This is a genomic window from Kineococcus deserti (assembly GCF_050871945.1).
Classification (GTDB): Bacteria; Actinomycetota; Actinomycetes; order Actinomycetales; family Kineococcaceae; genus Kineococcus.
In genome coordinates, this window is the sequence record NZ_JBJLSI010000011.1 from 1 (window position 1) to 115,343 (window position 115,343).

The window sequence follows — 115,343 nt, forward strand, 5'->3', positions numbered from 1 at the left end:
CCCCCCCCCCCCCCCCCCCCCCCCCCCCCCCCCCCCCCCCCCCCCCCCCCCCCCCCCCCCCCCCCCCCCCCCCCCCCCCCCCCCCCCCCCCCCCCCCGGGCTGCCGCCCGAAGCGGTCAGCACGCGGGGCCCGGAGGGCTCGACGACGATCCCGCCGTAGACCTCCCGGTCGAGCACGGCGGCCCGCAGTGCGGCGGCGTCGGGATAGGTCCGCGGGGCGAAGGCGTCGGGGTCCTGCCGCACCAGTCCGGTCGTGACCGCCGCGACCGCCGGCGGCGGCCCGGCCGCGCCGACCGGCACCGCGTGCGGGGCCGACTTGGCGGCGGGCAGGGCCAGGGCGGTGAAGAGGGTGGCCACCACGACCGGCAGGGCGATCAGGGCCACGAGCACCGCGGTCAGAGTGCGCGGCGGGTGGCCGGTGGGACGGTGGGACGCGCTGGTACGGATCTTCGACATCTCGGACATGACGACTCCTCAGCGACCGACTGCAGCACCGCAGTTCCCCAACCGTAGATATCCTCAGATGAGGAAGTCAACGTTCGAGGAGGAGACGTGACCGACGAACTCGCCAGGCGGCCCAGCGGTCGGCGGCGCGGCGACAGCGGCACCCGCGCCGCGATCCTGCAGGCGGCCCGCGAGCAGTTCGCCATCCACGGCTACCGCGGCGCGACGATGCGGACCATCGCCGCGGCCGCCGGGGTCGACCCCGCGCTGATCCGGCACTTCCACGGCAGCAAGGACGAGTTGTTCGCCGCCACCGTCGACTTCCCCTCCGCCGCCCTGGACCGGGTGCTGGCCGCCCTGGCCGGTGACCACGACGGGCTCGGGGAGCGTGTCGCGCGCGTCTACCTCGGCCTGTGGGAGGACCCGGAGACGTCGGCGCCACTGCTGGCGGTGTTCCGCTCGGCGGTCGGCAGCGAGCGGGCGGCGGGGTTGCTGCGCGAGTTCCTGCGCGGCCGGGTCCTGAGCCGGGTCGCACCGAACCTGGGCGTGGAGTCCTCCGAGCTGCGCACCACGCTGGCCGTCTCCCACCTGCTCGGTACGGCCGTCGCGCGCTACGTGCTGCGGGTGCCGCCGCTGGCGGACCTGGAGACCGAGGAACTGGTCGCCGTCCTGGCCCCGGCCATCCAGCGCTACCTCACCGGGCCCCTGCCCACGGGCGGGGATCAGGCGTAGGCCGTGCCGCCGGAGATCCCGAAGAACTCCTCCAGCGTGGCCACACCCCGACCGGCCATCTGCCCGAGCAGGTCGGTCCCCACCCAGCGCCAGTGCCAGGGTTCGGGGTCGTACCCGGTGATGCCGGTCAGCCCGTCGGGGTAGCGCAGCAGGAACCCGAACCGCCCGGCGTTCGCCTGCAGCCACGCCGACTCCGGCGTCTGGCCGAAGCAGTTCTCCAGCAGGCAGCCCGGTCGGCTGCTGCCGCCGAAGTCGACGGCCAGGCCGGTCTGGTGCTCGCTGAAGCCCGGCCGGGCCGACAGGCTCTCGGCGCTCTCCAGGCCGTTGCGGGCCACCGCGCTGTCGTGCACCGACCGCTGCCGGTCGTAGGAGCGGTACCCGCTGGTGACGCTCAACGCCACGCCGTCGGCCGCGGCGGCGTCCAGCAGCGCCTGCAGGTCGCCGGCGATGACGGCCGCGACCTCCCGGCCGCCCACCACGGCCAGCGCCGGGGCGTAGTCGATGGGGTTCAGCGGGTGCTGCTTGTTGACGACGACCCACGGGCTGGCGGCCTCGGTCGTGGAGAACACCGGCGCCTGGGGCGAGGCGGCGGAAGTGGGAGCCGGAGTGGGAGCCGGAGCCGCGGCCGCCGCCGGGAGGGAGTCCTGCGCCGCCGGGTCGACGACCGCCCCGGTGCCACCCGTTCCCAGCTGGGTCACCAGGACGCCGCCGCTCACCCCGGCCGCGACGAGGCCGACGAGCAGGGCCCGCCGCGCCACGACGCTGTCGCGGCTGAACCGGCGGGTGCCGTCGGGCAGGACCTCGGGGGCGAACGGGGATCGCCGCCTCCGGTCCGTGTCGGTCATGCCGGTGATTCTTCCAGCGCGGCGCGCGGGGCCCGCGCGCCGCGCCGGAAGATCACTCACGCGGTGATGCTGTGTTCACCCGCCGTCAGTTCCCGCTCCGCCCCGTCCGGCAGCCGCAGCACCGCGGTGGTGCCCTCGGGAACGGTGACGTCGACGCTGAAGCCGGTCGGCTCGTCGCGCCAGTGCACGGCCAGCCGGCCGTGCGGGGTCTGCAGCGCCCCCCGCGCCCAGCTCAGCCCACCGCCGGGCTGCGGGGCGATCAGCGACCGGGCGTAGCCGGGTTCCAGCGGGGAGATGCCGGCGACGACGCGGTGCAGCCAGTCGGCGACCGCACCGAGGGCGTAGTGGTTGAAGCTGGTCATCTGGCCGGGGTTGATGGTGCCGTCGGGCAGCATCGAGTCCCAGCGTTCCCAGATGGTGGTCGCCCCCATCGTCACCGGGTACAGCCACGACGGGCAGCCCTCCTCCAGCAGCAGCCGGTACGCCTCCTCCAGGTGGCCGGTCGACGTGAGCGCGTCGGTGACGTACGGGGTGCCGGCGAACCCGGTGGAGACCCGGTAGCCGGCCTTGGCCACGAGCTCGGCCAGCCGGTCGCCGGCGCGCCGGCGCAGTTCGCCCTCGAGCAGGCCGAACTCGATCGCCAGGGCGTAGACGGTGGCGCAGTCGGACTGGACCCTGCCGTCCTCCTCGACGTAGTGCTCACCGAAGGCCTGCCGCAGCCGGTGGGCCAGGGCGTCGAACTCCTCCGCGTCCTGCGTGTGACCCAGCACGCGGGCGATGTCGGTCAGGGTGCGCGCGCTGCGGTAGGCCGCAGCGGTGGAGACGACGCCCTTGTCGGCCTTGGCCGCGGCCGGGTCGTCCGGCGGGGCGTCCGGGTCCAGCCAGTCGGCGAACTGGAACCCGGTGTCCCACAGACCCGTCGGCGACAGGAGCGAGGCAACGCGGCGCACGTGCGCGGCGGCGGCGGGGTAGGACTCGGCCAGGGCGTCGCGGTCGCCGTAGGCCTGCCACAACGTCCAGGGCAGCCAGACCGCGACGTCGGACCAGAAGCAGGTCGTGTCCGGGGTTCCCCGGAACGCCTTCGGCGGGGAGAACTTCAGCACGTCCGGGACGACGTACGGGGTGATCCCCTGGTTGTGGGCCTGCTCGGCGTCCAGGTCGCGCAGCCAGTCGCGCAGGAACGCCGACACGTCGAACAGGTAAGCCGCACTGGGCCCGAAGACCGCGAGGTCACCGGTCCACCCCAGCCGCTCGTCGCGTTGCGGGCAGTCGGTCGGGACGTCCAGGAAGTTGCCCTTGGTCCCCCACACGACGTTGCGGTGCAGCTGGTTGACCAGTTCGTGGGAGCACTCGAACTCCCCGGTGCGGGTCAGCTGGGAGTGCACGACGACGGCCTCGAGGTCGTCGGTGGTGAGCTCGCCGGGCCAGCCGTCGACCTCGGCGTACCGGAACCCGTGGAAGGTGAACGTGGGTTCGAAGGTGTCCTGCTCGCCCGACAGCACGAACCGGTCGGTGGCCTCGGCGGTGCGCAGCGGCCGGGTCCCGAGTTCCCCGTGCTCGAGGACCTCCGCGTGCCTGACGGTGATCGTCGTTCCGGCCTCGCCGGTCACGGTGAACCGCAGCCAGCCGACGAGGTTCTGCCCGAAGTCGACCAGCGTCCTGCCGCTGGGCGAGGTCGTGACGGCGACGGGTCGCACGACCTCCTGCCGGCGGACGGGCGGGCCGACGAGCTCGGTGAGCCGGCCGGTGTCGAACTCCAGGGCGTGCACGCCGCTCCAGCCCTCGGCGGGGCCGTCGACCGCGGCCCAACGCGGCTCGCGCAGCCGGGCGTCGATCGTCTGGCCGTCGTAGATCTCGTCCGCCAGCACCGCCGACGGCCGGGCCTGCCAGTCAGGTCCGGTGGCGACGACCTGTTCGTGGCCGTCGGCGAACCGCACCTCGAGCTGGGCGAACGCGCCGATCTCCTTCGAGTACAGCCCGGAGTGCCCGCTCCAGGCGAGCCGGCCGACGGCCCACCCCTTGCCCGTCGCCAGTCCGAGCACGTGCTCGCCCGGGGTGAGTCGCGCCGTGACGTCGTGGCTGACGTAGCGCAGCCGCCACTCGTAGCTGCTCCAGCCCGGGGTCAGGACGTCCTCCCCCACCGGGCTCCCGTCGAGGTGAGGTTCCACCACCCCGAGGGCGGTCAGGTGCAGGACGGCCGAGACCACCTCCCCGTGGCCGTCGTCGAGGGTGAACCGGGTGCGCAGCAGGGGCGCCTGCTGCACCTCGTCGGCGGCGATCATCGCTGCGTGCCAGCGTGGGGACATCGAGTGGTTCCTCCAGGTTCGGTTTCAGCCCTTGACGGCGCCGGACGTCATGCCGGCGACGATCTGGCGGTTGAAGAACAGGTACATGACCAGCGGTGGGACGGTGATGAGCAGGATGTCCATGAACAGCAGGTTGTAGGACGTCAGGTCCTGGCTCTGGAAGTTGAACAGCGTCAGCTGGACCGTGGCCCCGGCGTCACCGGGCAGGAAGTACAGCGGTGTCTGGAAGTCGTTGAAGACGTTGACCGACTGCACCAGGACGACCGTGACCAGCACGGGGCGCAGCAGCGGCAGGACCACCTGGAAGAACAGGCGCAGCGGGCCGGCTCCGTCGAGGACGGCCGCCTCGTCGAGTTCTCGCGGGATGCCGGAGATGAAGGCGCGGAACAGCAGGATGGTGAAGGACAGGCCGAACGCGACCTCGACGAGGATGAGCCCGGGCATCGTGGCGAACAACCCGAGCCGCTGCAGCACCCAGATCGTCGGGACGACGGCCGGCGGCATGATCAGCCCACTGAGCACCAGGAAGTTGATCAGCCCGTTCCAGCGCGTCGCCCGGCGCTGCAGGACGAAGGCGACCATGGCGCCCAGCACCACCAGCAGCGTCACGCTGGTGACGGTGAGCACCGTGGAGTTGATGAAGGCGATGACGAGGATGTAGTCGCGGGCCTGCACCACCTCCACGAGGTTCTGCCAGAGCCGGAACTCCTCCGGCAGGGCGAACCGCAGTTCCGAGGCCTGCTGGGCGTCCATGAGGGCGACGAGCAGGATGAAGACGAACGGCACGACGAAGACGACGACGCTGACGACGATGGCCAGGCCGCCGACGCCGTAGCGGTAGAGGGCGGCGCGGGCACCACCGACGCGACCACCACGGGCCACCGGGGCATCGGTTCCCCGCGCGTCGGTCCCGTCCACCGGGGCGACCGTGGAACTCACAACTCCACCTCCCGGCGGGCCAGGAACCGCGTCAGCGGCAGGACGATGGCCGTCACGGCGATGAACAGGATGACGTTGCCCGCGGTCGACAACCCGTAGAAACCGGCCTGGTACTGCTTGTAGATGACCGAGGCGATGACGTCGGAGGTGAACCCCGGGCCGCCGCGAGTCATCGTCCAGATGAGGTCGAAGGACCGCAACCCGCCGATGAGGGACAGGGTGACGACCGTCGAGGTGGCCGGCCACGACAGCGGGAAGATGACGTTCCGGAACAGCGTCCACGACCCGGCGCCGTCGACCCGGGCGGCCTCGTGGTACTCGCGCGGGATGGAGACGATGCCGGCCATGTAGATGAGCGTGGCCAGCCCGACGCCCTTCCAGACGTCGACGAGCGCGACCGACAGCAGGGCGATCGAGGGGTCGACGAGCCACCCCGGCCCGTCGATCCCGAACACGGCCAGCGCGGAGTTGATCGCGCCCCGGGTCGGGTCCATGAGCACCTGGAAGGTGATGCCGACGCCGACGGTCGAGACCAGGACGGGGAAGAACACGACGGCGCGCAGGTAACCGCGGCCCACGATCTGCGAGGTCAGCAGCATGCCCAGGGCCAGGCCGAGCACGACCTTGGCGCCGGAGGTGATGACCGCGTAGACGAAGGTGTTGACGAAACCCCGCGTCAGCGCCGGCTCGCTGAAGAACTGGACGAAGTTGTCGAGTCCGATGAACTGGGAGTCGAAGACCGTCCAGCGGGTGAGGGCGAAGTAGAACGAGGCGAACGTCGGCACGAGGAACAGGACCCCGTAGACGATCGCGGCAGGCAGGTAGAACCACCCGGGGTAGGGACTGCGCCGCCGCCGCGTCGCCGGGACGCCGGGACGCGCGCGGGGTGGTGCGACTGTCGTGGCCACGCGGGTCACCTCCTGTGGTGGACCCGTTCCGGTCGCGGGGACCGGAGCGGGTGCGGGTGTACCGGGCGGGACATCGGTGTTCCGCGCCGGCCGGGTCTCACCAACCTTCGAGGCCGAGCTGCTGAGCCTGCTTCTCGACGTCCTGGTCGTACAGGGCGGCACCGTCGGCGGCCGAGCGGATGCCCGACCCGATCTCCACCGTGATCTGCTCCAGGCTGGGCCCCTTCACCGGCGAGAGGAACTCCAGCGCCGGGGACTGCGCATCCTGGTCGAAGTAAGCCTGCACGTCCGTGGTCACCGGGGGCACGTCCTCGGGCAGTTCGCAGCCCTCGGCGAGGAAGGGCCCGGTCGGCGAGACCTCGGCCACCAGTGCGGCGCATCCTTCGGGGGTGGTGAGGAAGTCCTGCAGCTGACGTGCCGCCTCGAGCTTGTCGCCCTCGGTGGTCTTGGGGATGTACAGGCCGTCGGGGTACCAGGCCGTGAGCCCGTTGGTGGCGGGGTCGTCGCCGGGCAGGGCGAAGAAACCGACGTCCTCGACGGCCTCGGGCGCGACGACCTGCAGCGTGCTGATGTTGCCGCTGAGCATGGGGTACATGGCCCCCCGGCCGTCCGCCAGCAGGCGCATGCCGTCCTCGAGACCCGCCGAGGCGAAGTCGGCGTTCAGCAGTTGCTTGTCGTGCACCTCCTGCAGGTGCTCGAAACCCCGGATGGCGACCGGGTCACCGGCGTACTTGGCTCGGTTGGCGGTGTAGTCCTCGGCCCAGTTCGGCTCGGCGGCGCTGACGTTGTGGAAGTCGCCGAGCACGAACAGCTGCGAGGTCCAGGTGTCCTGGTACGTCTGGATGACGGGCGCGATGCCGGCCGCCTTGATCTGCTCCGCGACGGCGATGAACTCCGCCCAGGTCCGGGGAACCTGCACGCCGACCTGCTCGAAGACCCGGCGGTTGTACATGACGCCACCGCCGAAGGCGTTGCCGTAGGGCACGCCGTAGACGTCCTCGCCCACCGACACCTGCGGCACGAAGGCGTCGTCGACCTTGCCGGCGGTGTCGTCCTCCACCGGGGTGAGGTTGTTGGCCGGGGCGATCTGCTGGAACAGCGAGCCCGAGTTGTAGTTGAAGATGTCGGCCATGCTGCCGGTCTGCAGGCGGGTCTTGACGAGGTTGTCGCCCTCACCACCGCCGGGCCGGCCCTCGATGTTCACGGTGATGTCCGGGTGCTGCTCGTTGAAGGCCTCGACGACGGCCTGGGCGCGGAGCTGGTCGTCCTGGTCGCTGCCGGTCAACCAGGTGATCGTCGTACCTCCCTCGCCGCCCTCGCCGCCGTCGTCGGAGGAGCCGAGGCTGCCGGCGCTGCAGGCCGTCAGGGGGGCCAGGGTGAGGGCCACCGCGAGAGCGAGGGCGCGTCGCAAGGGACTCGTGGAACGGATGGTGCGTGTCACTGATCGTCTCCTCTTCGAGACCACGGACCGGCGGCCGTGCCGGTGCTTCACCGCCTGACACGATTCAACGCGGTAGCCCGAGTTTGGGGAGGTCCAGGCGGATGAGTCAAGGTCCCCGCGACTTCTTTTCCGACGGACGTTCCTGCAGAACAGCCGGGACAACGCTTACCGACGACGGATGAGGTCGGTCGGAGCAGGACGACCCGCCGCGGCGACTTCGGCGCGGGCAGCTTGTGAAACGTGTCAAAGACGGTCTACGGTGGTTCCACCCCCCGACGGAGTGGAGTGACCTGGAGTGAGGCGACCATGACGATCCCCGAACACACCCGCGCACGAGCTCTCGCCGCGCTGCGCGAGCAGACCATCGAACTACCTTCCTGGGCGTTCGGGAACTCCGGCACCCGGTTCAAGGTGTTCGGCACCCCCGGTACCCCGCGCGACCCGTTCGAGAAGATCAGCGACGCCGCGCAGGTGCACCAGTACACCGGCATCGCCCCCCGCGTCTCCCTGCACATCCCCTGGGACCTCGTCGACGACTACGGCAAGCTCGCCGCCCACGCCGCCGACTCCGGCGTGGCGATCGGCATGATCAACTCGAACCTGTTCCAGGACGACGACTACAAGTTCGGCTCCCTGACCCACCCGGACGCGAAGGTGCGCGCCAAGGCGATCGCCCACCACGCCGAGTGCGTGGAGGTCATGCGCGCCACGGGCTCGAAGGAGCTGAAGCTGTGGCTGCCCGACGGCATCAACTACCCCGGCCAGGACGACCTGCGCGACCGTCAGGAACGCCTGGCCGAGTCGCTGCAGCAGATCTACGCCCTGCTGGACGACGACCACCGGCTGGTGCTGGAGTACAAGTTCTTCGAGCCGGCCTTCTACGCCACCGACATCCCCGACTGGGGCACCTCGCTGCTGCACTGCCTGGCCCTGGGCGAGCGGGCCAAGGTGGTGCTGGACACCGGTCACCACGCCCCGGGCACCAACATCGAGTTCATCGTGGTGCAGTTGCTGCGGGCTGGGAGGCTGGGGGCGTTCGACTTCAACTCCCGCTTCTACGCCGACGACGACCTGATGGCCGGGGCGGCCGACCCGTTCCAGCTGTTCCGGATCATGTACGAGATCGTCCGCGCCGACGCCCTGAAGCCCTCGAGCGGGGTGAACTTCATGCTGGACCAGTGCCACAACGTCGAGGAGAAGATCCCCGGCCAGATCCGCTCGGTCACCAACGTCCAGGCCGCCACCGCCAAGGCCCTGCTGGTCGACCGCGAGGCGCTGACTGCCGCGCAGCACGCCGGGGACGTCCTGGGCGCCAACGACGTGTTCATGGACGCCTACCACACCGACGTGCGGCCGTTGCTGGCCGAGCTGCGCGAGTCGATGGGCCTGGCCCCGGACCCGATGGCCGCGTTCAAGGCCTCCGGGTACCTGCAGCAGGTCGCCACCGACCGCGTCGGTGGCCAGCAGGCGGGATGGGGAGCATGAGCACGGTCAGCAGCACCGTCACGGAACTCCTCCAGCGGTCCAACCGGCTGGGCGCGGATCCGCGGTTCACCAACTACGCCGGCGGCAACACCTCCGCCAAGGGCACGGCGACCGACCCGGTCACGGGTGCCGACGTGGAACTGCTGTGGGTCAAGGGTTCCGGCGGGGACCTGGGCACGCTGACCGAGCAGGGCCTGGCCGTCCTGCGGCTGGACCGCGTCCAGGCGCTGAGGGACGTCTACCCCGGGGTGGAGCGCGAGGACGAGATGGTCGCCGCGTTCGACTACTGCCTGCACGGCAAGGGCGGCGCGGCGCCCTCGATCGACACCGCCATGCACGCCCTGGTCGATGCCGCGCACGTGGACCACCTCCACCCCGACGCCGGCATCGCGATCGCCTGCGCCGCCGACGGCCCGGACCTGACCGCCAAGGTCTTCGGCGACAAGGTCGTCTGGGTCCCCTGGCGCCGCCCCGGCTTCCAGCTCGGCCTGGACATCGCCGCGATCAAGGAGGCGAACCCGCAAGCGATCGGCACGATCCTGGGCGGGCACGGCATCACCGCCTGGGGCGACACCTCGGCCGAGGCCGAGGCCAACTCGCGGTGGATCATCGAGACCGCCCAGGCATACCTGACGGCCAACTCGGTGGCCGAGCCGTTCGGCCCGGTCCTGCACGGCTACGAGCCGCTGCCGCAGGACGAGCGGCGGGCCCGGGCCGCGGCGCTGGCCCCGGTGATCCGTGGGATCGCTTCGCACGACGCACCGCAGGTCGGGCACTTCACCGACGCGGAGGTGGTGCTGGACTTCCTGTCCCGCGAGCAGCACCCCCGGCTGGCGGCGCTCGGAACCTCCTGCCCGGACCACTTCCTGCGCACCAAGGTCAAACCCCTGGTGCTGGACCTGCCGGCCACCGCCGACCTGGATGCGGCGATCACCCGGCTGCGTGAGCTGCACGAGCAGTACCGGGTGGACTACCAGGCCTACTACGACCGGCACGCCACCCCCGACTCCCCCGCCATCCGCGGCGCCGACCCGCTCATCGTCCTGGTGCCGGGAGTCGGGATGTTCTCCTACGGCAAGGACGCCCAGACCGCCCGGGTGGCCGGGGAGTTCTACGTCAACGCGATCAACGTGATGCGCGGCGCCGAAGGCGTCTCCACCTACGCCCCGATCGAGGAGGCGGAGAAGTTCCGCATCGAGTACTGGGCCCTGGAGGAGGCCAAGCTCCAGCGCATGCCGAAGCCCAGGCCGCTGGCCACCCGCATCGCGCTGGTCACCGGCGCCGCCTCCGGCATCGGCAAGGCCATCGCCACCCGGCTGGCCGCCGAGGGCGCCTGCGTCGTCGTCGCCGACCTGGACCTGACCAAGGCCCGACAAGCGGCCAAGGAGCTGGGCTCGAGCGACGTCGCGATCGGCGTGGCCGCCGACGTGTCGAACCCCGACGCGGTCAAGGCCGCGATCGACGAGGCCGTGCTGGCCTTCGGCGGTCTGGACCTCATCGTCAACAACGCCGGCCTGTCGATCTCCAAACCGCTGCTGGAGACCACCGAGAAGGACTGGGACCTGCAGCACGACGTCATGGCCAAGGGTTCCTTCCTGGTCTCCCAGGCCGCCGCGCGGGTGCTCATCAGTCAGGGGCTGGGCGGGGACATCGTCTACATCGCCTCGAAGAACTCGGTGTTCGCCGGGCCGAACAACATCGCCTACTCCGCGGTCAAGGCCGACCAGGCCCACCAGGTCCGGTTGCTGGCCGCCGAGCTGGGCGAGCACGGCATCAAGGTCAACGGCGTCAACCCCGACGGGGTGGTGCGCGGGTCGGGGATCTTCGCCGGCGGCTGGGGCGCCCAGCGCGCGGCGACCTACGGCATCCCCGAGGAGGAACTCGGGAAGTTCTACGCCCAGCGGACCCTGCTCAAGCGCGAGGTCCTGCCCGAGCACGTCGCGAACGCGGTGTTCGTCCTGACCGGGGGCGAGTTGTCGCATACCACCGGTCTGCACGTCCCCGTCGACGCCGGCGTCGCCGCCGCCTTCCTGCGATAGGAGTTCCGTCGATGTCCGTCCACATCGCCGTGGACCTGGGGGCCTCCAGCGGCCGTGTCATGGTCGGCACGGCCGCGGCGGGGACGCTGGAACTCGCCGAGGTCCACCGCTTCCCCAACGGCCCCGTGCCCGTCGCCGGGTCCCTGTTCACCGACGCCGTCGGGTTGTGGCAGCAGATCCGCACCGGGCTGCGCGCGGTGGCCCGCCGTTCCCCCGACGCCGCGACGGTGGCGGTCGACACCTGGGCCGTCGACTACGGTCTGCTGGCCGCCGACGGCACGCTGCTGGGAACTCCCCGGCACTACCGCGACGCACGCACCGACGGCGTCGCCGACCGCGTCCTCGCCCGGGTCCCGGGTTCGCAGCTGTACCGGCGCAACGGCTTGCAGCACCTGCCGTTCACGACGGTCTACCAGCTGATCGCCGAGGCCGGGGGCCCGCTGCTCGACGTCGCCGAGCGGCTGCTCCTGCTGCCGGACCTCATCGGCTACTGGCTCAGCGGCGTCCAGGGCGCCGAGGCGACCAACGCCTCGACCACCGGGTTGGCCGACGTGCGGACCGGGCGCTGGGCCGACGACCTCGTCACCCTGGCCGGGATCCGCGCCTCGCTGCTGCCCCCGGTCCACGACCCCGGCGCGGTGCTCGGCGGGCTGCGCGCGGACGTGCTGGCCGACACCGGCCTGTCGCCGGCGACCACCCTGGTCGCGGTCGGCTCGCACGACACCGCCTCGGCCGTCGTCGGCGTTCCCGCCGCCGACGAGCAGTTCGCCTACATCGCGTGCGGCACGTGGGGGCTGGTCGGCGTCGAACTCGAGCACCCGGTGCTGTCCGGGGAGTCGTTCGCCGCGAACTTCACCAACGAACGCGGTGTCGACGGCCGCATCCGCTACCTGCGCAACGTCATGGGGCTGTGGGTGCTGCAGCAGTGCGTGGCCGAGTGGGAACGCGAGGGGCGTGCCGACCTCGGTGAGCTCCTGGCCGCCGCGGCCGACGTCCCCGCCGGTGGCCCGGTCGTCGACATCGACGCCCCGGTGTTCCTGGCGCCCGGGCCGATGGTCGACCGGGTCCGCGCCGCGGTGACCGACCGTCGGCCACCGGCGGGACGGGCCGAGGTCGTGCGCTGCGTGCTCGACAGCCTGGCCGACGCGTTCGCCCGCACCGTGCGCGACGCCGTCCGGCTGTCCGGCCACGACGTCCGCGCCGTCCACCTCGTCGGTGGCGGTGCCCGCAACGGGTTGCTGTGCCAGCTCACCGCGAACGCGTGCGGACTGCCCGTGGTGGCCGGTCCCGTCGAGGCGACCGCCCTCGGCAACGTCCTCGTCCAGGCCCGGGCGGCCGGTGATCTGCAGGGGTCGCTGGAGACGCTGCGCGCCCTCGTCCGGCAGACTGCCGAGCTCCCCGTGTTCACCCCCCGAAACACCCCCGCAGGAGTGTCGTGAAGCGTCAGGTCCCCGATCCCCGTGAGCTGCTGGACCTCATCCAGTTCAAGAAGCCCGAACTCAACGCCAGGAACCGCCGCCTGCAGTCGGCCCTGACCATCGAGGACCTGCGCCGCATCGCCAAGCGCCGCACCCCCAAAGCCGCCTTCGACTACACCGAGGGCGCCGCCGAAGGGGAGATCTCCCTGGCCCGGGCCCGGCAGGCCTTCACCGACGTGGAGTTCCACCCCTCGATCCTGCACGACGTCTCCGAGGTCGACACCTCCACCACCGTCTTCGGCGGCCCCTCCGCGATGCCCTTCGGCATCGCCCCCACCGGCTTCACCCGCCTCATGCAGTCCGAGGGCGAGGTCGCCGGAGCCGGCGCCGCCGGGGCGGCCGGCATCCCCTTCACCCTGTCGACCCTGGGCACCACCACCATCGAGGGCGTCAAGGCGGCCAACCCCACCGGCCGCAACTGGTTCCAGCTGTACGTCATGCGCAAGCGGGAGATCAGCTACGGGCTGGTCGAGCGCGCCGCCGCCGCCGGCTTCGACACCCTCATGTTCACCGTCGACACCCCCATCGCCGGGGCCCGGCTGCGCGACAAGCGCAACGGCTTCTCCATCCCACCGCAGCTGACCGCCTCCACCATCCTGGACGCCATCCCCCGGCCCTGGTGGTGGTTCGACTTCCTCACCACGCAGAAGTTGGAGTTCGCCTCCCTGACCGAGACCGGCGGCACCGTGGGTGAGCTGCTGGACTACGCGATGGACCCCTCCATCGACTACGACGACCTGGCCACCATCCGCGCCATGTGGCCGGGCAAGCTGGTCGTCAAGGGCGTCCAGAACGTCCCCGACGCCAAGAGGCTCACCGACCTGGGCGTGGACGGCATCGTCCTGTCCAACCACGGCGGCCGGCAGCTGGACCGCGCCCCCATCCCCTTCCACCTGCTGCCCGCCGTCGTCAAGGAGGTCGGCCACCACACCGAGGTCGCCCTGGACACCGGCATCATGAACGGCGCCGACGTCGTGGCCTCGATCGCGCTGGGCGCCAAGTTCACCCTCGTGGGGCGGGCCTACCTGTACGGGCTGATGGCCGGCGGCCGCCAGGGCGTGGACCGCGCCATCGCGATCCTGTCCGAGCAGGTCAGCCGCACCATGCGGCTGCTGGAGGTGGGCAGCGTCGCCGAACTGACCCCTGCCCACGTCACCCAGCTGCAACGCCTGGTCCCGCGGGCGGTCCCCCACCCCTGAGCCGACTCCCCGGTGACCGTGCACGGTTCCCCGTGCACGGTCACCGGGGGGCTGGTCAGGCGACGCCGAGCGCCTGCTTGAGCGGGTCGATGCCGAAGTAGACGACGAACAGCGCCGCGACGATCCACATCACCGGGTGCACGAGCCGCGCCTTGCCGCGCGCCACCTTCAGCACGACGAAGGCGACGAACCCCGCGCCGATGCCCGCGCTGATCGAGTAGGTGAACGGCATGAGCACGATGGTCAGGAACGCCGGCAGGGCGATCTCGAGGTCGGCCCAGTCGATGCCCTTGACCTGGGTCATCATGAGGAAGCCGACGACGACGAGGGCCGGGGTGGCCGCCTCGTAGGGAACGATCGAGACGGCCGGCGCCAGGAACGTCGTGAGCAGGAACGCCACACCGGTGACGACGCTGGCCAGCCCCGTCCGCGCTCCTTCGCCGACACCGGTGGCCGACTCGATGAAGCTCGTGTTGCTGGACACGCCCCCGGCGCCACCGGCGGCCGCGGCCAGGGAGTCGACGACGAGGATGCGGCGCATGCGCGGCGGGTTGCCGTCCGCGTCCAGCAGCTCGCCCTCGGCGCCGATGGCCACGACGGTGCCCATGGTGTCGAAGAAGTCCGCCAGCAGCAGGGTGAAGACGAGCAGGACGACGGTCACCCAGCCGATGCGCTCGAACGAGCCGAGCAGGGAGAACTGCCCGAGGGTGGCGAAGTCGGGGGCCGAGACCCACTGCTCGGGCAGGGCCGGGACGTTCAGCCCCCAGGCCCGCGGGTTGACGACCGACCCGTCGGCCCCCGTCCGCGGGCCCAGGTGCGCGATCGCCTCGACGACCAGGGCCAGCACCGTCGCGGCGACGATGCCGCCGAGGATGGCGCCGCGCACGCCGCGGGCCATGAGCACGATCATCAGCAGCAGGCCGACGACGAACACCAGCGTGGGCCAGCCGGCGAGGAACCCGCCGATGCCCAGCTCGAGCGGGGTGCCGCTGCCGGAGCGGACGAACCCGGCGTCGACCAGGCCGACGATGGTGATGAACAGGCCGATCCCGACGCTGATCGCCGTCTTCAGCGGGGCCGGCACCGCACGGAACACCGCCTCGCGCAGGCCGGTCAGCACGAGCACCAGGATCACCAGGCCCTCGATGACGACCAGTCCCATGGCGTCGGCCCACGTCATGTCGGGCAGGCTGGCGACGCCGAACGCGAGGAACGCGTTGAGACCCAGGCCGGTCGCCAGCGCCAGCGGGTAGTTCGCGACGAACCCCATGAGCAGCGTCACGACACCGGCCACCAGGGCCGTGCCCGCCGCGACGGCGGCCAGGTCGGGGGCGTCCCCGCCGCCGAGGTAGCGGCCCGTGCCGTCCGGCTGGGTCCCGATGATCAACGGGTTGAGCACGACGATGTAGGCCATCGTGAAGAAGGTGGCCAGGCCGCCACGGATCTCGCGGCCGACGGTGGAACCCCTGGCGCTGATCTCGAAGAAGCGGTCGAGCGCGGACGGGCGGGCGGCGGTGTCGGCCATCGGGACCTCTGGGTTGAACGGGCTCTGCGGGTGGCCGCGCCTTTGGAGCCGGGCCGATCCTGCCAGACCCGCCGGGGTCCGGCTCAGTGCACCGGGGCCACCGGGGAGATCACGATCTCCCGGGCCGGCACGTGCACCCCGGCCCAGGTGGACGACAGCGCCTCGTGCAGCACCGCGCTCGCGGCGCCCAGCGCGCCGGCCTGCTCGCCCGCCTCCCCGAACCGCACGCTCACCGGGTGCACCTCCCGGGCCATCGCCACGGCGAGCCGGCGCTGGACCGCTGCGCGCACCCGGTCCCCGGCGTGCCGCAACCCGCTGCCCCCGAGCACGACCTCGCTGACGTCGACGACGTTGACGACGCCGAAGACCACCCGCGCGATGTCGTCGGCCGCCGCCTCCAGCACGGCGGCCGCGGCCTGGTCACCGCGACCGGCGAGGATCCCGAGCCGGTCGTGGTCGTCCAGGACGCTCCGTTCGGCCAGCAGCAGCCCCGCGCGACGGGCGGCGGGACGACCGACCCGTTCGGCGTAGCGGGTGACGACGGCCGCGGGGGCGGCGACGGCCTCCAGGCACCCGGTGGCCCCGCACGAGCAGGCGGGACCGGCCGGGTCGACGACGAGGTGGCCGATCTCCCCGGCGTTGCCCGACTCCCCCCGCAGGACCTCGTCGCGCACCACCACCCCACCACCGATGCCCGCGCCGACGTGGACGTACAGGAAGCTGCGCCCGGTCCGCCGCGACCGCCACAGGTCGCCCACGGCCGCGGCCGTCGCGTCGTTCTCGACCAGGACGGGCAGTCCGGTGCCCTCGGTCAGCAGGTCGGCGATCGCCACCCCGCGCCAGCCGGGCAGGTTGATCGCCGAACTGCGCACCGGCCCGGCGAAGTCGAGCGGCCCCGGCACGGCGACCCCGACCCCGCACACCGCCTCCGATCCACGGCCGTCGAGCAGCGCCCGCACGACGTCCGCCGCGCGGTCCACCGCGCGTCCGGCGTCGCCGGGCGGCCCGGGCAGCGGCACCCGGTCGACGGTCAGGACCTCCCCCGACAGGTCGAGCAGGACGGCGTCGAGGTGCTCCCGTTCGAACTGCAGACCCACCGCCTGCACCGCTCCGGGCCGCACCGACAGCGCGGTCCGGGGCTTCCCGGCCGTCCGGCCGGCCGGGCGGGACCCGTTGCGCAGCAGCGGCTCCCCCTCCTGCACCAGCCCGCGGTCGAGCAACCGGCGGACGATGTTGGAGACCGTCTGCAGGGTCAGTCCGCTGGCCCCGGCCAGCTCCGTCCGGGACGTGCCCGGGTGGCGCCGGATGCCGTCCAGCACCACGGCCTGGTTGTAGTCACCCACCCAAGGCAGGTTCGTACCGCGTCGCACCGCGCCTCCTCGCGCTCGGCGACCCCGTTGGGATCGTTCTCAGAATCATGCGCCGAAGTCGTTGACACGGTCAATCCACTGGATTTACTTTCCTTCCGGATCGGTGCACCGGAGCTCCTTCCGGCGCACCGCGCCACCAGCCGAGAGTTTCGAGCCACCGCCACGAGGGAGTGGGTTGTGCGTCGTCGTAGCTTCCTGACATACGCCGGACTGGGAGCCGGCACCGTGCTCGGAACCGCTGCCTGCGGTGGCGGTTCGGAGGGCGGGGACTCCGCGAGCGGGGCGATCAAGGTCGCCTACCAGCAGTGGGGTTCCGGCACCGTGATGAAGGACTACCTGGGTTCGGTGAAGACCGCCTACGAGTCGGCCAACGCGGGCAAGACCATGGAACTGGTCCCGATCGTCGCCTCCGAGAACGACTACTACACCAAGCTCCAGCTGATGATGCGCTCCCCGCGCACCTCCCCGGACGTGGTGTACGAGGACACCTTCCTCATCAACTCCGACATCACCGCTGGCTACCTGCAGCCGCTGGACTCGTGGCTGGAGAGCTGGGAGGAGTGGGACCAGTTCCAGGACGTCGCCAAGGGGGCGGCCAAGGCCGCCGACGGCAAGACGTACGGCGTCCCGGACGGCACCGACACCCGCGCGCTGTGGTTCAACAAGCAACTGCTCGTCCAGGCCGGACTGCCCGAGGCGTGGGCCCCGGCCACCTGGGACGACATCCTCGCCGCCTGCCGGCAGATCAAGGGCGCACTGCCGAACGTCACCCCGATCAACGTGTACGCGGGCAAGGCCGCCGGCGAGGCCACCTCCATGCAGGGTTTTGAGATGCTGTTCTACGGCACCGGATCGACGTTGTACGACATCGACCAGGACAAGTGGAACGTCGGCAGCCCGGAGTTCCGCGACACCCTGACGTTCGTCAAGACCCTCTTCGACGAGCAGCTCACCCCGGACCCCTCCGTCGCGCTGGACGCGCAGATCGGCAACCGCGTCGGGGAGGAGTTCCTGCCCGGCGGAACGCTGGCCATCGCCCTCGACGGGTCCTGGGTGTCGAACAACTGGCTGGAGACCGGCGGGGCCCCGTGGCCGCAGTGGGCGGAGACGATGGCCCAGGCCCCGATGCCGACGCGCGACGGTTCGGGCGAGGGCAGCATCTCGATGTCCGGCGGCTGGACGTGGGCGATGACGAAGAACGCGGCGAACGCCGACGACGCGTGGTCGGTCATCTCCACGCTCACCTCCTACGAGAACCAGTTGCGGTACAACATCAACAACGCGTCCGTGGCGGTGCGCAAGGACATCGCCGCCGACCCGGAGTACACCGAGTCCAACCCGACCCTGGAGTTCTTCTCGAGCCTCGTCCCGGTCACCCAGTACCGGCCGCAGAACAGCGAGTACCCGCGCGTCTCCAGCGAGATCCAGGTCGCCATGGAAGCCGTCGTCACCGGCCAGGCCACCCCGTCCGAGGCCGCCGACGCCTACGACGAAGCCGTCAAGGGCATCGTCGGCGAGGACAAGACCGCGACGCTCTGACCACCACGACCAGCAGGAAGGAGGACCCGTGGCCACGATGACGCGACCAGGGGCGCCGGCAGGACCAGAGCTGCGACGCAGAACGCACCCGATCAAGGTCGACATCGCCCGGGCGCTCCCCCTCACCCCGGCCGTCGTGCTGCTGCTGGTGTTCCTGGCGGGCCCGATCCTGTGGTGCGTGTACGCCGCGTTCACCAACACGGCGCTCACCGGCGCGGGGTCGGGCAACACCCAGTTCGTCGGGCTGGACAACTTCCGCCAGGCCTTCGGCAGCGAAGCCTTCAGCAACTCGGTCGTCCTGACCCTCGTCTTCACGGTCCTGTCCGCCGTGGTCGGGCAGAACTGCCTGGGACTGGCCCTGGCGCTGCTGCAGAAGCGCGCCGCCAAGGTCGTGCGGACCCTTGTGGGGATCACCGTCATCGGCGCCTGGGTCATCCCCGAGGTCGTCGCCGGGTACCTGTGGTACGCGTTCCTGGCCCAGGACGGCACGCTCAACGAGATCATCGGCGTGTTCGGCCTGGACCAGAACTGGCTGTACACGCTGCCGATCATCGCGGTGTCGCTGGCCAACGTGTGGCGCGGGACGGCCTTCTCGATGCTCGTCTACAACGCCGCCCTGTCCGAGATCCCGGCCGAGATCGAGGAGGCCGCGGAGATGGACGGCGCGACGGGCTGGCGGCGGCTGCGCTACGTCACGGTCCCGATGATCAAGCGCACCGTGACGACGAACCTCATGCTCATCACGCTGCAGACGCTGTCGGTCTTCGGCCTCATCTGGACGATGACCAGGGGCGGCCCCGGGACCAAGAGCCAGACCCTGCCGCTGTACATGTACGAACAGGCCTTCTCGTTCAGCCAGATCGGCTACGGCACCGCCATCGCGCTCGTCCTGCTCGCGGTCGGCGGCGTGTTCTCCATCGTCTACATGCGCCTGCTGCGCGAGGACTGACGCCATGACCACCGAGACCTCCACCTCCGCGCTGCCCGTCACCAGGCTCGGAGCGCCGTCCCACAAACCCGTCGGGCCGCGCACCTGGATCGCCACGGCCGTCGTGAACGTCGTCACCGCGATCCTCGGGATCCTGTTCCTGGTCCCGCTGCTGTGGGTCGTCTTCGCGGCCTTCAACGCCGACGCCGGGCTGAAGCTGGCGTGGCCGGGGGGGAACTTCAGCTTCGACAACTTCCGCGCCGTCCTGACGCCGGAGACGACGTACCGGCCGATGTGGAACGGGCTCGTGCTCTGCGTGGGCTCCACGGTCATCGCCATCTTCGTGGCGACGCTGGCCGCCTACCCGCTGTCCCGGTTCGAGACGCGCTACAAGCGGCCGTTCCTGCTGACGATCCTGTTCTCCACCGGGCTGCCGATCACCGCGATCATGGTTCCCGTGTACGGGCTCTTCGTGCAGCTCAACCTCGTCGACACCATCGGCGGAACGGTCGCGTTCATGGCCACGACGGCCCTGCCCATGTCGATCTTCCTGTGCAAGAACTTCATGGACGGCGTTCCCCTGACCCTGGAGGAGGCGGCCTGGACCGACGGCGCGAGCTCGATGCAGACGTTGCGCCACATCGTCCTGCCGCTCATGTGGCCCGGGTTGTCCGTCGTGACGATCTTCACGTTCATCGGGATGTGGGGGAACTTCTTCATCCCCTTCGTCCTGCTGCTGTCCCCCGACCGGCTGCCGGCCTCGGTGAGCATCTTCACCTTCTTCGGCCAGTACGGTTCGGTGCAGTGGGGGCAGCTGGCGGCGTACTCGGTGTTGTACACGCTGCCCGTCGTGGTCCTCTACGTGCTGCTGTCGCGCCGCCTCGGCGGAGCGTTCAACTTCGGCGGCGCGCTGAAGGGCTGACCGCGTGCCCCTGCCCTCCGACGACCACGTCCACTCCCAGTTCTCCTGGGACGCCGTCACCGGCGACCTGGAGGGCACCTGCCGGCGCGCCGTCGACCTCGGCCTGCCCGCGGTCTCCTTCACCGAGCACGTCGACCTGCAGGCCTGGTCCGCCCCGCCGGGAGGGTGGAACTGGCCCGCCGGCGTGCGCGGCACGATCGACGGTCACGGCCGCTTCCTCGCCGCGCCGCTGGAGGTCGAGGTCTACGTCGCGGAGGTGGCGCGCTGCCGCGAGCTGTTCCCCGGCCTCACGATCCGGCTGGGCATCGAACTGGACGCCGGTCACCGGCACCCGCGGGAGGTCGGCGAGCTCCTGCGGACGGGTTTCGAGCGGGTGGTCGGCTCCGTCCACGCCCTGGCCGACCTGCAGGAGCCGGGCCGGTTCGTCGAGGTCGACGCGGCCTACGCGCAGCGGCGACCGGTCGACGTCGTCCTGGCCTACCTCGCCGAGGTGGACGACATGGTGCGGGCCGACACGCCCTTCCACGTCCTGGGCCACCTCGACTACCCGCTGCGCCACTGGCCCGCCGGCGTCGAGGTCCCCTGGGCCGACCTCGAGGAACCCGTCCGCGAGACGCTGCGGACCCTGGCCGCGTCGGGACGGGCGCTGGAGGTGAACACCTCCCTGCCGCTGGACCGGCGGGTGGTCCGCTGGTGGCACGAGGCCGGCGGTGACGCGGTCTCCTTCGGCAGCGACGCCCACAGCCCCGGCGAACTCGCCCGGCGGTTCCGCGACGTCTCCCGGGTCGTCCAGGCCGCCGGTTTCGCTCCGACCGACGACCCGACGCAGCTGTGGGGCCGGAGGTCAGCGCCCGCGGGTCCGTCGCGGGGTCACCAGTGAGCCGACCGGGGCACCGGCTGGCACGTCGGGCAGGAGAACGAGGACCGGTTCATGAAGGCGTCGCGACGCACCAGCGCACCGCACCGCGGACACGGCCGGCCCGCCTGCCCGTAGACGGCCAGCGACCGGTCGAAGTACCCGCTGGCGCCGTTCACGTTGACGTACAGGGAGTCGAAACTCGTCCCGCCCGCCGCCAGCGCCGCCGTCATGACCTCCCGCAACCCGGCCAGCACGGCGCCGGCCTGAGCGCGGGTGGTCGACCGGGTCGGCCGGGCGTAGTGCAGCTTCGCCCGCCACAGCGCCTCGTCGGCGTAGATGTTGCCCACCCCGGACACCAGCGTCTGGTCCAGCAGCGCCCTCTTGAGCCCCGTCGTGCGGGCCCGCAGCCGCTGCGCGAACGCGGCGTCGTCGAAGGCGGGGTCCAGCGGGTCCCGCGCGATGTGCGCCACCGGTGCCGGCACGAACCTCGACCAGGAGGCGTCGGTGGACTCCCCCCGACCCCCCAGGCCCCCGTCGGCGGTCCCGACCAGCGGCACCACGGCGATCCCGCCGAAGGTGCGCTGGTCGACGAACCGCAGGTCCTCGCGGTCGTCGTCGAACGTCCACACCGCCCGCAGGTGCTTCTCGGCCGGGGCGTCGGCGGACTCGACGAGCAGCTGCCCACTCATCCCCAGGTGCACCACCATGGCGTCGGTGGCGAAACCGTCCGGGGCCGCCAGCGGGAGCCAGAGGTACTTGCCGCGCCGCACGGCGTCGGCCACGACGAGGCCCTCGGTGCGCGCGACGGCGTCGGCCGGGCCCGCGACGTGCCGGCGGATGACCCGCGGGTGCAGGAAACGGGCCGAGGAGACCGTCCGCCCGACGACCCAGCGGGCCACGCCACGGCGGACGACCTCGACCTCGGGGAGTTCCGGCACGCGGGATCAGCCCCGGATCAGGACGACGTGCGCACGGCCGCGGCGGCGGTCGCCGCGCGCAACGCCTCGACGGCGGCCGAGGCGGCCTTCTGCTCGGCTTCCTTCTTGCTGCGCCCCTCACCGTGGCCGATCGCCGTGCCACCCACGACGGCGTCGGCGGTGAAGTTCTTCGCGTGGTCCGGCCCGGACTCGTTGATGACGTACGACGGCACGCCCAGCGACTCGGACGCGGTCAGCTCCTGCAACGCGGTCTTCCAGTCGGTGCCCGCGCCGAGACGCTCGGAGGAGTCCATGAGCGGGGAGGTCAGCCGCAGGACGAACTCACGCGTGCCGTCCATCCCGACCGACAGGAAGGAGGCGCCGATGACGGCTTCCATGGTGTCGGCCAGGATCGAGTTCTTGTCCTGCCCGCCGGTGCCCAGTTCGCCCTTGCCCAGGCGCACGTGGTCACCGAGGCCGAGGCCCCGGGCGATGTCCGCGAGCGCGCGGGAGTTCACGACAGCGGCCCGCAACTTGGCGAGCCTGCCCTCGGAAACGTCCGCGAACCGCGTGTACAGCTCGTGGGTCACGACCAGGCCGAGCACGGAGTCCCCGAGGAACTCCAGCCGTTCGTTGGTCGGCAGCCCGCCGTGCTCGTAGGCGTAGGAGCGGTGGGTGAGCGCGAGCAGCAGCAGCTCGGGCTCGATCTCCACCCCCAGAGCAGCAGTCAGCCGGGCGACGTCGCGGACGTCGCCCGGCGTGACGGCGGGGGCCTGCTGAGCGGTCAGCTCAGAGGTCCTTGACCTTGCGGCCCTTGTACTCCAGGTACAGCGGGGTGCCGGCGGAGTCGGTGACGACCCGGGCGGTGTGCGGACGCGAGTACGCGACCTGGCCGCGCACGGTGCTCTGGACCAGCGTCGTCTCGGACGCCTTCCACTGCGAGCGGCGCGAACGCGTGTTGCTGCGGGACATCTTCCGCTTCGGGACGGCCACGATCAGCTCTTCTCTCTGGTTCCGGACGGGGAGTCGTCACTGCTCTCGAGCAGGGACTGCAAGGCGGCCCACCGGGGGTCCGCCGGTTCTTCGGAGACGGGCGCCGGTTCGGACACCCCGATCTCGTAGTCCTGCTGGCAGGGGCCGTCGCACTCGGGCTGGAACGGCAGGTCCAGCACGATCGCGTCCCGCACGGCGGGTTCGAGGTCGACGAGCTCGCCGGGGGCGACCTCACGGATCTCGTCCTCGTCGTCGGCCACCTCGACCGGCGTCTTGCCGGGGTAGGCGAACAGCTCCTGCACGTCGACCTCGATCGGCTGGCTCACCTCGGTGAGGCACCGGACGCACTCGCCGACGGCGGTGCCGCGGACGGTGCCGGAGACCAGCACACCCTCCATGACGGCTTCCATCCGCAGGTCGAGCTCGAGGTCGCTGCCCTCGGGCACACCGATCACGGCGATCCCGAGGTCGGCGGGCGCGGGGACGGTGCGCTGCAGGGTGCGCATCGTGCCCGGCCGTCGGCCCAGGTCGTGCGTGGACAGCACGAGGGGCGCGTTCGGGTCGAGGTGACCCTCCGGCAGTTGCTTCTTGCTCACGTCCACACCTCGTCTCCTGGTCGATCCGACACACCACACGGCCCCGCCGCTGGTGGGAGTCCCACACGCGCCGAGGCCGTCCCCAAGGGTAACCGAGGGTGCGGCCAACGGCCCAATCGCGTGGTCAGTCCCGATCGGCCGGCGCCGAGCCCGACCCGGCGGCCGACGCCTTGACGGGCGTGGCCCCCGAACCGCTGCCCGGCGCGCTGCCCGACGGCGCGGCGGCGGCCTCGGGCGCCGGTTCCTCGGCGGTCCGCTTGCGCAGCCGTTCCCGGCCGCGCTCGGCCTGCTGCTTGAGCCGGTCCAGCTCGTCCTGGAACTCCGACAGCTTGCGGTCGACCCACGCGTCGGAGTCGACCTTGAGCCGCTCGGCCTCCTCGCGCGCCGTGGCCACGATGTGCTCGGCGCGTTCGCGGGACTGGCGGGTGACGGCCTGGGCGTCGATGAGTTCCTCGGCCTGCTCCCGGGCCTGGGCGAGGAGCTGGTCGGCGTCGGCGCGGGCGGCCTGCAGGACCTCGTCGCGCTGGGCGAGCACGTCCCCGGCCTGCTGGACCTCGGCCGGCAGCAGCCGCCGGACGTCGCCGACCAGGGCGAGCAGCTGCTCGCGGTCGACCACCACCGACGACGACAACGGGACACCCCGGGCCCCCGACACGAGCGCGGCGAGCTCGCCGAGCTTCTCGTGCACCTCCACAGCAACTGCCTTCCCGTCGGACGTCCTACTGATCGGACGCATTCTCCCCCAGCCGCGCCGCCAGGGCGGCGCGCACCACCGGGGGCACCAGCGCCGAGACGTCGCCGCCGTACCGGGCGACCTCCTTCACCAGCGAGGAGGAGATGTGCTCGAAGCGCGGATCGCCGACGAGGAACACCGTCTCGACCTCGGCCAGGTGCCGGTTCATGAGCGCCATCGGCAGTTCGTAGGCGTAGTCGGTGCCGCCGCGCAGGCCCTTGACGACGACGGCGGCGCCCAGCCGGCGGCAGTGGTCGACGAGCAGGCCGTCGGCGAACTCCTCCACCACGACCCGTTCGGCGCGGGGGTCACCGGAGGCGGCCAGCGCCCCGCGCACCAGCTCGACCCGTTCGGGGCCGCTGAACAGGCCCCGCTTGGCCGGGTTCACCGCCACCCCGGCGTGCACGACGTCGAACATCGCGGCGGCCCGCAGCAGCACGTCGAGGTGCCCCAGGGTCAGCGGGTCGAAGCTCCCGGGGCACACGCACCGGCGGATCTGGGCGAGGGGTGGCACGTCGCCGCACGCTACTGCGCGTGCCGCCGGTCCTGCTCCTCGGTCCTCCACACCACTCGCAGGCCTCCCGTGGGGTTCAGGGTGCTCAACGCGACGGCGACCTCCCAGGGCAGCGGCGTGCCGTCGGCGACGAAGTCGCACACCAGCGCCGAGAGGTCCTCCAGCGAGAACCCGGTGGTCCGGGCCAGCCACACCAGCGTCTGGAAGGCCGAGGCCTCCGAGCTGTGCAGCAGCAGCATGAGCATCCCCACGAGGTGCTCGACCCCGAGGTCGCCGGCCGGGGGCCGCGGCGGCGCCGACGCCGGCCCCGGCCTGCTGGTCTCGTGCACGGTCCCGGGAGCCAGCGCGACCACGTCAGCAGCGTCCTCCGGGGAACCGTCGCCACGGCCCGCACCCTCCACGTCACCAGCCTCCTGCCCGATCCGCCCCCGTGCCCACCGGACGACGGTGCGCGGCCGAGGACGGCGGGAACCCGCCACGGGAACCCGGTCCGCCACGGAGGTCCCGCGGAGGACTAGAGCCGGGCCACCCACACGCTGGTCTCCCCGTACCGGCGTTCGCGCACGTCGGTGAACCCCTGCGGCCAGACGGGTTCGGGCGTCCGGCTGGAGCGTTCCACGACGACCGTCGCGTCCGGGGCCAGCAGCGGGGCCAGCGCGGCCAGGACGCCGGCGACGTCGGCGGACGTCACGGCGTACGGCGGGTCGCAGAAGACCAGGTCCCAGCCGCCCTCGACGACCGCGCCGGGCGAGGCGAGGAACTTCTCGACGCGCTCGGTCACCACCCGCACCCCGCTCAGCCCGACGGCGGCGACGTTGGCCCGTGCGGTGGCCGCGGCCGGCCGGGCAGCCTCGACCAGGACCACCTGCGCCGCGCCACGGCTGGCGGCCTCCAGCCCCAGCGCGCCGGAGCCGGCGTACAGGTCCAGCACCCGTGCCTCCTCCAGCGCGCCGGCGGCGGCGAGCGCGGAGAACACCGCCTCGCGCACCCGGTCGCTGGTGGGCCGGGTCGTCTCCCCCGGCGGGACCTTCAGCCGTCGCCCGCCGGCGCTCCCGGCGACGATGCGTGTCACACGAACTCCTTCACGAGATCTTGCGCGCCCGGTGCGCGGCGTAGGCCCAGGCGATCCCCACCGTGGCGGCCGAGGCCAGCAGCTGCCCGGCCAGCAGCAGGTCGAACGCCCCGCGGGCCAGCACCGCGATGATCGCCGGCACGACGACCAGCACCGCCAGGTCGGGGCCGGTGGTGACCGCGGCGGCCGCCCCCGGCGGCACGGCCCCCATCGGGGTGGCGAGGACGGGCCCGGACAGGTCGGGGTCGGGCCGGACCGCCCCGCGCAGCGCGGCGGCGGCGTACCCCGGCCCGGCCAGCGCCCCGAGCAGCGCCCACGACCACCACGACGCCCCGGCCGACTGCCCGTGCAGCAGACCGGAGGTCGTCACCGCCAGCGGGTAGGCGAGCGCTCCCCACAGCGCGGACAGCACCGCGACGGGGATCCACCGGACGACGGCCACCGTCCTGGCCGCGATGGGCAGGGTGCGCGCGGCGGCCGGCGCCAGGGCCAGGCCGCGGGCCCCCTCGGACAGGGTCGTCGCGGCCGCGTACCCGGCCAGCCACAGCAGGACCGCCGCGACCACGCGGTGCGCCGACGTCCCGGCGGCCAGGACGAACGGGACCAGCGTCAGCACGCCGGCGGTGACCAGGCGCCGCGGTTGCCGGCGCAACAGGGTCAGGTCGGCGGCCACGATCGCCGAGACCGGCCCGCGCACCCGGGGGAACCGGCGGCGCCGGACGCGTCCGCCGGAGTCGGCCGACACCGCGCGGCCCATCTCGCGGACGTCGAACTGCAGCACCGAGGAGGTCAGCCGTTCCAGCCGGGCGGCGCCGCGCCGCAGGGACGGCGACGGCACCTCGCCGGCGCTCGCCCGCACCGGTCGCCCGACGAGCACGAGGACCAGCACGGCTCCCAGGCTCACGACGGCGGCCGGCAGGACGACCGAGCGCGGGTGCACGGCGTCGACGGCGATCCCCACGGCGGCGCTGAGGGCCAGGCCCAGCACGAGCGCCACCCCGAGCGCGTCGAGCAGGCGCCCGGCCCGCAGCAGCGCCGGCACGCCCGAGCGCACGGCCGGGCGCACCACGAGCAGGTAGCCGGCCCCGGCCAGCCCCGCACCGACGGCGAACCCGCCGACCAGGCCGCCGACGACGACCGGACCGTGCAGGTCCCCGGCGATGCCGAAGGCGACGGAGGCGGCCCACGCCGTGAACAGCCCGCCCGCGAGCGCCGTGCCGATCGTCCGGTTGCGCACGACGGGTCGCAGCAGGTCGGCGCGGGGCACCGGCAGCGGGGTCCACCACGTCGTCGGGGCGGTGCCCAGGCTCACCGGGCCCAGCCGGCACCACACGCCCAGGCCGAAGGCGATGACCGCGGCGGCGAGACCGACGGCGGTGAGCACGGCGGAGGTGTGCGCGGTCCAGCCCGGCCCGTCGGCGGTGGACTCCAGCCCGCGCCGCAGGGCCCCTCGCAGCGAGGCGCTGCCGCCGAGCAGCATGAGGAAGGCGATGCCGACCTGCAGGGCCGTGGTGTAGGCGTCGACGAGGGTGGCCCGCAGGCCGCGGGCGGCCTTGGAGGGCGCGGCCTCGTCGAGCAGCTCCCGGCGCGTGGGGTACGGCCGGCCGGCGACGGGGCCGACGAGGTCAGGGGTCATCGCACGGGTTCGCTGACGATGCGCGCCGCTTCCTCGGCGTCCACGACCCGGCAGACGTCGTCGTCGACGACGACCGCGCGCGTGGCCAGCCGCCGCAGCAGCACGACGTCGTGGGTGGCCAGCAGCATCGCCGTCCCGGCGTCGCGTTCGGCGACGAGCCGGTCGGCGAGGGCCTCGCGGCCGGTGGGGTCCAGGCGTTGTTCGGGTTCGTCCAGCAGCAGCACCGACCGCGGCCGCACGAGCGCGGCGGCCATCAGCAGCCGGCGCTTCTGCCCGCTGGACAGCGAGCCGGGCAGCTGGTCGACGGCGTCGGTGAGCCGCTGGGCCTCCAGTTCGGCGTCGACGACCTCGACGACGTCGCGCACCCCGTGGCCGCGGGCGACGAGTTCGAGGTGCTCGGCGACGGACAGCTCGGCGAACCAGGCGTCCTCGTCGAAGACGCAGGCGACCTGGCGGCGGAACTCCGCGGACCGTTCGTCGACGGGCTCGCCGTGCAGGCTGACCGTGCCGCGCAACGGTTCCAGCAGTCCGGCGACGGCCCGCAGGACGGTCGACTTGCCGGCGCCGTTGGCCCCGACGAGGCAGACGGCCTCACCGCGGGCGACGTCGACGCTCACCGGCGCGCAGACCGGTTCGCCGTAGCCGACGACGAGGTCGGTGAGGGCGAGGACGACCTCGCGGGTGGGTCTCCGCTCCTGCCTGCTGCTCACGCGCGTCCCAGGAAGGCCTCGGTGTCGCCGCTGACCCGGGCGGCCACGGCGGCCGCGAGCCCGGGGTGGGCCGACAGGTCGGGATCGGCGTCGACGACGGCGCGGGCGGCCTCGCGGGCGGTCGCGATGAGGTCGGCGTCCTTGAGGACCCCGAGCAGCTGCAGCGAGCTGCGCTGCCCGGACTGCGCCGAGCCCAGGACGTCGCCCTCGCGGCGTTCCTCCAGGTCCAGGCGGGCCAGCTCGAAACCGTCGCGGGTGTTCGACAGGGCCGTGAGCCGGCGACCGGCCCGCGATCCCGGTGAGGCACCGGACAGCAGCAGGCAGGTGCCCGGCAGGCCGCCGCGGCCGATGCGCCCGCGCAGCTGGTGCAGCTGGGAGATGCCGAACCGGTCGGCGTCGACGACCACCATGACGCTGGCGTTGGGGACGTCGACGCCGACCTCGACGACGGTGGTGGCCACGACGACGTCGAGGTCACCGGTGGAGAACCGCTGCATGACGTCGTCCTTGTCGGCCGGGGCCAGCCGGCCGTGCAGGACGTCGATGCGCAGTCCGGAGGTGGCGGGGTGGGCGCGCACGACCTCGACGACCTGGGACACCGCGGCGGCGGGCCGGGGTCCTTCCTTCTTCTTCGACGACTTCTTCGGCGCGGGCGCGGGCAGCAGGGGTTCGTCCTCCTCCGCGGCCTCCTGGGCCCCGTCGGCGGGGGCGTCGTCGTCGGTGTCGATGCGCGCGCACACGACGTAGGACTGCCGGCCCAGCGCCGCCTCCTCGGCGATGCGCTGCCAGGTCCGGTCGACCCAGGCGGGTTTGTCCAGCGGGACGACGACGGTCTGCACCTCGGCACGTCCGGGCGGCAGTTCGGACAGCACCGACGTCTCGAGGTCGCCGAACAACGTCATGGCGACCGTGCGCGGGATCGGGGTGGCCGTCATGACGAGCAGGTGCGGGATCCCGTTGCCCTTGGCGCGCAACGCGTCGCGCTGCTCGACGCCGAACCGGTGCTGTTCGTCGACGACGACCAGGCCGAGGTCGGCGAACTGCACGTGCTCCTGCAGCAGCGCGTGGGTGCCGATGACGATGCCCGCCTCCCCGCTCGCGGCGGCCAGCAGCGCCTCGCGCCGGGCGGCGGCGCCCATCGAGCCGGTGAGCAGGACGACGCGGGTCGCCTCCTCGTGCCCACCCAGCATCCCGCCGCCGGCGAGGTCGCCGAGCATCGCGGTGATCGAGCGCAGGTGCTGGGCGGCCAGGACCTCGGTGGGCGCCAGCAGCGCGGCCTGCCCGCCGCCGTCGACGACGGTGAGCATGGCCCGCAGCGCGACGAGGGTCTTGCCCGAGCCGACGTCGCCCTGCAGCAGCCGCTGCATGGGGTGCGGGCGGGCCAGTTCGGCCGCGATCTCCTTGCCCACCCGCTCCTGGGAACCGGTGAGCGGGAACGGCAGGCGCTCGTCGAAGGCGGCGGCGATCCCCCGGTCCGAGGCGGTGCGCGGGATCGCGCGCAGCCCGGCGGTGGAGTTGCGGCGCATCGCCAGCGCGGCCTGCAGGACGAAGGCCTCCTCGTAGCGCAGCCGGTGCTGCCCGAGTTCGAGTTCCTCGGGGGTTCGCGGGGCGTGCACCGCGCGGACCGCGTCCAGCGGGGCGAGCAGTCCCTCGGCGAGGACGACCTCGACCGGCAGGAACTCCTCGAAACCGTCCTCGGTGGCCCCGAGCTGGTCCAGCAGCACCGTGACGCAGTCGCGGATGAGCCAGTTCGGGCAGTCCCGGGTGGCCGGGTACAGCGGGATGGGACGGTCGACCTGCGTGGCGGCGGCCACCCCGTTCTCGGCGTCGTCCAGCAGTTCGTAGTCGGGTTTGGCCAGCTGCCACCTGCCGTTGAACGTGTCCGCGGTGCCGGAGGCCAGGACGAGCCGGCCCGGCACCAGCGCCTGCTGGTGGGGGCCGAACTGCCACGGCTTGGCCATGAAGAACGTCAGCGTGATCTCGTCGCGGCCGTCCCCGAGCGTCACGGTCATCCGCGCGCCGTCGCGCTGCCGCAGCCGCTGCGGCTCGCCGACCGTGAGGACCTCGGCGACGATCGAGACGTTCTCGCCCGCGACGAGGTCGCGGATCGGGGTGAGCGCCCCGCGTTCGGCGTACTTGCGCGGCAGGTGCCACAGCAGGTCGCGACCCGTCTCCAGGCCCAGGCCGGCGAGCCACTTGGCGCGATCGGCCTTCTTCCCGGTGCCGGGCGGCAGCAGGCTGGACAGGGGCGCGTCCAGGTTGACCACGCGGGCAGGTTACCGCCCGCGCGGGTCAGCGCCCCGGAGCCGTCCCCAGCTCCGGCGCGTCCGCGATCCGGTTGCGGCCACCGCGCTTGGCCTCGTACATCGCCGTGTCGGCGCGGGCCAGCAGCGCCTGCTCGGTGTCACCCGCGCGGTACCCGGCCAGTCCCACGCTGACCGACACGCGCGCACCGCCGGACCCGGCGACCGTGAGGCCGGCGACCCCGGCGCGGAACCGCTCGGCGGCGTGCTGGACCACCTGGCAGGAGGAGCCCTCCCGGGACGGGCCCGGGGGGACCTCCACGAGCACGACGGCGAACTCGTCGCCACCGAGGCGGCCGACGACGTCCTCGGCCCGCACGGCGGCCCGCAACTGCCCGGCGACCTGGCGCAGCACCGCGTCGCCGGCCGCGTGGCCGTGGCGGTCGTTGATCTGCTTGAAGTGGTCGACGTCGACCAGGAGCAGCCCGCCGAGGGTGCCCGCGGCCAGGTGGCGCTCCAGGGCCCGGGTGAACGCGCGCCGGCTGGCCACCCCGGTCATCGCGTCCTCGTCGGCCTCGGTGCGCAGCCGCCGCACCAGGGCGTCGCTGCGGTCGCGCGCGGTGCTCAGCAGCCAGGTGATGGCCGCGAAGGACGTGGCCCAGGCCGGCGTGTCCACCTGCACCTGCCCGGGTCCGGCGACCAGGAGCAGCAGCACCACCTGGCCCAGCAGGCACCAGCCGGCCGTGACCCAGGCCATCGCCCGGCGCAGGTGGTAGGCGGCGTAGAGCACGGGCCAGCCCAGGTAGATCTGCGCCCCGAAGGTGGTGTCGCCGGTCAGGACGTCGAGGCCGAAGACCAGCGCGCCCGAGGCGAGGGCCAGCGCGGCGGCGGCCCACCGCGGGGCCCGCGCCGGGGCGGCCGCGACGGGGACGGCCACGACGGTGAGCACGAGGGCGGCCGCCGCCGTGGCGACCATCCCCCAGCGGCTGCCGCCCAGCGTCGCGGGGGTGAGCACGGCGTTGAGCAGCATGTACACCGCACCGACGAGCAGGAGCACCGCGGCCACCCGGGTCCCCGCGACCTGTTCCCGCGGTGTCCACCACCGCGGCCCCTGGCCGGAGGGGGATCCTGGGCGCCGCATCCTGGTGGTGTCGGCCGCGGCGAGGGCGGACCTGAGGACCGGAACCGCTGTTCGACACCTGTCGCCGCGGTCCGCCGGTTTCACCGCGAGGCCGGGTCTCGGCTATGGTGTTCGAGGTGTCCGGACGGCCGGTCACCTGCGCGTCCCGTCCGGGACGGCGCAACCCCTCGTTCGATCTCAGGAGTTCCCCGTGGCTGCCACCTGTGACGTCTGCGCCAAGGGCCCTGGCTTCGGCAAGAGCGTCTCGCACTCGCACCGCCGGACCAACCGCATGTGGCTTCCGAACATCCAGCGGATCCGCGCCACCGTGAACGGTTCTCCCAAGCGCCTCAACGTGTGCACCTCCTGCCTGAAGGCGGGCAAGGTCACGCGCTGACCCCCTTCCAGCACCCGACGAGGGCCCGGATCCACCAGGATCCGGGCCCTCGTCGCGTCCGCCCCTGACCCGGCGGCGCCTCAGCGGCCGAAGTGGTCCCACCCGGTCCGCGCGCCGGCCCACGGCTCGCCGTCGACCAGGACGGCGTGCTCCCCCGCCGCGGCGACCGCCCCGACCACCGCGAACGGCTCGGGCAGCGGCACGTCGGCGGGGAAGCAGCCGAGCAGCGCGTGGTCCTCGCCGCCGGTCAGGACGAACTCCACGGCCCGCGCGGTGCCGCCCAGCTGCGCGATCCACTCCCCCAGCACCGTCGCCGTCGACAGCTGCAGGCTCACGCCGCTGGCCGCCGCCAGCCGCCCGGCGTCGCGCAGCAACCCGTCGCTGACGTCCATCAGCGCGCTGGCACCCGCTTGCGCGGCAACGGGTCCGGCGGCGACGGGCGGGACGGGTCGCCGGTGCGCGAGCAGCAGTTCCTCCAGGCCCGGCTCCCCGCGCCGCAGCAGGTCCAGCCCCGCCGCCGAGCGCCCGAGGACCCCCGCCACGGCGACGACGTCCCCCACCCGCGCGCCCGAGCGCAGCACCGGGGAACGCCCGGCCAGGTCGCCCAGCGCGGTGACGGCGACGACGACCTCGCCCGCGGCCGACAGGTCCCCACCCACGACGACGGCCCCGAACGCCCGGCAGGCCGCGGCGACACCGGTGGCGAAGTCCTCGACCCACGCGACCTCCAGGTCCGCCGGCATCCCCAGGCTGATGAGCAGCCCGCTGCAGCGCGCCCCCATGGCGGCCACGTCGGCCACGTTCTGCGCCACCGCCTTCCAGCCCACGTCGGCCCCGGTGGACCAGTCGCGCCGGAAGTCGCGGAACTCCACCAGGACGTCGGCGGTGGCCACGACGCGACCGTCGGGGGCGGCCACGAGCGCGGCGTCGTCACCGGGCCCCAGCAGCGCCTCGGTGGGCATCAGCGGGAGCACCCGCCCCAGCAGCGCCGCCTCGTCCAGTTCCCCGACCCGCACGTCAGCCCTCGTCCCTTCCCTCACAGATCCGACCGGCACACTACGGGGCGATGTCCTCGCACCCGTCCCCGCCGCACGCACCCCGACGCCCGGGCACGTTGCTCGTGGCCGTGGTCGTGGCCGTGGTCGCCGCCGTCGCGGGGTGGGCCTACCTGGCGAACTCGCGCGGCGTGGAGGCCGCCCCCAGCGCCGACGACCCCGCGTGCGCACCGCTGCTGCAGGCCCTGCCGGCCACGCTCGGCACGCTGGACCGCACCCCCCAGGGCGCGGCGGGTGTCGCGGTCTGGGGTGAGGACCAGGTCGTGCTGCGCTGCGGTGCACAGGTCCTGGGCCCCACGACGAAGGTCTGCATCCCCGTCGGCCCCGACGCCGGGCCCAGCATCGACTGGGTCCAGGACGCCGAGAGCGACCGGGCCGTGCGGTTCCTCACCTACGGCCGTACCCCGGCGGTCGAGGTGACCGTGCGCTTCGGGAACGGCATCACCAGTGACCAGGCCACGTCCCAGCTCGTCGACCTGGCCGCGGCCGTGGGCGCGATCCCGCAGACCCGGACCTGCCTGTGACCCTCGGCCCTGCAACCCTCAGCGCAGACCCGTGGGCCGGCGCAGGGCGAGCTGCAGGAGGTGGTCCACCAGTTGCGGGTAGTCCACGCCCGTGGCGGCCCACATCCGCGGGTACATCGAGAACGGGGTGAACCCCGGCATGGTGTTGATCTCGTTGACGACGATGCCGTCGGCCCCGCCGGTGGCGGCGAACCTCTCGACGTCGACGAACAGGTCGACGCGGGCCAGCCCCTCGGCCCCCATCGCCTCGAACACCTGCACCGCGGTGCCGCGCACGGCGGCGACGACGTCGTCGGGCAGGTCGGCCGGGCAGGACAGCCGCACGTTGTCCGAGTCGAGGTACTTGGCCTCGAAGTCGTAGAAGTCGTGGCCGCCGACGACCTCGATCTCCCCCGGCAGGCTCGTCAGCGGTTCGCCGCCGGCCAGGTCCTCCAGGACCCCGCACTCGATCTCGCGGCCGGTCAGCCCCGCCTCGACGACGACCTTGGGGTCGTGCGAGATGGCCTCGGCCACAGCGGCTTCCAGGCCCTCACGGCTGGTGACGCGGCTGATCCCGATGCTGGAGCCGGCGCGGGCGGGTTTGACGAAGACCGGGTACCCCAGCGCCTCGACCTCGGCGACGACGGCCTGGCGGTCGCTCTCCCAGCGGCGCGCGCGGAAGGAGGTCCAGGGCCCCACCGGCAGGCCCTGGCCGGCCAGCAGCAGCTTCATGACCTGCTTGTCCATGCCGGCCGCCGAGGCCAGCACGCCGGAGCCGACGTAGCGGGTGTCGGACAGCTCGAACAGCCCCTGCAGGGTGCCGTCCTCGCCGAACGGCCCGTGCAGCAGCGGCAGCACCACGTCGACCGGCGCCCCGAGGTCCTCCCCCGAGGAACCCTGCAGCGCCCTGGACCCCACGTCCTGCGGCAGCGCGACGGGCGCTCCGGCGGCCGGGACCTCGGGCAGCTTGCCGTCGGTGAGCGCGAACTGCGCGGGATCGTCGTCGACGAGCACCCACCGCCCGCTGGTCGTGATCCCGATCGGGACGACGTCGTAGACGTCGCGGTCCAGGGCGGCGAGCACACCGGCGGCGGTGACGCAGCTGATGGCGTGCTCGGAGGACCGCCCGCCGAAGAGGACGGCGACACGGGGCCGGGCGGTGCGGGACGGGGGCTGGCTGCTCATCGGCGCTGACCCTACCTGCGGTGTGGTTGGGTTCCTCCGTGCCTTCGAACGATCCCGCGGACGTGTCCGCCCCCCAGCTGTCGCCCGCCACCGTCGCCGTCGTCTCCGGACGCCCGGCGCGGGCCCTGGACAGCGAGCTGAACACCCCCGTCTCCCTGTCGGCGACCTTCGTCGGCGGCGGGTCGCTGGGCCAGGCCGCGCTCGGCTACGGCCGGTTCGCCAACCCGACCTGGGTCGCGCTGGAGACCGCGCTCGGCGACCTGGAGGGTGGGCGCGCGCTCACCTTCGCCTCCGGCATGGCCGCCGTGGCGGCCGCGCTGCACCTGCTGCCCGCCGAGGGGACCGTGCTGGTCCCGCACGGCGCCTACAACGGCACCCACTCCCTCACGGGGCTGATGTCGTCGCAGAACCGGCTGACCGTCCGGCCCGTCGACATCACCGACGTCGAGGCCGTGCGCACCGCCCTGCAGGCCGTGTCCGGTCCGGTGCTGCTGTGGCTGGAGTCGCCGACCAACCCGCTGCTGGAGGTCGCCGACATCGCCGCGCTGGCCGCGGCCGGTCACGAGCACGACGCGCTCGTGGTGGTCGACAACACCTTCGCCACCCCGCTGCTGCAGCGGCCGCTGGACCTGGGCGCCGACGTCGTCGTGCACTCGGTGACGAAGTTCCTCTCCGGTCACTCCGACGTGGTGCTGGGCGCGGTCGTGGCCCGCGACGAGGTCACGTTGGCGGCGCTGCAGGCCCACCGCACCTTCCACGGCGCCATCCCGGGGCCGCTGGAGACGTTCCTGGCCCTGCGGGGGCTGCGGACGCTGCCGCTGCGCCTGGAGCGCTCGCAGGCCAGCGCGGCCGAGCTGGCCCGCCGTCTGCGCGAGCACCCGGCGGTGACCAGGGTGCGCCACCCCTCGCTGCCCGACGACCCCGGTCACGCGCTGGCGGCCCAGCAGATGTCGGGGTTCGGCGCGCTGGTCTCGATCGAGGTGACCGGCGGGGCGGCCGGCGCCGACGCGGTCGTGGACGCCGTGCGGCTGTGGGTGCCGGCGACCAGCCTGGGCGGGGTGGAGTCCCTCGTCGAGCGCCGCCGCCGGCACGGCAACGAGCCGACGGTCGTGCCGCAGGACCTGCTGCGGCTGTCCGTCGGCGTGGAGGACGTCGAGGACCTGTGGCGCGACCTGCAGCAGGCGCTCGACACGCTGGTCTGAGGGTCGGGGAACATCCCGGGCCTGTGTCACGCTGGACCAGGTGGGACACGCCCGGGATCGTTCGCTCGGCACGAAATATCTCATCTGTGAGATACGGTGGCGGACATGGCAGTCTCCACCGAGCAGATGACCCCGACGGGCGACCACTTGTCGCAGATCGGGGCCCTCATCCGCGACGCCCGCAAGCACCGCGGCCTCACCCAGGTCCAGCTCGCGGAGCGGCTGGGCACCTCCCAGAGCGCCGTGCACCGCATGGAGCAGGGGCAGCAGAACGTCTCCATCGACATGCTGCAGCGCGTCGGGCACGCCCTCCAGGACGACATCGTCTCCATCGGCCGGCCCGGCCCCACGCACCTGCGCGTCCACGGCGGGGTCAAGCTCTCGGGCAGCATCGCGGTCAAGTCCAGCAAGAACGCCGGCGTGGCGCTGCTGTGCGCGGCGCTGCTGAACAAGGGCCGCACGACGTTGCGCGGGGTGGCCCGGATCCTGGAGATCCACCGCATCCTCGACGTGCTCGCCAGCATCGGCGTGAAGTACGAGTGGGTGGGCGAGGCCGACCTCGTGCTGGACGTGCCCAACGACCTGCACCTGGACGCGATGGACGGCGAGACCGCCCGCCGGACGCGGTCCATCATCATGATGCTCGGTCCCCTGCTGCACCGGTACGAGGAGTTCGCGCTCCCCTACGCCGGCGGCTGCGACCTGGGCACCCGCACCGTCGAACCGCACATGGTCGCGTTGCGCCCCTTCGGCCTGCAGGTCACCGCGACGACCGGTTTCTACCACGCGACGGTCGACCGCGACGTCTCCCCGCAGCGCCCGATCGTCCTGACCGAACGCGGTGACACGGTCACCGAGAACGCGTTGATGGCCGCCGCGCGGATGGACGGCGTCACCACGATCCGCAACGCCAGCCCCAACTACATGGTCCAGGACCTGTGCTTCTTCCTGGAGCAGCTCGGGGTGCGCATCGACGGGATCGGCACCACGACGCTGGTCGTGCACGGCGTTCCGGACATCTCGGTCGACGTGGACTACGCCCCCTCCGAGGACCCGGTCGAGGCGATGAGCCTGCTGACCGCCGCGATCATCACCCACTCCGAGCTCACGGTGACCCGCGCCCCGATCGAGTTCCTCGAGATCGAGCTGGCGATCCTGGAGGAGATGGGCCTGAAGTACGACCTGTCCGCGGAGTACACCGCCGCGAACGGCCGGACGCGGCTGGTGGACATCACCGTCCACCCCTCCGAGCTCAAGGCCCCGATCGACAAGATCCACCCGATGCCGTTCCCGGGCCTGAACATCGACAACCTGCCGTTCTTCGCCGTCATCGCGGCGAGCGCGGAGGGTTCGACGACGGTGCACGACTGGGTCTACGACAACCGCGCCATCTACCTCACCGAGCTGAACCGCCTCGGGGCGCGGGTGAAGCTGCTCGACCCGCACCGCGTCCTGGTCGAGGGCCCGACGCGCTGGTCCGGCGCCGAGGTCCTGTGCCCGCCGGCGCTGCGCCCGGCCGTGGTGGTGCTGCTGGCGATGCTGGCGGCCAAGGGAACCTCGGTGCTGCGCAACGTCGACATCATCGCCCGCGGCTACGAGCAGCTCGCCGAGCGCCTCACGCCCCTGGGTGCGCAGATCGAGACGTTCAAGGACTGACCCCGCAACGACGAAGGCCCCGCACTCACCGGAGTGCGGGGCCTTCGTCGTGTGCAGCTCGTGCGTCAGGCCTTCTTGGCGGTGCGACGCGTGGTCGCCGCGGTCTTGGCCGGGGCGGCCTTGCGGGCCGTCGTGGTGCGGGCGGCCGGAGCCGCCTTCTTGGCGGCCGGGGCGGCGGTCCGGGTCGCCGGGGCGGCCTTCTTCGCCACGGCCGCAGCCTTCTTGGCGGTGCCGGTGGAGGCGGTGGTCAGGACCGCACCGGTCGAGGCGGCCTTCTCCTTGGCCGCGGCCTGGAACGCGCGCAGCGCCTTGGTGTCGGAGACGACCTCCTTGAAGGCCGTGCCGGGGCGGAAGCGCGGGACGGAGGTCTTCTTGATCTTCACGGCCTCACCGGTGCGCGGGTTGCGACCGGTGCGGGCGTTGCGGGCCTGCTTCTCGAAGGTGCCGAAACCGCTGATGGCCACCTTGTCGCCCTTGGCGACGGTCAGGGTGATGAGCTCGACGATCGCCTCCACGGCGGTCACGGCCTGCTTGCGGCCGCCGAGCGTCACCTCGAGGGCGTCCACCATCTCTGCCTTGTTCACGGGGCTCCTCCTGGGGGGATCGGGTCGTCCGTGCCGAACACCTCCCCGCGCAACGCGTCGCGCAGGGGCCGAGCAGGAGCCCGACGGGGAAACGGTACGACCGACGATCACCGGAGTCCACCACCGGCGTGGCGGCGAGTCGTTGCGCCGCAGCACACCTGCGCGGGCGGCCTACCGGTCGGGCTGTGCCGCAGGCGCTTCCGCGACACCCGAGGACCACCCGGCACCGGCTGCGGCTCGTGAGCCGATGGCGTTGCCGCACAACGGCTCCGAACGCACGAAGGCCCCGGTCCCGCTGCGCCGCAGCGGGTGTCCGGGGCCGTCGGAGGGGCTCAGGCGCCCGGCGCCAGCGGCGTCGTGGTGGGCTTGAACGACGGTCGACGCGCCTCGAAGTCGCTGATGTCGTCGGCGTGGCGCAGGGTCAGGCTGATGTCGTCCAGCCCCTCCATGAGGCGCCAGCGGACGTACTCGTCGACCTCGAAGGGGGCGGTGAAGTCGTCCACCTGGACGATCCGCTCGACGAGGTCGACGGTCACCTCGGTGCCCGGGTGCGCCTCCAGCGCCTTCCAGATGAGGTCGATGTCGCTCTGCTCCACCACGGCCGCCAGCAGGCCCTGCTTGCCGGAGTTGCCGCGGAAGATGTCGGCGAACCGGGGGGCCAGGACGGCCTTGAACCCGTAGTCGCGCAGCGCCCAGACGGCGTGCTCGCGGCTGGATCCGGTCCCGAAGTCGCGTCCGGCCACGAGCACCGAACCGGGCCGGTAGGGCTCCTGGTTCAGCACGAAGTTCGGGTCGGTCCGCCAGCCGGCGAACAGGGCGTCCTCGAAGCCGGTCTTGGTGACCCGCTTGAGGTAGACGGCGGGGATGATCTGGTCGGTGTCGACGTCGGTGCGGCGCAACGGCACCCCGACACCACGGTGGACGGTGAACTTCTCCACGACGGACTGCTCCTCAGGCGTTGCTGGTGACGGGTTCGAGGTCGGCGGGCGAGCTCAGCGTCCCGCGCACGGCGGTGGCCGCGGCCACCAGCGGCGAGACCAGGTGCGTGCGGCCGCCCTTGCCCTGGCGCCCCTCGAAGTTGCGGTTGGACGTCGAGGCGCACCGTTCGCCGGGGGCGAGCTGGTCGGGGTTCATCCCCAGGCACATCGAGCAGCCGGCGAAACGCCAGTCGGCGCCGAACTCCTTGAACACCGTGTCCAGCCCCTCGGCCTCGGCCTGCAGCCGGACCTTCGCCGAACCCGGCACGACCATCATCCGGACCGAATCGGCCTTCCGGCGGCCGCGCACGACGTCGGCGGCCGCGCGCAGGTCCTCGATGCGGCTGTTGGTGCAGGAGCCCAGGAACACCGTGTCGACGGCGATGTCGCGCATCTTCGTGCCGCCCTGCAGGCCCATGTACTCCAGCGCACGCTCGACACCCTGGCGGACCCCGTCGTCGCCGATCTGCTCGGGTACCGGCACCGAACCCGACAACGGCACACCCTGACCGGGGTTGGTCCCCCAGGTGACGAACGGTTCGAGTTCGGAGCCCTCCAGGACGACCTCGGCGTCGAACTCGGCGTCCTCGTCGGTGTGCAGGGTGCGCCAGTACTCCACCGCGGCGTCCCAGTCGGCGCCCTGCGGGGCGTGCGGGCGGCCCTGCAGGTACGCGAAGGTGGTCTCGTCGGGGGCGACCATGCCCGCCCGCGCGCCGGCCTCGATCGACATGTTGCAGATCGTCATCCGGCCTTCCATCGACAGGCTGCGGATCGCCTCGCCGCGGTACTCCAGGACGTAGCCCTGCCCGCCACCGGTGCCGATCTTCGCGATGACGGCCAGGATGATGTCCTTGGCCGTGGTGCCGGGCTTCAGCTGCCCGTTCACGGTGATGGCCATCGTCTTGAACGGCTTCAGCGGCAGCGTCTGGGTGGCCAGGACGTGCTCGACCTCGCTGGTGCCGATCCCCATGCCCAGGGACCCGAACGCCCCGTGGGTGGAGGTGTGCGAGTCGCCGCACACGACGGTCATGCCCGGCTGGGTGAGCCCCAGCTGCGGGCCGACGACGTGCACGATGCCCTGCTCGGCGTCACCGAGCGGGTGCAGGCGGACGCCGAACTCGGCGCAGTTCTCGCGCAGGGTCTGCAGCTGCTTGGCCGAGGTCTTGTCCTCCAGCAGCGACAGCGGGCGGTCGATGTCGACCGTGGGGGTGTTGTGGTCCTCGGTCGCGATCGTGAGGTCCAGGCGGCGCACGGGTCGTCCGGCCAGGCGCAGCCCGTCGAAGGCCTGCGGGCTGGTCACCTCGTGCACGAGGTGGAGGTCGATGAACAACAGGTCCGGTTCCCCGTCGTTCCCGCGCCGGACGACGTGGTCGTCCCAGACCTTCTGCGCCAGCGTGCGCCCCATCATCTGCTCCCCTCACTTGCGTCTCACTGATTGAGACGCCAGTATCGCTCCGTGGACAAGAGTAGCGGAGTGGGCGTGCTGGACAAGGCCGTCCTGGTCCTGGACGCCCTGGAGGCGGGCCCGGCGAGCCTGGCCCAGCTGGTGACGGCGACCGGACTGGCCCGGCCCACGGCGCACCGCCTCGCGGTCGCCCTGGAGCACCACCGGCTGGTCGCCCGCGACCTGCAGGGTCGCTTCGTGCTCGGCGCCCGGCACGGCGAGCTGGCCGCCGCGGCCGGCGAGGACCGGCTGGTGGCCGTCGCGGGACCGCTCCTGACCGCCCTGCGCGACGGCACCGGCGAGAGCGCGCAGCTGTACCGCCGGCACGGTGAGCACCGCATCTGCATCGCGGCGGCCGAGCGGCTGCACGGCCTGCGCGACACCGTCCCGGTGGGCGCCTCGATGACGATGCAGGCGGGGTCGGCGGCGCAGGTGCTGCTGGCCTGGGACGACCCCGAGCGCCTGTCGGTGGAGCTGCTCGGCGCACGGTTCGACGCGGCGGCCCTGTCGGGGGTGCGCAGGCGCGGCTGGGCCCACTCCAGCGGTGAGCGGGAGCCCGGGGTGGCCTCGGTCAGTGCGCCCGTGCGCGGGCCCTCGGGGCGCGTCCTGGCGGCCGTCTCGGTCTCGGGTCCGGTCGAGCGCTTCGGCCGCCACCCCGGCCGCCGGCACGCCGACGCCGTGCTGGCCACCGCCGCGGCCTTCACCGCGGCCCTGGCGCCCTCGGCGTCCTGAGGGCCGGGCGGGAACGACGAAGGCCCCCGGTCTGCTGACCGGGGGCCTTCCCTGTAGCCCCGACGGGATTCGAACCCGCGCTACCGCCTTGAGAGGGCGGCGTGCTAGGCCGCTACACAACGGGGCCCTAGCTTGCTGTGGTGCTCGTCGAACAAGCGCTGGGGTACCAGGACTCGAACCTAGACTAACTGAACCAGAATCAGTCGTGCTGCCAATTACACCATACCCCATGGTGTTTCACCCGGCCGGCGAACCGCCCGAACGAGAAGAACTGTATCGGGTGGCCGGGCTCCTTCCCAAATCGGCCCCCCGGCGGCTCACCTGAGCCGTCCGGGGCGCCGATCCGGTCGTCAGAGCGTGGCGCGCAGCCGGCGGAGCCGGGTCAGGGACGACTCCCGGCCCAGGATCTCCATCGACTCGAACAGCGGCGGCGAGACGCGCCGGCCGGTGACGGCCGTGCGCAGCGGGGCGAAGGCGAACTTGGGCTTGATCCCCAGACCCTCGACCACGGCCGCGCGCAACGCGGTCTCCAGGGCCGCCGTGGTCCACTCCGGCAGCTCCTGCAGGGCGGTCAGGGACGCGTCCAGGACGTCGGCGGCCTCCGGGCGCAGGGCCTTCGTCGCGTCCTCCTCCAGGACGACGTCGGCGTCGGCGGCGAACAGGAAGCCGAGCATCCCCGGGGCCTGCCCGAGCAGCGTCATGCGCTCCTGCACCAGCGGCGCGGCCTGGGCCAGGCGCTCGAGCTGGTCGGCGGTCGGCTCGGCGGGCAGCACGCCCCCGGCCTGCAGGTAGGGCACCAGCCGGGCCCGGAAGTCCCCGGGCTCCAGCAGCCGCAGGTGCGCGGCGTTGATCGCCTCGGCCTTGGTCACGTCGAAGCGCGCGGGAGAACCGTTGACGTCGACCACGTCGAAGGCGGCGACCATCTCCTCCACGCTGAAGACGTCGCGGTCCTCGGCGATGCCCCAGCCCAGCAGGGCCAGGTAGTTCAGCAACCCCTCGCGGACGAAACCCCGGTCCCGGTGGTGGAACAGGTTCGACTCAGGGTCGCGCTTGGAGAGCTTCTTGTTGCCCTCGCCCATGACGTACGGCAGGTGCCCGAAGCTCGGGACCTGCTGCGCCACACCGATGTCGACCAGCGCCTCGTACAGGGCGATCTGCCGCGGCGTGGAGGAGAGCAGGTCCTCCCCGCGCAGCACGTGGGTGATGCCCATCAGCGCGTCGTCGACCGGGTTGACCAGCGTGTACAGCGGGTCGCCGTTGGCGCGCACCAGGACCGGGTCCGGGAACGAGCCGGCCTTGAACTCGATGCGCCCGCGGACGAGGTCGTCGAAGGAGTAGTCGCGCCCTTCGGGCAACCGCAGCCGCAACGTGGGTTCGCGGCCCTCGGCCTTGTACGCCGCGACCTGCTCCGGGGTCAGGTCCCGGTCGAAACCGTCGTAGCCCAGGACCTTGGGGCGGCCCGCGGCCTCGTGCCGGGCCTCGATCTCCTCGGCCGTCGAGAACGACTCGTACAGGTGCCCCGCGGCCAGCAACCGCTGCACGACGTCGTCGTAGACTGGCCGGCGCAGGCTCTGCCGGTAGGGCTCGTGCGGGCCACCGACGTCGATGCCCTCGTCCCAGTCCAGGCCCAGCCAGGCCAGGGCGTCGAGGATCTGCGCGTAGCTCTCCTCGGAGTCCCGGGCGGCGTCGGTGTCCTCGATGCGGAACACCAGCTTGCCGCCGGTGTGCCGGGCGTAGGCCCAGTTGAACAGGGCGGTGCGGATGAGCCCGACGTGCGGGGTTCCCGTCGGCGAGGGGCAGAAGCGGACACGGACCGGCGAGGAGCCGGGGGCGGGTGCGGCGATGTCAGTCATGGCCCGCCCAGCCTATTCGGGTCAGCACAGCGGCGGAGGGTGCGCCCGGCCGGGTGGTGGCACTGCGTCACCACTGGTCCGTCCGGGTGGGCGAGCACCTCACGCAGCGTGACGCGTGTCAGCGTCGTGAGCGACCGCCCAGCCCGCTCCCCGTTCCCCGGAGGACCCCGTGACCTCGCGCCCCACCAAGACGCTCGTCGCCGCCGCCGGCCTGCTGCTCCCGCTGACCGCGCTCACCGCCTGCGGTGCGGTGCAGGCCGCCGCCGGGCAGCCCGCCGCGACGACCACCCCGACCGCCACGCCCACGGCCACCGCCGCGCCGGTGGCCGTCGAACCGGTGGCCAACGACCTGGCGCTGGGTTCGGCCCACCACCAGCTGCAGGCCGGCGGGATGGACCTGGCGGTCGACTACTGGTCGACGCTGGACGTGTCGCAGTGGACCGCGCAGGCCGCCAAGCCCGTCCAGCTCGCCGCGACGATCACCGGGCCGAACCTGGGCACCGGCAAGAAGCAGCAGCGCGCCTACATCAGCAGCTTCAGCGTCACGTCCACGGCCGTCGCCGCGGACGGCAGCGTGACGTCCCCGGTCACGGTGCAGGACGTCTCACGGCAGACCCCCGGCTACCTCGCGATGGCCCCGTACGCGTACTCGACCTCGTTCGTCGTCCCCGCCGTGCCCGAGGGCACGCGCAGCGTCGAACTGCTCATCAGCTACGACGTGCTGGAGCAGAGCGCGCCGGGCGCGGACGACTACTCCAAGCAGACCGCGACCGACACGCTCACGCTGGCGATCGCCGCGCCCGCCGCGGCCTCGACGGGGAACTGAGGATCACTGCAGGGTCACTGCGGGGTCACTGCGGGGCGGTGAACGAGGTCGACAGGACGCCCAGCCCCTCGATCTCCACCTCGACGCGCTGACCGGCGCGCACCGGCCCGACACCGGCGGGCGTGCCGGTCATGATGACGTCGCCGGGCAGCAGGGTCATCGCCGAGGAGACGTGGGCGATGATCGAGGGGATGTCGTGGACCATGAGCGAGGTCCGGCCGTCCTGGACCACCTCCACGTCCTCCCCGGTGATGCGGCGCGTCTCGATCCGCACGTTCGAGGGGTCCAGCTCGGTCTCGATCCACGGGCCCAGCGGCGTGAACCCGTCGGCACCCTTGGCCCGCCACCACTGCTTGTCCGGGCCCTGCAGGGAGCGCGCGGTGATGTCGTTGGCGACCGTGTAGCCGTAGACGACCTCCGCGACCCGCTCCTTCGGCACGTCCTTGCACAGCCGGCGGATGACGATGGCCAGCTCACCCTCGTAGTGCAGCTCCTCCCCCGCCCAGGCCGGGATGGCCAGCGGGTCGCCCGGGCCGGCCACGGAGGTGTTCGGCACGGTGAACACCAGCGGTTCCTCGGGCACCTCGTTGCCGAGTTCCTCGGCGTGCGCGACGTAGTTGCGGCCGATGCCCAGGACCTTCGAGCGCGGGATGACCGGCGCCAGCAGCCGGGCGTCCACGAGCGGGACCCGTTCGCCGGTGGGGTTCAGCGGCGTGAACAGCGGGTCGCCCGAGACGACGAGGATCTCCTCCTCACCCGGAGCGCCCTCCACGACGCCGTACCGCGGGTCGGAGCCACCGGACGAGAACCTGGCGATGCGCATGCGGCTCACCCTAGTGAGGTGACCGGGCGCGGGGAGTTGACGGGGTGCAGGGGCGGCCGGCCGGCCACGTGCCGGGCGACGGCCTCCCCCAGCTGCCGGGCGGCGTCGGCGAAGTACCCCGACGTCAGGGCCGCGGTGTGCGCGGTGGCCACGACACGCGGGTGCTGCCGCAACGGCCCGTCGGCCGGGTAGGGCTCGCGGGTGAACACGTCGAGCCCGAGCCCACCCAGGTGTCCCGTCCGCAGCGCCGCGAACGCTGCGGCCTCGTCGAGGACGGCACCGCGGGCGACGTTCACCACCAGTGCACCGGGCGCCAGGACCCCCAGGGCGGCGGCGTCGAGCAACGGCGGCGCCCCGGACACGGGGGTCGCCGCCAGCACGACGACGTCGGCGCCGCGCAGCGCGGCGTGCAGCTCCCCGACGCCGTACGTGCGCATGCCGGGGACCGGTGGCTCGGCCTCGGGCCGGCGGCGCACCCCGACCAGGTCCACGCCGAAGGCCGCGAGCAGCCGGGCCGTCGCCCCACCGACCGCACCGGTCCCGACGACGACCGCGCGGGAGCCGCGCAGGCTGCGGGCGCCCGGCGACCCCCACCGGCCGGGGGCAAACCCGTCGGCGGCCTCGGGCAGGCGCTTGGCCAGCGCGAGCAGCAGGGCCAGGGCGTGCTCGGCGACGTGCGGGGCGTTGAGCCCGGGCATGTTCGCCACCCACACCCCCGCCGCGGTCGCCGCTTCCACGTCGATGGCGTCGACCCCCACACCGAACTGCTGGACGAGCCCGAAGGTGCTGCACCGCAACGCCGGTGCGGTGAGCGCGGACACGACGGGGACGACGACGTCCGGTTGCCGTCCGCCCCCGGTGAGGCGCTCGGTGAGCGCGTGGTGCTCGACGGCCTCGACGGTGGTGCGCGCGGCGAGGTCGCTGGGCCAGTGCGCCGTGACGGCGTCCCAGCCGATCTCGCCCGAGAAGCGCGGCTGACCGAACAGGACGTGCAGCGGCGCCCCGGCCGCGGGGACGTTCCGGCACTGTGGGGTGTTCACGCCCGCAGACTAGGTAGAGGTTCGGGGGGCTGCGACGATGTCCGTACGACGTACGGCGGAGAGGGTGGAAATGGCCGACTTGGACGCACTGGACACGGCGATCCTGCGGGCTCTGCAGGCAGATGCACGGCGGACCAACCGGGACGTGGCCGCCGCGGTGGGCGTCTCCCCCACCACGGCGCTGGACCGCACCCGCAGCCTGCGCCGGCGCGGCGTCATCCGCGGAGCCCGCCTCGAGGTGGACCTCGCCGAGATCGGCCGCGGGGTGCAGGCGCTCATCGCCGTCCGCGTCCGCCCGCCGTCGCGGCCGACGATCGAGGCGTTCAGGGAGTGGGTGTCACGCCTGCCCGAGGTGATCGGCGTGTTCGTCGTCTCCGGCGCCGAGGACTTCCTCGTCCACGTCGCCGTCCGCGACAACCAGGCCCTCTACGCCTTCGTCATCGACCGCCTGACCCAACGCAGCGAGGTCGCCGACGTGCGGACGAGCGTGGTCTACGAGCACCTGCGCTCGGGCGTCGTCGAACCCGCCTGATCGTCCGCGCGGCGCTGGCGGGGCGGGGTCGGGGGTCGGGTCGGGGTCGGGATTGGGGACCGTTGACGCATGGGGCCGCTAGGTCCGGCCCGATGCGTCAACGATCCGAACCTGAGGAGCCATCGGACGGCCGTCCATGACGCCGCGGTCTCCACAGCCTCCCCCGAGCACCTGCTGTGCACAGGTCGGCGTCGGCACACCCGCGTCGGGGACCGACCGGCGTGACGATCCGGGCCATGCCGAAGCTGAAGAACTACGACCGTGCGGCCGTCGACGCCCTCATCCGTCGTGACCGCGGAGTCGTCAGACGTTCCGACCTCCTGGCGCTCGGAATGCCGAAGTCGACGCTCACGGACCTCACGGGCGCCCGCGGCCGCTGGCAGCGCCTCCTCCCGGCGGTCGTCGTGACGCACCGCGGAACTCCCACGGAGTGGGAGCGCCGACGGGCCGCCGTGCTCTACGCCGGACCGCAGGCGCGCATCAGCGGCCTGCACGCGCTCGACCTGCACGCGGCGCTGGCGTCGTCGATCGAGGTGGGGCGAACCGTCTTCGTCGTCATCCCGGCCGACGTCCACCGAACCTCGGCCGGGTACTGCGAGGTCGAACGGACCGAACGAGACCCGGGTGGATCGGTCAGGAGGGGGTTTCCGGTCACGAGCGTGGCCCGCGCGTGCGCCGACGCGGTGCGTGGGCACGACATGCGCCTCGACGACGTCCGGGAACTCATGAGCGGGGTGCTGCGCGAGGACAGGTGCACGTTGAAGCAGTTGCAGCGCGAGGTGCTGCTCGGGCCGACCCAGCGCAGCGCCTTCGCACGTACCGCTCTGCTGGAGCTCGGCGCCGGCACCCGCAGTTCCGCCGAGGCCAAGGCGATGCGGATCGTCGGAGGGTCCGGCCTGCCGCAGCCGCTGTGGAACCAGCCGGTGGTCGTGGACGGACGGTGGGTGGGCGAGGCCGACGCCTACTGGCCGGACCTCGGCGTCGTCCTGGAGATCGACTCGATGACGTGGCACCTGGGTGCCCGTCGCCTTCGCCGGACGCAGGAGAAGGCGCGGCGGTACGCCGCGGCGGGGATCCTGTTGGTCAGCATCGCGCCGGCGGACCTGCTCGCGGATCCCAGAGGTTTCCTCGACACCTTGCGGGAAGCACTGGCCGCAGCCGCCGCTCGCCGCGCCGTGTGAGCGGCGGACCACCGAACGTCCTCACGTGCGGTGACCCCGTTCGGACCGTTGACGCATCGGGCCGGACCTACCGGTCCGCTGCGTCAACGGTCCCCACCCGAACCCCCGCCCGCGGCTCAGACGAGGCGGTGCAACCACCCGTGGGTGTCCTCGGCCCGTCCGTACTGGACGTCCAGCAGCTTCTCGCGGATCTTCAGCGTCACCTCACCGGCGGCGCCGGTGCCGTGGGACAGTTCGCCGTCGACGGAGACGAGCCTGCCGACGGGGGTGATCGCGGCGGCCGTGCCGCAGGCGAACACCTCGGTGATGCGGCCGGAGGCCACGCCCTGGCGCCACTCGTCGATGCTGACGCGGCGCTCGCTGACCTCGTGGCCGAGGTCCTTGGCCAGGTCGATGATCGAGGAGCGGGTGATGCCCTCCAGGATCGTGCCGGTCAGTTCGGGGGTGACGATGGAGCCGTCGTCGTGGACGAAGTACAGGTTCATCCCGCCGAGTTCCTCGACGTACGTGTTCTCGGCCGCGTCCAGGAAGCAGACCTGGTCGCAACCGTGCTCGTACGCCTCCTCCTGCGCGACCAGGCTGGCCGCGTAGTTCCCGCCGCACTTGGCCGAGCCGGTCCCGCCCAGGGAGGCACGGGTGTAGTTCTGCGACAACCAGATCGAGACGGGCTTCACCCCACCGGGGAAGTACGCGCCCGCCGGGGAGGCGATGACCATGAACTTCACCTCGTGCGCCGCGCGGACCCCGAGGAACGCCTCGGTGGCGACCATGAACGGGCGCAGGTACAGCGACGTCTCGCCCCCGGTGGGCACCCACGCCTCGTCGGCGCGCACCAGCTGGGTGATGGCCTCGAGGAACATCTGCTCGCCGACCTCGGGCAGCGCGAGCCGGCGGGCGGAGCGGTCCATCCGGGCCGCGTTGGCCTCGGGGCGGAACGTCCAGACGCTGCCGTCGGCGTGCCGGTAGGCCTTGAGCCCCTCGAAGATCTCCTGCGCGTAGTGCAGGACGGCCGCGGCCGGGTCCAGCTGCAGCGGGCCGTAGGGGACGACGCCGGTGTCGTGCCAGCCGGCGTCCCGGGTCCACGTCGCGGTGGCCATGTGGTCGGTGAAGAACCTGCCGAACCCGGGGGCGGCGAGGATCTCGGCGCGGCGCTCCTCGCTCACCGGCGCGGCCGACGACGTGACCGGGAACGTCAGGGGTGCCCCAGCGGTCGGCCCGGACGACGTGGTGGCGGTCATGCGCGTACTCCTCGGTGGCAGTGGTGGTGCGTTCGACGGTACCCCGCCCGCGGGGGGGGTGGTTCAGCCGGCGGCGGCGGCCAGGGCGTCGCCCACCTCGGCCGTGGAGCGCGGCCCGACCTCCCCCGTGGCGCGGCGGGCCAGGTCGGCGGTGACGGCGGCGTCGACGCGCGCGGCGGCGTCGGTGCGGCCCAGGTGCTCCAGCAGCAGCGACACCGACAGCACCGCGGCGGTCGGGTCGGCCAGCTGCCGGCCCGCGATGTCGGGGGCCGAGCCGTGGACGGGCTCGAACATGCTCGGCGCGGTGCGGTCGGGGTTGACGTTGCCCGAGGCGGCCAGCCCGATGCCACCGGTGACGGCCGCGGCCAGGTCGGTGAGGATGTCGCCGAAGAGGTTGTCGGTGACGATGACGTCGAACCGGGACGGGTCGGTCACCAGGAAGATCGTCGCGGCGTCCACGTGCAGGTAGTCGACGCTGACGTCGGGGAACTCCGCGCCGACGGCCTCGACGGTCCGGCGCCACAGGTGCCCGGCGTGCACGAGGACGTTGTGCTTGTGCACGAGGGTGAGCTTCTTGCGCGGGCGGGCGGCGGCGCGCGCGAAACCGGCGCGGACGAGCCGCTCGACACCGAAGGCGGTGTTGACGCTGACCTCGGTGGCGATCTCGTGCGGCGTGCCGACCCGCAGCGCGCCGCCGTTGCCGACGTAGGGACCTTCGGTGCCCTCGCGCACGACGACGAAGTCGATCTCGCCGGGCCGGCCCAGCGGGGTGGCGACGCCGGGGTACAGCTTGGAGGGCCGCAGGTTGACGTAGTGGTCCAGGGCGAAGCGCAGCTTGAGCAGCATGCCGCGTTCGAGGACGCCGCTGGGCACGCTGGGGTCGCCGATGGCGCCCAGCAGGATCGCGTCGTGGCCGCGGACCTCCTCCAGCACGCTGTCCGGCAGCGTCTCGCCCGTGCGGTGGTACAGCCGGGCGCCGAGGTCGTACTCGGTGGTGGCGACCTTCTCCCCCGCGCTGTCCAGGACCGCGGTGAGCACCTTCAGGGCTTCGGCGGTCACCTCCTGGCCGATGCCGTCGCCAGGGATGACCGCGAGCTTCAAGGTGTCCGCCATGCGCGGGAGGGTAACGGAGACCCGCGCCCGTCCGACCAGCATGCGAGCAGCTCGTCCCAGCATGCGGACGGTCAGACCACGGGAGGACGGCGCGGATCCTCCTGCGGCACGACGCCGACCCCGGGCCGCCCTCCTACGCTGAGGCGGTGCAGGGACAGGACGTGTTCGACCGGATCGTCGGCTGGTGGCGCCGCAACAGCCTGTTGATCGACGCCCTGGTCGCGCTGGGCCTGGCGGGCGTCACCGGCCTCGGCAGCCTGGCCGAGGGGTTGCTGGCGGCCTTGATCAGCGTGGGCATGTGCCTGCCGCTGGCGGTCCGCCGGCGCTTCCCCGAGGTCTCCGCCGCCCTGGTCGTGCTCTTCGCCCTCGCTCAGCTGGTCCTGGTCACTCCCGCGCTGGGCAACGTCGCCGTGCTCGCCTCGGTCTACGCGCTCGCCGGCTACGCCCGGCCGTGGGCCTCGCGCGCCGGGCTGCTGCTGGGTCTGGCCGGGGCACCGGTCTGCGCCGTCCGGTTCTTCGGCTACGACATCGGCTCCGTCGTCCTGCTCACCGCGCTCATCGCGTTCTCCGTGCTGGCCAGCTGGTCCCTGGGCAGCCTGCGCCGCGCGCAGCGGCAGACCGAACTGGCCCTCGTCGAACGCGCGCGCCTGCTGGAGGTCGAACGGGAGAACGAGTCCCGGCTGGCCGCCACGGCCGAACGCCAGCGCATCGCCCGGGAGATGCACGACGTCGTCGCCCACTCCCTGTCGGTGATCATCGCCCAGGCCGACGGCGGCCGGTACGCCGCCACGGCGAGCCCCGCGGCCGCGGCGCAGGCCCTGGAGACGATCTCGGGCACCGGCCGGCAGGCCCTGGCCGACATGCGGGGCCTGCTCGGGGTGCTGCGCCAGGGTCCGGGGGACGAACGCGCCCCGCAGCCCGACGCCGCGCGGATCCCCGACCTCGTCGACCACGTCCGCGCCAGCGGTCTGGAGATCACCTCCGAGGTGCACGGGACCCCGCGCGAACTGCCGCCGGCGATCGGCCTGGCCGCCTACCGGATCGTGCAGGAGTCCTTGACCAACGTCCTCAAGCACGCCGGCCCGCGGGCCCGCGCGCACGTGCAGGTCCGCTGGGACGCCGACGCGCTGCGCCTGGGGGTCGACGACGACGGTCGCGGCGCGGCCTCGATGGTGCAGGCGGGCCCGGGCGGTCAGGGCCTGGTGGGCATGGCCGAACGCGCGCGGCTGCACGGCGGTTCGGTCTCCAGCGGTCCCCGACCGGGTGGGGGTTTCTCCGTCCGCGCGACCCTTCCCTACAGTCCCTGACGTGAGCCAACAGCCGATCCGCGTGGTCCTCGTCGACGACCAGCAACTCGTCCGCGCCGGTTTCCGGATGGTCATCGACTCCCAGCCCGACCTGACCGTCGTGGCCGAGGCCTCCGACGGTGCCGACGCCGTCCGGGTCGTGGCCTCCACCCCGTGCGACGTCGTCCTCATGGACGTGCGCATGCCCGGGCTGGACGGCATCGAGGCCACGCAGCAGATCACCGCCCGTTCCGGCGCCGAGAAGGTCGTCGTGCTGACCACGTTCGACCTCGACGAGTACGTCGTCTCCGCGATCGGCGCCGGTGCCAGCGGTTTCCTGCTCAAGGACGCCCCACCGGAGGAACTGCTGACGGCCATCCGCACGGTCCACTCCGGCGACGCCGTCATCGCCGCCAGTTCCACCCGCCGGCTGCTGCAGCACGTCGGCCCGTTGCTGCGCGCCGGCGCCGCCAGCCCCTCGGCTGCGCCGCAAGGACTTCCGAACGACCTGACGCCGCGGGAACGGGAGGTCCTCGAGTGCATGGCCCACGGGCTGTCGAACACCGAGATCGCCCAGCGGTTCGTCGTCTCCGAGGCCACCGTCAAGACCCACGTCGGCCGGGTGCTGGCCAAGACGCACTCGCGCGACCGCGTCCAGGCCGTCGTGCTGGCCTACGCGGCGGGCCTGGTGCAACCCGGGGACGTGCTGCGCGACGCGCGCTGAGCCGGGCGACGGGTCAGACCACGGGATGACCTGGGGTTCCCGCGTCCACCGCCGGTCCCACTCCCAGGATCCGCTCAGGAACCGACGCGCAGGGCACCCCCGGATCCCTAGCGTCGTGGACGTTGCCCCACCGTCCGCGAAGCCAGGAGAAGCACCGTGTCCCAACCGAGCCAGCACACGACCTCGGCGGTCCTCGACGCCGCCCGCCCCGCGGTCCGCGCGGTGGGTCTGCGCAAGACCTACGGCCGCGGCGACGCCGTGGTGCACGCCCTGGACGGCGTCGACGTCGAGTTCGCCCGCGGTGAGTTCACCGCCATCATGGGCCCCTCGGGTTCGGGCAAGTCCACGCTCATGCACTGCCTCGCGGGCCTGGACACCGCCAGCGCCGGGCAGGTGTTCCTCGGCGACACCGAACTCACGGCGCTGGGGGACCGTGAACTCACCCGGCTGCGGCGCGAACGCGTCGGGTTCGTGTTCCAGAGCTTCAACCTGCTGCCCGTCCTGGACGCCGCCGAGAACATGCTGCTGCCGATGCGGCTGGCCGGTCGCACCCCCGACCCGGCCTGGCACGACGACGTCGTGCGCCGCCTGGGGCTGACCGAGCGCCTCACGCACCGGCCCCACGAACTGTCCGGCGGTCAGCAGCAACGCGTCGCGGTCGCCCGCGCCCTGCTGCCGCGCCCGGACGTCGTGTTCGCCGACGAACCCACCGGGAACCTCGACTCCCGCGCCGGCGCCGAGGTCCTGAGCCTGCTGCGCGGCAGCGTCCGCGAGGTCGGCCAGACCGTCGTCATGGTGACCCACGACCCGGTCGCGGCCAGCTACGCCGACCGCGTCGTCCTCATCGCCGACGGCCGGCTCGCCGGGGGGCTGACGAAACCCACCCCCGACGACGTCCTCGACGCCCTGCGCACCCTGGGGGCCTGAACCGTGCTGCGGGTGACCCTGGCCCAGTTGCGCGCCCACGGCGCGCGCGTCGTCGCCTCCTGCCTGGCGATCGTCATCGCGGTCGGCTTCGTGGTGGCGACCCTCGCCCTCAACGCGACGGCGAAAGCCGGTGTGCTGCAAGCCGTCGGCGCGCAGTTCACGTCCAGTGACGTCGTCGTGACCCCCGAGGACCCCTACTCGGAGGACCAGCCGCTGGCCGCCCTCGAACCTGGGATCGCGGCCCTGCCCGGGGTGGCGGCCGTCGCCGCCGACCGCTCCACCTACGTCCAGGTCCGGCTGCCGGACCGCACGGGCTCCACCTCGGCGCAGGCCCGCGACGTCGCCGCACCGGGCGACCTGCGCTGGCAGCGCCTGTCCGCCGGCCGGCTGCCGCAGGACGCGAGCGAGATCGCCGTCTCCGACCGCGTCGACGTCCCGCTGGGCGCCGTGGTCGCGCTGAGCTGGTACCCGAGCGGCGACGCCCCCGAGGGCCCCGTCGAACCGCTGACCGAACAGGTCACCGTCGTCGGCACGGTCGACCTGGCCGGCGACCCGGCGGCGGGCCTGACCCCGCAGGTCTTCGGGACCGACGAGGCGCTGACGACCTGGGGCGCCACGACGGTCGACCGGCTGCGCATCGCGGCCGAACCCGGTGCCGACGTCCTCACGACCGTCGCCGCCGCCGCCGCCACCGCACCCGTCACCGTCACCACCGGGGAAGCGGCCGCCGAGGCCGTCGCCGCCGCGTACACCGGCGACGCGGCCGGCCTGACGACCGTCCTGCTGGTCTTCGGCGCCATCGCCGTCCTCGTCGCCGGGCTCGTCATCGCCAACACCTTCGCGGTCCTGCTGGCCCAGCGGACCCGGGAACTGGCGCTGCTGCGGTGCGTCGGCGCCGCCCGCGGCCAGGTCGGGCGCAGCGTCCTGCTCGAGGCCCTCGCCGTCGGGTTCGGCGCCTCCGTCGCCGGCGTGCTCGCCGGGTACGGCCTGGCGCAGGCCGTCGCCGCGGTGGCCGGACGGGTGGACTCGCCGATCCCGCTGGCCGACGTCGTCGTGCCGGTCTCCGCGGTGGTCGCCGGCCTCGTCCTGGGCACCGTCGTCACCGTCGCGGCGGCCGCCGCTCCCGCCCGCGCCGCCACCCGCGTCGCCCCGCTGGCCGCGCTGCGGCCGCTGAGCACCGCGCCCGTGCGCTCGCGGGCCGGGGTGCTGCGCCTGGTGCTGGGGCTCGTGCTGACCGTCCCGGCGACGGCGGCCATGGTGTTCTTCGCCTGGACCGGGAACCTGTACGCGGCCCTGCCCGCCGGCGCCGCGAGCTTCCTGGGTTTCCTGCTGCTGGCCCAGCGCCTCGTGCCGGCCGTCGTCGCCCTGGCCGGGCGCCCGTTCCGCCGGCTCGGCGGGGTGCCCGCGCAGTTGGCGGCGGGCAACGCCGTGCGCAACCCGCGGCGGACCGCGGCGACCGCGACGGCCCTGCTCATCGGCGTGACGCTGACGAGCGCCATGGTCGTGGGCACGTCCTCGACCCGGGCCACCGCGCTGCAGGGCATCGACGCCTCCTACCCCACCGACGTCGTCGTGACCGCCGGCGAACCGTTGCCGGGCACCGCCGTCGAGGCGATGCGGGCCACGGGCGACGTGCAGGCCCTCGCCCTCGTCGACGACCTGCCGGTCCTGACCGCCGACGGCGCGGCGGGGTTCTCCGTGGCCGGCGTCGACCCCGTCCAGGCTGCCGAGGTCGTCCGCTCCCAGGGCCGCTCCCCGTTGCCGGCCGACGGGCAGATCGTCCTGTCGCAGTCGATGGCCGAGACCGCCGGGGTCGGCGACGGCGCGAGGCTGATGCTGCACACCGACCCCGACGCCACCGGCGCTCCGGCCGGGCCGGGCGTCGAGTTCACCGTCCGGGTGGCTCCGGACACGGCCGAACCGGCGACCATCACGGCGGCCGACGCCCGCCGGCTGTCCCCGGACACCCAGGCCACCTCGGCGTGGATCCGGCTGGCCGACGGCGACGGTGACGCCCAGGCGGCCGCGGTCGACCGCATCTCCGAGGCCCTGGCCGAGGTCCTGCCCACCAGCGAGGTCACCGGCATCGCCTCGGTCCGCAACGCCCTGGACGAGATCCTCACGACGATGCTGCTCATCGTCACCGGGTTGCTGGCCGTGGCCGTCGTCATCGCCCTCATCGGTGTCGGCAACACGCTGGCGCTGTCGGTGGTCGAACGCCGTCAGGAGTCCGGGCTGCTGCGGGCGCTGGGCCTGACCCGCCGCCAGCTGCGCTCGCTGCTGGCCTGGGAGGCGCTGCTGGTCGCCGGGGTGGCGGCGGTGCTCGGGGTGGTCCTGGGCACCGGCTACGGCCTGGCCGGGACGGCCTCGGTGCTGGTGGCGGAGTCGCCGGTCGTGCTGGACGTTCCGTGGCTGCAGGTCCTGGCGATCGTCGTGGTCGCGGCGCTGGCCGGGGTGCTGGCCTCGGTGCTGCCGGCCCGCCGGGCGGCGAAGACACCCCCGGTCGCCGCGATCGCCGACTGAACCTGGGATCGTGTCGGCATGGCTGTCGTGAAGATCAACGCGATCGAGGTTCCGGACGGCGGTGGTCCGGAGCTCGAGCGCCGGTTCGCCCACCGGATGGGGGCCGTGGAGGGAACCCCGGGGTTCCTGGGTTTCGAGCTGCTGCGCCCCGTGGCCGGTGAGACCCGGTACTTCGTCTACACCAGGTGGGAGACCGAGGAGGCCTTCCAGGCGTGGGCCGGTGGCGGCGCCAAGGCCGCCCACGCCGGGGAGCGCGCCAGGCCCGTGGCCACCGGCGCCTCGCTGCTGGAGTTCGAGGTCGTCCTGGGCGCCGATCCCAGCTGATGCGCCTCGTCGTGGAGGGGAACGCCCCGGGGGCACCGGCACTGGTGCTCCCGGGGCGTGGCTACGACGCCGACCAGCCGGTCCTGCGCGTCGTGCGCGACGAGCTGCTCGCCGCCGGGTACCGGGTGCTGTCGCTGTTCTGGACCGAGGACCCACCCGGTCACGAGCAGACGCCCGAACTCGTCCGGGTGCTGCTGCACGACCTGCGGCCGCGGTTCGTCGTCGCCAAGTCGCTGACGACGCTGGGGCTGCCGGCCGCCGCCGACTGCGGCCTCGCCGGGATCTGGCTGACCCCGCTGCTGGAGCACCCCGACGTCGGGATGGCCGCGGCCCGCGCGCACCCGCACACGCTGCTGGTCGGCGGCACGGCCGACCCGTCGTGGAACCGGACGCTGGCGCACGAGAGCGACCGCGAGGTGCTGGAGTTCGTCGGCGCCGACCACTCCCTGGAGCACCCCGGGGACCCGGCCGCCACCGCCGCCGCGCTCGACCGGCTGCGGGCGGGCGTGCGGGAGTTCCTGTCCTAGAGTTCGGCCAGCGCGGGTACCACCGCGTCACCGAACTCCTTCACGCTGCCGGGTTCGAAGTAGCCGTGGAACCCCCCGTGCACGTGCGTCACGCCGTGGGCGGCGAACCCCCTGCACTTCTCCACGAAGCCGTCGACGTCGTGCGGGTCGGCGAAGTCCATGACGGTCTTCTCGATCTCGTCGTAGTCGCGGCCGACGTCGTCGCAGTGCCGCCTCAGGACGTCCAGCTTGTGGCCGATGTCGTCGCCGCCGAACAGGTTGCAGGCGTCGGCGTACTGCGCGACCAGCCGCAGCGTCTTCTTCTCCCCGCCGCCTCCGACGAGGATCGGCGGGTGCGGCCGGCGGATCGCCGGCGGGTTGTTGAGGGTGCGGCCCAGGGTGTAGTGCTCACCCTGGAACGGTTCCTCGGACTCCGACCACATCTGCCGGACGATCTGCAGCGTCTCCTCCAGGCGCTCGAACCGCTCGGCCGTCGGCGGGAACGGCAGGCCCAGGCCGCTCGCCTCCTGCTCGAACCAGGCCGCCCCGATCCCCAGCCACGCCCGCCCGCCCGAGAGCACGTCCAGGGTGGTCACGAGCTTGGCCAGGAGGCCGGGTTCGCGGTAGGTCACGGCCGTCACCCAGGCGAGCAGTTCGACGCGCTCGGTGCGGGCGGCGAGGAACCCCAGCGTCGTGTACGCCTCGAGCATGGCCCGTTCGGCGTCGCCGATGGGCGGGATCTGCCACAGGTGGTCCATGACGCTGACGCTGCGGAACCCGGACTCCTCCGCCTCGCCGACGAGGCGCACGAGGTCCTCGCGCAGGGTGGCGGGACCGCCGGGGTTGGTGAAGTCGGCGACGTGCAGGCCGATGTGCACGGGGTTCTCCCTCGATCGTTGCCCGGCTGATCACCGGTGACGTTACGCCCGGACTCAGCGCAGCCGCACCCGGACCGGTCCCTTCGCCGTGGAGGGGTCCACCACGCGGCCGCCCTGGGTGATCTCGGCCTGCCCCGCCGCGACGAGCCGGCGGGCCGCGGCGCGCGCGGGTTCCATCAGCTCGCGCCAGTCCTGCCCACCCACGGCGCGGGCGGCCTCGCTGGGGCACACGGTCTTCGAGCGGCCGCGCTGCTCGATCAGCGCGCGCAACGTCGTCTCGAGGTCGGCGTCGAGGGCCGAGGCGGCCGAGCGGGCGCGGCGACGGCAGGCGTCGGAGCAGTAGCGCACCCCCTCCCAGTCGCGTTCCCACTTCTTGCGCCAGGTGATGGTGCGCCCGCAGACGGCGCAGTCCTTGGTGGGCAGGTCCGGTCGCGGCACCCCCTCAGTGGACCGCGGACCGTCTGCTCCCGCGATCGGAACGCCACGCCCGTGGTGGCGGTCCAGTGGTGCAGGGGCTAGGTTCGTCGTGCAAGTTGCGCTTTCAACAACCAGGAGGTCCCAGTGAGTGACGTCAAGCTCGCGATCGTCTACTACTCCGCGACCGGAACCGTGCGCGCCATGGCGGAGCGGCTGGCCGCGACCGCTGAGCAGGCCGGCGCCGAGGTGCGGTTGCGCCAGGTGGAGCGCCAGGCCACCGGCGGGGAGAAGGCGGCGACGGACGCGCAGGCCGCCGAGGCCGAGGCGGCCAAGGGCGCCCCCGGCGCGACGGCCGAGGACGTCGTGTGGGCCGACGCGGTGCTCTTCGGCTCCCCCACCCGCTACGGCAACATCGCCGGGCAGCTGAAGATCTTCATCGACTCCCTCGGCGCCCAGTGGGCCCAGGGCCTGCTCGCCGACAAGGTGTACGCGGGATTCACCTCCTCCCAGACCGCGCACGGCGGCCAGGAGACCACGCTCCTCGCGCTCTACAACACCATCTACCACTTCGGCGGGCTCATCGTCCCGCCCGGTTACACCGACGGCTCGAAGTTCGTCGACGGCAACCCCTACGGCGTGAGCCACGTGACCGGCGCCGGGAACGACATCCCCCTGGGCGACGTCGAGTTCACCGCGCTGGACCACATGGTCAACCGCGTCATCGGCATCGCGGGCCGGCTCAAGGGCTGAACGCCAGAACCCCCGGGACCGGCAGGTCCCGGGGGTTCTCCGCGTCAGGTTCAGCGGGCGGCGGAACCCTCGACGTAGTCGGAGTCGCTCGACTTCACCCACGCCATGAGCTTGCGCAGCTCACGGCCGGTCTTCTCGATCGGGTGCTGCTCGGCGGCGGCGCGCAGCTCCTTGAACTTCGGCGCACCGGCGTCCTGGTCGTCGATGAAGTTCTTGGCGAAGGTGCCGTCCTGGATGTCCTTCAGGACGTCCTTCATGCGCTCCTTGACCGAGGCGTCGATGACGCGCGGGCCCGAGACGTAGTCGCCCCACTCGGCGGTGTCGGAGACCGACCAGCGCTGCTTGGCGATGCCGCCCTCGTACATGAGGTCGACGATGAGCTTCAGCTCGTGCAGGCACTCGAAGTAGGCGACCTCGGGCTGGTAGCCGGCCTCGACGAGGACCTCGAAACCGGTCTGCACGAGGGCGGAGGCGCCACCGCACAGGACGGCCTGCTCACCGAACAGGTCGGTCTCGGTCTCCTCGGTGAAGGTGGTCTTGATGCCGCCGGCGCGCAGGCCGCCGATCGCCTTGGCGTAGGCCAGGGCCAGGCCCCACGCGTCGCCGGTGGCGTCCTGCTCGACGGCGACGATCACCGGGACACCCCGGCCGTCGACGTACTCGCGGCGCACCAGGTGACCCGGGCCCTTGGGGGCGACCATGACGACGTCGACGTCGGCCGGGGGCTTGATGTAGCCGAAGCGGATGTTGAAGCCGTGGCTGAAGAACAGCGCCTTGCCGGCGGTGAGGTTCGGCTCGATGGCCTCGGCGTACAGACCGCGCTGCAGGTGGTCCGGGACCAGGACCATGATGACGTCGGCGGCCTTGGCGGCCTCGAACGGCGTGGTGACGGTCAGGCCCTGCTCCTCGGCCTTGGCGCGGCTCTTGGAGCCTTCCTTCAGGCCGACGACGACGTCGACGCCCGAGTCGCGCAGCGACAGGGCGTGCGCGTGGCCCTGGCTGCCGAAGCCCAGGACCGCCACCTTCTTACCGGTGATCTTGGACAGGTCGGCGTCGTCGTCGTAGAACATCTCGGCCACTGGGGGTTCTCTCCTTGGAGTTTCTGGCGTTCTTCGGGCGGTTCGGGACTGTCAGGCGGAGCGCAGCGCACGGTCGGAGATCGCCCGGCCACCACGGGCCAGCGCCACCGAACCGGACTGCACCAGCTCACGGATGCCGAACGGTTCCAGCACACGCAGCAGCGCGGCCAGCTTGTCCGGGCTGCCGGTCGCCTCGACCGTCACCGCGTCGGGGGCGACGTCGACGACGTGCGCGCGGAACAGCTGCACGGTGTCGAGCACCTCCCCCCTCGTCGAGGCGTCGGCCCGGACCTTCACGAGCAGCAGCTCGCGCTGGACCGAGGCGCCGTCCTCGAGCTCCACGATCTTCAAGACGTTGATCAGCTTGTTGAGCTGCTTCGTCACCTGCTCCAACGGCTGCGATTCCACGTCGACGACGATGGTCATCCGGGAGATCTCGCTGCGCTCGGTCGGTCCGACCGTGAGGGAGTGGATGTTGAAGTTCCTGCGCGCGAACAACGAGGTGACGCGCATCAGGACACCGGGTCGGTTCTCGACCAGGACGGACAGGGTGTGGCGGGACATCAGGAGATCACCATCTCTTCGCCGTCCTCGGAGGACACGGTGTCGGAGTCGACCTCGCGGTCCCACTTGGGCGACATGCCGCGGGCGTACTGGATCGCGTCGTTGCTCACGCCGGCCTCGACCATCGGCCAGACCATGGCGTCGCGGTGGACGCGGAAGTCGATGACGACGGGCACGTCGTTGATGGCCATGGCCTTCTCGATCGTGGCGTCGACGTCCTCGGGACGTTCGCAGCGCAGCCCGACGCAGCCGTAGGCCTCGGCGAGCTTGACGAAGTCCGGGATGGGCGCGGCGTGGGTGCCGTGGTGGTCACCGGAGTGCAGGTCGGTGTTGGAGTAGCGCTCGGAGTAGAAGAGCGTCTGCCACTGCCGGACCATGCCCAGGGAGGAGTTGTTGATGATGGCGACCTTCAGCGGGATCCCGTTGAGGGTGCACGTCGCCAGTTCCTGGTTGGTCATCTGGAAGCAGCCGTCACCGTCGATGGCCCACACCACGGTGTCGGGCTTGCCCACCTTGGCGCCCATGGCGGCCGGCACCGAGAAGCCCATCGTCCCCAGGCCACCGGAGTTGATCCAGGTGCGCGGGTTCTCGTACTGCACGAACTGGGCCGACCACATCTGGTGCTGGCCCACGCCCGCCACGTAGATCGCCTCGGGCCCGGCGATGGCGCCGATGCGGCCGATGACGTGCTGCGGGGCGAGCGTGCCGTCCTCGGACTCGGTGTAGCCCAGCGGGTAGGTCTCGCGCCAGGAGTTCGTCTGGTCGATCCAGGCCGTCAGGTCGGCGCGGCCGCCCGCGAACTCGGCGGCCACGGCCGCGGTCAGCTCGGCGATGACCAGCTTGGCGTCGCCGACGATCGGGACGTCCACGGCGCGGTTCTTGCCGATCTCGGCGGGGTCGATGTCGGCGTGGATGACCTTGGCCTCGGGGGCGAAGCTGGACAGCTCCCCCGTGACGCGGTCGTCGAAGCGGGCACCGAGGGTGATGAGCAGGTCGGACTTCTGCAGCGCCGTCACGGCCGCGACGGTCCCGTGCATGCCGGGCATGCCCAGGTGGCTGGGGTGGGAGTCGGGCAGCGCGCCGCGGGCCATCAGCGTGGTCACCGCGGGGATGCCGGTCAGGTCGGCCAGCGCCCGCAGCTCGGCGGCGGCGTCGGCCTTGATGACGCCACCCCCGACGTACAGCACGGGCCGCTCGGCGGCGGCGATGAGCCGGGCGGCCTCGCGGATCTGCTTGCCGTGCGGGCGCACGACCGGGCGGTAGCCGGGCAGGTCGACCGACTCGGGCCAGGTGTACGACGTCCGGGCCTGCAGCGCGGACTTGGCCACGTCGACCAGGACCGGACCGGGACGGCCGGTGGAGGCCAGGTGGAAGGCCTCGGCGATGGTCCGCGGGATGTCGGCCGGGTCGGTCACCAGGTAGTTGTGCTTGGTGATCGGCGTGGTGATCCCGGCGATGTCCGCTTCCTGGAACGCGTCGGTGCCGATGGCCTGGGCACCGACCTGGCCGGTGATCGCGACCAGCGGGACCGAGTCCATGTTCGCGTCCGCGATCGGGGTGACGAGGTTGGTCGCCCCGGGACCGGAGGTGGCCATGCAGACGCCGACCTTGCCGGTCGCCACCGCGTAGCCCTCGGCCGCGTGCCCGGCGCCCTGCTCGTGGCGCACGAGGATGTGCTTCACGTGCGGGGAGTCCATCAGCGGGTCGTAGGCGGGCAGGATCGCGCCGCCGGGGTAGCCGAAGACGACCTCGACCCCTACCGCCTCGAGCGAACGGACGAGGCTCTGCGCGCCGGTCAGGGACGCGACGGGGAGCTTGGGGTCCAGGGGCAGTTGCTCTGGCATCTGGTGTCCTCCTCGGGCGGTGCCGTTCACGGTCGTCGTGCTTCCCGGACGCCCGGCTGATCGGCCAGCCGGACGCAAAAAGACCCCTCAGCCGGGATGGCGTGTGAGGGGTCGCGCGCTCGGCCGAACCGTCTCAGCCGGCGCGCTGTCCGATGGCTACGAGGAACCGCATGGGTGAGAAGGTAGCCCCCCGGGAACGGGTTGTCAGCCACCACCCCACCCCGTCTCACATCGTGGACACCGAGGTCCACCTGCTGGACGGGGTGGGTGGGGGACCTCAGATGCAGACGGCCCCGACGGAGGCGGACTGGACCTGCTTGGCGTACTTGGCCAGCACCCCGCGCGTGAACACCGGCGGCAGCGGCGCCCAGCCCTCCCGGCGCGCCGCCAGCTCCTCGTCGGAGACGAGCACCTCGAGCGTCTTGGCCGCCACGTCCAGGCGGATCCGGTCGCCGTCGCGGACGAAGGCGATGGGCCCGCCGTCGACGGCCTCGGGGGCCATGTGCCCCACGCACAGCCCCGTCGTGCCGCCGGAGAAGCGGCCGTCGGTCATGAGCAGGACGTCCTTGCCCAGGCCCGCGCCCTTGATCGCCCCGGTGATCGCGAGCATCTCCCGCATCCCCGGACCGCCCTTGGGGCCCTCGTAGCGGATGACGACGACGTCGCCGGCACCGATCGTGCCGTCCTCCAGGGCGTCCAGGGCGGCCCGCTCGCGTTCGAAGACGCGGGCGGTGCCCTCGAAGACGTCGGAGTCGAACCCGGCGCTCTTGACCACGGCTCCGCCCGGGGCGAGGTTGCCGGACAGGATGGTGATGCCGCCGGTCCGGTGGATCGGGTCGTCCAGGGCGCGCAGCACGACGCCGTCGACGTCCGGCGGGGCGATGTCGGCGAGGTTCTCGGCCATCGTCCGGCCCGTCACGGTCAGGCAGTCCCCGTGCAGCAGGCCGGCGTCCAGCAGCGCGCGCATGACGACGGGGATGCCGCCGATGCGGTCGACGTCGACCATGACGTGCTTGCCGAAGGGCTTGAGGTCGCCCAGGTGCGGGACCCTGCCCGCGACGCGGTCGAAGTCGGCCAGGGTCAGCTCGACCTCGGCCTCGTAGGCGATCGCCAGCAGGTGCAGGACGGCGTTGGTGGAACCGCCCAGGGCCATGACCACGGCGATGGCGTTCTCGAACGCCTCCTTGGTGAGGATCTGCCGCGCGGTGATCCCCTTGCGCAGCAGCTCGACCACGGCCTCGCCGGACTTGCGGGCGAACCCGTCGCGGCGGCGGTCGGTGGCCGGCGGGGCGGCGCTGCCGGGCAGCGACATCCCCAGCGCCTCGGCGGCGGCCGCCATGGTGTTCGCGGTGTACATGCCGCCGCAGGCGCCCTCGCCGGGGCAGATGGCGCGCTCGATGACGTCGACGTCCTCGCGGGACATGAGCCCGCGCGCGCAGGCACCGACGGCCTCGAAGGCGTCGATGAGGGTGACCTCGTGCTCGCTGCCGTCCGACAGCTTGGCCCGGCCCGGCAGGATGGTGCCGGCGTAGAGGAAGACGCTGGCCAGGTCCAGGCGGGCGGCGGCCATCAGCATGCCGGGCAGCGACTTGTCGCAGCCGGCCAGCAGCACCGAGCCGTCCAGCCGCTCGGCGCTCATGACGGTCTCGACGGAGTCGGCGATGACCTCGCGCGAGACCAGGGAGTAGTGCATCCCCTCGTGGCCCATGGAGATGCCGTCGGAGACCGAGATGGTCCCGAACTCCATCGGGTAGCCGCGGGCGGCGTGCACACCGTCCTTGACGGCCTTGGCCAGCCGGTCCAGCGACAGGTTGCAGGGGGTGATCTCGTTCCAGCTCGAGGCGACGCCGATCTGGGGTTTCTCCCAGTCGTCGTCCCCCATGCCGACCGCTCGCAGCATGCCTCGCGAGGCGGTGGCCTCCAGGCCGTCGGTGACCTGGCGACTGCGCGGTTTGACGTCGAACTCTCCGGCTGGGCTCACGGGCCGAGTCTAGGGGCGCGAAGTCGTTGACCGACGGACTTCCCGTGGCTACGGTGGGCCGCGTCGTGAACGTTCACGGTACGGAACATCCAGTCGCGAAGGAGCGCCACGTGTCGTCCACCTCCCCCACCCGCTGGGCCGTCCTCGGGCCGGGCGGCATCGCCCGCCGGTTCGCCTCCCAGCTCCCGTTCGCCGACGCCGAGCTGGTGGCCGTCGGCAGCTCGGCGACCCCCGGCGGCACCGAACGCGCCCGCGCCTTCGCCGCCGAGTTCTCCCCCGGCGCCTTCGTCGGCGACTACGACGCCGTCCTGGCCCGCGACGACGTCGACGCCGTGTACGTCAGCACCGTCCACGTCACGCACGCCGAGCTCGCGCTGGCCGCCATCGCGGCCGGCAAGCACGTGCTGTGCGAGAAGCCGTTCGCCCCCAACAACGGCACCGTCATGGCCATGGTCGACGCGGCACGCAGCAGCGACGTCCACGTCCTCGAGGCGTACATGTACGCCCACCACCCCCAGACGCAGAAGCTGCTCGAGCTCGTCCGTTCGGGCGCCGTCGGCACCGTCCAGCACGTCGACGCCAGCTTCGCCTTCGCCACGGGGAAGAAGGAGGGGCGGCTGTACGACGCCGACCTCGCCGGTGGCGGCATCCTCGACGTCGGCGGCTACCCGGTCTCGGCCGCGTACCTCGTCGCCGGCGCAGCGCTCGGCCGTCCCGCCGCGGTGACGCAGTTCTCCGCCCAGGGCACCGTCGGCGAGACGGGTGTCGACGAGTGGGCCGTCGCCTCGATCACCTTCACCGGCGGCGTCACGGCCTCGGTGCGCACGGGCGTCGCGCTGGCCGATCCCGAGACGATCACCGTCCACGGTTCTGCCGGCACCATCCACCTGCCCGACCCGTGGACGATCCGCGGCGAGACCCGCATCGTCGTGACCCGTCCGGGCGAGCAGCCCGAGACGATCGAGTTCGACCCCGAGGCGCCGGAGAACAAGGCCTACGCCCTGGAGGCCAAGGCCCTGGTCTCGGACGGGACCCCGGCCTTCACCCTCGACGACACCCTCGCGGTCTCGGCGGTCCTGAACCGCTGGCGCGACGCGATCGGCCTGCGCTACCCCTTCGAGACCGACACCGCGGACATCCCGACCGTCTCGGGACGGCCGCTGCGGCGCCGCGAACCCACCGCGATGAAGTACGGCCACATCCCGGACCTGGACAAGCCGGTGTCCCGGCTGGTCATGGGCTGCGACAACCAGCCCGACCTCGCGCACGCCTCGGCGATCTTCGACGCGTTCGTCGAGGCCGGCGGGAACACCTTCGACACCGCCTGGCTGTACGGCATGGGCAAGTACGAGAAGTTGTTCGGCCGCTGGATGGCCAACCGCGGGAACCGCGCCGACCTCAACGTCATCGTCAAGGGCTGCCACACCCCGTACAACGACCCCGAGTCGCTGACGCGGCAGTTGTTCGAGTCGCTGGAACGCCAGGGCAACGACCACGCGGACATCTACATGATGCACCGCGACAACGAGGACATCCCGGTCGGCGAGTTCGTCGACGTCCTCGACGAGCACGCCGGCGCCGGGCGCATCACGGTGTACGGCGGCTCGAACTGGTCGCCGGCCCGCGTCGACGAGGCCAACGAGTACGCCGCGAAGAACGGCAGGCGCCCGTTCCGGGTGCTGTCCAACCACTTCGGCCTCGCCGAGGCGTACGACGTGCCGTGGGCCGGCTGCCGGCACGTCACCGACCCCGAGTCCAAGCAGTGGCTGACCGAACGGGGCATCGCGCTGCTGCCGTGGTCCTCCCAGGCCCGCGGGTTCTTCGCGCGCGCCGACGTGAACGACAAGAGCGACGCCGAACTGGTGCGCTGCTACTACTCCGACGCGAACTTCGAGCGCAAGGCGCGGGCGGAGAAGCTCGGCCGCGAGCTCGGGGTCCCGGCCACCGCCATCGCGCTGGCGTTCGTGCTGGCCCAGCCGTTCCCGACGTTCGCGCTGTTCGGCCCGCGTTCCATCGCCGAAGCCCGTTCGTCGATGACCGGTCTGGGTGTCGAGCTCGACGAGCAGCAGGTGGCGTGGCTGGACCTGCGCGAGGGATGAGCCACCCGGAGGCGCGCGCCGCGACGATCGTCGACGTGGCGCGCGTCGCCGGGGTGTCCCGTCAGACGGTGACCCGGGCGCTGCACGACATGCCGGGCATCAACGCGGGAACCCGGGAACGGGTGCTGGCCGCGGCGCGGGAACTGAACTACCACCCGTCCCGGTTCGGCCGCGGCCTGGTGAAACCCGCCGCCCGCACGCTCGGCCTGCTCGTCGGTGACCTCACGAACCCGTACTACGCCGAACTGGCCTCGACGGTGCTGCGGCTCGCGGCCGAACGCGGCTGGAACGTCGTCATGGCCGAGCCGGGTTCCATCGCCGACCTGGCCGGCGGCACCGACGCGGTCATCGGCTTCACCGGCCTGGCCCTGGAACGGCCGAACGCCGGTGCGCCGAACCTGCCCGTCGTGGAGATCGACCCGCCGCGGGTCTCCCCCGGCCACGGACGGGTCGAGTTCGAGCGCGCGACAGCCACGCGGCAGACCGTCGCGCACCTGCGCGAGCGCGGGGTCTCGCGTCCCGTGGTGCTCGACCTGCCCGGGCGCTCGGCACGCGGTCGCGCTTTCGTCGACGCCTTCCGGGACGCCGGGGTGGATCCCGTCGTCGCCGACAGCGCCCTGAGCTGGGCGGAGCTGCGGTCCGCAGGACCCGACGCGCTCATCGCGTTCAACGACCTGAACGGGTTCCGGCTGCTGCGGGAACTGGCCGAGGCCGGGGTCGCCGTCCCCGACGAGGTCAAGGTCGTGGGCGTCGACGGGCTGGCCGTCGGGGAGTTCGTCACCCCGCGGTTGTCGACGCTGGCCATCGACCTCGGCGAGGTCGCCCGGGCCGCCCTGGACCTGGTCGTCGAGCTGTCCGACGGCTCGGCCGGCGACCTGGTGCGGGTCGTGCCGCACCGGTTCCTGGCCCGCGACTCCACCTGAGCTCAGGAGCGCTGCAGGCCCAGCTTCGCCAGCGAGGCCCTGACGTCCTCGGGCTTCCAGCCGAGGCGGCCGTCGGTCCACGTCGGGGCCGGCAGGGCGCCGCGGCCGACGAGGGAGTGCAGCGTCGCGACGTCGACGTCGTAGCGGTGGCTGACCTGGAGCAGCGTGAGCTTGTCCATCGGTTCCGGATTCTCTCGGGTCTTCGGGAGGACGCCCCGAGCGGGGCAAACGGACCCATGGTAGCCGGTGCGGGGCCGGGCGTGGTCGGAGCAGCACGCTCGGCCGCTGCCGGGTCCCGTGACGACGCTGCCGTCTATGCTCGACGACCTCGGGTGAGTTGAGGAGTCCAGACGCCGTGAACCCTGACCGCGGTGACGCGCGACCCGCTGTGGACCTGACCGACGACGCCGCACGCACCCGCTCGGCGCGCCGCCTGGTGACCACGGCGGCCAATCCCGCGCTCGACCGGCTCGCGGAGCTGGCCGCACGGCTGCTGGGCGCGCCCGCCTCCCAGGTGTCGCTGCTGTCGGACGTGCAGACCATCTCCGCGGCGGCCGGCCTGTCCGACCACGACCGCGGCGGCGCCAGCCCGCTGGCCGAGTCGCTGTGCACGGTGACCGCCACCAGCGGACGGCCCCTGGTCGTCCCCGACGCGGCCGCCGACGCCCGCGTGGCCGGTCTGCCGCCGGTCGTCTCCGGCGCGGTCGGCGCCTACCTCGGTGTCCCGCTGCGCGGGCAGGACGGGCACGTCATCGGCGCCCTGTGCGTCTTCGCCCCCGCGCCGCGGACCTGGTCCGAGACCGACGTGTCGCTGCTCGGGGACCTGGCCGCGGCGGCGGTCACCGAGCTGGAGCTGTCGGCACTGGCCGTCGACTTCGAGGCCGCGCGGGTCCGGTCCCAGCTGGCCGTCACCGCCGGCGGGATCGGCACCTTCGACTGGAACCTGCTCGACGGCGAACTCACGTGGGACGAGTCGCTGCTGACGATGTTCGGCTACGCCCCCGACGACTTCGGCCGTGACATCGAGGCGTTCAACGCCCGCGTGCACCCCGACGACCTGCCCCGCGTGGGACAGGCGCTGCAGGGGGCGATCGCCGAGTGCGGGGTGTACGAGGCCGAGTTCCGCGTCGTGCTCCCCAACGGCTCGACGCGGTGGATCCAGGCGCGCGGGCAGGCGCTGGCCGACGAGACCGGCCGGGCCGTGCGGGTGCTGGGCGCCGCCTACGACACCACCGCCGCCCGGGACGCCGACGCCCGCGTCGCCCGGGTCCTGGAGTCGATGCCCAGCGCGTTCTACTCCCTGGACCACGAGTGGCGGTTCGACTACGTCAACGCCGAGGCGGAGAAGCTGCTGCAGCGTCCGCGCGGGGAACTGCTCGGCGGGGTGCTGTGGGACCTGTTCCCCGCCACCGTCGGCACGGTCTTCGAGACCGAGTACCGGCGGGTGGCCGGGTCCGGGGAGGCGGCGACGTTCGAGGCGTACTACCCCCCGCCGCTGGACGGCTGGTACGAGATCCGCAGCTGGCCCGGTCCGGACGGGCTGGCGGTCTACTTCGTCGACGTCACCGACCGGCGCCGCGCCCAGCGCGAACTCGAGGAGGCGCGCGAGGAGGCCGAGGACGCGCGCGCCGCAGCGGAGTTCGCCCGCGCCCAGGCCGAGGCCGCGCACGCGGCCACCGTCGTGGCCGCGGACCGGCTGCGGCTGATCGCCACCGTCAGCGAGGACCTCACCGCCACCCTGGACGTGGCCGAGGCGGTGGCCCGGCTGGCCCAGCACCTGGTGCCCGCGCTGGCCGACTGGTGCATCGTGACGCTCGTCGAGGGGCACGGCGCCCTGCGGGACGTGGGGTGCGAACACGCCGACCCCTCACGCCGCGAACTCGTGCGCGAGTACCGCGATGCGCGACTGCCGGCGTTGACCTCGACCTCGTACCCGCACCAGGTCGGGCGCACGGCCCGGCCCGTGACGTTCGCGCAGGACGCCACCGAGACCGTGTGCACCATGCTCACCGAGGGTTCCAGGGCGCAGCAGCTGATCCGCCGGCTGGCGCCGGCGGCGCTGGAGTGCCTGCCGCTGCGGGCCCGCGGCCGCACCGTCGGGTTGATCACCCTGTTCCACGACGACGCGCGATCGCACCTGCAGCGCGAGGACCTGCTGCTGGCCACCGAGATCGCCGACCGGGCCGGGCTGGCGCTGGACAACGCCCGGCTGTACTCGGCCCAGCACCGGATGGCCGAAGGGCTGCAGCGCAGCCTGCTGACCTCACCGGTGGAGCCGGACCACGTGCAGGTCGTGGTGCGCTACCAGCCGGCCGCGCAGGCCGCCCAGGTCGGCGGGGACTGGTACGACGCGTTCATGACTCCCGACGGATCCACCGTGCTGGTCATCGGCGACGTCATGGGTCACGACATCGCCGCCGCGGCGGGGATGAGTCAGGTCCGCTCGCTGCTGCGCGGCATCGCCTACACCACCGGGGCCGGCCCGGCGCAGGTGCTGTCGGGGCTGGACGCGGCGATGCAGGGGCTGGCGGTGGACACCACCGCCACCGCCGTGGTGGCCCGGCTGGAGCAGTCCCGTGACGAGCGCGACCGCGACGTCACCCGGTTGCGGTGGGCCAACGCCGGCCACCCCGCCCCGGTGCTGCTGACCCCCGACGGCACCGTCAGGTCGCTGGCCGCGCAGTCGGCGCAACTGCTGCTGGGCGTGGACCCCGGCGCCCACCGGGCCGACGCGGCGATCACGGTCGACCGCGGCTCGACGGTGCTGATGTTCACCGACGGGCTGATCGAGCGCCGCGACCGCTCGATGGACGACGGGCTGATCGCGCTGCACGAGGCCGTGGCCGACCTGGCTGACGCCTCCCTGGACGACCTCGTCGACGGGTTGCTGGCGCGGCTGGTGCCGGCCGACCACGACGACGACGTGGCCCTGGTCGCGGTGCGCCTGCACCCGCAGGACCGCCCCCGCCCGGCCGAGGCCGGGCCGCACCGGCTCCCCCGGTCCACCCCGCCGGTGGACGCCTGAGGGCTCAGTAGACGTCGCGCACGTACCGCTTCTGGCGCGCCATCGCCGTGACGTGCAGCGCGGCGTCCTCCGCGCTCATGCCACCGTGCTCGGCGACGACCTCGCGCAGCGCGGCGTCGACGTCCGCGGCCATCCGCGAGGCGTCGCCGCAGACGTAGACGTGCGCGCCGTCGGCGATCCAGTTCCACAACTGCGCGCCGTGCTGGCGCATGCGGTCCTGCACGTACACCTTCTCGGGCTGGTCGCGGGAGAAGGCCAGGCTGAGGCGGGTGAGGAACCCGTCCTCACGCCAGTCCTCGAACTCCTGCCGGTAGTACCAGTCGGTGGCCGAACTGCGCTCGCCGAAGAACAACCAGTTGGGGCCGGCGGCGCCGTGCGCGCGGCGGTGCTGCAGGAAGGCGCGGAACGGGGCGACGCCGGTGCCCGGGCCGATCATCACCATCGGCGCGTCCGGGTCGGCCGGCGGCCGGAACGCCGGCGAGGGCTGCACGAAGATGCGCAGGTCCTGGCCCTGCGCGCGGTCGGCGAGGAAGGTGGAGCAGACGCCGTGGCGGACGGGGTTGCCGAACCGGACGGCCGAGACCGTCAGCTGGACCTCGTCCGGGTGCGCCTCGGGCGCCGAGGAGATCGAGTACTGACGCGGTTGCAGGGGTTTGAGCAGGCCCAGCCACTCGGCCGGTTCGGCGCGCACCGGGAAGGCCTGCAGGACGTCGGCGGTCTGCCGGCCCCAGCACCACTGCGGTGTCAACCCCTCCTTCCGCGAGTGCCTCGCCACGAACCGGACCAGGTCGGGCGAGGGCCGGGTCAGGTCCAGCTCGCGCAGCACCTCGGGTTCCAGGCCCGTGAGCCCGGCCACCTCGCGGACGACCAAGGGATCGTTGACGGGCCACACCCCCAGCGAGTCCCCCGCCTGGTAGGCCAGTTCCTCGTCGCGGGCGAACCCGACCTGGCGCACCTCCTTGGTCGAACCCTGCGCGTTCAGCCGCACGTTGCGCACCAGACGTGAGGAGTACGGCGACCTGCGCGTCGGCCGCTCCGGCGCACGCGGTGCCGGGATGACGGCCCCGCCCCCGGCCAGCAGTTCCACGACCTGCGAGCTCCACGCCGAGACCCGCTCGTCCTCCCCCGGCTCGCACTCGACCCGGTCGAGCAACCTCCGGGCCCCGAGTTCGGCGAACCGCTCGTCCAGGCGGCGGCCGTGACCGCAGAAGTCGGCGTAGCTGGAGTCGCCGAACGCCAGGACGGCGAACCGGTTGCCGTCCAGGCGTGGGGCGTCGGCGGCGGACAGGCTGGCCCAGAACGACTCCCCGTTGTCCGGCGGCCCACCGTCGCCGAAGGTGCTGGAGACCAGCAGCGTCGTCGGCGCCAGCCGTGCCGGGTGCGCCTGGTCCATCCCGAGCACCCCGACGCGTACCCCGGACGACTCCAGGGCGGCGGCCGCCGAGCGCGCGTGCTCCTCCGCACCCCCGGTCTGCGAGGCGAACAGCACGAGCACGTCGGGTTCCGGGGCCACCTCCGCAGGAGCCGCGAACGTCCCGGCGAGGAACCCGTCCACCCACGCCCGGTCCGCGTCGGCGAACGGTGCCGAGGCCGGCAGCACCGGCACGAAACCCGGATCGCGCCCGAGGGCGTGCAGGAACCCTTCGAGGTAACGCGACTGCTGCTGGTCGAACACCGGCGGACCGGACCGTCCGGCCGCGTCAACGGCCACGTCAACGGCCACGGCCACCTTGGCCAGCGAGACCGCGCACACCTTGAACTCGGGCTGGAAGCTGTCGGGGTCGACGGCGTCGTTCGTCACGGCGTTCACCGCGAGGTCCGCGCCGGAGGTGTCGTTCCAGTGGAACGGCGCGAAGCAGCAACCCGGCAGGACCCGGTCGGTGACGACGGCGGGCAGCACCGCCCGGCCCCGCCGTGAGGTCACCTCGACCCGGTCGCCCTCGGCGATGCCGAGCCGGGCGGCGTCCTGCGGGTTCACCTCGACGAACGGGCCGGGGTTCAGCTTGTTGAGCTGGGCGATCCTGCCCGTCTTGGTCAGCGTGTGCCACTGGTGCTGCACGCGGCCGGTGTTCAGGACGAACGGGTGCTCGTCGTCGGGCAGTTCGGCGGCCGGCACGAACGGCCGCGGCCAGAACACCGCCCGCCCGCTGGGCGTCGGGAACTGCAGGGTCCCGCCGTCGAGGTAGCGGACGGGGTTGCGGTCCGGGCCGCCGGGCGCGGCCGGCCACTGCACCGGCCCCTCGCGCAGTCGCCCGTGGTCGACCCCGCGCAGGTCGTAGCCCGTGCGGGGGTTGGAGAAGCGCCGGACCTCCTCGAACACCTCCGCCGCGCTGGTGAAGGCGAACTGGTCCCCGAAACCCATCGCCCGGGCGACCAGGCAGATGAGTTCCCAGTCCGGCCGGGCGTCGCCGACGGGGTCGGCGGCCTGCTGCAGCAGGGTGATGCTCCGTTCGGAGTTGACCGCGACCTGCTCGGACTCGGCCCACAGGGTCGCCGGCAGCAGGACGTCGGCGTACGGCGTGGTCTCGGTGTCGGCGAAGGTGTCCTGGACGACGACGAACTCGCAGCGCTGCAACGCCTCCACCACCGTCGACCGGTTGGCGACCGAGGCGACCGGGTTCGTGCAGATGATCCAGCACGCCTTCACCTCACCGTCGGCCATCCGGCGGAAGAGGTCGATCGTGCCCGTGCCCACGTCGGTGCGCAGGGTCCCCGGTGCCAGTCCCCACACGCCCTCGGTGAAGTCGCGGTCGTCGGCGTCCAGCACCGAGCGCTGCCCGGGCAGCCCGGGGCCCATGTACCCCATCTCGCGGCCCCCCATGGCGTTCGGCTGCCCGGTCAGCGAGAAGGGGCCGCTGCCCCGGCGGCCGATCGCGCCCGTGGCCAGGTGCAGGTTGACCAGGGCGTTGGTGTTCCACGTGCCGTGCGTGCTCTGGTTGAGCCCCATCGTCCAGCAGCTCATCCAGTTCTCCGCGCCGGCGATGAGCTCGGCCGCCCGCCGCAGGTCCCCCTCGTCGACCCCGGTGAGTTCGCAGACCCGGTCCGGGGCGTGGTCGGCGATCACCTCCGCCATCCCCTCCCACCCCGTGGTCGACGAGGCGATGAACCCCTCGTCGACGGCGCCGGCCCCGACCAGCAGGTGCAGCAAGCCGTTGAGCAGGGCCAGGTCGGTGCCGGGCCGCACCGGCAGGTACACGTCGGCGGCCTCGGCGGTGGCCGTCCGGCGGGGGTCGACGACGATGAGCTTCGCCCCGGCGCGGACGCGGTCCATCATGCGCAGGAAGAGGATCGGGTGGCAGTCGGCCATGTTCGAGCCGACGACGAGGAAGACGTCGGCGTGGTCGAAGTCGTCGTAGGAGCCGGGCGGGCCGTCGGCGCCCAGGGACTGCTTGTACCCGGTGCCGGCGCTGGCCATGCACAACCGGGAGTTGGACTCGATCTGGTTGGTGCGCAGGAACCCCTTGGTGAGCTTGTTGGCCAGGTACTGCGCCTCCATCGACATCTGCCCCGAGACGTAGACGGCGACGGCGTCCGGCCCGTGCTCGGAGGCGATCTGCGCGAACCGCCGGGCGACCCGCTCGACGGCCTCGTCCACGCAGACGTCCCGGGGCTGCGAGCCGCGCTCGTCACGCACGGCCGCCCGCTCCAGCCGCCCCGGCGCGGTCAGGAAGGACGCGCTCGTGGCTCCCTTGGTGCACAGCCGCCCGCGGTTGGCCGGGTGCTCCCGGTCCCCGGTGACCTTCGCCACCGACCGCCGCCCGGTGGTGGGGTCGGTGGCGATCTCGAGCACCATGCCGCAGCCGACCCCGCAGTAGGAGCAGGCGCTGCGCACCGAAGCGTTCACGGGCAGGAGTAGACCGACCCCCGGTTGCCGGTCCGTTTCCCGCGTGTTGCGGCCGTGGTGCGCTCTCCTCACAGCCGCCGGACGGGGCCGTGAGGACAACGTGACGCCCCCGCAACGGCGGATGCGACCGCCTGTAACGCGCCGTGCCTAGCGTCGGTGACGCGACACCGACGAAGCGCCAGCCAGCCCACCCCAGGAGGCACGACATGGCCGTCACCACCCGCACCGTCCCGGCTCCACGAGCCGGCCGATGGGTCGACGACCACGACCCCGAGGACGTCGTCCAGTGGGAGTCGACGGGCCGGAGCACGGCCAAGCGCAACCTGTGGCTGTCGATCTTCGCCGAGTTCCTGGGCTTCTCCGTCTGGCAGCTGTGGACGATCGTGACGCCCTCGCTGAACGGCGCCGGCTTCTCGCTGTCCGCCGACCAGATGTTCTGGCTCATCGCGGTGCCCAACCTCGTCGGGGCGACGCTGCGCTTCCCCTACACCTTCGCGGTACCGCGCTTCGGCGGGCGCAACTGGACGATCGTCTCGGCGCTGCTGCTCGTCCTGCCGTGCGCGGGCCTGGCGGTCGTCGTGCAGAACCCGCAGACGCCCTTCTGGGTCATGGTGCTGGTGGCCGCCACGGCCGGTGTCGGCGGCGGGAACTTCGCCAGCAGCATGGCGAACATCTCGTTCTTCTACCCCGAGCGCGAGAAGGGCGCCGCCCTGGGCCTGAACGCGGCCGGCGGCAACCTCGGCGTCGCCGTCGTGCAGCTGGCGGTGCCGATCATCGTCGTCGTCGGCGGCGGCCTGGCGCTGGAGCGGGCCGGGCTGGTCGTCATCCCGCTGGCCGTCCTCGCCGCGGTGCTGGCGTGGCGGTACATGGACAACCTGTCCACCGCCCGCGCCGACTTCGCCGGGTACGCCGCGGCGGTGCGCAACAAGCACACCTGGATCATCTCTTTCCTCTACATCGGCACCTTCGGCTCGTTCATCGGGTACGCGGGGGTGTTCCCCACGCTCATCAAGCAGGAGTTCCCCGAGGTCGGCTTCACCTGGGGTTTCGTCGGACTGCCGCAGGTCCCGCTGACCCTGGCCTTCCTCGGCGCCCTCGTCGGGTCGCTGGCCCGGCCCTCGGGCGGGAAGCTGGCCGACCGGCTGTCCGGCGCGAACGTCAGCGTCGCCGCCTACCTCGTCATGGCGCTCGGTGCGGTCGGCGTCATCGTGTCCCTGCAGGCAGGGACCTTCGCCGGGTTCTTCCTCAGCTTCCTCGTCCTGTTCGTCGCCAGCGGCGTCGGGAACGGATCGGTGTACCGGATGATCCCGGCCATCTTCCGGGCCGGGGTCGCCCCCGAGGAGATGGTGCTGGCCAAGCGCCAGGCCGCGGCCTGCATCGGCATCGCGGCCGGCATCGGCGCCTACGGCGGGTTCGTCATCCCCCGCGTCTTCGCCGCCTCCCTGTCCGGCTCGGGATCGCTGCAGCCGGCCCTGCTCGGCTTCATCGCCTTCTACGCGGTCTGCGCCGTCGTGACCGTCGCCGTCTACAAGGTCGGCCGCGCCCAGCGCTTCGCCGGCGCCGAGATCTGAGGAGGACCACTGTGAGCTCGACCCCCCGTTTCCTGCAAGGTGTCCACCCGTTCACCGGCGCCGGTCTGGAGAAACCCGTCGCCCTGGACGGTCTGGCCTCCCTCGCCGTCCCGGACGGACACCGCGCCCAGCCGGTGTACTTCCGCGGCGGCAACCCCACGGACGAACTCGTCGTCGTGGCGCTGCTGCGCGACGGGGTGACCATGCGGTTGTTCCCCGTCGGCGCCAAGAGCTCGGTGCACGTCCCGCTGAGCATCGTCGAGGACGTCGAAGCACCCTCCACCCTGGAACTGCGGGTGATGGCTCCCGAGGGCCTCGCCGGCACCGTCGTCGTCGACCTCGGGCTCGTGGAGGTCTGACGTGACCGAGACCGCTGAACGCACCAGCACCGTCCCCGCGCAGCGGCGGCCTCGCCGTCGCCTGGTCGTCGTCGGCAACGGCATGGCCGGCATCCGGGCCGTCGAGGAACTGCTCGAGCGCGGCGGGGCCCACCAGTTCGACGTCACCGTGTTCGGCGACGAGCCGTACGGCAACTACAACCGGATCATGCTGTCGCACGTGCTGTCGGGCCAGGAGGACGAGGACGGGATCTTCCTGAACTCCCTGTCCTGGTACACCGAGAACGGCATCGACCTGCGCGCCGGCGTCCGCGTCGAGCGCGTGGACCGGTTCGCCAAGGTCGTCCACGACGCCGACGGCGGCGTGACGCCGTACGACGTGCTCCTGCTGGCCACCGGTTCGACCCCGTTCTTCCCCGCCATGACCGGTCTGCACCGCCAGGACGGTTCCCTGCTCCAGGGCGTGTTCGGCTTCCGCACCCTCGACGACGCCCGGGCCCTGCTGGCCTCGGCGAAGACGCACCGCAGGGCCGTGGTCATCGGTGGCGGGCTGCTGGGGCTGGAGGCCGCGCACGGGCTGGCCACGCACGGCCTGCAGGTCGACCTCGTGCACTCCCCGCAGCACCTCATGAACCAGCAGCTCGGCCCCGAGGCGGGCCGGGTGCTGCGCCGGAAGATCGAGGACCTCGGCATCCGCGTCCACACCGGCGTCCGCACGAAGGGTCTGCGCGGTGCCGACCGCGTCACCGGGGTGGAACTGCCCGACGGTTCGGTCCTGGACGCCGACTTCGTGGTGGTCGCGGCCGGGATCCGGCCGAACGTCGACGTCGCCGTCCGCTCCGGCCTGGAGGTCGAGCGCGGCGTCGTCGTCGACGACCGGATGCGCACCAGCCACGAGGACGTCTACGCCGTGGGTGAGTGCGTGCAGCACCGCGGCCAGACGTACGGGCTGGTCGCGCCGCTGTGGGACCAGGCCGGGGTCCTCGCCGACCACCTCACCGGGTCCAGGCCCGACGCCGAGTACCACGGCACCCGGACGTCCACGAAGCTCAAGGTCGCCGGCGTCGACGTCGTCGCGATGGGCCTGCCCGGCCCCGAACGCGACGACGACGAGTTCGTCGTGTTCTCCGAACCGCACCGCGGCGTGTACCTCAACGTCGTCGTCCGCGCCGGCCGCCTCGTGGGCGCCACCCTGCTCGGCGACGTGCGCAAGACGGCGTTCCTCACCCAGGCCTACGACCAGGGGCTGCCGCTGCCGGAGGAACGCATGAGCCTGCTGTTCGACCTCGGCTCCCCCGACGAGGCCACGTCGGTGGCCGAGCTGTCCGACGACGTCCAGGTCTGCAACTGCAACGGCGTGACCAAGGGGGGGATCGTCGGCGCCGTGGCGGGAGGCTGCACGTCGGTCAACGCCGTGATGGGCAAGACCAAGGCCGCCAAGGGCTGCGGGTCCTGCAGGACGCTGGTCGAGCAGATCACCGAGTGGGCCGCGGGCGGGAACCTCACGGTCGACGAGAGCGCGAACTGGTACGTTCCGGGGGTTCCGCTGGCCAAACCCGAACTCATGGCCGCGATCCGCGAGCGCGGGTTGAAGTCGGTGTCGGCGGTGTTCCGCGAACTGGCGCCGGGCGGGGTCGAGGACGCGAAGTCGAAGATGGGTCTGACCTCGCTGCTGCGGATGATGTGGCCCGAGGGGCTGGACTCCGACGAGCGCGACGGCCGCTACATCAACGACCGGGTGCACGCGAACATCCAGCGCGACGGCACGTTCTCGGTCGTTCCGCAGATGAAGGGCGGGGTGACGACCGCCGAGCAGCTGCGGAAGATCGCCGACGTGGCCGACAAGTACGACGTCGGCATGATCAAGGTGACCGGTGGGCAGCGGATCGACATGCTCGGGGTGCGCAAGGAGGACCTGCCGAAGGTCTGGAAGGACCTCGGGATGCCGTCGGGGTACGCCTACGGCAAGAGCTTCCGGACGGTGAAGACCTGCGTGGGAACGGACTTCTGCCGCTTCGGTCTGGGCGACAGCACGAAGCTGGGCATCGACCTCGAGTCTCGCTACCAGGGGGTGGAGACGCCGGCGAAGCTGAAGCTGGGCGTCGTGGGGTGCCCGCGCAACTGCGCCGAGGCCTACGTCAAGGACGTCGGCGTCGTCGCGATCGGTGGCGGCAGGTGGGAGGTGTACGTCGGCGGGGCGGCGGGTGCCACGGTGCGCAAGGGCGACCTGCTGGCCACGGTCGACTCCCCCGAGGAGGTCATCACGCTGACGGGCCGGTTCATCCAGTTCTACCGGGAGTGGGGGAACTGGCTGGAACGCACCTACGAGTTCGTCCCGCGGTTGGGGATCGAGCGGGTGCGGGCGGTGCTGGTCGACGACTCCGACGGCATGGCCGCAGGTCTCGACGAGCGCATGCAGGCCACCGTGGAGGCCTACCGCGACCCGTGGCAGGAGGGTGCCGACCCGGTGACGTCCGGGCAGTTCCGGCCCTCGCTGCCGCTGGTCGACCTGCCCCTGGTCCCCCGTCGTCCCGCCGGTGCCCCCGGCGGCGTTCCGGAGGTCTCGCGATGACCACGAACACCGAGCTGAACACCGAGCTGAACACCGAGCTGAGCACCGGTCGGGCCGTCTGCCGGGTGCAGGACCTGCCCGTGGGCGAGGGCCGCGCCTACGTCGTCGACGGGCAGCAGGTGGCGCTGTTCCGGCACCGCAGCGGCAAGGTCAGCGCCGTGCAGGCCGCCTGCCCGCACGCCGGTGGGCCGTTGGCGGACGGGCAGGTGGACGAGAGCGTCGTCATCTGCCCGCTGCACCTGAACGCCTGGAACCTGACCACGGGCGAGTCGTCGGCCGGGCTGCCGCCGATCGCGGTGCATCCTTGTCGGGTCAGCGCCGACGGTCTCGTCAACGTCGAGCTCTGAGGAGGTCACGATGTACCCCCTGCACCTGGACGTGTCCGGCCGGCGGGTCCTGGTGGCCGGTGGCGGCCCCGTGGCCGCCCGCCGTGCCCGTGACCTGGCCGACGCCGGCGCCGACGTCCTCGTCGTCGCCCCCGCCCTGTGCGAGGACCTGCGCGACCAGCTCGACCGGGTCACCTGGGAGCCGCGCGAGGTCGAACCCGCCGACGTCGCCGACGTCTGGCTCGTGCACACCGCCACCGGGGACCCGCAGGCCGACGCCGCGGTGGCCGCGGCCGCGGACGCGCTGAGGATCTGGTGCGTGCGCGCCGACGACGCCCAGGCCTCCGCGGCCTGGACCCCCGTGGTCGTGCGCCGCGACGACGTGACGGTCTCCCTCACCACCGGCGCGGACCCCCGCCGCGCGGTGGCCTTGCGCGAGGCGCTGTCCCGCTGGCTCGACTCCGGCGCTGCCCCGTTGCGCCGCAGGCGGTCCGGTCCCGGCCGGGTGACTCTCGTCGGTGGCGGTCCCGGCGAGGTGGACCTGCTGACCCTGCGTGGCCGCCGGCGGCTGGCCGAGGCCGACGTCGTGGTCGTCGACCGGCTCGCACCCACAGCGGTCCTCGACGACCTCGACCCCGAGGTGGAGGTCGTGGACGTCGGCAAGACGCCGGACCACCACCCCGTACCGCAGGAGGAGATCAACCGGATCGTCGTCGGCCACGCCCTCGCGGGGCGCCGCGTCGTGCGGCTCAAGGGCGGCGACCCGTACGTGCTGGGACGCGGCGGCGAGGAGGTCCTGGCCTGCCGGGCGGCGGGGGTGCAGGTCGAGGTCGTCCCGGGCGTCACCAGCGCGTTCGCCGTCCCGGCCGCCGCCGGGATCCCCGTCACGCACCGGGGCCTGTCCCGGTCGGTGACCGTGGTCAGCGGCCACGACGAGGTCGACGCCGACGCGCTGGCGCGGATCGAGGGCACCCTCGTCTTCCTGATGGGCGTGACGATGCTGCCGCGGATCAGCGCGGACCTCGTGCGCGCCGGCAAACCCGCCTCGACGCCTGTCGCGGTCGTCGAGAACGGTTGGCGGGCAACGCAACGGACCACCCGCGGAACCCTGGCCGACATCGCGGGACTCGCCGCGGCCCGCGGGGTGCGCTCCCCCGCGGTGATCGTCGTCGGGGCCGTGGCCGGGATGGAGGAGGTGACGGAGGGCGTACCCGTCGCCTACCGTCCGCACTCGTGACCACCATCCCCACAGGCACCGACGTCCGCCAGCTGCTCGGGGTCACGATCGGCATCACCAGCGACCGCCGCTCCGGGGACATGATCACCACGTTCGAGCGCAAGGGCGCCCGGGTGGTGCACGCCCCGACGATGCAGATCGTCCCGCTCACCGAGGACGACCAGCTGCTCGCCGAGACCCGGGACGTCATCGCCGACCCGCCCGACGACGTGCTCGTCACCACGGGGATCGGGCTGCGCGGCTGGGTGGAGGCCGCCGACGCGGCCGGGCTGGCGGCGCCGCTGCTGGAGACGCTGGGCCGGGCCCGCGTGGTCGCCCGTGGCCCGAAGGCGACGGGGGTCATCCGCGCCAACGGGCTGCGCGAGGCGTGGTCGGCCGCCTCGGAGCAGACCGCCGAGGCCGTCGAACGTCTCGTCGCCGAAGGCGTGGCGGGCCGCTCGATCGTCGTGCAGCTGCACGGCGCCGCCGACCAGGACCAGCTCGCCCCGCTGGTGCGGGCCGGCGCGCGCGTGCGGGGGGTCTCGGTCTACCGCTGGCTGCCGCCGGTCGATCCCGGCGCCGTCGACCGGCTCGTCGACCTCGTCGCCGACCGGGCCCTGGACGCCGTCACCTTCACCAGCGCCCCCGGTGCGGTGGCCCTGCTGGCGGCCGCGAAGGCCCGCGGTCGCCACGACGACCTGGTCGCGGGGTTCCGCCAGGGCGTCACGGCCTGCGCCGTGGGCGACGTGACGGCCGAGCCGTTGCGGGCCGAGGGCATCGACCCGTTGATCCCGGACCGCTGGCGGCTCGGGGCGCTGCTGCGGACGCTGACCGCGCACCTGGCCGAGAACCCGCTGGAGTGCGTGCCGACGAGCGCGGGGCAGCTGGTGCTGCGGGCGCAGGCGGCCGTCCTGGACGACACGGTCCTGGAACTGGCGCCCGGGCCGCTGGCGGTGCTGCGGCGGCTGGCGCAGGCGCGCGGGGCGGTGCTGAGCCGGGAGGAGCTGCTGCCCTGCCTGCCCGGGGCCGCCGACGAGCACGCGGTCGAGGTGACGGTGGCCCGGCTGCGGTCGGCGCTGCCGGAGGCCGGGCTGGTCAAGACCGTCGTCAAGCGCGGCTACCGGCTGGACGTGGTCGCGTGAGTTCCCCGGTCCTCATCGCCTGTTCGCACGGAACCCGCTCCCGCACCGGCCGCGCGGTGGTCGAGGGGCTGCGGGAGGCGGTGCGCGCGGCGCGGCCGGGCCTGGACGTGCAGGCCGCCCAGGTCGACGTCCACGAGCCGTACCTGGCCGACGTCGTCGACCGGCTGGCCGGCGACGGGCGCGAGGCCGTCGTCGTGCCGTTGCTGCTGTCCAGCGGGTACCACGTGCGGGTCGACATCGCCGAGGCCGTGGAGCGCGGGGCGGGCCGGGTGGTCGCGGCCCCCGCGCTGGGTCCGGACGAGGTGGTCGTCGACGTCCTGCTCGAACGCCTCGGCCCGGTCCAGGACGCCGTGGTGCTCGCCGCGGCCGGTTCCTCCGACGCCCAGGCCCGCGCCGACGTCGACCGCGCCGTGGCCGACCTGTCGACGCGGCTCGCCCGCCCGGTGACCTCCGGTTTCCTGTCGGCCCAGGAACCCACCGTGGCCGACGCCGTCGCCGCCGCCCGCGCCGCGGGCGCCTCGCACGTCGCGGTCGCCAGCTACCTGCTGGCGCCCGGGGTGTTCTCGGCCCGGCTGGCCGACGCCGGGGCCGACGTGGTGGCCGAGCCCCTCGGCGTCCACCCGGCGCTCGTGCAGCTGGTGCTGGACCGCTACGACACCACGTTGCGGAGTTCCTGACCGGCTGCGAGCCGCCCGATCTGCTCGCGCAGCAGGGCGATCATCCGGGGCCGGAACGCCGTGGAGTTCCCGCCGACGTGCGGGGTGATCACGACTCCGGGCGCGGACCAGAGGGCGTGGTCGGCGGGCAGCGGTTCGGGATCGGTGACGTCGAGCGCGGCGCGGATCCGTCCGGTGCGCAGTTCGGCCAGGAGCGCCTCGGTGTCGACGACCGGCCCGCGGGCGACGTTGACCAGCAGCGCGCCGTCGGGCATCGCCGCGAGGAACTGCGGGCCGGCCAGGCCGCGCGTGCGTCCGGTGAGCGGGCAGGCCAGGACGACGACGTCGTGCGCGGGCAGCAGGTCGGGCAGTTCCTCGACGGCGTGGACCTCGGTCCCGTCCTGCACGCGCGCCCGCGTGCCCACGGCGGTGACCGTGCACTCGAACGGCGCCAGCCGGTCCGCGACGGCACGCCCGACCCCGCCCCAGCCGACGACGAGGACCTTCCGGTCGGCCAGCGACGTGCGCCGGGACGGTTTCCACTGCCCCGCGGCCATCGACCGGACGTCGCCGTCGAGACCGCGCAGCGCGAGGATCGCCAGCCCGACCGCCAGTTCCGCCGTCGAGGTCTCGTGGACGCCGGTGGCGTTGCACAGCACGACCCCCTCGGGCAGCTGTTCGGGAACGCCGTCGTAGCCGATGGTCAGGAGTTGCACGACGCGGGTGGCGGCGGGCAGGTGCGTCAGGTCCGGGGTCGCCACGTAGTCCGGCACCACCAGGGTCGGCGCCGGCTCGGGCGCCGGGCCGCGGCCGTCCCACACGACGACGTGCGCGCCGTCCACCTCCCCCAGCGCGCGCTTCCACGACTCACCGGGCAGGCTCACGACGATGCTCACACGGGCACCGTACCGAGGGGGTCTCGCGTTCCGGCGGCGCCAGGGTGAGGATGGAACGGTGACCAGCGGACGCAAGGCCCTCGTCCCGGCAGCACTCGCGAGCGCGCTGCTGCTCGGCTGCTCCTCCGGCACGGAGGCCCCCGGGACGCCCGCGCCCGGCACCGCGTCGTCCACGCCCGAGGCACCCGCGGCGACGACACCCGCCGTTCCCGACCCCCTGGCCGCAGCGATCGGCCTTCCCGGCGAGCCGTCGGACATCGCCACCGGCCTGGACGTTCCGTGGGGCCTGGCGGTGCTGCCCGACGGGACCGCCCTGGTGACCCTGCGGGACCAGGCCCGCGTCGTGCAGGTGGGGCCGGGTGTCCTCACCAACGTCGCGGCCGACGGCCCGGACGGAACGGTGCCGGACGTGTCCCCCGGCGGTGAGGGCGGTCTGCTCGGCATCGCCCTGTCACCGCAGTTCGCGACCGACCAGCAGGTGTTCCTGTACCAGACCGCACGCGACGACAACCGCGTCGTGCGCTACACCTACGCGCAGAACCGGCTGACCCAGGCGACGCCGATCGTCACCGGCATCCCCAAGAACTCCACGCACAACGGCGGCCGGATCGCGTTCGGCCCCGACGGCAAGTTGTACGTCGGGACCGGCGACGCCCAGGACCGTCCGTCGGCTCAGGACGTGAATTCCCTGGGTGGGAAGATCCTGCGGGTGATGCCGGACGGGGCGGTGCCGGCCGACAACCCGTTCGCCGGTTCGCGCACCTGGTCCTACGGCCACCGCAACCCGCAGGGGTTCGGCTGGGACTCCACCGGCCGGCTCATCGCCTCGGAGTTCGGCCAGGACACCTGGGACGAGCTGAACGTGGTCCGGCCCGGCGGGAACTACGGCTGGCCGGAGGCGGAAGGACCCGGCGACGGCGGCGGGCGCTTCGTCGCCCCCGTGCAGACGTGGGCCACCGACGACGCCTCTCCCTCAGGCGTGGCGGTGACGCCGGACGCGGTGTACGTCGCGGCGCTGCGCGGGGAGAAGTTGTGGCGGGTGCCGCTGAACCCCGACGGCCCCACCGGAACACCCGACGCCTACCTCGACGGCAGGCTCGGCCGGCTGCGCACGGTGGAGGTGGGCCCGGACGGGTCGCTGTGGATCCTCACCTCGAACACCTTCCGCGGGGATTCGCGGCCCGGCGACGACCGGTTGGTGACGGTTCCGCTGGTCTGACCGACGACGCTCCCCCGGCCTCCCGTTCACCCGTCCGGGACGAACTCCCGGTCACGATCGCCGAACTGGAACGGGTTCCGCCGTTCGGCAGCCCCGGCTGGAGGTTCTGCTGGTCCTACGCCTGGGCTCCGGTCGTGCTGGACCGCACCAACACCTGCACCTCTGGGACGAGCACGTCCAGCGGACGCAGTGGCGCCGCGGCCCCCGACCGACCGGGGTCATCGGCTGGGGAGGCGGCGGCGGCGCCGGCTGCTCCTGGGGTCGCGGGCGCCCAGGCGCCGGTCAGCGCACGCGTTCGGCGGTGAACTGCAACCGCGGGTTCGCGTAGAACTCCTGCGACTCGACGATGCGCAGTTCCCGCTCACCTGAGCGGTAGGTGGCCTCGATGAGGTCGAACACGCTGGAGGCGGTGCGTTCCAGCGCCACCTGCGCCTCGCCCGTCGCGCGGTAGTGCGCCGTGAACAGCGCCGCCGTGACGTCGCCGGATCCGTTCGCCTTGAAGGGCAGCATCGGCGTCTTGACGATCCAGGCCCCCGCGTCGTCGACGGCGAGCATCTCGATCGTCCCCTCCTCGCGGTCGGGCTGCTCGACGCTGGTGACCAGCACCGTCGAGGGTCCCATCTCGCGGGCCGCGTCCACCGAGGCCAGCGTCGAGTCCAGCGTCGTCGGCTCGGTGCCGGTCAGGTAGCCGAGTTCGAACTGGTTCGGGGTGATGATGTCGGCCGCCGGGACGACCCGGTCGCGCAGCAGGTCCGGGATCTCGGGGGCGACGAAGCAGCCGGACTTGGCGTTGCCCATGACCGGGTCGCAGGCGTACAGCGCCGAGGGGTTGGCGGCCTTGACCCGGCGCACGGCGTCGACGACGACGTCACCGATGCCCACCCCGCCCTGGTAGCCGGACAGCACGACGTCGACCTGCGGGAAGACACCGCGCTCCTCCACGCCGGTGATGACGTCGGCGACGTCCGCGGGTGCGATGAGCGGGCCGCGCCACGCCCCGTACCCGGTGTGGTTGGAGAAGTTCACCGTGTAGACGGGGATGACCTCGACACCGATGCGCTGCAGCGGGAACACCGCGGCGGAGTTGCCGACGTGGCCGTACGCGACCGCGGACTGGATGGACAGCACCTTCACGAGCGCGAGCTTACGCTCAGTCGCGCGCGCTCCCGGCTCCGAACCGGCAGCGGAACCGCTCCCGTGCCACGCTGAGGAGCGTGTTCGACCAGGTCAACGCCTTCATCACCGCGCACGCCGGCGCGCCGTGGGCGCTCGCCCTGGTCACCACGCTGTCCGCCCTCGACGGCTTCGTCCCCCCGCTGCCGAGCGAGTCGGTCGTCATCGCCCTGGCCGCGATCGCCGCCGACACCGGCGCCCCGAACCGCTGGGCGCTGTTCTGCTGCGCCCTCGTCGGCGCGTTCCTCGGCGACAACCTGACCTACACCATCGGCCGGCACTCCCCGCTGCGCGGCTGGATCGCGGGGCGCCCGCGGCTGGAGCACGCCTTCGACCGGGCGGCGCGGGAGCTCGACAAGCGCGGGGCGTTCGCCGTCCTCGCCGCCCGCTACGTGCCGGTCGGCCGGGTCGCGGTCAACCTCACGGCCGGCGCGGTGCAGTTCCCGCGCCGCCGCTTCATCGGGCTCAGCGCGCTCGCGGCCTGCACGTGGGCGGCCTACTCGGTCGCGATCGGGTCGCTGGCCGGGCACTGGGTCGAGTCGACCCCGCTGGTCGGCGCGGTGATCGGGATCGTCATCGCCCTCGGGCTGGGGTTCGTCGTCGACCTGGTGCTCAACCGGGTCGTCCGGCGCTCACCCGCTGCCGGCTGACCGGCGGGTGGGCCGGTGACAGGATGTCCGGGTGCCCGCCCCGCACGCCGCCGCCGTCCTCGTCGCCGCGCTCGCCCTCGCGGGGTGCTCCGCCACCCCGCCGGTGCAGGCACCGGATCCTGTGCCCTCACGGTCCCGTGCCGCCCCGACCGCCGACCCCGGCTTCGCCGCTCTGGAGGAGGAGTTCGGCGCCCGGCTCGGGGTCTTCGCGCTCGACACCGGCAGCGGCCGCACCGTGGAGCACCGCGCGGACGAGCGGTTCGCGTTCGCCTCGACCTGCAAGGCGCTGGCGGCGGCCGCGGTGCTGGACTCCGGCGCCGACCCGGCCGCGGCGCTGCCGGGCTCGACCAGGACGCTGGAGGAGGTCGCCCGGGCGGCGGTCACCGTCAGCGACAACACCGCGGCGAACCTGCTGTTCGACGCCCTCGGTGGCCCGGCGGGGTTCGAGGAGGACCTGCGGGCCCTGGGCGACACGGTCACCGAGGCCGAGCGGGAGGAACCGGACCTCAACGCGTGGAGTCCCGGCGAGGTGCGGGACACGTCGTCCCCACGGGCCTTCGGGAAGGTCCTGCAGGCCTACGCCGTGGGCGACGCGCTCGAGGCGGACGACCGCGAGCTGTTCGTGCAGTGGTTGCGGGACAACACGACCGGCGACGAGCAGATCCGGGCGGGGGTTCCGGCGGGGTGGGTCGTGGGCGACAAGACCGGTCACGCCGGGGTGTACGGGAACCAGAACGACATCGCCGTCGTGTGGCCCGCGGGCGGGGCCGCGCCGTGGGTGCTCGCCGTGTTCTCCGACAGGCCCGAGGCCGACGCCGAGTCCGACGACGCGCTCATCGCGCGCGCCGCCGGACTCGTCGTCGCCGAACTCAGCTGACGCGTTCGGTGATGAGCTCGCGGATGCGCGCGGCGTCCGCCTTGCCCTTCATCTCCTTCATGACCTGACCGATGAGCGCACCGGCGGCCTGCGCCTTGCCGCCGCGGATCTTCTCGACCACGTCGGGGTTGGCCGCGATGACCGCGTCGACGGCGGCGTTCAGCGCACCGTCGTCCTGCACGACGATCAGGCCGCGCTTCTCGACGACCTCGGCCACGGTGCCCTCACCGGCGAGCACGCCGTCGAGGGCCTCACGGGCCAGGCGGTCGGTGAGCCTGCCGTCATCGACGAGCTTGGCCAGGTCGGCGACGTCGGTGGGACTCACCGCCAGCCCGGACAGCTCGACACCCTCGGCGTTGGCGCGGCGGGCCAGTTCCCCGGACCACCACTTGCGGGCCGCGGCCGGGGTTGCGCCCGCGGCGACGGTCGCCTCGACGAGGTCGAGCGCGCCGGCGTTGACCAGGTCGCGGAACTCCAGGTCGGAGAAACCCCACTCGGCGTGCAACCGCTTGCGGCGCTGGGCCGGCGGCTCGGGCAGGGACGCACGCAGTTCCTCGACCCAGGCGCGGTCCGGAACGATCGGCACCAGGTCCGGTTCGGGGAAGTACCGGTAGTCCTCGGCGTCGGACTTCTCCCGGCCCGACGTCGTCAGGCCGGTGTCCTCGTGCCAGTGGCGGGTCTCCTGGACGACCTTACGCCCCGCGCGCAGGATCGCGGCGTGCCGGGAGACCTCGTAGCGGACGGCCCGTTCGACCGAGCGCAGCGAGTTGACGTTCTTGGTCTCCGAGCGGGTGCCGAGCGGGGACTGCGGCGTGGGACGCAGCGACAGGTTCACGTCGCAGCGCAGCGAACCCTGCTCCATCTTCACGTCGGAGACGTCGAGGGCGCGCAGCAGGTCGCGCAGCGCGGCGACGTAGGCGCGCGCCACGTCCGGGGCGCGGTCACCGGTGCCCTCCAGCGGCTTGGTGACGATCTCGATGAGGGGGATGCCGGCGCGGTTGTAGTCCACCAGGGAGAACTCCGCGCCGTGGATGCGGCCGGTCGAGCCGCCGACGTGCAGCGACTTGCCGGTGTCCTCCTCCATGTGCGCGCGCTCGATGAGCACGCGGTAGGTGAAGGCGGGCTTGGAGCCGTCCTCGGAGGCCGGGACGTCGACGTCGAGGTAGCCGTCGTAGGCGATCGGCTCGTCGTACTGCGACGTCTGGAAGTTCTTCGGCATGTCCGGGTAGAAGTAGTTCTTCCGGGCGAACCGGCAGTACTCCGCGATCGAGCAGTTCAGCGCCAGGCCGATCCGGACGGCCGACTCCAGCGCCTTGGCGTTCAGCACCGGCATGGCGCCGGGCAGACCCAGCGACGTCGGGTCCACCTGGGTGTTCGGCTCGGCGCCGAACTCCGTGGGCGCGCCGGAGAACATCTTGGTCTTGGTGTTCAGCTCGACGTGCACCTCGAGGCCGAGGACGGGGTCGAACTCCGCCACCGCCTCGTCGTAGTCCACCAGTTCGACGCTCATGCCGAGACCCCCTGCCACGCCGGAACCTTCGCGAGCAACGGCCCGCCCCACTTGTCCACCAACCGCGTCTCCAGCGCCGCCCCGACCCGGTACAGCCGGTCGTCGGCCTGCTGCGGGGCCAGGATCTGCAGCCCCACCGGGAGCCCTTCGGACAGCCCGGCGGGCAACGACATGCCGGGGATGCCGGCGAGGTTGGCCGGGATCGTCGCGACGTCGCCGGCGTACATCGCCAGCGGGTCGTCGAGCTTCTCGCCCAGCCTGTACGCCACGGTGGGCGCGGTCGGCGAGACGAGCACGTCGACGTCCTCGAACGCGGCGTTGAAGTCGCGCTGCACCAGGGTGCGGACCTTCTGCGCGCTGCCGTAGTAGGCGTCGTAGTAACCCGCCGACAGGGCGTAGGTGCCCAGGATGATGCGGCGCTTGGCCTCGTCGCCGAAACCGGCGGCGCGGGTGGCGCGCATGACCGCCTCGGCCGTCACGTTCTCGCCCTCGGGCACGACGCGCAGGCCGTAGCGCATGCCGTCGAACTTGGCCAGGTTGCTGGAGGCCTCGCTCGGCAGGATGAGGTAGTACGCGGCCAGCGCGTGGACGATGTTGGGCAGGCTCAGTTCGACGACCTCGGCGCCGGCGGCGCGGAACTCCTCGAGGGACTCCTCGAAGCGCGCGAGGACACCGGGCTCGTAGCCCTCGCCGGACAGTTCCTCGACGACGCCGATCTTCACACCGGTCAGGTCGCCGGTGGCGCCGAGCTTCGCGGCGCCCACGACGTCCGGGACGGCCTCGGGGATCGAGGTGGAGTCGTAGGGGTCGTGGCCGGCGATGACGGCGTGCAGCAGCGCGGTGTCCATGACCGTGCGGGCGCAGGGCCCGGCCTGGTCCAGGGAACTGGCCAGCGCGACCAGCCCGTAGCGGGAGACCGCACCGTAGGTCGGTTTGACCCCGACGGTGCCGGTGACGGCCGCGGGCTGGCGGATCGAGCCACCGGTGTCCGAGCCGATGGTCAGCGGCGCTTCGAAGGCCGCGAGCGCCGCGGCCGAGCCACCGCCGGAACCGCCCGGGATGCGGGTGGGGTCCCAGGGGTTGCGGGTGTCGCCGAAGGCGGAGTGCTCGGTGGTCGAGCCCATGGCGAACTCGTCCATGTTGGTCTTGCCGAGGACGACGAGGCCGGCGGCGTGCAGTTCGCGCACGACGGTGGCGTCGTACGGCGGGACCCAGCCCTCGAGCATGCGCGAGCCGCAGGTGGTCGGCAGGCCCTTGGTGGTCAGGACGTCCTTGACGCCGACGGGGACACCGGCCAGCGGGCCGAGGTCGGCGCCGGCGGCGCGGTCGGCGTCGATCTGCCGGGCGCGGGCCAGGGCACCCTCGTGGTCGACGTGCAGGAAGGCGTGCACGCCGGACTCGGCCGGTCCGTCGACGGCGTCGATGCGGTCCAGGTGGGCCTGGGTGACCTCCTCGGCCGAGACGACCCCGGCGCGCAGGCCTTCGGCCAGACGGGCGGCGTCCCAGTGGATCAGTTCGTTCACGCTCACGCCTCCTCCCCCAGGATCATCGGGACGCGGAAGCGGCCGTCCTCCGAGGCGGGGGCACCGGCGAGCGCCTCCTCGGCGGTCAGACCCGGCCGCACGACGTCGGGACGGGTCACGTTGGTCAGGGGCACGGGGTGCGAGGTGGCGGGCACGTCGTCGGTGGCGACCTGGGCCACCTGGGCGACGGCGTCGAGGACCGCGTCGAGCTGGCCCGCCATGCGGTCCAGCTCCTCGTCGGTCATGTCGATGCGCGCCAGACGCGCGAGGTGCTCGACCTCGGAACGGGAGATAGCGGACACGGAGGTCGAGTCTATTCGTGCGGTGCGCGACCGTTCACTCCGCGGGGACGACGGCGCGCTCGGCTTCCTCGAGCCAGCGTTCGAACCGGTCCGGAGGCAGGGGGCGGCTGTGCAGGTAGCCCTGGGTCTCGTCTGCTCCCAGGGCGTGCAGGACCTCGACGGTCTCGCGGTCCTCGACCCCCTCGGCGACGACGCGCAGGCCCAGCCTGTGGGCCAGGGCGACGGTGCCCGCCACGATGTCGGCGGTGCGCGGCTGGTTGATCCGGATGGTGAAGGCGCGGTCCAGCTTCAGTTCGCTGGCGGGCAGGTCGGTCAGGTAGGCCAGCGAGGAGTAGCCGGTGCCGTAGTCGTCGATGCTCAGCGAGACGCCGCGCTCGACCAGGCTCTCGGTGACGGCGACGGCCAGTTCGGGGTCGGCCATGAGCGTGGTCTCGGTGATCTCCAGCACCAGCCGGCGGGGGTCGAGTCCGCTGCGGGCCAGGACGTCGTCGACCATCGGCAGCAGCTCACCGGAGGCCAGCGATCCGGCCGAGAGGTTGACCGAGACGCGCAGCGGCCGCCCGCTCACCGCCCAGCCGGCGACCTCGTCGGCGGCGCGGGCCAGGAGGTGGCCGGTGAGGCGGTTCATCGAACCCTGCTCCTCGGCGACGCCGAGGAAGCGGTCGGGGCTCAGCAGGCCCAGGTGCGGGTGCTGCCAGCGCACGAGCGCCTCGACGCCGACGACACCGCCACCGGCCTGGACCTGCGGCTGGTAGTGCAGGAGGAGTTCACGGTGGGCCCGGCCGGGGTCGGCCAGCGCCGCGGCGAGGTCGTCGGCCAGCCGGGCCCGTTCCTGTCCGCGGGCGGCGAACTCGGCGTCGTAGCAGGCCATCCCCCGGTGGACGGTCTTCGCCTCGGCCAGGGCGGTGCCGCACTGGTGCAGGAGTTCCTCGGGGTGCAGGGCTCCTGGTGGGGCCAGGGCCAGGCCGATGCTGACGCTGAGCCCGCGCCCCAGGCGGGCCGGCACCGGCAGCGCGTCGACGGCCGCGTCGACCCGCGTGGCGACGCAGCGGGCGAGCACCTCGTCCCCGCCCGGGAGCAGGACGGCGAAGGTGTCCCCGGCGCTGCGGGCGACCAGGGCGGTCTGGGGCGCGGCGGTCCGCACGGCCTCGGCGACGTCGCGCAGCAGGCGGTCGGCCACCAGCTGGCCGAGACGCTGGTTGACCAGCCCGAAGTCGTCGACGTCGACCTTGAGCAGTGCCGCGGCCTGGCCGCGGCCGGCGAGGGCGACGAGCTGGTCGAGCAGGTGGCGCCGGTTGGCCACCCCGGTCAGGTCGTCGGTGCGGGCCAGGGCGCGGACCTGGGCGAGCTCGGACAGTTGCGCCACCATCCCGACCAGTCCCCACCCGCTGCCGAGGACGGCGGGCACCGCCCAGACCAGGGCGGCGGCGGGGCGGCCGCCCTGCAGGCACGCCCCGAGCAGCACCGCACCGGCGGCGGCCAGGACGAGCAGGGCGCCCCCGGCCGGGATGCCCGGGCCCACCAGTGCGGGGGCGGGGTCGCGCGCCCGCAGGACGGCGGTGCCCAGCAGGACGACGGCGACCGCGACGGCCGTGCGCACGGCGAGGACGCCGGCGCCGTGCTCGAGGGCGACGAGGCCGTCCACGACGCTGACGGCGGCGAGCCCACCGGTGAGGTACCAGAGGCGGACGTCGTTGCCCAGTCCGGCGACGACGCCGACGACCACGGCGGTGCCGGTCAGGACGACCAGAGCGGAGGCCGTGAGCAGCCACAGTTGCAGCCGCCACCAGGACCAGTCGTCGAAGACCCGCGGCAGGTGCGGGACGAGGAGGTTCCCGGCCCCGGCCAGGGTGAGGACCGCGCAGGCGGAGACCAGGGCGTGCCCGGCGTCCACGACGTGGCGGCAGTGCTCGTTCCAGCGGACGGTGCCGGCGAAGACCAGGGGGGCGCCGAGCAGGATCCCCACGCCGAGCGGCACCCCGGTCCAGCGCCCCGGGCCGCCGGCCAGGTCGAGCACGAGGTCGGCGACGGCGGCGAGGACGAGGACGAGACCGGCGGTGGTGAACCGCCGCCAGGCGACCGGCGACATGCCACGTTCGGTGTGCGGTCGGCCGCCGCGGCGGTGCAGGAGCGCGGCACCCGCCAGGACGGTCAGCAGGAGGACCGCGCCGAGGAGGGGGCCGGCGAGGTCGGCGGCGGCCCGGTCGACGGCCAGGGCCACTCCCGCCACGGCCAGGAACGACAGCGCTACCCCGCGGATGGCGACGGCCCCGCTCGTTCGACTCACAGCCCCAGTGATCGACCATGTCGTGGCCCCGGTCAACCGGTCTTCACAGAGTGTGAGGTGGGTCACTCCGCGTACACGTCACCGACCGCGTTCCACGAGACGCGAGAGGACGACGACCGAGTCGGTGGCGGCCACGTCGGCCTCGCCCCGCACCCGCTCCACCGCCCGCTCGAGGTGCCGGACGTCGCGGGCCCGCACGTGCAGCAGGGCGTCCGCCGGCCCGGTGACGGTGTAGGCACCGACGATCTCCGGGATGCCCTGCCAGGCGCGGCGCAGTTCGTCGGGCGAGACGGTGCCGTGGCAGCGGACCTCCACGAAGGCCTCGGTTCCCCAGCCCAGGGCCGCCGGGTCGACGAGCGCGGTGAACCCCGCGATGACGCCGTCGGCGACGAGCCGGTCGACGCGGCGCTTGGCCGCCGGTGCCGACAGCCCGACCCGGTCGCCGATCTCGGAGAACGTGGCGCGGCCGTCGGCTTCCAGGACGGTGAGGATGCCGCGGTCGATGTCGTCCAGGTCGCGCAACGTTCCCGCCCTCCGTGCCCGTCCGCCGCAAGGATCCTGCGTGATCTCGCACGGTATCGGTCTTGGCGGCGGTCCGCCGCGGAACGACGATGGACGGGTGACCAGCACCCTGGCAGAACCTGCCGCCGTCCGCACCGCCCGCCCGCGCCGGTTCGTGATGTGCCGTCCGGACCACTTCACCGTCTCCTACGAGATCAACCCGTGGATGGACCGCACCCGGGCCGTCGACGCCGAGCTGGCCCTGGCGCAGTGGGAGACGCTGAAGGCGACGCACGAACGGCTCGGGCACGTCGTCGACGTGGTGCCGGGCGTCGCCGGGCTGCCGGACATGGTCTACGCGGCGAACGGGGCCCTCGTCACCGCCGGGGGAACGGTCGGGGTGCGGTTCGCCCACCCCGAACGCGCGGGCGAGGCCGAGGCGTATGCGCGGTGGCTCGAGGCGGCCGGCTTCGGTCCGGTCCACCGGCCGGTCGAGGTCAACGAGGGCGAAGGCGACCTGCTGCTGGTCGGCGAGCACCTGCTGGCCGGGTTCGGGTTCCGCACCACCCGGGCCGCGCACGCCGAGATCGCCCGCGTCCTGGACCGGGACGTGGTGTCCCTGCGCCTGGTGGACCCGCGGTTCTACCACCTGGACACCGCGCTGACGGTGCTCGACGACGACCCCGCCCACCCCGACGTCGCCTGGTTCCCCGGCGCCTTCGACGCCGCTTCCCGCGAGGTGCTGGAGGACCTGTTCCCCGGCGCGTTGCGCACGGACGAGGCGACGGCCGCGGTGCTGGGGATGAACGCCGTCAGCGACGGCCGGCACGTCGTCCTGTCCCCCGCCGCGGCGCAGTACGCGGAACTGCTGCGCGGCAGGGGCTACGAGCCGGTGCCGGTGGACCTGTCCGAACTGCTCAAGGGCGGCGGCGGGGCCAAGTGCTGCACGTTGCTCGCCCGCTCCTGACCGGCCTCAGCACAGGTGGTCCCGCGCCGCGTCCACGATGTCCCCGGCCTCGTCCGGGGTGAACTGCGTGCTGCCGTCCAGCAGGCCCTGCTCGGCGATCTCCTCGGAGCCGCCGGAGGTGAGCGTGTCGCAGGCCATCCGCCCGATCTTCACCAGGTCGCCCTCGACGATGCGGTCCAGGGCCGGGGAGTCGTCGAGGACGTCACGCACGAACGCCGCCTCGTCGCCGGTCGGCGTCGAGGCGCTCGCCGACGGCGTCTCGGTCACCGTGACGGTGACCGCGGGGGCCGCCTCGTCCTGACCTGAGCAGCCGGCGAGGACCGCCGCTCCCAGGAGAACCAACGGGGCCAGACGTCGCGTAAGCACCCGTACACGGTACGTAGCCGTGCGGGTCGCGGCGACCCCGCCCCATGGCGACCGCGCCAGCGTGGGGGCGCGACCACGACATTCGCCCCCCTCGATGGTTCAACAATCCGTCCACCGCCTTGGCGGGCGGATTCAGCGGTGCGCCGCGAGCAGTTGCGCCTCCGCACGGTCGAGGTAGGCGGCCAGCAACCGTCCGGCGCGACCGCGGTCACCGCTCTCGAGGTGGTCTGCGATGCGCCCGTTGTCCTCCAGGTACGGCTCGTGGAAGGGGCGGGGATCGGGGACGACGACGTAGGCCAGCCGCAACTCGGCCAGCAGGTGACGCATGCTCTCGTCCATGCGTGGGCTGCCCGCCAGGGCGACGACGGCGGAGTGGAAGTGGTTGTTCGCAGTTCCCACGGCCTCCCAGTCGCCGGCTCGCCGCGCCGTCCGGCCCTCTTCGACGGCCTCGCGTACCCGTTGCAGGGCAGCCGGTCCGTGCGGGCCGTCGATGCCCGCGAACTCCAGGACGCGGCGGAAACGGTACACGTCGGCGACGTCCGCGGCGGTGAGCGAGCGCACGAAGACACCGCGGTGCAGTTCGTGACGCAGCAGTCCCTCGCGGATCAGCAGGCGGAACGCCTCGCGCAGCGTGTTGCGCGAGACGCCCAGGGACGCGCTCGTCGCATCCTCCGGCAGCCGCATCCCGGGCACCAGCGCGCCGTCGGCGACGAGGTCCCGCAGCGCCTCGGCGACCCGGTCCGCGCCGCCGCCGGCGACCAGGGCGCGCCCGGCGGAACTCAACCGCTCCGGCAGTCGCGCGTCCACGTCCAGGGCTCGGGGGTGCATCCGCGAAACGTAGTCGGAACACCAGAACCATTGCCAGGTCGTTCAACAACTCGCTAGCGTCCCGGCCATCCGCTGGTCCCACTCCCCACCTGCTGAGGTCACCGTGGCCCTTCCCCCTCGTTCCTCCCGCACCGGCTGGCGCACCGCCGTCCTCGGCGCCTCCGCCACCGCGCTCGTGGTCGGTGGTGCTGCGGCACCCTCCGCCGCGGAACCCGCGCCCGTGCCCACGTGCGTCGCGCCGTCCACCGTGTTCACCGTCGAGGAGTCCCGCCTCGACCAACCACTGGTCCCCGGCGGGGAAGCCGCCTCGGTGCAGTTCCTGCGCGCTGCCGGCTTCGACGGCCTCGTCGAGGACTTCTCGTCCCGGCTGTGCGCGGCGACCACCTTGGAGCAGGCGCAGAACCTCGTCCGCAGCAGTGGCCAGGAGTTGTGGGACACCGCCGTCGCCCGCGCCCAGGGCCGCCTGGAGATCGGCACGATCGATCGCTACGACGACCGGCCGCTGTACTGGGCTCGCACGTCGATGAGCGCGGCCCTGCGCTCGCTGGAGGCCGCATACCTGGAGAGCCCGTTGCAGCGGCAGGGCCTGCTGCACCTGCTCGACCGCACCAGCCGGGGGATCTCCTCGGTGACGTGGTCGCCGGAGGAGTCCGATGCGACCCGCGTCGTCATCAGCGGTTTCGACACGTACAGTCTCGACGCCAGCCTGCGCAACTCCAACCCGTCCGGGGCGAGCGCGCTGCAGCTGGACGGGCGGACGGTGCCAACCCCGCAGGGGCCGGTCACCGTGGAGGCCGTCGTGCTGCCCGTCAACTACACCGACTTCGACCAGGGCGTCGTCGAGGACGCGTTCGGGCCGGTGCTGAGCACCGGTGAGAACCGCACGGACATGATCATGACGATCAGTCAGACCGGGCGCGGCCGGATGGACATCGAGCAGTGGGCTGCGAACGCGCGCGGTGGGTCCCCCGACAACAACCGCAACCAGCAGTTCGGCCCGGTCTCGCGGGCCTCGCACTGGCCGCAGCCCTACGACTCGCCGGAGTGGATCGAGACGACACTGCCGTACGAGGCGATGATCGCGGCCGGGACGGGCCCGTGGCCCGTGCAGCTCAACGACGGGATCTGCGAGTGGCCCGCCGGGACGTGGCCGGAGCCGACGGCCCTGCAGTGCGGGGACGACCCGACGCCCGGCAGCCGAGCCGGGTCGGGCCCGGGTGGCAGCTACCTCTCGAACGAGAGCATGTACCGCTCCAACCGGTTGCGGATCGGCATGCAGGCGTGGGACGTGCCCGGAGGGCACCTGCACGTCTCTGCGCTGGAGTACCCGGCCGACGAGTCGCTGCTCACCGACCCGGCGTTCGAAGCCGACCGGCAGGCCGTCGTCGACCAGACCGTGGCCCTCGTCACCGCCGCCGGCGCGGCGGTCCGCGCCGAGCGCCCTGCTCAGGGCTCCACCGGCCCGCAGTGACGGCGTGAGCCGTGGGTGTCCCGAGGATCCGTCCGGACGACCGGACCGGGACACCCACGGGCTCCCCGACGACGCCGCCTCACTCCCCCGGCAACGCCACCGCCTCCGGACCACCCTCCAGCAGCGCCGTGAAACCCGCCTCGTCCAGGATCCGCACGCCCAGCTGCTCGGCCTTGTCGGCCTTGGAGCCCGCGGCCTCCCCCACCACGACGAAGTCGGTCTTCTTCGACACCCCGCTGGAGGCCTTGCCGCCGCGCGACAGGATCGCCTCCTTGGCCTCGTCGCGGGAGTAGCCCGACAGCGAACCGGTGACGACGATCGACAACCCCTCCAGCGTCCGCGGGACGGTGGTGTCGCGTTCGTCCTGCATCCGCACGCCGGCCTCGCGCCACTTGCGCACGACCTCGCGGTGCCAGTCCACGGCCAGCCACTCCACGACCGCCTCGGCGATCGTCGGGCCGACGCCCTCGGAGTCCGCGATCTCCTCGGCGGTCGCGGCCTCGACCGCCTCCATCGACCCGAACCGCTCGGCCAGCGCACGGGCGGCGGTGGGGCCCACGTGCCGGATCGACAACCCGACGAGCACCCGCCACAACGGCTGCGCCTTCGCCGCGTCGAGGTTCCTCAGCAGCCGCCTGCCGTTGGCCGAGACCGCACCGGCCTTGGTGGTGAACAACGGCACCCGCACGAGGTCGTCCTCGGTGAGCGTGAACACGTCGCCCTCGTCCTCGATGACCCCGGCCTGCAGCAGGGCCGTCGCGGCCTCGTACCCGAGGGCCTCGATGTCGAAGGAACCACGGCCGGCCAGGTGGAACACCCGTTCCCGCAGCTGCGCCGGGCAACTGCGGGAGTTGGGGCAGCGGATGTCGACGTCGTCGGCCTTCTGCCGCGCCAGCGTCGTGCCGCACTCGGGGCACCGCGTGGGCATGACGAACTCGCGCTCGTCACCCGTGCGGGAGTCCGCGACCGGCCCGAGCACCTCGGGGATGACGTCCCCGGCCTTGCGCACCACGACGGTGTCACCGATCAGGACGCCCTTGCGGCGCACCTCGTCGGCGTTGTGCAGGGTCGCCATCTTCACGGTGGAACCGGCCACCAGGACCGGCGCCAGGACGGCGAAGGGCGTCACCCGGCCGGTGCGGCCGACGTTGACCTGGATGTCGAGCAGCCGGGTCGTCACCTCCTCGGGCGGGTACTTGTAGGCGATCGCCCAGCGGGGCGCGCGGGAGGTGGTGCCCAGCCTGCGCTGCAACGGGACCTGGTCCACCTTGACGACGACACCGTCGATCTCGTGCTCGACGTCGTGGCGGTGCTCGCCGTAGTGGCGGACGTACTCGGCCACCTCGGGCAGCGTGTCGAACACCTGCACCCGCGGCGACGTCGGCAGCCCCCACGCGGCGAGCTTGGCGTAGGCCCCGAACTGGGAGTCGTTCTCCATGCCCCGGCGGGCGCCGATGCCGTGCACCAGCATCCGCAGCGGCCGGGTCGCGGTGACGCGGGGGTCCTTCTGCCGCAACGATCCCGCGGCCGCGTTGCGGGGGTTGGCGAACGGCGGCCTGCCGGCCTCGACCAGCCCGGCGTTGATGGCCGCGAAACCGTCGAGGTGGAAGAACACCTCGCCACGCACCTCGAGGAACTCCGGGACGTCCTCGCCGGTCAGCTCGTTCGGGACGTCGGCGATGGTGCGGACGTTGTACGTCACGTCCTCCCCCGTCCGCCCGTCGCCGCGGGTCACCCCGCGCACGAGGCGGCCGTCCTCGTAGACCAGGTCGATCGCCAGGCCGTCGATCTTGGGTTCGCACAGGTACCGCGCGCCCTCGCCGACCTCCTTCTCCACCCGGGCCGCCCAAGCCGACAGCTCGTCGAGGGAGAAGGCGTTGTCGAGGCTGAGCATCCGCTCGGGGTGGTCGACGGCCGCGAACTCCGTCGAGAAGGTGCCACCGACGGTCTGCGTCGGCGAGTCGGGCGTGCGCAGCTGGGGGTGCTCCTCCTCCAGCGCACGCAGCTCCTTCTCCAGCTCGTCGTACTGCCCGTCGCTCAGCGGGGACGAGTTGCGCACGTAGTACGCGAAGCGCGCAGCCTCGATCCGCGCCACGAGCTCCTCCCACCGGTGGCGGGCCGCAACGGGAACGTCAACCTCGTCAGTCACGTCTCCCATCCTGCCGCCACCGTCCGACACACGCCCACGAGCGTTCACCCGCGCGTCCCTCAGCGGACGCCCAGGAAGGGGACGCCCTCCCTACGGTCGCGCCCATGACCACCCCCCGCACCCCCCGCACCCCCCGCACCATCGCGCTGGCCGCGGCCCTGACCACGGTCGCGCTGGCCGGGTCGGCCGCCACCCTCAGCGCCACCGCCGGCGACGACGCCCCGAGCCACGACTTCCCGGCACAGGCCGCCAAGCTGGTCGGCTTCCAGTCGCTGCCGGCGCTGACCTTCGGCGAGCCGCTGCCCAGCGGCTCGGCCGTCGAGGCCGCGAACGGCGTCGAGGTGCCGTTCGAGGCGCAACCCGTCCAGGGTTTCTCCGGCAACCTCGTCCAGCCCGACGGCAGCTACCTCGTCCTGTCCGACAACGGGTACGGCGCCAAGGACAACAGCGGCGACTTCCTCCTGGCCGTGCACCGCCTGGTCGACGCCGGCGACGGCGCCCTCGAACTCGCCCCCGGCGGTTTCACGCTGTCCGACCCCTACCACAAGGTCTCCTGGGACCTCACCCGCGAGGACCGCCGGCTGACCGGGTCGGACTTCGACCCCGAGAGCTTCCGGCAGGCCCCCGACGGCACGTTCTGGTTCGGCGAGGAGTTCGGCCCCTACCTGCTGCACACCGACGCCGCCGGCCGTCTCGTCGACGCTCCCGTGCCGCTGCCCGGCGTGCAGTCCCCGAGCAACCCCGAACTGGGCGACGGCCAGCCGAACCTGGGCAGCTCGAAGGGTTTCGAGGGCATGGCGCAGTCGACCGACGGCCGCTACCTGTTCCCGATGCTCGAGGGCCCGGTCGCCGGTGACGACCCGCAGGACCTGCGCGTGCACCGCTTCGACACCGTCCAGAACCGCTACCGCGGCGAGGCCTTCACCTACCGGATGGAGTCCCCCCTCAACGCGATCGGCGACCTGACCCAGGTCGACGACCACCGGTTCCTCGTCCTCGAGCGCGACAACGGTCAGGGCGCCACCGCCGTGTTCAAGGCCGTGTTCCTCGTCGACACCAGCGTCACCGACGCCTCGGGCCACCCGCTGAAGACCCAGCTGGTGAACCTCATGGCCGTCCCGGACCCCGACGGCGTCGCGGGCGAACTGTCCGCCGCGTCCGGTTTCGTCACGTTCCCGTTCACCACGATCGAGAGCGTCGACGTGGTCGACGAGCACACCATCGTCGTCGGCAACGACAACAACTTCCCGTTCTCGGCCGGCCGCACCGAGGGCGCACCGGACGACAACGAGTTCCTCACCATCGAGGTGCAGGCCGACCTGTCCTGATCAACCGGACACCGCGGTGGGACGACGCAGGACGACGAACTCCAGGTCGTCCCGCCGCGGAACCCCGAAGCGCTCGTCGCCGTAGGGGAAGGGGCGCCGTTCACCGGTGCGCACGAAACCCAGCCGTTCGTACCAGGCGAGCAGGTCGGCGCGCTGGGCGATGACCGTCATCTCCAGCGCCGGGGACCGCCAGCGCGCGACCGCCTCGGTGTCGGCGTGGGTGAGCAGCGCGCGGCCGATGCCGCCCCCCTGCACCGCCGGGTCGACGGCGAACATGCCGAAGCAGGCCACCGCGCCGGCAGCACGCAGCTCGCAGCAGCCCACCACCCGGCCGTCCTGCTCCGCCAGCAGGACGACGGTCGACGGATCGGCGATCGTGGCGGACACCGCGTCGGGATCGGTGCGCTGACCGTCGAGCAGGTCGGCCTCGGTCGTCCAGCCGGCGCGGCTGGCCTCGCCGCGGTAGGCCGACTCCACGAGCGCCACGACGGCGGGGACGTCGGCCGGGGTCGCGGCGCGGAACGTCAGGTCAGTCACCGGAGGCCTCCAGGAGCGCGGCGGCCGCCTCGCGCAGCCGGGCGAACGAGGGGCGGACGGTGGCCGGGTCGGTTCCCGACAACCCCGCCGTGGGGGTGACGACGACGTCGGCCAGCGTGGTGGCGGGCAACCCGATCCGGCGCCAGGGGACACGGACCGCGTCGACGAGCGAGGCCACCGACGGTGGTTCCCCACCGGCCGGCAGGACTCCCGCCCACAGCTGCAGACCGTCCTCGACCGTGGCGGCGACGGACTCCCAGCCGGCCGGGCCCAGCCCGCGCACGTCCAGGGCGACCCCGGCCGCCCCGGCCTCGCGCACCAGTGCCCACGGCGCGTCCTCGGCGCTCAGCCGCACGACGGGTTCGGCTCCCGCCGCGCGCACGGCGCTGAGCACGTCGCGCAGGCCGTCGCGGACCTCGGCCCGGTCCACGGCCCGCAGCGTTCCGTACCCGGACTGGGTCGGCAGCCGCCCGGCCAGCACGGCCGCGATCGAGGGCTCCTCCACGTGGACGACGACCCGGGCCCCCGGCACGAGCCGGCGCACCTCGGCCACGTGCCCGGCGACGCCCTCCCCCAGCGAGGCCAGCACGTCGCGGCGGGCCCCGGGGTCGGCGACGCTGCGCTCGCCGCGGGACAGCTCCACCGCCGCCAGCAGCGACCACGGCCCCAGGACCGGCAGCGCGAGCGGCCCGGCCCACCCGTCGGCGGCCTCGGCCAGCTCGTCGAGGTCGGCGCGCAGGAAGGCCGCCGCGCGCGCGGCGTCCCGGCCGGGCGCATCGACGAACCGCCAGCCCGCCGGCTGCAGGTCCACCGGCAGGTCCACGAGCAGGCAGGCGGTGCGTCCCACCGGATCCGCGCCCGGACCACGCGCCGGCAGCGGCGCCAGGTGCGGGACGTGCGGGCTCTCACCGAGCTCACCGAAGACGGTCCGGGCCGCCTCGCGCGGATCCTCTCCCGGCATCGATCCCACGGCGGCGGCGGCTGTTGGCACGCGCCGACGCTACCCGCTCCGCGTGCGGGTACGACGAAAGGGCTACCTGATCCCCACCGGTCGTCCGTTGGCGCGGACCGCCGGAATGCGGGTGGATGGGCTCGTTCACAGCTGACTCCTGGGTTCCGCCGAGGACCCGGGCGACCGGAAGGCAGCCTGCATGCCCCACCGCCGATCCGCCGTCCTGGCCGCGACGAGCGCCCTCGCGCTCGCCGGCCCCCTCCTGCTGGCGGTCCAGCCCGCCACCGCCGCCCCCTCGGACCTGGGCACCGCGCAGCCGACCACCGTCGAGCAGGCGCAGCAGCAGTTCGAGCAGCGCACCCCCGAGCGCTACCGCGACCAGGACCTGAGCTGGGCCACGTGCAGCGCCGAGCAGATCGGCTGGCTGAACAGCCTCGTCGGCGGCCTGGAGTGCGCCTCGGTCGCCGTGCCCCGCGACTGGAACGCCCCCGAGGAGGGCGAACCGCTGCAGGTCACCATCAGCCGCGTCCCGCAGACCGGACCGCGCCCCGAGCGCACGATCATCACCAACCCGGGCGGCCCGGGCGGTGCGGGGCTGGCGCTGGCCTCGCTGGGGTCCTCCGTGCCCGCGCTGGCCGGCACCGAGGTGATCGGCCTGGACGTGCGCGGTACCGGGGCGAGCTCGAACCTCACCTGCGGCGCGGACGCCCTCGCGGCCCTGAGCGCCCTGCCCGACTACCGCGACCGCTCCCTGGAGGCGCTGGCGCTGACGGCCAAGGGCAACCAGGCCGCCGCCGAGGCCTGCGCCGACGACCCGCTGAAGGACGTCGTCACCACCCAGCAGACGGTCTACGACATCGACCTCGTCCGCGACGCCCTGGACCGCGACACCGTCGACTGGGTCGGCTACTCCGGCGGGACGTGGCTGGGCACGCAGTTCGCCACCCACCTGCCCGGCCGCGTCGGCCGGTTCGTCCTGGACTCCACCGTCGACGCCACCGCCGGCTACCAGGAGGTGTTCGACTACCAGCCGATGGCCTTCCAGCGCCGCTTCGAGCAGGACTACGCGCCGTGGGCCGCGGCCGGCCACTCCGTCTACGGGCTCGGCGCCACCGGCGAGGAGGTCGTCGCGACCTACGAGCGGCTGCGCGCCAGCGTGGCCGCCCGCCCCCTGGGCATCCCCGGCTTCCAGGTCGACGGGGTGCTGCTGGACGCGCTGACCCTGCAGTCGATGTACGGCAAGGCCGACTTCCCGACGCTGTCGTGGTTCCTCAGCGGCGTGCAGTTCCTCGACGCCCTGCGCGGCCCGGCCGGGACCGGCGCCGACCTGCCCGCCGGCGTGACCGCCGACCTGGCCGAACTCGCCCGCGCGCTGTCGCCGGAGGACCCCACCGCCACCGAGTCGATGCAGGCGACGTTCGCCGCGACGACCTGCAACGACAGCCAGTGGAACACCGACCAGAGCTACTGGAACGCCAAGGGGGACGAGGCGGGCGCGAAGTACCCGCTCGTCGGGTACTCCACGTCCTCGCAGATCTGCGCCTACTGGGACCGGCCCGACCTCGACCTCCCGGCCGTCGACGGCGCGGACCTGCCGCCCCTGCTCATCGTCCAGTCCCGCCACGACCCCGCCACCGCCTACGAGGGGGCCGTGAAGACCCACGAGGCGCTGGGTTCCTCGATCCTGCTGACGGTCGAGGACGAGGGCGACCACGGCATCTACGGCATGGGCAACCCGTGCGTCGACGCGGTCGTCGGCGACTTCCTCACGACCGGCGCCGTCCCCGACGGCGACCTGTCCTGCCAGGGCGTCGGGCTGCCGCCGGTCGCCGGAGCGGGCGGGGAGAGCCTGCTGGCGAAGGTGCTCAAGGCCGCGCGGACGGGTTCGGGCGCGTGAAGCCGCTCGCCGCGCTGACCGGGGTGGCGGTCCTGGCCACCAGCCTGGTCGCGGCCGCCCCCGCCACCGCGGCCGGACCGACCACGGGCCTGCCCGGCACGGGGGAGCTGTCGGCCCTGGCCACGGCGCGTCCGGCGACGGTCGAGCAGGCCGAGCAGCAGTTCACCGACCGGACCCCGGAACGCTTCCGCGACCAGGGACTGGCGTGGGCGGCGTGCCTGCCGGAGTTCTTCACCGAGGCCGAGCGGCCCTTCGCGGTGCAGGCCGGTCTGGAGTGCGCTCCGGTCACCGTCCCCCGCGACTGGAACTCCCCCGACGACGGCGCCGAGGTCACCGTGGTCATCAGCCGGGTGCCGCAGGCGGGGCCACGGCCGGAGCGCTCGCTGCTGTCGAACCCCGGTGGGCCCGGCGGGGCGGGGCTGGCCATGCCCGCCGCCTACGGGAGGTTCCCCGGACTGGCCGGTTCGGAGTTCATCGGGATCGACGTGCGCGGCACCGGGGCCTCGACCTCGCTGCACTGCGCCGACGGGATGCTCACGGCGTTCGCGACGCTGCCCGACACCCGCGACCGGTCGGCGGCCGCGCTGGAGGCCGCGGAGGCGCAGCTGTCCGCCGTCGCGGCCGAGTGCGCCGCGGATCCCCTGGCGGAGTTCGTCACGACCGAGCAGACCGTGGCCGACCTCGACCTGGTCCGGCACCTGCTGGGCCGCGAGACCGTCGACTACTACGGCGTCTCGGGCGGCACGTGGCTGGGCGCGCAGTACGCCACCTACTTCCCGGCGAGGGTGGGCCGCTTCGTCCTCGACTCCGCGCTCGACGTCACCACGTCGATGCAGGAGGCGTTCGGCTGGCAGCCGTTCGCCTACGAACGTCGGTTCGAGGTCGACTTCGGCGCCTACGCCGCGCAGTACGACTGGCTGTTCCACCTCGGGTCCACCCCCGAGGAGGTCGTGGCGACCTACGCGCAGCTGCGCAACGACCTCGAGGCCCGTCCGGTCGAGGTTCCCCTGCAGGGGACGGTGGACGGTTTCACGCTCGACTCCCTCATCACCGCGGCGATGTACAACAGCTCCGGCTTCGAGAACCTGGCCTGGACGATGCTGTACCTGCGCGCGGCGCACGCGGCCGCGGTGGTCGGCGACCTCGTCGGGCTGGACCTGGCCGCCCGCCGGGCCGGGGAGCAGATGGAACTCGTGCCCGACCCGTTCACCAGCAGCAGCGTGTCGACGTTCTACGCGATCACCTGCAACGACACGCAGTGGTCGCAGGGCGCGGAGTTCTGGAACGCGCGAGGCGACGAACTCGGCCCGCGGTACCCGATCCGCGGCTGGCAGGCCACCTGGCAGCCGTGCGGCTACTGGGACAGGCCGGACCTGACCCTGCCGGAACCTGACGGCAGGGACCTGCCACCGGTGCTGGTCCTGCAGTCGCTGACCGACGCGGCCACGGCCTACGAGGGCGGGGCGCAGACCGCGAAGGCGCTGCCGGGGACGTTCGTCACCGTCGAGGGCGGCGACCACGGCGTGTACGGCACCGACAACCCGTGCGTCAACGACCTGGTCACGACCTTCCTGGCCGACGGCTCGCTGCCGGCCTCGGACCTGACCTGCCCCGCGGCGCCGGTTCCGGCCCCGGGTTCGCAGCTGATCACCGCGCTCGGCGGCTGACCGTGCCGGCCCCGGGAGGTGAGGTCGGTGCTCCTGCGCGGCGCCGGTGGGTGAGGATGGGCGCGTGAGGACGAACCCGTGACCACCACCACCCGCTCACCGGCGCTCGGCAGCTCCCTGGACGGCATCGGCGACGAGGAGCGCCGCTCGGCCCTGCGCCGGATGCGGCTGCTGGCCACCGGCCTGCTCGCGCTGGCCGCCGTCGTGTACGCGGTGACGATCGGGCAGGCCGGCGCCTGGGGGTTCGTCAACGCCGCCGCCGAGGCCGCCATGGTCGGCGCCGTGGCGGACTGGTTCGCCGTGACGGCGATCTTCCGGCACCCGTTGCGGCTGCCCGTCCCGCACACCGCGCTGATCCCGCGCCGCAAGGACGCCCTGGGCAAGAGCCTGGAGCAGTTCGTCGCGGAGAACTTCCTCGCCGAGGACGTCGTGCGGGACAAGGTCGTGCGCGCGGGCGTCCCGCGCCGGGTGGGGTCGTGGCTGTCCGAGCGGGGCGGCGCGGCCCGCGTCGTCGAGGAGGGGTCGACCATCCTCACCGGTGCCCTCGGCGTGCTGCGCGACGAGGAGGTCACGGCCGTCATCGACCAGGTCGTGGTCCGCCGGCTCGGCGCGCAGCCGTGGAGCCCGACGCTGGGGCGGTTGCTGGAGGAGGTCGTGCGCGACGGCACCCACCACCCCGTCGTCGACCTCACCCTGGTCGAGGTCCAGACCTGGCTGCGGGGCAACGAGGACCTCGTGCGCCGGCTCGTCACCGAGCGCGCGCCGCTGTGGGTGCCGGACTGGCTGAACGACCGGCTCGGCAAGCGCGTCTACCACGAGGCGCAGAACTGGGTCGACGAGGTGGTCGCCGACCGCGGTCACGCCGGCCGCAAGGCGATCGACGACCTGCTCGAACGCTACGCCGACGCCCTGCAGCACGACCCCGACACCCGGGCCAAGGCCGACGAGTTCCAGCAGCGGCTGCTGAACTCCCCCGGTCTGGCCGACACCGTGGCCGGGTTGTGGTCCAGCGTCCGGGGCTTCCTGCTCGACGCGCTGGCCGACCCGACGAGCTCGTTGCGCGCACGCAGCGAGGAGGCGCTGGTCGACGTCGGGCACCGGCTGGTCGAGGACGAGGTGTTCGCCAAGCGCGTCGAGGGCCTGGTCAGCGACGCCGCCGGCCACGTCGTGCGCCGTTTCGCCCCGGAGCTGGCGACCGTCATCTCCGACACCGTGAACCGGTGGGACGGCGACGACGCGGCCGAGCGCATCGAACTGTTCGTGGGCCGCGACCTGCAGTTCATCCGGATCAACGGGACCGTCGTGGGCGCGCTGGTGGGGTTGTTCATCCACACGGTCACGGTGCTCGTCAGCTGAACTCGTCGTAGCGTCGGCGGGGTGAGCTACGTGAACCCCGGCAGCGAGTACCGGCGCGACCAGCGGTACCTCACGACCCGCATCACCCGCGACGGCCGGGACGGGTGGCCCGTGGAGTCCGGTCGGTACCGGCTGGTCGTCAGCCGGGCCTGCCCGTGGGCGCACCGCGCGGTGATCGTCCGGCGGCTGCTCGGGCTCGAGGACGCGCTGTCGATGGGGATCTGCGGGCCCGTGCACGACGAGCGCAGCTGGACCTTCGACCTCGATCCCGACGGCCGCGACCCGGTGCTCGGCATCGAGCGTCTGCAGCAGGCCTACCTGGCGCGCGACCCGGACTACCCGCTGGGGATCACCGTGCCCGCGGTCGTCGACGTCCCGACGGGGCAGGTGGTGACGAACGACTTCGCGCAGATCACGGTGGACCTGTCCCTGGAGTGGGTGCGGTTCCACCGCCCGGGAGCCCCCGAGCTGTACCCCGAGCACCTGCGCGAGCAGATCGACGAGGTGAACACCGACGTCTTCCGCGACGTGAACAACGGGGTGTACCGCGCGGGCTTCGCCGGCACCCAGGAGGCCTACGAGCGCGCGTACACCCGGCTGTTCACCCGCCTGGACGCCCTGAGCGAGCGGCTGAGCCGGCAACGCTACCTCGTCGGCGACACCCTCACCGAGGCCGACGTCCGGCTGTTCACGACGCTGGCCCGCTTCGACGCGGTCTACCACGGCCACTTCAAGTGCAACCGCTCCAAGCTGTCCGAGCTCCCGGTCCTGTTCGCCTACTTCCGGGACCTGTTCCAGACCCCCGGTTTCGGTGACACGGTCGACCTCGTGCACGTCAAGGAGCACTACTACCGGGTGCACCGGGACATCAACCCGACCGGTGTCGTGCCGCTCGGCCCGGACACCTCGACCTGGTGGGCCCCGCACCACCGCGAGGAACTGGGCGGCCGCCCCTTCGGCGAGGGAACCCCGCCCGGGCCCCTGCCGGCGACCGAGGTCGTGCCGGAGGACCACCGCCCCTGACCGCCGCTGCTCCGACCGGGTGCTCCTGGTCGGGACCGGGCAGCAGGCTCAGGCGGTGGTGGAGGTGGCGGTGGTGCCCGAGATGGTCGCCGAGCCCAGCACGCGCGTCGCGCTGTAGACCGCGACGGTCTGACCGGGGGCGACCCCGGTCAGCGGGGTCCGCAACCTCACCTGCAGGACCTCCCCCACGAGTTCGGCCACGGCCGGGACCGGCTCGCCGTGCGCGCGCACCTGCACGTGCACCTCGACCGGGCCGACGGGGACGGGGCAGTTCCACACCGGGTCGACGGCTTCCAGCGCCGACACCGACAACCGCTCGGCCGGTCCCACCGTCACGGTGCGGCGCACGGGCTCGATGCTCAGCACGTACCGGGGCCGGCCGTCGGGGGCGGGCCGGGAGATCCCCAGCCCCTTGCGCTGCCCGACGGTGAAGCCGTAGGTGCCCGTGTGCGTCCCGAGGACCTGACCGGACTCGTCGACGACCTCCCCGGGCGCCTCGCCGAGCTTGTCGGCCAGGAAACCGCGGGTGTCGCCGTCGGGGATGAAGCAGATGTCGTGGCTGTCGGGCTTGTTCGCCACCGGCAGCCCGCGACGTTCGGCCTCGGCGCGCACCTGCGCCTTGGTGGGGGCGTCACCGAGCGGGAACATCGCGTGGGCGACCTGGTCGGCGTCCAGGACGGCGAGCACGTACGACTGGTCCTTGGCGGCGTCGGCCGCGCGGTGCAGTTCGGCCGTGCCGTCCGGTCCGGTCAGCACCTGGGCGTAGTGGCCGGTGCAGACCGCGTCGAAGCCCAGCGCGATGCCCTTGTCGAGCAGCGCGGCGAACTTGATCCGCTCGTTGCAGCGCACGCACGGGTTCGGGGTGCGGCCGGCGGCGTACTCGGCGACGAAGTCCTCCACCACGTCCTCGACGAAGTCGTCGGACAGGTCCCAGACGTAGAACGGGATCCCGAGCAGGTCGGCGGCGCGGCGGGCGTCGAGGGAGTCCTCGATGGTGCAGCACCCGCGCGAGCCGGTGCGCAGCGTGCCGGGGTTGCGGTTGAGCGCCATGTGCACGCCGACGACCTCGTGCCCGGCGTCGACGGCCCGCGCGGCCGCCACGGCCGAGTCGACGCCACCGCTCATCGCGGCCAGGACACGCATCAGGACACCCCGGGAGTGACGACGGAACGCGTCCTGCGACGCGCCCGGGCGGTGCGCGACCCCGTGGCCCGGCGGGCCCGTTCGACGGCGGGGCCGATGGCCTCCAGCGCGGCGTCGACGTCGGCGTCGGTGGAGTTCCAGCCCAGGGAGAAGCGCAAGGCGCCGGCGGCCTCGGCCTGGGTCAGTCCCATCGCCAGCAGCACGTGGCTGGGCTGCGGAACCCCCGCCTGGCAGGCCGAGCCGGTCGAGCACTCGACCCCGGCGGCGTCCAGCAGGTAGGTCAACGAGTCGCCCTGACAGCCCTCCACGGTGACGTGGGCGTTGCCGGGCAACCGGTCCGGGCCGGGCGCGGCGCCGCGGACCACGGTGCCGGGGACCGCGGTGAGCCCGGCCAGCAGCCGGTCGCGCAGCGCGGCCAGCCGGACCGACTCGGCCGGCCGGCCCTCGACGGCGGCGCGCAGCGCGGCGGCCGTGGCACGGGCGCCGGCGGCGTCGAGGGTGCCCGAGCGGACGCCGAGCTCCTGACCGCCGCCGTGCAGCAGCGGGACGAGCGGGGTGCCGCGGCGCACCAGCAGCGCGCCGGAGCCGACGGGCCCGCCGAACTTGTGCGCCGACAGCGACAGCAGGTCCGCTCCGCACGCGGCGAAGTCCACCGGCAGGTGCCCCACGGCCTGGACGGCGTCGGTGTGCAGCGGCACCCCGGCGGCGTGCGCGAGCTCGGCGGCCCCGGCGACGGGCTGGACGGTGCCGACCTCGTTGTTGGCCCACATCAGGGACACCAGGGCGACGTCGTCACCCAGCGCGCGCTCCAGGGCTCCGAGGTCGGTGCGACCGGTCGCGTCGACGGGCAGCCACGTCACCTCGGCGCCCTCGTGCGCCTGCAGCCACTCCACGCAGTCCAGGACGGCGTGGTGCTCACTGGCGCTCAGCAGGATGCGGCGCCGGCGGGGGTCGGCGTCCCGGCGGGCGCGGAACAGGCCCTTGACGGCCAGGTTGTCGCTCTCGGTGCCCCCGGAGGTCCAGACGACCTCACCGGGGCGGGCCCCCAGGGCTGCGGCGACGGCCTCGCGGCTCTCCTCCACCGCCACGCGGGCCCGGCGACCGGCCGAGTGCAGCGAGGAGGGGTTGGCCGCCCCGAGCGCGGCCTGCTCGAGGTAGGCGTCCAGGGCCTCGGGCCGCAGAGCGGTCGTCGAGGCGTGGTCCAAGTAGGCCCGGGAGTACGCCGTCACGCCCCAAGTGTAAGGAGCCACGCGCGGTCGATCCCGACGGCTGGCAGAGTGGGGCCGGTGCACGTCCCGACCCGCCCAGCGACCCACCTTGAGCCGACCGTCGCGCCCACCCGCAGTCATCCCCTGGGGGTGACGCTCACGGGCGACGGCGCCGACGTGGCGGTGCTGGCGGCCCACGCCGACGCCGTGGAGGTCTGCGTCTTCGACTCCAGCGGCACCGAGACGCGCACGCGGCTGCCCGACGTCGAGCTCGGCGTCTGGCACGGTCACGTCCCCGGCCTGGTCGCCGGATCCCGCTACGGCCTGCGCGTGCACGGGCGCTGGGACCCCGAGCGCGGGCTGCGCCACAACCCGGCCAAGCTGCTGCTGGACCCGTACGCGCGGGGCGTGGAGGGCCAGGTCGCGCTGCGGCCGGAGATCTTCGGGCACACCGTCGGGGAGGACCTGAAGGGTGACCTGGCCGTGCCCGACCCGCGCGACAGCGCCCCGCACGTGCCCCGCGGTGTCGTGCTGGCCGCGATGCCGGAGCCGTTGCGCGTGCGCGAGGACGAGCGTCCCCGCGTGCCGTGGGCCGACACGGTGGTCTACGAGGCGCACGTGCGCGGCCTCACCAAGCGGCTGCCCGAGGTCCCCGAGGACCAGCGCGGCACGTACGCCGCCCTGGGCCACCCGGCCGTGGTGGAGCACCTGACGTCCCTGGGCGTCACGTCGCTGGAACTGCTGCCGATCCACGCCAGCACCTCCGAGATCGCGCTGCGGCAGCGGGGACTGGTCAACTACTGGGGCTACAACACGCTGGCGTTCAACGCCCCGCACCCCGGCTACGCCACCGCGGCCGCGCAGGCCGCCGGGCCCGAGGCGGTCCGCGAGGAGTTCCGCCGGGCCGTGCGGACGCTGCACGCGGCCGGCATCGAGGTGCTGCTCGACGTCGTCTACAACCACACCTGCGAGGAGGGCCCGGACGGCCCGCACCTGTCGCTGCGCGGGCTGGACGACTCCACCTACTACCTGCGCGACGCCGGTGGCCGCCCGTTCGACGTGACCGGCTGCGGCAACTCCCTGGACTTCGCCGAACGCCGCGTCGTGCAGTTCACGCTCGACTCCCTGCGGCACTGGGTCAGCGAGTACGGCATCGACGGTTTCCGGTTCGACCTCATGACGACGCTGGCCCGCGGCCGGGACGGCTACTCCCCCGACCACCCGTTCCTCGTGGCGCTGGGCGCCGACCCCGTCCTGGCCGGCACCAAGCTCGTCGCCGAACCCTGGGACGTCGGACCGTTCGGGTGGCGGACCGGGCAGTTCCCGCCGCCGCTGCACGAGTGGAACGACCGCTACCGCGACGGCGTCCGCCGGTTCTGGCTGACCGACGCGCGCGAGATCGCCCTGGGCCACTCCGCCCCGGTGGCCGCCGGGCGGGGGCTGCGGGAACTGGCCACCCGGTTCGCCGGGTCGGCCGACACCTTCGACGTCCAGCGCGGCCGGCTGACCAGCGTCAACTTCGTCACCGCCCACGACGGTTTCACCCTGGCCGACCTGGTCGCCCACGACCGCAAGCACAACGAGGCCAACGGCGAGGGCAACCGGGACGGCAGCGACTCGGACACCAGCTGGAACCACGGCGTCGAGGGCGAGACCGGCGACCCGCACGTCCTGGAACTGCGCCGGCGCAGCATCCGCAACGTGCTCGCCACGCTCGTGCTGTCCACCGGCGTGCCGATGCTCACGGCCGGGGACGAGTTCGGCCGCAGCCAGGGCGGGAACAACAACGCCTACTGCCAGGACAACGAGGTCAGCTGGATCGACTGGGACCTGCAGGACTGGCAGACCGAGCTGCTCGGTGACGTGCGCGAACTGCTCGCGCTGCGCCAGCGCTACCCCGTGCTGCGCGAGGCCGGGGTCCGCCGCGGTTCCCCCGTGCGCGAGCAGCGTCAGGACCTGCTGTGGTTCTCCGAGGACGGCGGGGAGATGACGGTGGAGAAGTGGCACGAGGCGGACCGGCGCATCCTGCAGGTCCTCCTGGACGGCCGCGACCGCGGCCAGGCCTCGGTGCTCGTCGTCGTCAACGGCGGCCCGCGCCAGCGCGACGTCGTGCTGCCGGAACTCGAGGGCCTGCCGACGTTCCTGCCCCGGTGGAGCAGCACGCCGGACCGGCGCCGCCGCGCGGTCCCGGCGGGCAAGGCGCTGCGTTCGGCGCCGTGGTCGGTGCGGGTGCTGGCCAGCGCGTGATCCCGTTCAGCGCCGTCCGGCGTCGGGTCCCCACTTGGCCAGCACGAGCGTCTCGACGATGCTGACGAGCGTGTAGAGCAGGATCGAGGTGAACGTCACGACCACGACGATCGCCCACAGCTTGCTGTACTGGACCTGCGCGTTGGCGCGGAAGATCTCCGCCCCCAGGCCGGTGCCGGAGAACAGCCACTCGTAGAGCATCGCGCCGATGACCGCGCCCGGCACCGAGATGCGGATCGCGGCGAACAGGTTCGGCAGGGCGCTGGGGACGGCGACCTTGCGCAGCGCCGTCCACTTCGTCCCGCCGTTGACCCGGATCAGGTCGATCGCCTGCGGGGAGGCCGAACGCAAGCCGACGGCGGCGTTGACCAGGACGGGGAAGAACACCACGACGCCGCCGATGGCGGCCTGCCCGCCCAGCCCGCGGCCGAACAGGATGCCGATGAGCGGGGCCATCGCGACCAGCGGCACCGAGCGCAGCAGCATGGCCAGCGGCATGAAGACGAACTCCAGCGGCTTGAGCACCGTGAACAGCGACGCGACGGCGATCGCGGCGACGATGCCGGTGACGAACCCGGTGATCGAGTCGGTCAGCGTGATCGCCAGCGAGTCCCACATCTCCGCCCGGTTGACCGCGGCGTCCTCGTCGGAGAACAGGAACTGCCAGACGTCCAGCGGCCGCTTGCCGACGAAGGAGTCGATGTCGAAGATGCGCAGCAACGCGTACCAGGCGATGACCAGGACGACGCTGGAGATCACCAGGGTCGCCACGGAGACGCCGATGCGCCTGGCGACCGCGCCGGCGACGGAGGCCGAGGCGCGGTTCTCGTGCACCGTGGTGGGTGCGGACGTGGTGGTCGCCATCTACAGGCCTGCCTTTCGTTCGCCCGTGGAGGACCAGGGTGTGAGGAGTCGGGCGAGCAGTCCGATGACCAGGTAGGCCAGGCCCGCCACGGCGCCGGACAGCAGCGCCAGACCCCAGATCTGCGCGTACTGCAGGTTCGTCTGCGCCGCGAGGATCATGATGCCCAACCCGGTGTCGACCCCGCCGATGTACTCCCCGAGCACCGCCCCGAGGAACGCGGCGGGCGCGGCCAGCTTGAGGGCGGCGAACACGTTGGGCAGCGCGGCGATGAGCCGCACCTTGACCAGCGCCGTCCAGCGCGAGCCGCCGTAGGCGGCCACGACGTCCAGGGCGGTGCGGTCGGCGGCGCGCAGACCGAGCAGGCAGCCGACGACCGAGGTGAACACGACGCTCATGGCGGCCAGGAAGATCGACGTCGTGCGCGAGCCCACCGGGGAGACGATGAGGACGATCGGGCCGATCGCGGTCAGCGGGATGCAGTAGGAGATGACCGCGACCTGGTTGGCCGCCCCCTCCAACGGTGGGAGCAGGAGCACGACGACCGCCAGGGCGATGGCGACGAGGTTGCCCCACAGCCAGCCCTGCGCCGCCGAGGAGGTGGTGACCGAGATGTTGGTCCAGTACGTCTGGACGCCGGTGTCGCCCAGCTGCGCCAGCACCGCCCACGGGGTGGGGACGATGCCGGTGCTGCTGAAGAACAGGACGCTGACCAGGCTCCAGAGCACCAGGACGGTGACGGCGCAGATCGCACCGCCGGCCCACCGGGGCAGTTCCCGCACCCGGGGGGCGAGGGTGGACTCGGAGGCCATCAGTGCTCCTCTGCGGCACGGCCGCCGCCGAAGAGGATCTCGGAGAGCCGGTCGTGGTAGGCGTGGAACTCCGGCGTGCGCATCATGTCCGGGGTGCGCGGCCGCGGCAGGTCGATCTCGACGACCTCCACGACCCGGCCCGGGCGCGGGCTCATGACGGCCACGACGTCGGACAGGAAGATCGCCTCGGAGATGCCGTGGGTGACCATGAGGGTGGTGGCCGGCTTCTCGGTCCAGATCCGCAGCAGCTCGACGTTCAGCCGCTGCCGGGTCATGTCGTCGAGGGCACCGAACGGCTCGTCGAGCAGCATCACGCTGGGCTGCACCACGAGGCAGCGCGCGATCGAGACGCGCTGGCGCATGCCGCCGGACAGCTGCGCGGGTTTGGCCTTCTCGAAACCCTTCAGCCCGACGAGCTCGACGAGGTCGTCGACGAGGCCCTTGTCCGGCGTCACACCGGCGACCTCCAGCGGCAGCCGGATGTTCTGCGCGACGGTGCGCCACGGCAGCAGTGCGGAGTCCTGGAACGCGATGCCCAGCTCGTGGGCGCGTTGCAGTTCCCTGGTCGTCAGGCCGTTGACCAGGGCCTGCCCGCCCGAGGGGGTCTCCAGGCCGGCCAGGATCCGCAGGATCGTCGACTTGCCGCAGCCGGAGGGCCCCAGCAGGGACAGGAAGGCGTTCTTGCGGGTGCCCAGATTCGTCTGCTCCAGCGCCAGGACGCTCTTGCGGCCCAGGTCGAAGCGCTTGGTGAGCCCCTGCAGGTTGAAACCCGTCGCCGCCTCCGGGTGGGCCGCCGGATCGGTGGTGGCCGACAGGCTCGACGTGGCGGAAGGGGAGGTGGTGTCGTACGACACGGTCTGGCCTTTCTGGAGGGCGGCGACGGGGTCGGGCAGCTCGGCCGGTGACTCAGCCGGTGATGAGGTCCGGGTTCTCCTGCAGGACCTCGTCGAGGATCGACAGGTCGAACAGCTGCTCGGCGGTGATGTCGGTGCCCATGAGCGCGAGGGCCTCGATGTTCTCCTGGATCAGCGCGTCGGTCATGGTGAACAGACCGTTGGCCCTGGTGTCGTCGGAGACGACGAGCAGGTTCTGCGCCTCGGCCTCCTCGACCTGCTCCTCGAGATCGAGGTCCTGGTCCTTGCCGTAGGTGTTGACGGCCAGTTCCGCCGAGCCCCGCGGGTCGGCCACGGCGTCGTTCCAGCCCTGCAGCTCGGCCTTGAGGAACGCCTTGAGCATGTCGCGGTCGTCGTCGATGGTCGCCTGCAGCACGGTGAAGGTCTCGGCCACGACGGGCAGGCCGTTGTCGGCGAAGCCCAGCGTCACCGGGACGATCGGCGCGCCGTTGACCTCGCGCATGGACAGCAGGATCGGCTCGTTGGTGAGGTAGGCCATGAAGGCGTCGACCTCGCCGGTGACCACGACGGAGGGGTCGTACTGGACCGGGACGATCTCGAAGGTGGACTTGTCGATGCCGTTGGCGGTGCAGAAGCCGTCGAAGATGGTCTCGTTGCCGCCGGTCTGGACACCGATCTTCTTGCCGGCCAGGTCGGCGACGGTGCGGACCGGTCTGCCCTGCTCCATCGAGACCAGGCAGAACGGGTTCTTCTGGAAGGTGCTGCCGATGATCTTCAGGGGCGCGTCCTCGTTGACGATGGCCGGCGCGGTCAGCGTGGGGGCCGACAGGCCGACGTGCGCCTTGCGGGACAGGACCATGGCCTCGGCCGCGGTACCCGCCGAGCCACCGGCCAGCAGGTTGACCTTGGAGAAGCCGGCGTCGGCGTAGTAGCCCTTGCTGTCGGCGAAGTACTCGCCGGCGAACTCGATGTTCTTGATCCACGACAGCTGGATGCTCAGTTCGCCGAAGCCGTCCGAACCGCCCGAGCCGGAGCCCGTCGCGGACTCCGCGTCCTCGCCACCGCAGGCGGTCAGAGCGGCCGTCCCGCCGACGCCCAGCAGGCCGAGCCCGGTGCCGCGCAGGAAGGTGCGGCGCTGGAAGGACGACGACTGGCCGGTGGGTCGCGGGCGACGGTGTTCGTTCATGCGCTGCTCCGTGAAGTGAGGGCTGGCTGTCCGGATCGGACGGCGAGGGGGACGGACCGGGGCGACGGGCGCCGTCGTCGGTCGTGGATCGGCCTGACTGGTGCTGCTCCGGTACTGAACCACCCGATCGCGGCGCGGATGTCACGGTTGTGTGAACCACGTGTTACACGGCCGCCTGACGTGTGACATCCGCATGACGGGAG

At 73.0% G+C, this 115,343-nt stretch carries 101 protein-coding genes and 2 tRNA genes; 46 read left to right on the forward strand and 57 right to left on the reverse strand.

The window, feature by feature from the left end; genetic code table 11:
* Positions 1–253: 253 nt before the first annotated feature.
* Complete coding sequence (locus ACRYR2_RS10820; RefSeq protein WP_432562873.1) at positions 254–556, forward strand: hypothetical protein; 303 nt, start codon at positions 254–256, stop codon at positions 554–556.
* Positions 553–1,176: a TetR/AcrR family transcriptional regulator gene (locus ACRYR2_RS10825; protein WP_432562874.1), complete on the forward strand. Its 624-nt coding sequence runs from the start codon at positions 553–555 to the stop codon at positions 1,174–1,176. Before ACRYR2_RS10820 ends, ACRYR2_RS10825 begins: the two co-directional genes overlap by 4 nt.
* On the opposite strand, the gene ACRYR2_RS10830 is transcribed toward ACRYR2_RS10825, so the two are convergent.
* The 5 genes from ACRYR2_RS10830 to ACRYR2_RS10850 all read right to left on the reverse strand — a co-directional run bounded on the left by ACRYR2_RS10830 (position 1,167) and on the right by ACRYR2_RS10850 (position 7,561).
* Positions 1,167–2,021 (reverse strand): M15 family metallopeptidase, encoded by an 855-nt coding sequence (locus tag ACRYR2_RS10830; protein WP_432562875.1) that lies wholly within the window; start codon positions 2,019–2,021, stop codon positions 1,167–1,169. The genes ACRYR2_RS10825 and ACRYR2_RS10830 overlap by 10 nt on opposite strands.
* 56 nt (positions 2,022–2,077) lie before the next feature.
* The gene (locus ACRYR2_RS10835; RefSeq protein ID WP_432562876.1) at positions 2,078–4,327 is read right to left on the reverse strand and encodes a family 78 glycoside hydrolase catalytic domain; all 2,250 of its coding nucleotides are present in this window, start codon (positions 4,325–4,327) and stop codon (positions 2,078–2,080) included.
* A 24-nt stretch (positions 4,328–4,351) separates the two neighbouring features.
* Complete coding sequence (locus ACRYR2_RS10840; protein WP_432562990.1) at positions 4,352–5,146, reverse strand: carbohydrate ABC transporter permease; 795 nt, start codon at positions 5,144–5,146, stop codon at positions 4,352–4,354.
* A 116-nt stretch (positions 5,147–5,262) separates the two neighbouring features.
* Complete coding sequence (locus ACRYR2_RS10845; RefSeq protein ID WP_432562877.1) at positions 5,263–6,183, reverse strand: carbohydrate ABC transporter permease; 921 nt, start codon at positions 6,181–6,183, stop codon at positions 5,263–5,265.
* A gap of 88 nt (positions 6,184–6,271) precedes the next feature.
* Positions 6,272–7,561, reverse strand: a complete 1,290-nt coding sequence (locus ACRYR2_RS10850; RefSeq protein ID WP_432562878.1) for an ABC transporter substrate-binding protein — start codon at positions 7,559–7,561, stop codon at positions 6,272–6,274.
* 360 nt (positions 7,562–7,921) lie between these two features.
* Here ACRYR2_RS10850 and rhaI point away from each other — a divergent pair, with 360 nt between their 5' ends.
* From rhaI to ACRYR2_RS10870, 4 genes are read left to right on the forward strand one after another with little or no spacing between them, the layout of a single operon-like run.
* Entirely contained in the window at positions 7,922–9,100 is a 1,179-nt protein-coding gene (rhaI, locus tag ACRYR2_RS10855) for an L-rhamnose isomerase (protein ID WP_432562879.1), read from the forward strand.
* Positions 9,088–11,139, forward strand: a complete 2,052-nt coding sequence (locus ACRYR2_RS10860; RefSeq protein WP_432562880.1) for a bifunctional aldolase/short-chain dehydrogenase — start codon at positions 9,088–9,090, stop codon at positions 11,137–11,139. Before rhaI ends, ACRYR2_RS10860 begins: the two co-directional genes overlap by 13 nt.
* An 11-nt stretch (positions 11,140–11,150) precedes the next feature.
* Positions 11,151–12,578, forward strand: coding sequence for a rhamnulokinase (locus tag ACRYR2_RS10865; RefSeq protein WP_432562881.1), 1,428 nt, complete (start codon positions 11,151–11,153; stop codon positions 12,576–12,578).
* The gene (locus ACRYR2_RS10870) at positions 12,575–13,816 is read left to right on the forward strand and encodes an alpha-hydroxy acid oxidase (RefSeq protein ID WP_432562882.1); all 1,242 of its coding nucleotides are present in this window, start codon (positions 12,575–12,577) and stop codon (positions 13,814–13,816) included. The genes ACRYR2_RS10865 and ACRYR2_RS10870 overlap by 4 nt, the downstream gene beginning before the upstream one ends.
* Before the next feature lie 55 nt (positions 13,817–13,871).
* Here the strand turns inward: ACRYR2_RS10870 and ACRYR2_RS10875 are convergent, their stop codons facing one another.
* Together ACRYR2_RS10875 and ACRYR2_RS10880 are read right to left on the reverse strand one after the other, a co-directional pair.
* Entirely contained in the window at positions 13,872–15,341 is a 1,470-nt protein-coding gene (locus ACRYR2_RS10875; RefSeq protein WP_432562883.1) for an NCS2 family permease, read from the reverse strand.
* An 83-nt stretch (positions 15,342–15,424) separates the two neighbouring features.
* Positions 15,425–16,711 carry an ROK family transcriptional regulator gene (locus tag ACRYR2_RS10880; protein ID WP_432562884.1) on the reverse strand — a complete coding sequence of 429 codons (1,287 nt, stop codon included), beginning with the start codon at positions 16,709–16,711 and terminating at the stop codon, positions 15,425–15,427.
* A gap of 177 nt (positions 16,712–16,888) precedes the next feature.
* On the opposite strand from ACRYR2_RS10880, the gene ACRYR2_RS10885 reads away from it, so the two are divergent.
* The 4 genes from ACRYR2_RS10885 to ACRYR2_RS10900 are packed head-to-tail and all read left to right on the forward strand — an operon-like array spanning position 16,889 to position 20,980.
* Positions 16,889–18,250: an extracellular solute-binding protein gene (locus ACRYR2_RS10885; protein WP_432562885.1), complete on the forward strand. Its 1,362-nt coding sequence runs from the start codon at positions 16,889–16,891 to the stop codon at positions 18,248–18,250.
* Positions 18,251–18,287: 37 nt separating this feature from the next.
* Positions 18,288–19,199, forward strand: coding sequence for a carbohydrate ABC transporter permease (locus tag ACRYR2_RS10890; protein ID WP_432562991.1), 912 nt, complete (start codon positions 18,288–18,290; stop codon positions 19,197–19,199).
* A gap of 4 nt (positions 19,200–19,203) precedes the next feature.
* Positions 19,204–20,100, forward strand: a complete 897-nt coding sequence (locus tag ACRYR2_RS10895; protein WP_432562886.1) for a carbohydrate ABC transporter permease — start codon at positions 19,204–19,206, stop codon at positions 20,098–20,100.
* Positions 20,101–20,104: 4 nt separating this feature from the next.
* Positions 20,105–20,980, forward strand: coding sequence for a PHP domain-containing protein (locus ACRYR2_RS10900; RefSeq protein ID WP_432562887.1), 876 nt, complete (start codon positions 20,105–20,107; stop codon positions 20,978–20,980).
* On the opposite strand, the gene mutM is transcribed toward ACRYR2_RS10900, so the two are convergent.
* The 12 genes from mutM to ACRYR2_RS10960 all read right to left on the reverse strand — a co-directional run bounded on the left by mutM (position 20,971) and on the right by ACRYR2_RS10960 (position 31,439).
* Entirely contained in the window at positions 20,971–21,897 is a 927-nt protein-coding gene (gene mutM / locus ACRYR2_RS10905; protein WP_432562888.1) for a bifunctional DNA-formamidopyrimidine glycosylase/DNA-(apurinic or apyrimidinic site) lyase, read from the reverse strand. The two genes, ACRYR2_RS10900 and mutM, sit on opposite strands and share 10 nt — an antisense overlap.
* A 17-nt stretch (positions 21,898–21,914) precedes the next feature.
* The gene (gene rnc / locus ACRYR2_RS10910; RefSeq protein WP_432562889.1) at positions 21,915–22,589 is read right to left on the reverse strand and encodes a ribonuclease III; all 675 of its coding nucleotides are present in this window, start codon (positions 22,587–22,589) and stop codon (positions 21,915–21,917) included.
* Between the two features lie 76 nt (positions 22,590–22,665).
* Positions 22,666–22,869, reverse strand: coding sequence for a 50S ribosomal protein L32 (gene rpmF, locus ACRYR2_RS10915; protein ID WP_432562890.1), 204 nt, complete (start codon positions 22,867–22,869; stop codon positions 22,666–22,668).
* Between the two features lie 2 nt (positions 22,870–22,871).
* Positions 22,872–23,465 carry a YceD family protein gene (locus ACRYR2_RS10920; RefSeq protein WP_432562891.1) on the reverse strand — a complete coding sequence of 198 codons (594 nt, stop codon included), beginning with the start codon at positions 23,463–23,465 and terminating at the stop codon, positions 22,872–22,874.
* Between the two features lie 124 nt (positions 23,466–23,589).
* Positions 23,590–24,159, reverse strand: coding sequence for an ATP synthase subunit B family protein (locus tag ACRYR2_RS10925; RefSeq protein ID WP_432562892.1), 570 nt, complete (start codon positions 24,157–24,159; stop codon positions 23,590–23,592).
* A 25-nt stretch (positions 24,160–24,184) separates the two neighbouring features.
* Complete coding sequence (coaD, locus tag ACRYR2_RS10930; protein WP_432562893.1) at positions 24,185–24,712, reverse strand: pantetheine-phosphate adenylyltransferase; 528 nt, start codon at positions 24,710–24,712, stop codon at positions 24,185–24,187.
* Between the two features lie 11 nt (positions 24,713–24,723).
* Positions 24,724–25,065: an ANTAR domain-containing protein gene (locus ACRYR2_RS10935; protein WP_432562894.1), complete on the reverse strand. Its 342-nt coding sequence runs from the start codon at positions 25,063–25,065 to the stop codon at positions 24,724–24,726.
* Between the two features lie 161 nt (positions 25,066–25,226).
* A complete protein-coding gene (rsmD, locus tag ACRYR2_RS10940) occupies positions 25,227–25,784 on the reverse strand; it encodes a 16S rRNA (guanine(966)-N(2))-methyltransferase RsmD (protein WP_432562895.1) in 558 nt (185 codons plus the stop codon).
* Between the two features lie 10 nt (positions 25,785–25,794).
* Entirely contained in the window at positions 25,795–27,420 is a 1,626-nt protein-coding gene (locus ACRYR2_RS10945) for a DUF6297 family protein (protein ID WP_432562896.1), read from the reverse strand.
* Positions 27,417–28,130 carry an ABC transporter ATP-binding protein gene (locus ACRYR2_RS10950; protein WP_432562897.1) on the reverse strand — a complete coding sequence of 238 codons (714 nt, stop codon included), beginning with the start codon at positions 28,128–28,130 and terminating at the stop codon, positions 27,417–27,419. The genes ACRYR2_RS10945 and ACRYR2_RS10950 overlap by 4 nt, the downstream gene beginning before the upstream one ends.
* Positions 28,127–30,397 (reverse strand): ATP-dependent DNA helicase RecG, encoded by a 2,271-nt coding sequence (locus ACRYR2_RS10955; RefSeq protein ID WP_432562898.1) that lies wholly within the window; start codon positions 30,395–30,397, stop codon positions 28,127–28,129. The genes ACRYR2_RS10950 and ACRYR2_RS10955 overlap by 4 nt, the downstream gene beginning before the upstream one ends.
* A 25-nt stretch (positions 30,398–30,422) precedes the next feature.
* Positions 30,423–31,439, reverse strand: a complete 1,017-nt coding sequence (locus ACRYR2_RS10960; protein ID WP_432562899.1) for a GGDEF domain-containing protein — start codon at positions 31,437–31,439, stop codon at positions 30,423–30,425.
* Between the two features lie 265 nt (positions 31,440–31,704).
* On the opposite strand from ACRYR2_RS10960, the gene rpmB reads away from it, so the two are divergent.
* Positions 31,705–31,890 carry a 50S ribosomal protein L28 gene (rpmB, locus tag ACRYR2_RS10965; protein ID WP_012084282.1) on the forward strand — a complete coding sequence of 62 codons (186 nt, stop codon included), beginning with the start codon at positions 31,705–31,707 and terminating at the stop codon, positions 31,888–31,890.
* Between the two features lie 80 nt (positions 31,891–31,970).
* On the opposite strand, the gene ACRYR2_RS10970 is transcribed toward rpmB, so the two are convergent.
* A complete protein-coding gene (locus tag ACRYR2_RS10970; RefSeq protein WP_432562900.1) occupies positions 31,971–32,906 on the reverse strand; it encodes a thiamine-phosphate kinase in 936 nt (311 codons plus the stop codon).
* A gap of 50 nt (positions 32,907–32,956) precedes the next feature.
* Here ACRYR2_RS10970 and ACRYR2_RS10975 point away from each other — a divergent pair, with 50 nt between their 5' ends.
* On the forward strand, positions 32,957–33,469 hold the full coding sequence (locus ACRYR2_RS10975; protein WP_432562901.1) for a DUF3515 family protein: 513 nt from the start codon (positions 32,957–32,959) through the stop codon (positions 33,467–33,469).
* Positions 33,470–33,487: 18 nt separating this feature from the next.
* Here ACRYR2_RS10975 and ACRYR2_RS10980 read toward each other — a convergent pair whose 3' ends face one another.
* A complete protein-coding gene (locus tag ACRYR2_RS10980) occupies positions 33,488–34,633 on the reverse strand; it encodes a D-alanine--D-alanine ligase family protein (protein WP_432562902.1) in 1,146 nt (381 codons plus the stop codon).
* A gap of 62 nt (positions 34,634–34,695) precedes the next feature.
* Between ACRYR2_RS10980 and ACRYR2_RS10985 the strand changes: the two genes are divergently transcribed.
* On the forward strand, positions 34,696–35,835 hold the full coding sequence (locus tag ACRYR2_RS10985) for a trans-sulfuration enzyme family protein (RefSeq protein ID WP_432562903.1): 1,140 nt from the start codon (positions 34,696–34,698) through the stop codon (positions 35,833–35,835).
* Positions 35,836–35,940: 105 nt separating this feature from the next.
* Positions 35,941–37,491: a helix-turn-helix domain-containing protein gene (locus ACRYR2_RS10990; RefSeq protein WP_432562904.1), complete on the forward strand. Its 1,551-nt coding sequence runs from the start codon at positions 35,941–35,943 to the stop codon at positions 37,489–37,491.
* Positions 37,492–37,556: 65 nt separating this feature from the next.
* On the opposite strand, the gene ACRYR2_RS10995 is transcribed toward ACRYR2_RS10990, so the two are convergent.
* The 3 genes from ACRYR2_RS10995 to leuC all read right to left on the reverse strand — a co-directional run bounded on the left by ACRYR2_RS10995 (position 37,557) and on the right by leuC (position 40,457).
* Positions 37,557–38,075: an HU family DNA-binding protein gene (locus tag ACRYR2_RS10995; RefSeq protein WP_432562905.1), complete on the reverse strand. Its 519-nt coding sequence runs from the start codon at positions 38,073–38,075 to the stop codon at positions 37,557–37,559.
* Positions 38,076–38,407: 332 nt separating this feature from the next.
* A complete protein-coding gene (gene leuD, locus ACRYR2_RS11000; RefSeq protein ID WP_432562906.1) occupies positions 38,408–39,013 on the reverse strand; it encodes a 3-isopropylmalate dehydratase small subunit in 606 nt (201 codons plus the stop codon).
* A 13-nt stretch (positions 39,014–39,026) separates the two neighbouring features.
* The gene (gene leuC, locus ACRYR2_RS11005) at positions 39,027–40,457 is read right to left on the reverse strand and encodes a 3-isopropylmalate dehydratase large subunit (RefSeq protein WP_432562907.1); all 1,431 of its coding nucleotides are present in this window, start codon (positions 40,455–40,457) and stop codon (positions 39,027–39,029) included.
* A 51-nt stretch (positions 40,458–40,508) separates the two neighbouring features.
* On the opposite strand from leuC, the gene ACRYR2_RS11010 reads away from it, so the two are divergent.
* Positions 40,509–41,228 carry an IclR family transcriptional regulator gene (locus tag ACRYR2_RS11010; protein ID WP_432562908.1) on the forward strand — a complete coding sequence of 240 codons (720 nt, stop codon included), beginning with the start codon at positions 40,509–40,511 and terminating at the stop codon, positions 41,226–41,228.
* A gap of 54 nt (positions 41,229–41,282) precedes the next feature.
* Here the strand turns inward: ACRYR2_RS11010 and ACRYR2_RS11015 are convergent.
* The 3 genes from ACRYR2_RS11015 to gltX form a co-directional block, all read right to left on the reverse strand.
* Positions 41,283–41,355 (reverse strand) — tRNA-Glu (locus ACRYR2_RS11015).
* A gap of 31 nt (positions 41,356–41,386) precedes the next feature.
* Positions 41,387–41,458, reverse strand: a tRNA-Gln gene (locus tag ACRYR2_RS11020).
* 120 nt (positions 41,459–41,578) lie between these two features.
* Positions 41,579–43,081: a glutamate--tRNA ligase gene (gltX, locus tag ACRYR2_RS11025; protein ID WP_432562909.1), complete on the reverse strand. Its 1,503-nt coding sequence runs from the start codon at positions 43,079–43,081 to the stop codon at positions 41,579–41,581.
* Positions 43,082–43,250: 169 nt separating this feature from the next.
* Between gltX and ACRYR2_RS11030 the strand changes: the two genes are divergently transcribed.
* On the forward strand, positions 43,251–43,907 hold the full coding sequence (locus ACRYR2_RS11030; RefSeq protein WP_432562910.1) for a hypothetical protein: 657 nt from the start codon (positions 43,251–43,253) through the stop codon (positions 43,905–43,907).
* 25 nt (positions 43,908–43,932) lie between these two features.
* Here the strand turns inward: ACRYR2_RS11030 and ACRYR2_RS11035 are convergent, their stop codons facing one another.
* Both ACRYR2_RS11035 and ACRYR2_RS11040 read right to left on the reverse strand, forming a co-directional pair.
* Positions 43,933–44,730 (reverse strand): fumarylacetoacetate hydrolase family protein, encoded by a 798-nt coding sequence (locus tag ACRYR2_RS11035; RefSeq protein ID WP_432562911.1) that lies wholly within the window; start codon positions 44,728–44,730, stop codon positions 43,933–43,935.
* Between the two features lie 5 nt (positions 44,731–44,735).
* Positions 44,736–45,770 (reverse strand): NAD(P)-dependent oxidoreductase, encoded by a 1,035-nt coding sequence (locus tag ACRYR2_RS11040; RefSeq protein ID WP_432562912.1) that lies wholly within the window; start codon positions 45,768–45,770, stop codon positions 44,736–44,738.
* 70 nt (positions 45,771–45,840) lie between these two features.
* Here ACRYR2_RS11040 and ACRYR2_RS11045 point away from each other — a divergent pair, with 70 nt between their 5' ends.
* Together ACRYR2_RS11045 and ACRYR2_RS11050 are read left to right on the forward strand one after the other, a co-directional pair.
* Positions 45,841–46,302: an Lrp/AsnC family transcriptional regulator gene (locus ACRYR2_RS11045; protein ID WP_432562913.1), complete on the forward strand. Its 462-nt coding sequence runs from the start codon at positions 45,841–45,843 to the stop codon at positions 46,300–46,302.
* Between the two features lie 236 nt (positions 46,303–46,538).
* Entirely contained in the window at positions 46,539–47,483 is a 945-nt protein-coding gene (locus ACRYR2_RS11050; protein WP_432562914.1) for a hypothetical protein, read from the forward strand.
* A 116-nt stretch (positions 47,484–47,599) separates the two neighbouring features.
* Here the strand turns inward: ACRYR2_RS11050 and ACRYR2_RS11055 are convergent, their stop codons facing one another.
* The gene (locus ACRYR2_RS11055) at positions 47,600–48,721 is read right to left on the reverse strand and encodes a branched-chain amino acid aminotransferase (RefSeq protein ID WP_432562915.1); all 1,122 of its coding nucleotides are present in this window, start codon (positions 48,719–48,721) and stop codon (positions 47,600–47,602) included.
* Between the two features lie 63 nt (positions 48,722–48,784).
* On the reverse strand, positions 48,785–49,834 hold the full coding sequence (locus tag ACRYR2_RS11060; protein ID WP_432562916.1) for a 3-isopropylmalate dehydrogenase: 1,050 nt from the start codon (positions 49,832–49,834) through the stop codon (positions 48,785–48,787).
* A gap of 146 nt (positions 49,835–49,980) precedes the next feature.
* On the opposite strand from ACRYR2_RS11060, the gene ACRYR2_RS11065 reads away from it, so the two are divergent.
* The 6 genes from ACRYR2_RS11065 to ACRYR2_RS11090 all read left to right on the forward strand — a co-directional run bounded on the left by ACRYR2_RS11065 (position 49,981) and on the right by ACRYR2_RS11090 (position 56,145).
* Positions 49,981–51,141 carry a sensor histidine kinase gene (locus tag ACRYR2_RS11065; protein WP_432562917.1) on the forward strand — a complete coding sequence of 387 codons (1,161 nt, stop codon included), beginning with the start codon at positions 49,981–49,983 and terminating at the stop codon, positions 51,139–51,141.
* A gap of 1 nt (position 51,142) precedes the next feature.
* Positions 51,143–51,844 (forward strand): response regulator, encoded by a 702-nt coding sequence (locus tag ACRYR2_RS11070; RefSeq protein WP_432562918.1) that lies wholly within the window; start codon positions 51,143–51,145, stop codon positions 51,842–51,844.
* Between the two features lie 156 nt (positions 51,845–52,000).
* A complete protein-coding gene (locus tag ACRYR2_RS11075) occupies positions 52,001–52,771 on the forward strand; it encodes an ABC transporter ATP-binding protein (RefSeq protein WP_432562919.1) in 771 nt (256 codons plus the stop codon).
* Between the two features lie 3 nt (positions 52,772–52,774).
* Complete coding sequence (locus tag ACRYR2_RS11080; RefSeq protein WP_432562920.1) at positions 52,775–55,294, forward strand: FtsX-like permease family protein; 2,520 nt, start codon at positions 52,775–52,777, stop codon at positions 55,292–55,294.
* 18 nt (positions 55,295–55,312) lie between these two features.
* Positions 55,313–55,618 carry an antibiotic biosynthesis monooxygenase family protein gene (locus ACRYR2_RS11085; protein WP_432562921.1) on the forward strand — a complete coding sequence of 102 codons (306 nt, stop codon included), beginning with the start codon at positions 55,313–55,315 and terminating at the stop codon, positions 55,616–55,618.
* The gene (locus ACRYR2_RS11090) at positions 55,618–56,145 is read left to right on the forward strand and encodes an alpha/beta hydrolase (protein WP_432562922.1); all 528 of its coding nucleotides are present in this window, start codon (positions 55,618–55,620) and stop codon (positions 56,143–56,145) included. Before ACRYR2_RS11085 ends, ACRYR2_RS11090 begins: the two co-directional genes overlap by 1 nt.
* Here ACRYR2_RS11090 and ACRYR2_RS11095 read toward each other — a convergent pair.
* Positions 56,142–57,002: an LLM class F420-dependent oxidoreductase gene (locus tag ACRYR2_RS11095; RefSeq protein ID WP_432562923.1), complete on the reverse strand. Its 861-nt coding sequence runs from the start codon at positions 57,000–57,002 to the stop codon at positions 56,142–56,144. The two genes, ACRYR2_RS11090 and ACRYR2_RS11095, sit on opposite strands and share 4 nt — an antisense overlap.
* Positions 57,003–57,056: 54 nt before the next feature.
* Positions 57,057–57,440, reverse strand: a complete 384-nt coding sequence (locus ACRYR2_RS11100; RefSeq protein WP_432562924.1) for a DUF3253 domain-containing protein — start codon at positions 57,438–57,440, stop codon at positions 57,057–57,059.
* 123 nt (positions 57,441–57,563) lie between these two features.
* On the opposite strand from ACRYR2_RS11100, the gene ACRYR2_RS11105 reads away from it, so the two are divergent.
* Entirely contained in the window at positions 57,564–58,169 is a 606-nt protein-coding gene (locus ACRYR2_RS11105) for a flavodoxin family protein (RefSeq protein WP_432562925.1), read from the forward strand.
* A gap of 50 nt (positions 58,170–58,219) precedes the next feature.
* Here the strand turns inward: ACRYR2_RS11105 and ilvC are convergent, their stop codons facing one another.
* The 4 genes from ilvC to ilvD form a co-directional block, all read right to left on the reverse strand.
* Positions 58,220–59,248, reverse strand: coding sequence for a ketol-acid reductoisomerase (ilvC, locus tag ACRYR2_RS11110; protein ID WP_432562926.1), 1,029 nt, complete (start codon positions 59,246–59,248; stop codon positions 58,220–58,222).
* 51 nt (positions 59,249–59,299) lie between these two features.
* The gene (gene ilvN, locus ACRYR2_RS11115) at positions 59,300–59,812 is read right to left on the reverse strand and encodes an acetolactate synthase small subunit (RefSeq protein WP_432562927.1); all 513 of its coding nucleotides are present in this window, start codon (positions 59,810–59,812) and stop codon (positions 59,300–59,302) included.
* A complete protein-coding gene (locus ACRYR2_RS11120; RefSeq protein WP_432562928.1) occupies positions 59,812–61,656 on the reverse strand; it encodes an acetolactate synthase large subunit in 1,845 nt (614 codons plus the stop codon). Before ACRYR2_RS11120 ends, ilvN begins: the two co-directional genes overlap by 1 nt.
* A gap of 277 nt (positions 61,657–61,933) precedes the next feature.
* On the reverse strand, positions 61,934–63,637 hold the full coding sequence (gene ilvD, locus ACRYR2_RS11125; protein ID WP_432562929.1) for a dihydroxy-acid dehydratase: 1,704 nt from the start codon (positions 63,635–63,637) through the stop codon (positions 61,934–61,936).
* A gap of 110 nt (positions 63,638–63,747) precedes the next feature.
* On the opposite strand from ilvD, the gene ACRYR2_RS11130 reads away from it, so the two are divergent.
* Positions 63,748–65,736, forward strand: coding sequence for an aldo/keto reductase (locus tag ACRYR2_RS11130; protein ID WP_432562930.1), 1,989 nt, complete (start codon positions 63,748–63,750; stop codon positions 65,734–65,736).
* The gene (locus ACRYR2_RS11135) at positions 65,733–66,659 is read left to right on the forward strand and encodes a LacI family DNA-binding transcriptional regulator (RefSeq protein WP_432562931.1); all 927 of its coding nucleotides are present in this window, start codon (positions 65,733–65,735) and stop codon (positions 66,657–66,659) included. The genes ACRYR2_RS11130 and ACRYR2_RS11135 overlap by 4 nt, the downstream gene beginning before the upstream one ends.
* A 2-nt stretch (positions 66,660–66,661) precedes the next feature.
* Here ACRYR2_RS11135 and ACRYR2_RS11140 read toward each other — a convergent pair whose 3' ends face one another.
* Entirely contained in the window at positions 66,662–66,838 is a 177-nt protein-coding gene (locus ACRYR2_RS11140) for a hypothetical protein (protein ID WP_432562932.1), read from the reverse strand.
* A gap of 176 nt (positions 66,839–67,014) precedes the next feature.
* On the opposite strand from ACRYR2_RS11140, the gene ACRYR2_RS11145 reads away from it, so the two are divergent.
* Positions 67,015–69,684, forward strand: a complete 2,670-nt coding sequence (locus ACRYR2_RS11145; protein WP_432562933.1) for a SpoIIE family protein phosphatase — start codon at positions 67,015–67,017, stop codon at positions 69,682–69,684.
* A gap of 4 nt (positions 69,685–69,688) precedes the next feature.
* On the opposite strand, the gene ACRYR2_RS11150 is transcribed toward ACRYR2_RS11145, so the two are convergent.
* On the reverse strand, positions 69,689–73,528 hold the full coding sequence (locus ACRYR2_RS11150; protein ID WP_432562934.1) for a molybdopterin-dependent oxidoreductase: 3,840 nt from the start codon (positions 73,526–73,528) through the stop codon (positions 69,689–69,691).
* 206 nt (positions 73,529–73,734) lie between these two features.
* Between ACRYR2_RS11150 and ACRYR2_RS11155 the strand changes: the two genes are divergently transcribed.
* Genes ACRYR2_RS11155 through ACRYR2_RS11185 form a run of 7 tightly spaced genes read left to right on the forward strand, consistent with a single transcriptional unit; the run spans position 73,735 to position 81,370 of the window.
* On the forward strand, positions 73,735–75,099 hold the full coding sequence (locus ACRYR2_RS11155; RefSeq protein ID WP_432562935.1) for an MFS transporter: 1,365 nt from the start codon (positions 73,735–73,737) through the stop codon (positions 75,097–75,099).
* A gap of 11 nt (positions 75,100–75,110) precedes the next feature.
* On the forward strand, positions 75,111–75,458 hold the full coding sequence (locus ACRYR2_RS11160; protein WP_432562936.1) for a molybdopterin oxidoreductase: 348 nt from the start codon (positions 75,111–75,113) through the stop codon (positions 75,456–75,458).
* A gap of 1 nt (position 75,459) precedes the next feature.
* Positions 75,460–78,009 carry a nitrite reductase large subunit NirB gene (gene nirB / locus ACRYR2_RS11165; protein WP_432562937.1) on the forward strand — a complete coding sequence of 850 codons (2,550 nt, stop codon included), beginning with the start codon at positions 75,460–75,462 and terminating at the stop codon, positions 78,007–78,009.
* Positions 78,006–78,356 (forward strand): Rieske (2Fe-2S) protein, encoded by a 351-nt coding sequence (locus tag ACRYR2_RS11170; protein ID WP_432562938.1) that lies wholly within the window; start codon positions 78,006–78,008, stop codon positions 78,354–78,356. The genes nirB and ACRYR2_RS11170 overlap by 4 nt, the downstream gene beginning before the upstream one ends.
* Positions 78,357–78,366: 10 nt before the next feature.
* On the forward strand, positions 78,367–79,572 hold the full coding sequence (gene cobA / locus ACRYR2_RS11175; RefSeq protein WP_432562939.1) for a uroporphyrinogen-III C-methyltransferase: 1,206 nt from the start codon (positions 78,367–78,369) through the stop codon (positions 79,570–79,572).
* Entirely contained in the window at positions 79,569–80,693 is a 1,125-nt protein-coding gene (locus ACRYR2_RS11180) for a uroporphyrinogen-III synthase (RefSeq protein WP_432562940.1), read from the forward strand. The genes cobA and ACRYR2_RS11180 overlap by 4 nt, the downstream gene beginning before the upstream one ends.
* Positions 80,690–81,370: a sirohydrochlorin chelatase gene (locus tag ACRYR2_RS11185; RefSeq protein WP_432562941.1), complete on the forward strand. Its 681-nt coding sequence runs from the start codon at positions 80,690–80,692 to the stop codon at positions 81,368–81,370. The genes ACRYR2_RS11180 and ACRYR2_RS11185 overlap by 4 nt, the downstream gene beginning before the upstream one ends.
* Here the strand turns inward: ACRYR2_RS11185 and ACRYR2_RS11190 are convergent.
* Positions 81,343–82,245: a 2-hydroxyacid dehydrogenase gene (locus ACRYR2_RS11190; RefSeq protein ID WP_432562942.1), complete on the reverse strand. Its 903-nt coding sequence runs from the start codon at positions 82,243–82,245 to the stop codon at positions 81,343–81,345. The genes ACRYR2_RS11185 and ACRYR2_RS11190 overlap by 28 nt on opposite strands.
* Positions 82,246–82,303: 58 nt before the next feature.
* Here ACRYR2_RS11190 and ACRYR2_RS11195 point away from each other — a divergent pair, with 58 nt between their 5' ends.
* On the forward strand, positions 82,304–83,464 hold the full coding sequence (locus ACRYR2_RS11195) for a PQQ-dependent sugar dehydrogenase (protein WP_432562943.1): 1,161 nt from the start codon (positions 82,304–82,306) through the stop codon (positions 83,462–83,464).
* Positions 83,465–83,746: 282 nt separating this feature from the next.
* Here the strand turns inward: ACRYR2_RS11195 and pdxY are convergent, their stop codons facing one another.
* Entirely contained in the window at positions 83,747–84,598 is an 852-nt protein-coding gene (gene pdxY / locus ACRYR2_RS11200) for a pyridoxal kinase PdxY (RefSeq protein WP_432562944.1), read from the reverse strand.
* Between the two features lie 80 nt (positions 84,599–84,678).
* Here pdxY and ACRYR2_RS11205 point away from each other — a divergent pair, with 80 nt between their 5' ends.
* Both ACRYR2_RS11205 and bla read left to right on the forward strand, forming a co-directional pair.
* On the forward strand, positions 84,679–85,287 hold the full coding sequence (locus tag ACRYR2_RS11205; RefSeq protein ID WP_432562945.1) for a DedA family protein: 609 nt from the start codon (positions 84,679–84,681) through the stop codon (positions 85,285–85,287).
* A 31-nt stretch (positions 85,288–85,318) separates the two neighbouring features.
* Positions 85,319–86,164, forward strand: coding sequence for a class A beta-lactamase (gene bla / locus ACRYR2_RS11210; protein WP_432562946.1), 846 nt, complete (start codon positions 85,319–85,321; stop codon positions 86,162–86,164).
* Here bla and gatB read toward each other — a convergent pair.
* The 5 genes from gatB to ACRYR2_RS11235 all read right to left on the reverse strand — a co-directional run bounded on the left by gatB (position 86,157) and on the right by ACRYR2_RS11235 (position 92,308).
* Positions 86,157–87,674 (reverse strand): Asp-tRNA(Asn)/Glu-tRNA(Gln) amidotransferase subunit GatB, encoded by a 1,518-nt coding sequence (gene gatB / locus ACRYR2_RS11215; protein WP_432562947.1) that lies wholly within the window; start codon positions 87,672–87,674, stop codon positions 86,157–86,159. The genes bla and gatB overlap by 8 nt on opposite strands.
* Entirely contained in the window at positions 87,671–89,197 is a 1,527-nt protein-coding gene (gene gatA, locus ACRYR2_RS11220; RefSeq protein ID WP_432562948.1) for an Asp-tRNA(Asn)/Glu-tRNA(Gln) amidotransferase subunit GatA, read from the reverse strand. Before gatA ends, gatB begins: the two co-directional genes overlap by 4 nt.
* 2 nt (positions 89,198–89,199) lie before the next feature.
* Positions 89,200–89,499, reverse strand: coding sequence for an Asp-tRNA(Asn)/Glu-tRNA(Gln) amidotransferase subunit GatC (gatC, locus tag ACRYR2_RS11225; RefSeq protein WP_432562949.1), 300 nt, complete (start codon positions 89,497–89,499; stop codon positions 89,200–89,202).
* Positions 89,500–89,533: 34 nt separating this feature from the next.
* Entirely contained in the window at positions 89,534–91,786 is a 2,253-nt protein-coding gene (locus ACRYR2_RS11230; RefSeq protein ID WP_432562950.1) for a putative bifunctional diguanylate cyclase/phosphodiesterase, read from the reverse strand.
* Between the two features lie 78 nt (positions 91,787–91,864).
* The gene (locus ACRYR2_RS11235; protein WP_432562951.1) at positions 91,865–92,308 is read right to left on the reverse strand and encodes an Lrp/AsnC family transcriptional regulator; all 444 of its coding nucleotides are present in this window, start codon (positions 92,306–92,308) and stop codon (positions 91,865–91,867) included.
* A gap of 97 nt (positions 92,309–92,405) precedes the next feature.
* On the opposite strand from ACRYR2_RS11235, the gene ddaH reads away from it, so the two are divergent.
* Positions 92,406–93,254, forward strand: a complete 849-nt coding sequence (gene ddaH / locus ACRYR2_RS11240; protein WP_432562952.1) for a dimethylargininase — start codon at positions 92,406–92,408, stop codon at positions 93,252–93,254.
* 6 nt (positions 93,255–93,260) lie between these two features.
* Here the strand turns inward: ddaH and ACRYR2_RS11245 are convergent, their stop codons facing one another.
* Positions 93,261–93,620 carry a DUF732 domain-containing protein gene (locus ACRYR2_RS11245; protein ID WP_432562953.1) on the reverse strand — a complete coding sequence of 120 codons (360 nt, stop codon included), beginning with the start codon at positions 93,618–93,620 and terminating at the stop codon, positions 93,261–93,263.
* Positions 93,621–93,752: 132 nt separating this feature from the next.
* A complete protein-coding gene (locus ACRYR2_RS11250; RefSeq protein ID WP_432562954.1) occupies positions 93,753–94,448 on the reverse strand; it encodes a GntR family transcriptional regulator in 696 nt (231 codons plus the stop codon).
* A 103-nt stretch (positions 94,449–94,551) separates the two neighbouring features.
* Here ACRYR2_RS11250 and ACRYR2_RS11255 point away from each other — a divergent pair, with 103 nt between their 5' ends.
* Positions 94,552–95,919, forward strand: a complete 1,368-nt coding sequence (locus ACRYR2_RS11255; RefSeq protein WP_432562955.1) for a hypothetical protein — start codon at positions 94,552–94,554, stop codon at positions 95,917–95,919.
* Positions 95,920–95,998: 79 nt separating this feature from the next.
* On the opposite strand, the gene ligA is transcribed toward ACRYR2_RS11255, so the two are convergent.
* Positions 95,999–98,077 (reverse strand): NAD-dependent DNA ligase LigA, encoded by a 2,079-nt coding sequence (ligA, locus tag ACRYR2_RS11260; protein WP_432562956.1) that lies wholly within the window; start codon positions 98,075–98,077, stop codon positions 95,999–96,001.
* 95 nt (positions 98,078–98,172) lie between these two features.
* Here ligA and ACRYR2_RS11265 point away from each other — a divergent pair, with 95 nt between their 5' ends.
* Positions 98,173–99,396 (forward strand): esterase-like activity of phytase family protein, encoded by a 1,224-nt coding sequence (locus tag ACRYR2_RS11265; protein ID WP_432562957.1) that lies wholly within the window; start codon positions 98,173–98,175, stop codon positions 99,394–99,396.
* On the opposite strand, the gene ACRYR2_RS11270 is transcribed toward ACRYR2_RS11265, so the two are convergent.
* Positions 99,397–99,933 (reverse strand): GNAT family N-acetyltransferase, encoded by a 537-nt coding sequence (locus tag ACRYR2_RS11270; protein WP_432562958.1) that lies wholly within the window; start codon positions 99,931–99,933, stop codon positions 99,397–99,399.
* Complete coding sequence (locus ACRYR2_RS11275; protein ID WP_432562959.1) at positions 99,926–100,924, reverse strand: uroporphyrinogen decarboxylase/cobalamine-independent methonine synthase family protein; 999 nt, start codon at positions 100,922–100,924, stop codon at positions 99,926–99,928. Before ACRYR2_RS11275 ends, ACRYR2_RS11270 begins: the two co-directional genes overlap by 8 nt.
* Positions 100,925–101,084: 160 nt before the next feature.
* Between ACRYR2_RS11275 and ACRYR2_RS11280 the strand changes: the two genes are divergently transcribed.
* From ACRYR2_RS11280 to ACRYR2_RS11295, 4 genes are all read left to right on the forward strand, one after another.
* Positions 101,085–102,782 carry an alpha/beta hydrolase gene (locus ACRYR2_RS11280; protein WP_432562960.1) on the forward strand — a complete coding sequence of 566 codons (1,698 nt, stop codon included), beginning with the start codon at positions 101,085–101,087 and terminating at the stop codon, positions 102,780–102,782.
* Entirely contained in the window at positions 102,779–104,449 is a 1,671-nt protein-coding gene (locus tag ACRYR2_RS11285; protein ID WP_432562961.1) for an alpha/beta hydrolase, read from the forward strand. The genes ACRYR2_RS11280 and ACRYR2_RS11285 overlap by 4 nt, the downstream gene beginning before the upstream one ends.
* Before the next feature lie 78 nt (positions 104,450–104,527).
* Positions 104,528–105,805, forward strand: a complete 1,278-nt coding sequence (locus ACRYR2_RS11290; protein ID WP_432562962.1) for a DUF445 domain-containing protein — start codon at positions 104,528–104,530, stop codon at positions 105,803–105,805.
* A gap of 21 nt (positions 105,806–105,826) precedes the next feature.
* A complete protein-coding gene (locus tag ACRYR2_RS11295; RefSeq protein ID WP_432562963.1) occupies positions 105,827–106,828 on the forward strand; it encodes a glutathione S-transferase family protein in 1,002 nt (333 codons plus the stop codon).
* Positions 106,829–106,876: 48 nt separating this feature from the next.
* On the opposite strand, the gene mnmA is transcribed toward ACRYR2_RS11295, so the two are convergent.
* Together mnmA and ACRYR2_RS11305 are read right to left on the reverse strand one after the other, a co-directional pair.
* Positions 106,877–107,971: a tRNA 2-thiouridine(34) synthase MnmA gene (gene mnmA / locus ACRYR2_RS11300; RefSeq protein ID WP_432562964.1), complete on the reverse strand. Its 1,095-nt coding sequence runs from the start codon at positions 107,969–107,971 to the stop codon at positions 106,877–106,879.
* On the reverse strand, positions 107,971–109,200 hold the full coding sequence (locus tag ACRYR2_RS11305) for a cysteine desulfurase family protein (RefSeq protein ID WP_432562965.1): 1,230 nt from the start codon (positions 109,198–109,200) through the stop codon (positions 107,971–107,973). Before ACRYR2_RS11305 ends, mnmA begins: the two co-directional genes overlap by 1 nt.
* A gap of 129 nt (positions 109,201–109,329) precedes the next feature.
* On the opposite strand from ACRYR2_RS11305, the gene glgX reads away from it, so the two are divergent.
* The gene (gene glgX / locus ACRYR2_RS11310; protein WP_432562966.1) at positions 109,330–111,426 is read left to right on the forward strand and encodes a glycogen debranching protein GlgX; all 2,097 of its coding nucleotides are present in this window, start codon (positions 109,330–109,332) and stop codon (positions 111,424–111,426) included.
* Between the two features lie 6 nt (positions 111,427–111,432).
* Here the strand turns inward: glgX and ACRYR2_RS11315 are convergent, their stop codons facing one another.
* The 4 genes from ACRYR2_RS11315 to ACRYR2_RS11330 all read right to left on the reverse strand — a co-directional run bounded on the left by ACRYR2_RS11315 (position 111,433) and on the right by ACRYR2_RS11330 (position 115,140).
* Complete coding sequence (locus tag ACRYR2_RS11315) at positions 111,433–112,290, reverse strand: ABC transporter permease (protein ID WP_432562967.1); 858 nt, start codon at positions 112,288–112,290, stop codon at positions 111,433–111,435.
* Positions 112,291–113,100 (reverse strand): ABC transporter permease, encoded by an 810-nt coding sequence (locus ACRYR2_RS11320; protein ID WP_432562968.1) that lies wholly within the window; start codon positions 113,098–113,100, stop codon positions 112,291–112,293. It lies immediately after the preceding gene.
* Complete coding sequence (locus ACRYR2_RS11325; RefSeq protein WP_432562992.1) at positions 113,100–113,915, reverse strand: ABC transporter ATP-binding protein; 816 nt, start codon at positions 113,913–113,915, stop codon at positions 113,100–113,102. The genes ACRYR2_RS11320 and ACRYR2_RS11325 overlap by 1 nt, the downstream gene beginning before the upstream one ends.
* 91 nt (positions 113,916–114,006) lie before the next feature.
* Positions 114,007–115,140 (reverse strand): ABC transporter substrate-binding protein, encoded by a 1,134-nt coding sequence (locus ACRYR2_RS11330; protein ID WP_432562969.1) that lies wholly within the window; start codon positions 115,138–115,140, stop codon positions 114,007–114,009.
* Between the last annotated feature and the right edge of the window lie 203 nt (positions 115,141–115,343).

Excerpts from the sequence above, each read along its gene's own strand:
- ACRYR2_RS10830 (WP_432562875.1), bottom strand. The coding sequence starts at position 2,021 with ATGACCGACACGGACCGGAGGCGGCGATCCCCGTTCGCCCCCGAGGTC.
- ACRYR2_RS10835 (WP_432562876.1), bottom strand. The coding sequence starts at position 4,327 with ATGTCCCCACGCTGGCACGCAGCGATGATCGCCGCCGACGAGGTGCAG.
- rhaI (WP_432562879.1), top strand. The coding sequence starts at position 7,922 with ATGACGATCCCCGAACACACCCGCGCACGAGCTCTCGCCGCGCTGCGC.
- ACRYR2_RS10860 (WP_432562880.1), top strand. The coding sequence starts at position 9,088 with ATGGGGAGCATGAGCACGGTCAGCAGCACCGTCACGGAACTCCTCCAG.
- ACRYR2_RS10865 (WP_432562881.1), top strand. The coding sequence starts at position 11,151 with ATGTCCGTCCACATCGCCGTGGACCTGGGGGCCTCCAGCGGCCGTGTC.
- ACRYR2_RS10875 (WP_432562883.1), bottom strand. The coding sequence starts at position 15,341 with ATGGCCGACACCGCCGCCCGCCCGTCCGCGCTCGACCGCTTCTTCGAG.
- ACRYR2_RS10890 (WP_432562991.1), top strand. The coding sequence starts at position 18,288 with ATGACGCGACCAGGGGCGCCGGCAGGACCAGAGCTGCGACGCAGAACG.
- ACRYR2_RS10895 (WP_432562886.1), top strand. The coding sequence starts at position 19,204 with ATGACCACCGAGACCTCCACCTCCGCGCTGCCCGTCACCAGGCTCGGA.
- ACRYR2_RS10945 (WP_432562896.1), bottom strand. The coding sequence starts at position 27,420 with ATGACCCCTGACCTCGTCGGCCCCGTCGCCGGCCGGCCGTACCCCACG.
- ACRYR2_RS10975 (WP_432562901.1), top strand. The coding sequence starts at position 32,957 with ATGTCCTCGCACCCGTCCCCGCCGCACGCACCCCGACGCCCGGGCACG.
- ACRYR2_RS10980 (WP_432562902.1), bottom strand. The coding sequence starts at position 34,633 with ATGAGCAGCCAGCCCCCGTCCCGCACCGCCCGGCCCCGTGTCGCCGTC.
- ACRYR2_RS10990 (WP_432562904.1), top strand. The coding sequence starts at position 35,941 with ATGGCAGTCTCCACCGAGCAGATGACCCCGACGGGCGACCACTTGTCG.
- leuC (WP_432562907.1), bottom strand. The coding sequence starts at position 40,457 with ATGGGGCGCACGCTGGCGCAGAAGGTCTGGGACGACCACGTCGTCCGG.
- gltX (WP_432562909.1), bottom strand. The coding sequence starts at position 43,081 with ATGACTGACATCGCCGCACCCGCCCCCGGCTCCTCGCCGGTCCGTGTC.
- ACRYR2_RS11035 (WP_432562911.1), bottom strand. The coding sequence starts at position 44,730 with ATGCGCATCGCCAGGTTCTCGTCCGGTGGCTCCGACCCGCGGTACGGC.
- ACRYR2_RS11045 (WP_432562913.1), top strand. The coding sequence starts at position 45,841 with ATGGCCGACTTGGACGCACTGGACACGGCGATCCTGCGGGCTCTGCAG.
- ACRYR2_RS11050 (WP_432562914.1), top strand. The coding sequence starts at position 46,539 with ATGCCGAAGCTGAAGAACTACGACCGTGCGGCCGTCGACGCCCTCATC.
- ACRYR2_RS11055 (WP_432562915.1), bottom strand. The coding sequence starts at position 48,721 with ATGACCGCCACCACGTCGTCCGGGCCGACCGCTGGGGCACCCCTGACG.
- ACRYR2_RS11060 (WP_432562916.1), bottom strand. The coding sequence starts at position 49,834 with ATGGCGGACACCTTGAAGCTCGCGGTCATCCCTGGCGACGGCATCGGC.
- ACRYR2_RS11085 (WP_432562921.1), top strand. The coding sequence starts at position 55,313 with ATGGCTGTCGTGAAGATCAACGCGATCGAGGTTCCGGACGGCGGTGGT.
- ACRYR2_RS11090 (WP_432562922.1), top strand. The coding sequence starts at position 55,618 with ATGCGCCTCGTCGTGGAGGGGAACGCCCCGGGGGCACCGGCACTGGTG.
- ilvN (WP_432562927.1), bottom strand. The coding sequence starts at position 59,812 with ATGTCCCGCCACACCCTGTCCGTCCTGGTCGAGAACCGACCCGGTGTC.
- ACRYR2_RS11120 (WP_432562928.1), bottom strand. The coding sequence starts at position 61,656 with ATGCCAGAGCAACTGCCCCTGGACCCCAAGCTCCCCGTCGCGTCCCTG.
- ACRYR2_RS11135 (WP_432562931.1), top strand. The coding sequence starts at position 65,733 with ATGAGCCACCCGGAGGCGCGCGCCGCGACGATCGTCGACGTGGCGCGC.
- ACRYR2_RS11140 (WP_432562932.1), bottom strand. The coding sequence starts at position 66,838 with ATGGACAAGCTCACGCTGCTCCAGGTCAGCCACCGCTACGACGTCGAC.
- ACRYR2_RS11155 (WP_432562935.1), top strand. The coding sequence starts at position 73,735 with ATGGCCGTCACCACCCGCACCGTCCCGGCTCCACGAGCCGGCCGATGG.
- ACRYR2_RS11170 (WP_432562938.1), top strand. The coding sequence starts at position 78,006 with ATGACCACGAACACCGAGCTGAACACCGAGCTGAACACCGAGCTGAGC.
- cobA (WP_432562939.1), top strand. The coding sequence starts at position 78,367 with ATGTACCCCCTGCACCTGGACGTGTCCGGCCGGCGGGTCCTGGTGGCC.
- gatB (WP_432562947.1), bottom strand. The coding sequence starts at position 87,674 with ATGAGCGTCGAACTGGTGGACTACGACGAGGCGGTGGCGGAGTTCGAC.
- ACRYR2_RS11250 (WP_432562954.1), bottom strand. The coding sequence starts at position 94,448 with ATGCACCCCCGAGCCCTGGACGTGGACGCGCGACTGCCGGAGCGGTTG.
- ligA (WP_432562956.1), bottom strand. The coding sequence starts at position 98,077 with ATGGGAGACGTGACTGACGAGGTTGACGTTCCCGTTGCGGCCCGCCAC.
- ACRYR2_RS11265 (WP_432562957.1), top strand. The coding sequence starts at position 98,173 with ATGACCACCCCCCGCACCCCCCGCACCCCCCGCACCATCGCGCTGGCC.
- ACRYR2_RS11280 (WP_432562960.1), top strand. The coding sequence starts at position 101,085 with ATGCCCCACCGCCGATCCGCCGTCCTGGCCGCGACGAGCGCCCTCGCG.
- mnmA (WP_432562964.1), bottom strand. The coding sequence starts at position 107,971 with ATGCGTGTCCTGGCCGCGATGAGCGGTGGCGTCGACTCGGCCGTGGCG.
- ACRYR2_RS11315 (WP_432562967.1), bottom strand. The coding sequence starts at position 112,290 with ATGGCGACCACCACGTCCGCACCCACCACGGTGCACGAGAACCGCGCC.
- ACRYR2_RS11320 (WP_432562968.1), bottom strand. The coding sequence starts at position 113,100 with ATGGCCTCCGAGTCCACCCTCGCCCCCCGGGTGCGGGAACTGCCCCGG.
- ACRYR2_RS11330 (WP_432562969.1), bottom strand. The coding sequence starts at position 115,140 with ATGAACGAACACCGTCGCCCGCGACCCACCGGCCAGTCGTCGTCCTTC.